This window comes from Plantactinospora sp. CA-290183 (assembly GCF_050936375.1).
Taxonomy (GTDB): domain Bacteria; phylum Actinomycetota; class Actinomycetes; order Mycobacteriales; family Micromonosporaceae; genus Plantactinospora.
The window spans coordinates 570,765-686,107 of the sequence record NZ_JBNJMX010000002.1; the positions used below are offsets into that span (position 1 = coordinate 570,765).

Genomic DNA, 115,343 nt, shown 5'->3' on the forward strand with positions numbered 1-115,343 from the left:
ACCCAGCGCGTCACCACGGCACCAGCCTAGGCGCGCGGGTCGACGGCGGGGACCCCGGCGGACCGCTCGGTTTTCCGGGCGGTCGCCGGCGCGGCGGCCGGGCGGGCGGACCGGACGAGCAGGTAGCCGAGCAGGCCCAGCGGGGCCAGCAGGATGGTCAGCACCAGCAGCGGCGCCATCACCAGCGGGTGGACCCGGCGCTCCCGGCTGTCCCGGTACATCCACCGGCCGACGAAGAGGTCGAAGGCGACGAAGTGCGCCCAGGCGGCCGCGGTGAGGGCGGGCACGGCCAGGGCGTCGCGCAGACCGTCCAATGTGGGTGCCGTCACCGCCGGCCAGAGCACGTCCAGGTGCGGCACGGTGAGCATCGCGTAGACCACCAGCGGCGGCGCGACGATCCACGGCGACGCGATGATCCGGCGGGTCCGGGACCATCCCGGGGCCAGGATCATCAGGGTCCAGAACGGAACGACCAGCGGGAACACCAGCCCGAAGAGGAGTGTGCTCATCGGTACACCTCGATCCGCTCCGCCTCGGGCGCCGGCGCCGGCGGGCGCCGGCGCAGCGCGGCCACCGCGCCGACGGCGGTGGCCGCCGCGAGCAGGCCGGCGGCCGCGAGCGTGGCACCGTCCGGGTCGATCAGCGGCTGGCCGCGCAGGGCCTGCCAGGTCACCAGGGCGACCAGACCGGAGTACCCGGCCGCGGCCACCAGGACCAGCCGGAGCCGTACCCGGCCGTCGCGCAGTCGGGGGAAACGGCCGGCCAGCGCCGCGAGCGCGATCGCGAGCAGCGGCAGCGCCTGCAGGGCGTGCATTCCCACGAAGTGCGAGATCCGCAGGTCCCCGCCGGTGGTGCTCCACCCCGTGACGGCCATCCCGGCTCCGCCGTCGGGCACGCCGACGCTGTGTGCGCCCACGATGTCGCCGGTGCCGGCGGCCAGTTGCGCGTCGGTCGGCAGCACCATCAGGAACCCGACCCCCATGCCGGCCAGTGCGATGAGCACGCCCAGCCGCAGCGTCCACGTAATGGCCGGCTCACCCACCCGCTGGATCATCAGCAGTACGGCGACCACCAGCGTGCCGAGGTAGAGCACCCCCGCCATGCCGGCCATCCCCATCAGGATCATCTCGTCCAGCGGGGTGGTGTTGTTGAAGTGGCTCTGCCGGCCCCGGGCCGCCTGCCCGACGATGAGCCCCACCTCCAGGATGCCGGCCACGGCCACGACGGTGCCGGTCCACCGGGCGGTCCGGCGGCCACGGCGGAGCAGCGGGATCATCCAGGCCAGCGTGACGGCGTAGGCCACGAACGAGACGGCGAACTTGAACGGCTTGAGCCAGACCGGCGCGCCGAGCAGTTCCCGGTCGTCGACGACCAGCCCGGCCAGGGCGACGACGGCGAGCGCCGCCATGGTGCCGGCGAAGAGCATGAGGGGCGGATGCCAGGCGATGGCCCGCCGCAGAGAAACCGGTGAATAGGTCATGCCCTCACGGTCGTCGCCGGGGCGCCCCGGCACACCAGCCGCCGGGCCCGGCGGCCGGCCCCCGGTACGAGCCAACCTCCTCCCACGGTAGGAGGCCGGGCACTTGCGAGGCTGCGGCGCCCGGAGCATCACCAGCGGATCAGGCGGGCCCGCCGGTGCCCTGGGATCCGGTGTCCGGGGTGACGCGAGGTGGCGCTGGCCCATGGGAACGCCGGTCAGGCGCCTCGGGCGGCGCGTCAGAGGCGCTGGTCTCCGACGACCGAGAGCAGTTGAAGCTTCTCGTAGCTCTCGCTGCCCGGTGCGGCGGTGTAGACCAGCAGGGCCTGGGACTGGTCGGGGTCGACCAGGGTCTGGCAGTGCAGTTCCAGCAGCCCGACCCGCGGGTGTCGGATGCGTTTCGGCGCGCAGTACGGGCCCGGGACGGGGTGCTCGCGCCAGATCTCCGCGAACTCCGGGCTGGCCGCCAGCAGCGCGTCGACGATGCCGGCCGCGCGGGAGCCCCGGCCGTCCCGGGTGTACGCGCCGTGCAGGTGCGCCGCGATGAGCCGGCTGTGCGTCGGATGGTCCTCCTCCGGGTAGCTCAGCCGGGCGGCCGGGTCGGTGAACCACCGGTAGTGCAGGCTGCGGGCCAGTCCGGTGTACCCGCTCTCGTCGCCGAGCAGTGCGACCGCCGGCCGGGTCTGGGTGAGCGTTTCGCCGAGGAGGTTCACCACCTGGGCCGGGGTGTCCGCGAGCCGGTCGAGGATCCGCATCATCCCCGGATTGATGTGGTCGGTGCGCCGTACCCGCCGCGGCGTGGCATGGCCGGCGAGGCGGAACAGGTGGTCCCGCTCGTCGAGGGAGAGGCGCAGCCCACGGGCGAGCGCGGCCAGCATCTGCTCCGACGGGTGCGGCCCGCGCTGCTGTTCGAGCCGGCTGTAGTAGTCGGTCGACATGTCGCTCAGCGCGGCGACCTCCTCACGGCGCAGCCCTCCGGTACGCCGCCGCCGTCCCCGGGGCAGCCCGACATCCTCCGGTTGCAGCGCCTCCCGCCGGGTACGCAGGAAGTCGGCCAGTCGAGCGCGGTCCACGGGTCAGCCTCCTTGCCGACGGTGGGAGATGGGGACGACGAGCGGTGCGGAGACCTCAGACGGCGGCGAACCGGACCCGGGCCAGCCGTTCCGAGACGTCCCAGAGCCGGGCGGCGTCGGCCTCGTTGCGCGCCGAACGGTAGATGGACAGTTCGGTCGGACCACCCGTGAACTGGCCCAGGCCGTCCGGGCCGTAGAGGTGGCCGCCCCGCGCCTGCGGGCTGGTGGCCGCGTACAGGGCCGGGAGCAGGCCCGTGTCGACGGTCTGCACGAACAGTCCTCGGCGGGCGAGCCACTTCATGATCGACTCTTGCCGGGAGGGACGCGCGCGGCCCAGGTTCGGGCCGGCGGCGTACAGGTTGGTCAGGGTCGTCCCCGGGTGTGCGACGGTGCTGACGATGCCCCAGCCGCCCGCCCTGCTCCGCCGCTCCAACTCCAGGCCGAACAGCAGGTTGGCCAGCTTCGACAGGTTGTACGCGCGGACCGGTGAGTAGCGCCGCTCGCTCTGCGGGTCGTCCCAGTCGATCCTGCCGAACCGGGCGGCACTGCTGGACATGGTGGTGACCCGGGCCCGGCCGGCGCGCAGCAGCGGCAGGATCCCCCCGGTGAGCGCCACGTGGCCGACGTGGTTGGTGCCGAACTGCAGCTCCAGGCCGTCGCTCGTGGTGTGCCGGGTGGCGGGGGCCATCACCCCGGCGTTGTTGACCAGGATATGGACCGGCCGGCCCTCGCGGTTGAGCGAGTCGGCCAGCGCGGACACCGAGTCCAGCGAGGCCAGGTCCAGCTCCCGGGTGGTGACCGCCGCCCCGGGGACGAGCGCGCGGATCCTTTCGACCGCGGCGGCGCCCTTGACGGGATTGCGGACCGGCAGCACCAGTTCGGCGCCGGCCCGGGCCAGCCGCCCGGCCAGACCGAGGCCGACGCCGTCGCTCGCCCCGGTCACCAGGGCGAGCTTTCCGGACAAATCAGGTACGGACACGTCGTGCACAACAACTCCCCGGTCGGCGGTATTTCTGTCGCTCGTACCGAGCGTGACACCGCGGCCACGGGTGAACCATGCACCGCCGATCCAGGGATCGGCGGTACCCGGATACCGCCCTGCGCCCGACCTGTGCCGGCTATCCGCCGGTGGGTGCCGGTGAGACCGGAACCGCCGGCCGCCGGCGCCGCCGAGCTGCCAGCCCGACGGCCAGGTCCACGGCGAGGAAGCCGAGCAGGGTGACCCCGAACACCGGCAGCGCCACCCCGACCGCGACGGTGAGCAGCGCGCCGACGGTCAGCAGCGGCCACCGCAGCAGCCGCCAGGCACCCCGGGCGGGCGGGGCACCGACCGGCGCCCGCCGGTCCGACCGGGTGGGCCGGCGCTGCCACCACATCCGGTAACCCCAGACGAGTACGCAGAGCAGCCCGACGGCGAGCGCGGCGAGCAGGAGCTGGTTGACGAGGCCGAAGAGGTAGCCCATGTGGGCCTGGATGCCGAGCTTGGAGACCTGGGCGAGCAGTGGCCAGTCGGCGAAGTCGCTCCGCGCGACGACCCCGGTCGCCGGATCGACCACGACCCGGTCCAGCCGTACCGGCCAGGTGTTGTCCACCTGGGTCACCAGCCACCCCTGCCCGGCCCCGGTCGGGACACCCAGCTCGACCGGCCCGGTGACCCCGGCCGCGCCGGCGTGCCGGACGACCGCGTCGACGGCGGTCAGGTCGGCGGCGGCGCTCTCCGGCCCGGCCGTACCGCCGTGGTGGTGGCCGCCGTCGGCGGCGCCGGCCGGGCCCGCCGGGTCCGGCAGTGCCGTCTCGACGGCCGGGCTCTGCGCGCCGAGGGTCTCCAGGGCGGTCGCGAAGTTGGCGCCGGCCCACCTCGACCAGGTCAGTCCGGTCGCGGAGAGGACCAGCAGCCCCACCGCCATCCAGACCCCGACCGAGGCGTGCCAGCCCCGGGTACGGCGGACGCCCCGCGCGCCCAGGTCGGCCAGGAGGATCCGCCGGGCCCGCGCCCGGGATCGCCACTGCCGGTTGAGCCAGAGCGTCAGGCCGCCGAGGACGAGCACCCACAGCCAGCTCGCGGCGACCTCGGAGTAGACCCGGCCGACGGCGCCGAGGTGCAGATTCCGGTGCAGGTCGTCGAGCCAGGTCGTCAGCGGGGTCGAGCCGAACCAGGTGACGAGGGTTCCCCGGACCCGCAGCGTGTAGGGGTCGACGTAGACGGTGTGCTGCTTCTCCCCGAGCTCGGGCAGCGAGAAGACCACCCGGGTGGTGGCCTCCGGTTCCGTGGCCGGCAGGACCGCCGTGACGGTACCGTCCGGATGCGCGGCGACCGCCGCCGCGACCTGCGCGGAGAGCGGTTCCGGCCGGTCGCCGACCTGCGCGACCCGCAACTGGTCGGCGTAGACCAGGGAGTCCAGCTGCGGGGTCGACACGAAGGCGAGCCCGGTCAGCGCGGCCACGGCCAGGAACGGTGCGACCAGGATCCCGGCGTAGAAGTGCAGCCGGGTCAGCAGCGGGACCGGTGACCACGACCGGCGGGACGCGCCGGCCGGTGGCGACGGGCCGTCCGGCCGTACCTCCGCCGCCTCCGGCGGATCGTCGGGCGCGGTCGTGGTCACCTCGGACGGGCTGATGGACACGGTGAACCCCCTGTGCGGGCGACGGTGCGCACGTGACCGCTGCCGTGTCGGTACGGCTCGGCCACTGCATCCGCAACGTCGGGACCCTGCGGAGCCGCGCGAACGGCCGACGTCGACCGTTCGCGACATCAGTCGTCGCGGCGGTCCGACAAGTTCCACGGGATCCATGTTCCCGAATGCGAGGGGTGCTCGGCGGTGGCCACGGGCCCGCGCGGGCACAGCGGGCGGGGGGGGGTCGGCCCGGTGCGGCGGGGCGACCACCCGCCCCCGGCGCCCGGGGAGCGGTGCCCGCCGGCTTTCCCCGCATCCACGCACCCGACAATTCATCTTGATCATCGAATGATCCCGACCGTTCGGTCCGTAAACCGCCCCGTCGGCGCCGATTTCCGGTGGGTTCTCTCCGTGGCGATTGCTCCGCCTGATCGCCTGACCAGCCGGAACGCGAATCTGGAAGTCGCTTCAGAAAACAAACCGTTTTTCCGGCCATTTCTTGCTGCACGTTCGGCAATTCCGGCCGGTTGACTTCTTTCGGAGGCGGCACTACATTGAAACACGTCATCCGAAATCGTTGATGGCGGAAATGCTACCGTGATTGATGAGCCGGGGTCTTCTGCGGGCACGAACAGGCAGGCCGCACCGCTTTTGTGTGCGCCGCCTGCGTCATTTCCTCCCGGCACATCCGCGTTGTGCGCGGTCCTTCCTATCGTGTTAGAGGAAAGAAGGCGTCATCAGACGCATCCGTACCCTCAGCCAGGCCCTCGTCGGCATCGCAGTCGTAGCCGGCAGCGTGGTCAGCTTCGCCCCCGCCGCGTCGGCCGCCACCATTCCCGTGTCGTGCAGCCAGAGCGCGCTCGTCACGGCGGTCAACCTGGCCAACTCCACCCCCGTCCGCGACACCCTCATGCTGGCCTCCGGCTGCACGTACCGGATGACCGCCAGCCACGGCGGACTCACCAACGCGCTGCCGGTCATCACCACCCCGATGGAACTGATCGGGCCGGCGACAATCACCCGGGTCTCGCTGCTGCCATTCCGGATCGCCGAGGTGGCCAGGACCGGAAACCTCACCCTCACCACCTCGGTCGCATTTACCAATGGTAGTGCCGTCGGTGACGGTGGCGGCATTCTGAACCGTGGCGCCGTGACCCTTACCCGCAGCAGCCTGAGCGGCAACAGCGCGACGTTCAATGGCGGTGGCCTGGCCAACGTCGACACCCCCTCCGGCACCGCGCCCGCCGCGACCTTCACCAGGTCCGAGGTGTTCAACAACAGCGCACTGCTCAACGGCGGCGGCATCTACAACGGCCGCCGGGGCACCCTGACCACCAGCGGCGTGTCCGGTAGCCCGATGTACGTCAGGAACAACTCCGCAGCGGTCAGCGGCGGCGGTATCGCCGCGATGAACTCCACCGCGACCACCCTCACGCAGACCGCGGTGACGACCAACCACGCGGTGCTGGCCGCCGGCGGCGTCAACCGCCAGAACGGCACCATGACCACCACCAGCTCGCCGATCAGCGCCAACACCCTGAACAACTGTGTCGGCAGCGCCCCGGCGGTTCCCAACTGCACCGGCTGACCCCGTCCCACCCGGAATCGCCTGGGCCCGCTGACCGATCGCCGTCAGCGGGCCCAGGCGACGTCCACGGGCGGCGGGCCGGCGCACCCGTCGCGCGGCATGATGGGGCCTTGTTCGCTGTCGCGCCGGCCCGGAGCCGGTGGCATCCCCCGTACATCGACGCCGAAGAGGTGACAGGAGAACCATGGCTACCCTGGCCGACCAGACAATCGCCGCCCTGCGCTCGGGCCACGAGGAACTCGCCACGCTCGTCCGGGACCTCGGCCCGGACGACCTGGTCCGACCCTCCGGTGCCAGCGAGTGGCAGGTGTCCCAGGTGCTCAGCCACCTCGGCAGCGGCGCCGAGATCAACCTCGCCGCGCTCTCCGCCGCCCGGGGCGACGGGGCCGCCCCGGACGAGGGCTTCAACCGCCGGGTCTGGGACCGGTGGGACGCCATGCCGCCGGCCGAGCACGCCAGCGCGTTCCTCGCCGCCGACCAGCGGCTCGTCGAGGCGTACGAGTCGCTGGGCGCGAGCGACCGGGCGGAGCTGCGCATCGACCTCGGATTCCTGCCCGAGCCGGTCGACGTCGCCACGACGGCCCGGTTCCGGCTCAACGAGTTCGCCCTGCACCAGTGGGACGTCGAGGTCGCCTTCAACCCGTACGCGACGGTGACGCCGGAGGCGGTGGGACTCCTCCTCGACCAGGTCGGCGGCATGATCGGCTGGACGAGCCGCCCCGAGGCGTTGGACGGCCGGCGGGCGACGCTGGCGGTGCGGCTGAGCGAGCCCGACCGGACGTACGGGCTGCGGCTGGGCGAGCGGGTCGAGCTGGCCGACGCGCCGGAGCACCCGGACGGCGAGCTGGCCGCCCCGGCCGAGGCGTGGCTGCGACTGGTCTCCGGCCGGCTCGGACCACGCCACACTCCGGAGGCCGTACGGGTCACCGGTCCGCTTGGCCTGGACGACCTGCGGCGGGTCTTCCCCGGCTTCTGAGCCGAGCAGCTCCGGTACGAGTGACCGGCCCTCCGGCGGGGCATTGCCGGAGGGTGGACCGCAGGCGCGAGGATGCCGGGATGTACGTCCTGGAGAACCTGGATCAGCTGGCCACCCTGCTGCGCGAGGTCGGCCGGGATCGCGAGCTGTACGTGCGGTGGTCCCTCGGCCCCGACGCCGACCTGCCCGCCGGGCGCCAGGGCCGGCAGGCGAGCCGGGACGCGCTGACCGGGGTCATGCTGCCCGGCCTCTCGGCGAACCCGCTCCGGGTGGAGCCGTGGTGGGGCGACCGCTCGCTGCGTCTCTGGGTGGCCCGCCGGCTCTACGACTACTGCCACATCCGCGACCTGCGCGGTCCGGGCGCGTCCCCGTGGATCATGGTGGGCGAGCAGTGCGGGCGCGGGCCGGACAACGAGCCGCTGGTGATCTGTCACCAGCCCGTCGCCTGGGTCTCGGAGGAGGCGCTGCGCGAGGCGGACACCGTGGTGAAGGAGCAGGGATCCGCGGAGTGGGGACCGCTGCACCGCGCGGACTAGGTGCGTCCGCCGACCCTGGTGCGGCGGGGTCCCGGTGGGCCGCCGGCCGGTCTGCGACGCGGCCCGGCAAGGACCCGCGGGACCCCGCCGGCGCCCAGGTCGGAACGGGCGGAGCCGGAGCCCGCGACCCGGCGGCCGATCGGCGGGCGTCTACTGTTGCGGCGTGGAGGTGGATGGCCGCCGGTGGCGGGACGCCGTGGTGGAGCTGCTGGAGCGTAGCCGGCTGGCGCAGGCCGACGAGCTGGCGCCGACGGTCAACGCCGTCCTCGCCGACCTCCGGGTACGCGTCACGATCTATCTGATCGATCACGAGCAGCGGGCGCTCCGACCGGTGCCCGAACCGGGCCACGCGCCGGAGGAGCCGCTGCCGGTCGACGCCACCCTCGCCGGCCGGGTCTTCATGGCCGGGGAGCCGCGCAGCGCGGGACCGACCGGACGCGAGCGTGCGCCGTTGTGGATGCCGCTGCTGGACGGCTCCGACCGGCTCGGCGTGCTGCGGATCGAGGTCCCCGACGAGATCGTCGGCAGCGACCGGTTCCGGCGCCGGGCGGACGTGCTCGCCGCGCTGCTCGGACACCTCGTGGCGGTCAAGGCCCACTACGGCGACACGATCGCCCGCAGCCGGCGTACCGGTCCGATGTCGGTGGCCTCCGAACTGCTCTGGCGGCTGCTGCCACCGCTGACATTCGCCACCGGCCGGTTCGCCGTCTCCGCCGTCTTCGAGCCCTGCTACTCGGCCGGCGGCGACGGCTTCGACTACGCCGTCGACGGCGACCACGCGTTCGCGGCGATCTGCGACAGCACCGGGCACGGCCTGCGGGCGGGGCTCGGCACGGCGGTGGTGCTCTCGGCCCTGCGCTCCGCCCGCATCGACGGCGCCGACCTGCCCGCCATGGGCCGGGCCGTCGACACCGCCCTGACCGACGAGTTCACCGATGCCCGCTTCGCCACCGCGGTACTGCTGGACCTGAACCTGGCCGACGGCCGGCTGCGCTATCTCAACGCCGGGCACCCGGCGCCGGCGGTCCTGCGCGGCGGCCGGGCGGTGGGTCGACTCGACGGCGGCCGGCGACTGCCGCTCGGCCTGCCCGATCCACGGACCCGGCTCGCGGAGACCCGGCTGGAGCGCGGTGACCGGCTGCTCTGTTTCACCGACGGGATCACCGAGGCCCGGGGCCGGGACGGTACGCCGTTCGGCGAAGACCGGCTGATCGACCTCGCCGAGCGGTTCGGAACCGCCGGACTCTCCGCGCCGGAGGCGTTGCGCCGGCTGGCACACGCCATCGCCGACCACCTCGCCGGTCCGCCGACCGACGACGCGACCGTCCTGTTGATCGAGTGGTCCTCGGTGCAGGCTGGCAGGATCCTCCCATGACCGTCACCCCTCGGTTCGAGGTCACCGAAACCGGCCTCGCCAGCGTCGTCCGGGTCACCGGAGAGATCTTCGTGGACAACCGGGAACCGCTGCTCGCCGTCCTGCTGGACCTGGCCAACGCCGCCCCGGGGCGGATCGTGCTCGACCTCGCCGGGGTGCCGGTCTGCGACTCCGGCGCGCTGAACATGCTCGTGCAGGCCCAGCGGGCCGCCGCGCACACCGGGGGATGGGTCCGGCTGGTCGCACCGACCGCGATGGTGCGGCGGGTGCTCGGGGTCACCAACCTCGACCAGCTGATGCCGATCTACCCCGACGTGGAGGCGGCCCAGCGCGACGGTCGGGCCTGAGCCGTCCCCGCGCCCGGCGCCGGGACCACCGGGCGCGCCACACTGAACACCCTCCACCCGCCGCCGCGGATCCGCTCGTCCAACCCCGGACCGGGTTTACCCCGGCCCGCGTCGGGTAGCCGGCCGAACCGCCGATCGGACGGGCCCGGGCGGGGGACGGATGTGCGTGCGGTGGTGGCGGAGCGGCACGGTACGGTTTGGCAAGGCCGGCACCTGCGCGTACCCCTGCTCCTTGCGCTGACCGCCGGACCGGCCGCCGTCGAGGCGGCGGTGCTGGTCTCGGTCGGAAACCGGTCGGCGCTGGCCCTCGCCCCGCAGGCCGGCGCGCCCAACCCGTTCGGGGTCTTCCACGACCTGCGCTGGGTTCTCGTCTACCACGACTCCTGGCTGACCTTCGCCGCCGCGCTGCTCGGCGCCGTCGGGCTGCGCACGCTGCTCACCGTCGCCATCGTCGTCCTCGCCTGGCCGTCCGGCCGGGAGCGGCCGTCGGTGTCCCGACTGGCGGGCACCGCGCTGGCCCTCACCGCGGTGACGGCGGTGGCGCTCGGCCCCTGGGCGGCGATCACCGTGGCGGCCGGGGTCACCGCGCTCTCCTGGTTCACGGTCGGCTCGGTGCTCGCCGTCCTCGTGCTCGCCCTGGTGCTGCAACGGGGACCGATGACCGGCACGTGGTGGCGGGGCCTGCCGCCACCGACGACCGTGCTCTGGGCGGTGGCCACCTTCGTGGCGCTCACCCTGGGCGCGGTGGTCGTGGACCAGGTCACCGGCTGGGCGGTCGTGCCCCTGGCCGCCGCCGTCGGTGCGGTCAACGCGCCGCTGTGGCGGGGACTGGTCCGCTCCGCCGTACTGGCCCGCCCGCGCCTGCCCCGGCTGCCGACCGTACCGGCGGTGGTGCTGGTGCTGCTGGCCGCGCTCGCCGCCAGCGGGGTACTGGCCCGCTCGGGTTCCCAGGCCGCGGCCCGGCCGCCACCGCCGCTGCTGCTGCGCGACGGCGCGCCCGCGCCCCGACAGGCCCTGCTCTACGTCGGCGGCTACGACTCCCGGTACGACGGTGTCACCCCGTACGCCGCCGACCCGGCGGGCCGGCCGGCGCTGCCGGTGCTGCGCTTCTCCTACGCCGGGCTGGACGGTCAGGGCCGCCCGCTGCCGTACGGCCCCGCCGACACGCACCAGCCGCTGACCCGCAGCGCCGAACTGCTCGCCGCGCAGGTGGCCGAGGTACGGCGGCGGGCCGGCCGGCCGGTGGCGCTGCTCGGGCACAGCGAGGGGAGCCTGGTGGTCCGGACCTACCTGGACAGCCTCGCCGGTCCCGTCGACGGTCGGCCGCCCGACGTCGAGGCGGTCGCGCTGCTGAGCCCGCTGCCGCAGCCGGCCCGGGTCTACTACCCGCCGCCGGACGCCCGTACCGGCTGGGGCGTGGCCACCGGCTGGGTGTTGCGGGGGATCTTCGCGGCGGTCCGGCGGACCGGCGGGAACGGCCTCGGCACCGACGACCCCTTCGCCCGTTCCCTGCTGGACGGCGCGCCCCGGTACCGCGAACGGATGCTCTGCCCGGTGCCGGGCGTACGGATGATCGCCGTGCTGCCGCTGCTCGACGCCATCGCCGACCCACCCGGGCCCGACCCGCGGATCCCGGTCTTCGTCGTGCCGGAGCGGCACGCCATGGACTACGGGCGGGCCGCCACCCAGCGGCACCTGGTCGCCTTCCTCAACGGCCAACCACCCGGGCCCTACCGCGGCCTGGCCTATCCGGTGCTGCGGGCCGCGGGTGCGGCCTGGCAGGCGCCGCCCCTCTCGGTGGGGCTCAACCGGGTCTGGCGGGCCCCGCAGGGCGGGCCCCGGCTGCCGGATTGTGAATAAAAATGCTGGTCGGCATGACAATCTGGGCGTGGGTGGTGGACATCGCACCGCTCTCGACCTGGCCACGCTGCGGCCACGGCGAACCCGAGAGGTGGCTGGTTTCCGGGCCCGGGCCAGCCCATCGGCCGACGGACCGGCCGGTGGGGCCGGGCCGCGAGCGGGCGAGAAGTCCCGGCGAGGAGTTGGCATGACCAAGGAGTCGGCATGACGACGCCGCCGGCCGTCAGCCGCCAGTCGCCGGACCAGCCCGACCCGCCGGCTCGGCCGGGCGCGCCGGAGCCGCCGTCCACACCGCCCGCCGCGGAGCCGGACCCGGCACCGGGCCCGCCGGCACCGGCCGCGCGCCGGGTGCTGGTCGTCTCCGCCGATATCGGCGGCGGGCACCACGCGACCGGCCGGGCGTTGCAGGAGCGGGTGTTCGAACTCTGGCCGGGCAGTCAGGTGCGCTGGCTCGACACGCTGGAGGCGATGGGTCCGGGTGTCGGCCGGGCGTTCCGCCGGATCTACATCACCAACGTCGAGGTGACCCCCTGGCTGTACGAGTTCTTCTACACCTCGCTGTGGCGCTACCCCTGGTTCGCGCGGGCGGCGAAGGCGTTCACCGGTGCCTGGGCCGGGCGCCGGCTGGCCGCCAAGGTGGAGGCCTTCGACCCGGACCTCATCATCTCCACCTACCCGTTGGGCAGTGCCGGCCTGGCCTGGTTGCGCCGGCACCGGGGGTTGGGCGTACCGGTCGGCGCCTGGGTGTCGGACTTCGCCCCGCACCCGTTCTGGGTGTATCCACAGCTCGACCTCAACCTGGTGGTGCATCCGCAGGCGGTGCCGGTGGCCGCCGCCGCCGCGCCCGGCGCGTCGATCGCCGTCTGTCCGCCGCCCGTACTGCGCGGCTTCCATCCGGGTGACCGGGACGAGGCGCGGCGACAGTTCGGCCTCGACCCCGCCCGGTACGTGGTGGTGGTCGCCTGCGGCTCCTTCGGGTTCGGGGCGGTGGAGGAGGCGGTCCGTGGCCTGCACCGGCTCACCGAGCCCGTACAGGTGGTGGTGGTCTGCGGGCACAACCAGCGGCTCGTCGACCGGCTCGACCGACTGGGCGCGCCGACGGACCGGCTGGTAGTGCTGGGCTGGGTCGAGGACATGCCGGCGCTGTTGCGCGCCGCCGACCTGCTGGTCACGAACGCCGGTGGCGCGACCGCGCTGGAGGCGTGGGCGACCGGCACCCCGATGCTGATGTACCGGCCGATCGCCGCGCACGGCGCGGCCAACGCCGCCCTGATGACCGCCTGCGGCCTGACCGAGATCTCCCAGAGCCTTCCCGACCTGGTGCAGCGGGTCCGGTCCACCCACGCCGCCGGGTCGGCCCGACTCGACGCGGACCCGGATGCCGGTTGCCTGGCCGAGCTGGGCCTGCTCGCGCTCGCCGCCGCCGGTCCCACGCTGCCGTCCGCCGGTCCGCCAGCACCGCCCCCGGACGGCCCCGCCCCGCCGTCCACCGGTGGGGCAGCCGCGCCGCCGGACGGCTCCGCGCCGCCGGACGGCTCCGCGCCGCCGGCCGGTCCGCGCCGGCGACCGCCCCGGGCCGGCCGGCTCCGCCTGGCACGGCGCGCCCGTCGTGCGCCGAGCTGGCCGCTGCGCCCGCAGGACGCGTTCTTCCTGCACGTCCAGTCCCCGACCGTGGCCCAGCAGATCGGTACGGTGCTGGAACTCGGTCCCCGGCCGGACGGCCGCCCGGTCGGGCGCCGGGACCTGGTCGAGCTGCTGACCCGGCGGTTGCCCGCGATCACCACGCTGCGGCGACGGCTGGCGGACCGGGGCCGGCTGCGACGGCCCGGCTGGATCATCGAGCCGTACGTCGACGCGGCGGCGCACGTGGAGGAGTACCACGTCGCGACCCGGGCCGGGGAGGGCGGTGCCGTCTCCGCCGTCAACCGGTTCTGGTCCGAGCCGCTGCCGATGCACCGCCCACTCTGGCGGATGCTGCTGGTCACCGGCCTGCCCGGCGGCCGTACCCGGCTCGCCATCAAGCTGCACCACAGCCTGGGCGACGGGCTCTCCGTCATCGGCACGCTGCAACGCCTGCTCGACCCGGCACCGGGAGGGCCCAGACCGCCGGACTCCGGTGCCCGGCGGGCGTCCGGACCGGGTTCGGATTCCGGCCCCCGGCGGCCACCGGCCCCGGCGTCCCCGCCCGGTGGACGCGCCCTCGCCACCGCGCGGGCCGGTGCCCGGCGGGGCGTCCTCGCCGCACGGGGACTCGTCCGGCTGGCCACCGCCGGCCAGGCTCCGCGGGCGTCGGTGAACCGGCCACTGGCCACGCCCGGCCGTACGCTGGTCACCGCCACCCTGCCCACCGCGGACGTCCGCCGGGTGGCCCGGGCCCGGGGGGTGCACATCAGCGAGCTGATGTGCGCGCTGGCCGCCGAGGCGCTCCAGCGCGGGTACCCGGACCTGGCGCCGCCGTCGCGGCTGCGGGCGATGTTCGCGGTCTCGCTGGACCCGCGCAACCGCTCCCGGACCTACGGGAACTGGACCGGCGCCATCGCGCTCGACCTGCCGCTCGGGCCGCTGCCGGTCCGGGAGCGGCTGGCCGCGGTCCGGGACCGGCTGCGGGACAACCTGGCGAGCGGGCAGCCGGCCGCCGCCGCGCTGGTGATGCGGATGATGGGGGTACTGCCCGCGCCGGCGCACGCCGCGGTGGCCCGGCTGGTCTACAGCAGCCGCTTCGTGAACGTGATCGTCTCCTACATGAGCGGCGCGGGGCAGCCGCAGCTGTTGGCCGGGGCGCCGGTGCGTACGGTCACCCCGGTGGTCGCGCTCGCCGAGGGCGTACCGGTCGGGGTCGGCGTGCTGCGCTGGGGCGACACCACGAACGTCGGGGTGCTGCTCGACAACTCGCTGGCCGAGATCGGCGACGACTTCGTGACCGCCATGCGCGCCGCCCTGGCCGAACTCCTGCGCGAGGTGGACCAGGTGCCCACCCGCTGACCCGGCGCGCCGGTCCGGTCCGGTCGGCGGCGGTCAGCGGCGGCGGTGGGTCTGGCCGTCCCCGGTCGGCCAGACGGCCCGGGCCAGTGCGGGCAGTTGCCGGCGCCGGCGCACCAGCAGCACCCCGGCGAGCGCCGCGTACGCGACGGCGACGATGTAGCGGACCTCCTGGGTGGGTATCGCGAACTGCACGGCGAAGAGGACGAAGAGCAGCGCCGCCTCGCCCCGGCTGATCCGCAGGTCCGTCAGGATCGCGACGCCGAGCAGGGTCTGCGCGATGGTCAGGTACAGCTCCTCGGTCTGCCGGGCGTCCAGCGGCAGGCCGGCGAACTCGCCGCCGCCGAGGTAGAAGGCGAGCGGCAGGCAGGCGACCAGCAGGGTCCACTGGTTGAGCTTCGCGGCCAGCAGCGCGCCGAGGCCGTCGTCGGCCCGGCCGCGCAGGGCGAAGGCCACCGCCACGATCACCTCGGGTGCCTCGGAGGCGACCGGGGCCAGCCACTGCACGAGCAGGAACTCGTCGATCCCGAGGGCGCCGCCGGCCTCGATCAGGGACTTGCCGAACGGCTCGGCCGCGCTGAGGATGACGATCGCGGCCGAGCCGAACAGCGCCGCGACCGTGAGCCGCCGGCGCAGCGCCGGTTGGCCGGCCAGGGTGGCGGCGACCCCGACGAGCCCCTCCTCGGCGTGTTGGGTCCGACGGATCCGGGACAGGTAGAGCGCGAAGAGGGTGCCGAGCACGACCGAGTCGTACCAGGCCAGGCGGCCGGTCAACGGGATCACCAGCGCGTACACCGTCGCGATCAGCAGGTAGACGGTCTCGGTCCGGCGGTGCGGCCCCAGCCGTACGCCGTCGCGGTCGCCGGGCTGCCCTCGCCGCCGTACCGCCCAGATGGCGAAGAAGACCAGCAGCGGCCAGGCCACCCCGATCAGCAGCCGGTTGGCGCCGGTCATGTTCGCCAGGGCGAAGGCGGCGAACTCCGGATCGGAGCCGGCGGCGTAGGCGAAGTAGATGTCGATCGCGTACTCCGGCAGCACGGCGACCAGCGCGAGCAGGGCGAGGGCGAGGCTGCCGGGCAGGTCCACCCGGGCGACCTCCGAGGCCCACATCAGCAGCGCCACCGCCGCCAGCACCGCCACCCCGAAGACCGCCATCCCGGCGAGCGCGGGCAGGTGGCCGCCGGCCAGCCGTACGGCGACGGCCGGCGCCGCCGCCACCACCGCGATGCCGACCCGGATGGCCACCCCCCGGGCGGACACCGTGACCTCGCGTCCCAGCCGCACTGCCCCCACCCCCGTCGCTACCGAGCCTGCCGGAACGGGTCCGGCGACGGAGGCCGAATCGAGCATCTGCGGGCGGCCGGCGGCGGTCGGCAGGCGCAGCTCAGCCGGCGACGGTCGGCCGGTGGGTGGAGGTCAGCCGGCGGGGGTCGGCCGCGTGGACGGTGGTGCGGCGCGGACGGTGCCGGGAGACTGGAGGTGACCGGGAGGAGACCGCCATGGCGAAGACCGGGGTCGACCACCGTAGCGAGGGGCCGTTCCCGCGTCGGCGCCTGCTCACGATCGTCGGGACGTACGGCCTGGCGGCGCTGGTGTCCGGGCTCGTGATCCGCGCCGGCGCGGCGGTGAGCAGGACCGATGCCGATTTCGGGCTGCCGTGGACGATCGTGGGCTCGGGCGGGGCGCTCGGTGCCCTGGCGATCGTCGGCGCCGCGCTGTACGCCCGGCGCGGGGTCGAGGGCCGGCACGTCGATCCGGTCCGGTTGGCCCGGGCCGTGCTGGTGGCCCGGGTCGCCCGCGCACTGATGCTGGCCGCCGCGATCGCCGGTGCGGTCGCCGGGGTGCTGCTGGCTCCCGCGGGCCTGGACCGCGCCTTTGCCATCACGGTGAGCCTCGTGCTGGCCGCCCTGCTCGCCGTGTTCGCGTTGCTGGCCAACGACATCTCCCGGGCGGTCGCCCGGCTCGCCCCGACCGAGGCGCCACCGTCCGGGAGCTGACCGGCACGCCGGGTCGCCGGAAGCCCCGGGCTGAGCCCGAGGGCCGGCGTCAGGCCAGCGTGCCGGAGACGCAGACGAGGGCGTGTCCGCGCCGGCTGGTTGCGGTGGTCGTCCTCGGGTGGAGGCCGTGCGCCGCGAGCAGGTCGCCGGCCTTGGCGCCGATCGCGGCGGCGGAGGCCCGGGTGGCTCGTTCGGCGAAGACGTAGAGCGTCGCGCGCGGCGCCAGCAGGCGCTTCACCCGTTCGATGGCGCGGTCCGGGTCACCGAGCCAGAAGAGGCTGACGTTCACCGAAAAAATCTTGTCGAACTGTCCTGCCGGCAGGTCGGCCGCCTCGAACGCCGCACAGCGGATCTCCGCCCGGCCCGCACCGACGTACCCCGCGTTCCGCTCGATGGCCAGCCGGGTCATCCGGGCCGACCGGTCGAGGGCGACGATCCGGCCGGCGTCGAGCCGCTGGCAGACGAGCGAGACGGCGTACCCGCTGCCGCAGCCCACCTCCAGCAGGTGGTCGTCCGGCTCGACCCCCATCGTCTCGACCACCCAGTGCGGTCGCTCCACCACCGTCACCGCCCCGGCGCCGGGCCGGCGCCGCGGGCGACCGGGCTGGTGAGGCTGGCCGTGACGGGCCGGGCCGCACCGTCCGGCCGGGGCGAACCGGAATACATCGCCGACACTCCGAAGGATCGAGGAGAAGCCACTCTAGTCGGGCGGACGCCGGATTCAGGGAGCGATCTCCAGACGGTCGATCAGATCGCCCCGGAGGCGGAAGGCGAATCGCAGGTCGGCGGGGCTGCCCGGGAAGTCCCCTTCCAGGTGGGCCTCGACCAGGTAGTTGTCCGGGCCGGCCGCCTCGGTGCCGCGTACCTCGACGGTGTACTCGTAGGCCGCGGTGGCGCTGGCCCGCCAGTCCCGCACACCGGCCCGGCCGTGCCACGTCCGCCCCTTGTCGACCACGACCGCGTCCTCGGTGAAACAGCCGACCATCGCCTCGACATCGCGCTCGATGTCGGCCTGGAGGTACCTGCTGATCACGTCGGAGATCGGTACGGACATGGGCCCCTCCCTGCTCGGCCGACCGTGATCCCCCGGCCGTGTCCCGGGCCTGCGACGGTGGCGCCGGGCGGCCGGGACCGGGTGGGGGCGGCCTCCGACACATGATTCCACGTGAGCCCCCCGCTCAGCCGGGGTTCCAGGATCGGCGGAACCCCGCCCCGGCGCGATCCCGCTACGGATGATGAGGAAGGACCCGTCCGCCCGCCGCTTCGGGGGGCCCGAGCCGACCGTTGGGAAACCGATCATGCAACCCATCACCACGCCCTTCGGGCGGCACTCCACCGCCGCCGAGGTCATCGCCGGGATCGACCTGGCCGGCAAACGGGTCATCGTCACCGGCGGCGCCTCCGGCATCGGCCTGGAGGTCGCCCGCGCCCTGGCCAGCGTCGGCGCACACCTCACGCTCACCGCCCGCGACGACCTCGGCGCGGCCGCGGCCGCCGACATCACCGCCACCACCGGCAACCCGCACGTCCGGACCACCCAACTCGAACTGACCGACCTCTCCTCGATCCGCGCCTTCGTCGACGCCTGGGGAGAAGAACCCCTGCACATCCTGGTCAACAACGCCGGAATCATGGCGCTGCCCCAACTCGAACACACCCCCCAGGGTTGGGAAGAGCAGTTCACCACCAACCATCTCGGGCACTTCTTCCTCACCTACGGTCTGCACTCCGCCCTCACCCGCGCCCAGGGCGCCCGCGTCGTCTCCGTCAGCTCCAGCGCGCACCTGTTCTCCCCGGTGGTCTTCGACGACATCCACTACCGCTTCCGCCCCTACGACCCGCAGGGGGCCTACGCCCAGGCCAAGACCGCCGTCATCCTCTTCACCGTCGGCCTCAGCCACCGCTGGGCCGCCCACGGCATCACCGCCAACGCCGCCAACCCCGGGGCCATCCCCACCAACCTGCAACGCTTCGTCGGCGGCGACCTCGACACTCCGACCGAGCTACAGAAGACCCCGCAACAGGGCGCCGCCACCTCCGTGCTGCTGGCCACCTCACCCCTGTTGGACGGCATCAGCGGCCGCTACTTCAACGACTGCGCGGAAGCCCGAACCGTCGACCAGCGCCCCACCGACGCCATCGAACTCGTCGACACGGTCGCCAACTACGCCACCGACCCGGACAACGCCGACCGCCTCTGGCACATGTGCCAGCGCCTGCTCGACTGACCCCGCTCCGGTGACCCCGCTCGCAGGGATCAGGGGGCCGTCGCCGCGAACCCGGTGACGATCTCCGCGATCGTGGTCGCGTCCCCCGCCGCCTGGGCGGCCAGCAGGGCGGCGAAGCGTTCCGCCGGCAGCACCGGTACGCCCAGGCCCGCCGCCTTCTCCGCCTTCGAGCCGGCGCCCTCGCCCACCACCACCAGGTCGGTGCGCTTCGACACCGACCCGGAGGAGCGGCCGCCGAGCCGTTCCACCGCCTCGTTGCCCTCGGTGCGGGTCAGCCCCGGCACCGAGCCGGTCACCACCACCGTCATCGGGGTGCCGTCCGGCCTGCGCAGCGGCAGTGCGCTGGCGGTGGGCGGGGCATTGTCGTCGCCGGGGTCCGCGACCACCGTCGGCTCCGGGGCGCCCGGTTCGGTCAGGTTGATCCCGCGGGCGGCGAGCCGGCCGACGACCGGCGCGAGCTCGACCAGCTCGGCGGCGATGGTGACCGCCCGTTCCGGGCCGACCCCCTCCACCTGTTGCAGGTCGGCCACGCTCGCCCCGAGCAGCGCGTCCATCGTGCCGAAGTGCCGGGCCAGCCGCCGAGACATCGACCGGCCGGTCATCCGTACGCCGAGCCCGGTGAGCACCCGGGAGAGCGGCTGGCTCTTGGACGCCTCGATGCTGGCGACGAGCTTGCGGGCGGAGGTCTCGCCCAGCCGGTCGAGGGTGGCCAGCCGCTCGGCGTCGAGGTCGTAGAGGTCGGCGGGATCGGTGACGAGTCCGGCGCCGACGACCAGGTCGATGATCTTGCCGCCGAGACCCTCGATGTCCATCGAGTCCCGGGCGGCGTAGTAGGCCAGCGACTCACGGGCGCCGCAGGCCCGCCCCTGGGTGCAGCGCCAGCGCTTCTGCGACCGGTCGATCTCGCCTCCGCAGCGCGGACAGGCCGACGGCGGCTCGTACGGCGTGGCGTCGGCCGGTCGCTCGTCCAGCTTGGCCCCGGTGATCTCGGGAATGACGTCGCCGGCCCGCCGGACGAAGACGGTGTCCCCGGCCCGTACGTTGCGGCGGAGCAGATCGTCGAAGTTGTGCAGCGTGGCGGAGGTGACCGTCACGCCGCCCACCTGCACCGGCTCCAGTACGGCGACCGGCGTGATCAGGCCGGTCCGCCCGACCTGCACCTCGATCCGGAGCAGCGTGGTGGTGCGGGTGTCGGCGGGGAACTTGTAGGCGACGCCCCAGCGCGGGGCCCGGCTGGATGAACCGGCGAGGTCCCGGTCCGCCTGCTGGTCGGCCTTGATCACCGCACCGTCGACGCCGAAGCCGAGCTCGCCGCGCCGGGCGTCCAGTGCCGCCACGGCGGCCAGCACCTCGTCGATGGTGGTGCAGAGCGGCATGCCGGCGGCGGAACCGGCGGTGGTGGCGATGCCGAGGCGCTCGGCGAGGGCCATGGTGGCTGAGTGCGGCGGCGCTGCCCCGTCGGCGCGCGTCAGCAGGCCGGTGGCGGCCAGCCCGGGTACGGCGTAGCCGAGGAAGTGCAGCGGCGCGTCGTACGCCCGGTCCTGGGCTCGCAGCGTGCCCGCGGCGGCGCTGCGCGGATGGGCGAACGGCGGCTCGCCGTGCCCGGTGCGCAGCTCGTTGGCCCGCGCGAAGTCGGCGTCGGTCATGAACACCTCGCCGCGCACCTCCAGCGTCACCGGTTCGCCGAGCCGCTCCGGCAGGCCGACCGCGCGCCGGGCCTGGGTGGTGACGTCCTCGCCGGCCCGCCCGTCGCCCCGGGTGGCGACCTGGGTCAGCCGGCCCGCCACGTAGCGGGCGGCGATGGCGAGGCCGTCGATCTTCGGCTCCACCGTGTAGCCCGCGGCGGGCCGGCCGAGCAGCCGCTCCAGCCGGGTGGCCCACCGGCGCAGCGAATCCTCGCCGAAGACGTTGTCGAGGCTGAGCATCGGGCTGCTGTGCTCGACATCCCCGACCGCGCCGACCCCGGCGGCGACCAGCTCGGTCGGCGAGTCGTCGGCCTTCCAGCCCGGATGGGCGGTTTCGGTAGCGGCGACCCGGGCGATCAGGGCGTCGTAGGTCGCGTCGTCCATCGCCAGCTCGGCGCCGTTGTAGTAGGCGGTCGCGGCCGACCTGACCTGCTCGACCGCCGCCGTGTAGGCCTGCGGATCGTCGAACGGCGCGGCCAGCGCCGAGTCCACCACCGGGCTCCGCGTCACTGCGACCTCCCCCGTCTCCAGGACACCTGCGGGCATCCCGTCGCGCTCCGCGACCGGGTGCTCGCCAACAGCCTAGAGACCGGGTACGACGCCGCCGTCCGTCGTGCGGTGCGGCCGTCGTCCGGCGCCGCGGTTCGTTGCTGTCGCGTCCGCGCGGGCCGGTCGGTCGTCATCGCCCGCTCCGGGGTCCGGGCGCCCTGGACCATCCCGCTCGGTTCCTGACCAGGGCATCTGGCGGGGTCCAGGGACCTAGGCTGACCTCATGGTCGGGGCCGGTGAGGGCTCGCAGAGTTCGCAGAGCGTCGGCACGGTGATCGTGGCGGGCCTGGCCAACCTGACCGTCGCGGTGGCCAAGGCGCTGGCCGGCGTCCTCTCCGGCTCCGCCGCGGTGCTGGCGGAGGCCGCCCACTCCGTCGCCGACACCACCACCGAGGTGCTGCTCTTCGTCGCGCTGCGCCGGGGCACCCGGCCCGCCGACGCCGAGCACCCGTTCGGCCACGGCCGGGAGAGCTACCTCTGGGCCTTCGTGGCGGCGGTGGTCACCTTCGTGGTCGGCGCCGGCTTCTCCATCCTCCAGGGCGTCGACGCGATCCGGTCCCGGCACCAGGACCTGGACGCCACCGTCGCGTACCTCGTGCTGGCGGTCTCCTTCGTGGCCGAGTCGATCTCCCTGACCCGGTCCGTGCGGCAGCTGGGGCGCCGGGCGCGGCGCTGGCGGCTCTCCTGGCTGCGGGTCGCGCGGAACACCCCGAACACCGCCGTGAAGGCGGTGCTGCTGGAGGACTGCGCGGCGCTGGTCGGGCTGGTGCTCGCCGGGGCCGGGGTCACGCTCTCGGAGCTGACCGGCAACCCGCTCTGGGACGGGATCGCCTCGATCGCGATCGGCGTGCTCCTGTTGGTGGTGGCCACCACCCTGGCGCACAACAACATCGTCATGCTGGTCGGCCGGGCCGCCCGGGACGCCGTACGGGAGGAGATCGACCGCGAGCTCTCCACCGTGCCGAAGGTACGGGGTGTGCACCGCCTGTTGACCATGCAGCTCGGTCCGGAGGACATCCTCGTCGCCGTACAGGTCAACTTCGCCGACGAGGCGACCCGGGAGGAGATCGAGGCCGCCGCGGACGAGGCCGAGCGGCGGCTCACCACCCGCAACCCGGCGATCCGGTACGTCTTCCTGGAGCCGACCCGCCGGCGGACCTGAACCGGGGAGCCGCACCGCCGCCGCCGGGCGTCGGCGTCAACGGCCGTAAGTATTGACAGTTCTCGACGGCAGGCTCAAGCTGGTTCCTGAGAGCGCTCTCTCACCGTCCTGACGAGGACAGACCACCACCAGTCCGGCCAGTGCTCCCCGATGCCTTCGGCGGCGGCTGCGGAACCGTCCTGGCCAGTCCCCCAGCTAGGAGTCTTCAGGTGGAGAGGGTTTCCCCCTTCCCCGGCGCGGGCCGCCGGCTCCGGATCGCGACACTGCTCAGCGCCGTGCTAGCGCTCCTCGGCACGTACGCGGTGCTCAACGCGACACCGGCCGCCTCGGCCCGGGCCGAGGCGGCGCCGCGCGCACCGATCGTGCGGGTGGCCGAGTTCCTCGCCGACTGCCCGTACAGCCACCGGCTGCCGGACGACCCGATCATCTTCCCGGGGCTGCCGGGCGCTTCCCACATGCACAGCTTCTTCGGCAGCACGGTGACCAACGCCCACACCAACCTGTCCGACCTGCTGAACTCCAGCAGCACCTGCAACCCCCGGGTCGACCTCTCGTCGTACTGGGTGCCGACGCTCTACCACAACGACGTGGCGGTGGAGCCCACCATCGTGACGTTCTACTACCTCGGCGAGGGCGTACGCAGCGACATCACCGCACGGATCGAGCCGCTTCCGCTGGGGCTGCGGATCGTGGCCGGAAACGCCAGGGCGACCGCGCCGGACGCCAGCAGCAACGCCCGCTGGTCCTGTCTGCACGCGGGGCACGTCGGTGCGTCGAAAGACTTCGTCAACTGCCCGTCCGGCACCATGCTGGAGTCCTACCTGGACTTCCCGCAGTGCTGGAACGGCCGGGACCTGGACTCGCCCGACCACAAGAGCCACATGGCGTACCCGGTGAACCAGGCCTGCCCGTCGACCCACCCGGTACCGGTGCCGAAGCTCCGCCAGGTGCTGCGGTACCCGGTCAGCGGTGACCCGTCGCGGATCCGGCTCGCCTCGGGCGCGGGCTTCACGATGCACGGCGACTTCTTCAACGCCTGGCCGGAGGCGGAGATGGCCCGCCGGGTGCGCGACTGCATCCGGCCGGTCATCAAGTGCGGCGCGGACGGCACGCCCAGCTGAGCAGGTGCAAAGCAGCCCGTCATTCCCCGAGCGGGTCCGGCACACCGGGCCCGCTCGGCCGTCCGGGGGAGAAGAAACCAGATGAGAGCGGGTCTCGCCGTACGGTGCGGGGTCTTGTCGGTGGTGGTCGCGGTCGCCGGCTGCGCCGGCGGGCCACCGTCGGACCGGCCGGCACCGTCGCCCGCCGCGACCGCCGCGCCGTCGGCGGCCAGCTCGGGCCCGCCGGCGGCCCCCGGTGGTACGCCGGCGCAGCCGTTCAACACCACCGACGTGGCCTGGCTGCAACTGGCGGTGGCGATGGGCGAGCGGGTCCTCCCGATGCTGGAGCTGGTACCGGCCCGGAGCACCGAGCCGGCGCTCCGGCGACTGGCGGTACGGCTCCGGGACGGGCACCGGGCGCAGCTGCGGACGTCACGCGACCTGTTGGCGCGCTCCGGCGGGCCGGAGACCAACCCGCACGAGGGCCACGACATGCCGGGCATGGTGACCGACGCCGAACTGCGGACGCTGGACGGCGCCCGTGGCGCCGCGTTCCACCGGCTCTTCCTCGGGCACCTGCGACAGCACCTCGAACAGTCCGTACGGATCGCCCGCGCAGAGGAGACCGCGGGTGCGGACCCGCGCACGAAGGCGCTCGCCGCCGAGGTGGTGGGCAGCGGCAGCGCCGCACTCGACGCGCTGACCCAGCTCGACCGCCGGTACAACTGAGCGGCCCCGCCACCGGCGGAGCACCCCGGCCCGAGGCTGGTACGCGGGTGGCCCTCGCTGCCCGTCCTGCGTAGCATCAGCCGGTGACCATAACGCTGCGTAACAACGTCACCGTCACCGGCGCGCCCGGCAACCAGCCGATGCTCTTCGCGCACGGTTTCGGGTGTGACCAGCAGATGTGGCGCTTCGTCGCGCCCCGGTTCGAGGCGACGCACCGGGTGGTGCTCTTCGACCACCTCGGCTTCGGCGGGTCCGACGTCTCCGCGTACGACTTCCACCGGTACACCGACCTCCAGGCGTACGCCGACGACGTGCTGCGGATCTGCGCCGAACTCGACCTCACCGACGTGGTCTTCGTCGGGCACTCGGTCAGCGCCATGATCGGTGTGCTCGCGGCGGTGGCCGAACCCGAGCGGTTCGCCCGGCTCGTGCTCGTCGGCCCCTCCCCGCGCTACCTGGACGACACGGACTATGTGGGCGGCTTCAGCGAGGCGGACATCACCGGGCTGCTCGACTCGCTCGCCAGCAACTATCTGGGCTGGTCGGCGGCGACGGCTCCGGCGATCATGGGCAATCCGGACCGTCCCGAGCTGGGTGCCGAGCTGACGAACAGCTTCTGCCGTACGGACCCGAAGATCGCCGAGCAGTTCGCCCGGGTGACGTTCCTGTCGGACAACCGCGCCGACCTGCCGAAGGTGACCGTACCGACGCTGATCCTGCAGTGCAGCGACGACATGATCGCACCACCCGAGGTCGGCGAGTACACCCACCGGATGATCCCGGCCAGCGAACTGGTCCAGCTGGAGGCGACCGGCCACTGCCCGAATCTGAGCGCCCCCGACGAGACGGCCACGGCGATCGAGAGGTTCCTGGCTGCCCGATGAGTCGCCCGCCGCTGCCGCCCGCGCCGCCCGGGGATCCCGGCCGGCCGGTCGATGCCGGCGCGGCCGTGCTGCTCGACCAGCTCTACGAGGACGCCCCGTGCGGGCTCCTCCTGATGCGTGCCGACGGCACCATCCTGCGGATCAACCGGAGACTCCTGAGCTGGCTGGGGTACGCCCCGGACGGGCCCGGGGTCCCGCCGCGCTTCCAGTCGCTGCTCGCCCCCGGCGACCGCATCTTCTACGAGACGCACTACGCACCGCTGCTCCTGATGCAGGGCGAGGTACGCGAGATCGCCGTGGACCTGCTCCGGGCCGACGGCCAGCGGCTGCCGGTGCTGGTGAACGCCACCCGGTACCCCGGCACCGGCGCGGCCTCGGACCTCGTGCACACCGCGGTCTTCACCGCGATCGACCGCCGCCGGTACGAGCGGGAACTGCTCCGCGCCCGGGAGGTCGCCGAGCGGTCGGAGACCCGGGCCCGGGTGCTGGCCCAGACACTTCAGGCCAGCTTCCTGCCGCACAGCCTGCCGGACATCCCGGGTGTGCAGGTCAGCGCCTACTACCGGCCGGCGGGGCGGGGTGACGAGGTCGGCGGGGACTTCTACGACGTGTTCCAGACCGCCCCGCACGGCTGGGGGGTGGTGCTGGGCGACGTCTGCGGCAAGGGCGCCGGGGCGGCCGTCGTCACGAGCCTGGCCCGGCACACCGTACGGGCGGCGGCCATGCGGGGTGGACGGCCCCGGAGCATTCTGGCCACGCTGAACGCGGCCCTGCTCAGCCAGCGCACGGACCGGTTCTGCACGGTGGCGTACGCCCGGCTCGAGACCGACGCCGCGAACCGGGTCCGGGCCACCATCTCGATCGGGGGCCATCCGCCGCCCGTGTGGACCCACCGGCGCCAGACCCGCGAGATCGGGCGGCTCGGCACGCTGCTGGGCGGCGTCGCGCATCCCCGGCTGCACGAGCGGACCGTGACCCTGGAGCGCGGCGCCGCGCTGCTGTTCTACACGGACGGCCTGACCGAGGCGCGGCGCGGTGCGGAGCTGTTCGGTATGGACCGGCTGCGGCAGGCCCTCGCCGAGCACGGCGGCGAGAGCGCCGAGCACATCGTCGAGGGGATCGCCGGGCGGGTGCTCGACTTCCAGGACGGCCTGCCGCACGACGACATGGCGATGGTCGTGGTCAAGGCGTACGGCTGAGCCGGCCGTGACGCGCGGTGGGCCGCCCGAGCGGGGTTCAGGCGGAGTAGCCGCGGCTCGCGGCCCAGTTCGCCAGGTTGATGGTGGTCATCGTGTACGAACTCTGGCCGTTGACGTTCGCCGGGTCCGCGATTGTGACGGTACGCCCGTCGTCGGAGTAGCCGACGACCGTCAGGTAGTGGCCGCCGTCGTAGGAGTGCGGGGTGCCGTCGGTGTCGACGGCGGTGCCGATGATGTTCACCACGACCGGACGCTGGTCCGCGACGGCCGCCGTGATGTCCGACTGCATCCGGTCCATCTGCGCGGGGGTGGCCACGCTCTCCGGAATCGCGGTCGTCCGGTAGTCCCCGGTGTGGCCGAGCTCGTTCAGGACCCGGGTGGTGTCCTCGGCCGAGTTCGTACCGGCGGTGGTGGTGCCCAGTTCGGTGGCGACGTCGTCCTGGCTCGGGGCCGCACCGTCCGCGCTCAGCGCGATCCGGGTGGCGGCGGGGCCGCAGTAGTAGAAGTTGGGCTGCGCCTGGTAGTCCACCGTGAGTTCCATCGCCGACGGTGGCCTGGGAGCCTGCGCCTCCGGTCCGGCGCCCAGGGCGCCGACGGGGCCGGCGATCGTCGCGCCGATGAGGGCGACGCCGGCGGTGGCCAGGGCGACCCGGCGGGTGGTCGGTGGGGTGATGGCGGTGAGCCAGCGGACCCACCGGACGGGGGTGGTCAGCACTTCGCGGTTGCCCTTCCGTGTCGGTTGGTCTCCGGTCGATCGGCCGGCCCGGCGGTGACCGTGGTGCGGCCGGCGCGGTGCGCGGGGTGAGACGGGGCGTACCGAAGACTCAACGCGGGCCAGGAGTCCGACATTCCTGATTTGCCGGGGCGCTCCGCGCCCTCCGGAACCCCGATTTGGCGTTCTGGCTGCCGGCGTGTAACTTTCTCTCCCGGCAGGGAAACGGGCACTCCGGCGGGTAACACCGCAGGTGGCCGGCCTGCCGAACCCCGATCGAACAGAGCGGTTGACCCGCTGTGCCCGGACGGGGGCGTTGGCTGCCTGGAGCAAGCTGACAAACCGGGAGATACCGGTTTGACGGGGAGGAACCAGTCAGGTAACGTAGTAGGAGTGCCTGACGGAAACGTGAGGCGCGAAACAAAGCCCCAGAGGTCAGATCCGCTAGGGTCTGTTGTTTGGTGTGTGGTTGTTCTTTGAGAACTCAACAGGGTGCTTGATAAGCCAGTGCCAATTCATTTTGTTTTGGCAGCAAGTGTTTTTTTGTTGCCGGGTTTGATTTTCCACAAGTTTTTGTTGGAGAGTTTGATCCTGGCTCAGGACGAACGCTGGCGGCGTGCTTAACACATGCAAGTCGAGCGGAAAGGCCCTTCGGGGTACTCGAGCGGCGAACGGGTGAGTAACACGTGAGTAACCTGCCTCAGGCTTTGGGATAACCCTCGGAAACGGGGGCTAATACCGGATATGACATGTCACCGCATGGTGGTGTGTGGAAAGTTTTTCGGCCTGGGATGGGCTCGCGGCCTATCAGCTTGTTGGTGGGGTGATGGCCTACCAAGGCGACGACGGGTAGCCGGCCTGAGAGGGCGACCGGCCACACTGGGACTGAGACACGGCCCAGACTCCTACGGGAGGCAGCAGTGGGGAATATTGCACAATGGGCGGAAGCCTGATGCAGCGACGCCGCGTGAGGGATGACGGCCTTCGGGTTGTAAACCTCTTTCAGCAGGGACGAAGCGTAAGTGACGGTACCTGCAGAAGAAGCGCCGGCCAACTACGTGCCAGCAGCCGCGGTAAGACGTAGGGCGCGAGCGTTGTCCGGATTTATTGGGCGTAAAGAGCTCGTAGGCGGCTTGTCGCGTCGACTGTGAAAACCCGCGGCTCAACCGCGGGCTTGCAGCCGATACGGGCAGGCTAGAGTTCGGTAGGGGAGACTGGAATTCCTGGTGTAGCGGTGAAATGCGCAGATATCAGGAGGAACACCGGTGGCGAAGGCGGGTCTCTGGGCCGATACTGACGCTGAGGAGCGAAAGCGTGGGGAGCGAACAGGATTAGATACCCTGGTAGTCCACGCTGTAAACGTTGGGCGCTAGGTGTGGGGGACCTCTCCGGTTCTCTGTGCCGCAGCTAACGCATTAAGCGCCCCGCCTGGGGAGTACGGCCGCAAGGCTAAAACTCAAAGGAATTGACGGGGGCCCGCACAAGCGGCGGAGCATGCGGATTAATTCGATGCAACGCGAAGAACCTTACCTGGGTTTGACATGGCCGCAAAACCTGCAGAGATGTAGGGTCCTTCGGGGGCGGTCACAGGTGGTGCATGGCTGTCGTCAGCTCGTGTCGTGAGATGTTGGGTTAAGTCCCGCAACGAGCGCAACCCTTGTTCGATGTTGCCAGCGCGTTATGGCGGGGACTCATCGAAGACTGCCGGGGTCAACTCGGAGGAAGGTGGGGATGACGTCAAGTCATCATGCCCCTTATGTCCAGGGCTTCACGCATGCTACAATGGCCGGTACAATGGGCTGCGATACCGTGAGGTGGAGCGAATCCCAAAAAGCCGGTCTCAGTTCGGATCGGGGTCTGCAACTCGACCCCGTGAAGTCGGAGTCGCTAGTAATCGCAGATCAGCAACGCTGCGGTGAATACGTTCCCGGGCCTTGTACACACCGCCCGTCACGTCACGAAAGTCGGCAACACCCGAAGCCCATGGCCTAACCGGTTTTCCGGAGGGAGTGGTCGAAGGTGGGGCTGGCGATTGGGACGAAGTCGTAACAAGGTAGCCGTACCGGAAGGTGCGGCTGGATCACCTCCTTTCTAAGGAGCACCTTCCACCGAAGGGTGGGTAGGAGCCTCGTGGCCCGCGGATGTCGGGTCAGGGGTGCTCAATGGCGGAGACACTGGCGAGCTGTCGGTCGGCAACGGCTGGAATATTCTGAGTACGACCACTTCGGTGGTATGGAAAAGATGACTGGTGCGGCTGGTTGATGGTGTAGAGCATCCTGTTGGGTCCTGAGAGAACAACCATTGGTTGGTTGTTTCTTTCAGTGGACTTTTCCTGGAACGTTGTTTCGGGTGGTCTGCCAGGCATGGCCTGGCCCCGCATACCGGGCCCCGTTTTTGTGGGTTGTTGGTGTGGGGTGGTGGGTTGTGGGTTGGTTGTTTGTTGAGAATTACACAGTGGACGCGAGCATCTTTGTGGTCAAGTTGTCAAGGGCGAACGGTGGATGCCTTGGCACCAGGAGCCGATGAAGGACGTGGGAGGCCGCGATAGGCCTGGGGGAGCTGTCAACCTAGCTGTGATCCCAGGGTGTCCGAATGGGGTAACCCGGCACCAGTCATGTGGTGTCACCCGCACCTGAATTCATAGGGTGTGTGGAGGGAACGCGGGGAAGTGAAACATCTCAGTACCCGCAGGAAGAGAAAACAATAGTGATTCCGTGAGTAGTGGCGAGCGAAAGCGGATTTAGGCTAAACCGGTTGCGTGTGATACCTGTCAGGGGTTGCGTGGTCGGGGTTGTGGGACTTCACTGGACAAGCTGACACTTGTTCGAGGAGTTATAAAACCAGTTGCTAGCCGAATGGTGTGGAAAAGCCAACCGTAGGCGGTGAGAGTCCGGTAGGTGAAAGTGGCTGGTCTTCTGTGGATGTTCCCGAGTAGCGGCGGACTCCTGTAATCTGCCGTGAATCTGCCAGGACCACCTGGTAAGCCTGAATACTTCCTGGTGACCGATAGCGGACAAGTACCGTGAGGGAATGGTGAAAAGTACCCCGGGAGGGGAGTGAAATAGTACCTGAAACCGTTCGCCTACAATCCGTCGGAGCCTTTAGGGGTGACGGCGTGCCTTTTGAAGAATGAGCCTGCGAGTTAGTGGCACGTGGCGAGGTTAACCCGTGTGGGGTAGCCGTAGCGAAAGCGAGTCTGAATAGGGCGTTGTAGTCGCGTGTTCTAGACCCGAAGCGGAGTGATCTAGCCATGGGCAGGCTGAAGCGTGGGTAAGACCGCGTGGAGGGCCGAACCCACCAACGTTGAAAAGTTGGGGGATGACCTGTGGTTAGGGGTGAAAGGCCAATCAAACTCCGTGATAGCTGGTTCTCCCCGAAATGCATTTAGGTGCAGCGTCGCGTGTTTCTTGCCGGAGGTAGAGCACTGGATGGTCTAGGGGCCCTACAAGGTTACTGAAATCAGCCAAACTCCGAATGCCGGTAAGTGAGAGCGCGGCAGTGAGACTGCGGGGGATAAGCTTCGTAGTCGAGAGGGAAACAGCCCAGATCACCAGCTAAGGCCCCTAAGCGTGTGCTAAGTGGAAAAGGATGTGGGGTCGCATAGACAACCAGGAGGTTGGCTTAGAAGCAGCCACCCTTTAAAGAGTGCGTAATAGCTCACTGGTCAAGTGGTTCCGCGCCGACAATGTAGCGGGGCTCAAGCACACCGCCGAAGCTGTGGCATTCACATATTAACCTCGTGCGACCTTTTGGGGTTGTGTGCAGGTGTGTGGGTGGGTAGGGGAGCGTCGTGCCGGGGGTGAAGCAGCGGGGTGACCCAGTTGTGGACACGGCACGAGTGAGAATGCAGGCATGAGTAGCGAATGAAGGGTGAGAAACCCTTCCGCCGGATGACCAAGGGTTCCAGGGCCAGGTTAATCCGCCCTGGGTGAGTCGGGACCTAAGGCGAGGCCGAGAGGCGTAGTCGATGGACAACGGGTTGATATTCCCGTACCCGCGTAGGAGCGCCCGTGATGAACCTCGTTGTGCTAACCACCCGATCTTGGTGAGGTCTTCGGACTTTGCTGGGGGAGCGTGGGATCCTGATGGGTAGTAGTCAAGCGATGGGGTGACGCAGGAAGGTAGCTGAGCCCGGCCGGTGGTTGTGCCGGGGTAAGCGTGTAGGCCGGTGTGTAGGCAAATCCGCACACCTTGTGGCTGAGACGTGATGCCGAGCCGATTCAGGTGAAGTCAGTGATCCTATGCTGCCGAGAAAAGCCTCTAGCGAGTTCCGAGCGGCCCGTACCCCAAACCGACACAGGTGGTCAGGTAGAGAATACCGAGGCGATCGGGTGAACTGTGGTTAAGGAACTCGGCAAATTGCCCCCGTAACTTAGGGAGAAGGGGGGCCGGAGACGTGAAGGGACTTGCTCCTGGAGCGTTGTATGGCCGCAGAGAGCAGGGGGAAGCGACTGTTTACTAAAAACACAGGTCCATGCGAAGAAGTAATTCGATGTATATGGACTGACGCCTGCCCGGTGCTGGAACGTTAAGGGGACCGGTTAGCTCTTTCGGGAGCGAAGCTGAGAACTTAAGCGCCAGTAAACGGCGGTGGTAACTATAACCATCCTAAGGTAGCGAAATTCCTTGTCGGGTAAGTTCCGACCTGCACGAATGGCGTAACGACTTCCCCACTGTCTCAACCACAGGCCCGGCGAAATTGCAGTACGAGTAAAGATGCTCGTTACGCGCGGCAGGACGGAAAGACCCCGGGACCTTTACTATAGCTTGACATTGGTGCCTGAATTAGCTTGTGTAGGATAGGTGGGAGCCGGTGAAGTCCATACGCCAGTATGGGTGGAGGCAATCTTGAAATACCACTCTGGTTGGTTTGGGTATCTAACTTGGGACCGTTATCCGGTTCAGGGACAGTGTCTGGTGGGTAGTTTAACTGGGGCGGTTGCCTCCTAAAATGTAACGGAGGCGCCCAAAGGTTCCCTCAGCCTGGTTGGCAATCAGGTGTTGAGTGTAAGTGTATAAGGGAGCTTGACTGTGAGACTGACGGGTCGAGCAGGGACGAAAGTCGGGACTAGTGATCCGGCACTTGCGAGTGGAAGCGGTGTCGCTCAACGGATAAAAGGTACCCCGGGGATAACAGGCTGATCTTCCCCAAGAGTCCATATCGACGGGATGGTTTGGCACCTCGATGTCGGCTCGTCGCATCCTGGGGCTGTAGCAGGTCCCAAGGGTTGGGCTGTTCGCCCATTAAAGCGGTACGCGAGCTGGGTTTAGAACGTCGTGAGACAGTTCGGTCCCTATCCGCCGTGCGCGTAGGATACTTGAGAAGGGCTGTCCCTAGTACGAGAGGACCGGGACGGACGAACCTCTGGTGTGCCAGTTGTCCCGCCAGGGGCACGGCTGGTTGGCTACGTTCGGAAGGGATAACCGCTGAAAGCATCTAAGCGGGAAGCCTGCTTCAAGATGAGGTATCCCACCCACTTTGTGGGGTAAGGCCCCCAGTAAGACGACTGGGTTGATAGGCCGGAGATGTAAGCTCGGTAACGGGTTGAGTTGACCGGTACTAATAGGCCGAGGACTTGACTACAAAGCTGCTACGCGTCCACTGTGTGATTCTGAACAAACAACACAACCCTGTGGGTGTGTGTGGTTGGTTCACAGAGTTACGGCGGTTATGGCGGAGGGGAAACGCCCGGTAACATTCCGAACCCGGAAGCTAAGCCCTCCAGCGCTGATGGTACTGCACCCGAGAGAGTGTGGGAGAGTAGGACACCGCCGGACATCTTCATAGCTCAGGGCCACCCCGATTCGGGGTGGCCCTGAACTGTTTCCACCACCAGATCACACGACCACGACCAGACGAACCGATCGGATCAGCCGCCCAGGCTCGCCGCCGCGGAGGCGATCGCCGAGGCGAAGTAGCTCACCTGGGCGTACACACCCGGGTAGTTGGGCCGGGCACAGCCGTTGCCCCAGCTGACGATGCCGACCTGGATCCACGCGTTGCTCGCGTCCCGCCGGAACATCGGGCCACCGGAGTCGCCCTGGCAGGTGTCGGTGCCACCGGAGGCGAAGCCGGCACAGATCTCCATCGGGTCGTTCAGCTCCGGGTACGAGTTGTCGCAGGTGCCGTCCGCCACGTACGGGACGGTCGCCTTGAGCAGGTACCGCTGCTGCCCGCCGCCCTCACGGGTCGAACCCCAGCCCGCGATGGTGAACGTGCCGCTGTCGTAGGCGGTGGTGGTGGCGATCGGCAGGGTGCTGATCCCGGTCACCGGGCTGGCGAGCCGGATCAACGCCCAGTCGGCGCCCTGGCTGTTGTAGTTGGGGGCCCGGTAGACGTAGTTGGACCGCACCTGGACCCGGCTCGACGACTGGAGGTCGACGGTGCCGAGGGTCGCGGTGATGCTGCTGTTGTTGCCCGTACCGCTGACACAGTGCGCGGCGGTGAGCACCAGGCGCGGGCTGTACAGCGCCCCGCCACAGCCCATCGAGAGGCGCACCATGAACGGGAACTCGCCCTGGGCCGCCTGGGTGCCGCCGACCACGAACGGCGTGGCGTCGGTTCTGTCCGGGGCGGCGCTGGCCGGTGCGGCCAGGGAGACGCCGCCGACGGTCACCGCGGCCAACGCGGTGACGGCCAGGCGGGTGAGGATGCGCCAACGAGCCATGGGGGTCCCTTCCAACGCAGATGGCGCGCCTTGTGGGCGCGCCCAGATCAGGATGTCGGCAGCGTAGGGACTTAGATCGACACATCGCAATGAGGCGATGGCATCCCGGATGCGTCATACCACCGCACGACCACCCCGCCGACGGGCGCGACCGGACGCCCGCCGACGGGTCCCTCCAACGGCTGTTACCCGCCGCAGACGTACCGCGGCTCGGCGCTGTACTTCCAGGTGAACTTCTCGCGCTTGAGCACCTTGCCGTCCTTGTGGAAGATCCGCCAGGCGTCCTGGGTGAACCCGTTGATGCCGTTGGTCGGGATGCAGGACGGCCCCGGGTCCAGATGGATGACCCTCGGGCTGGTGATGTTGCGTCGCGGGCTCCACTCGGTGGTCACCCGGTCGTAGACCTTGGTGCTCCAGATCGACACCGTGATCGAGTTCGAGGTGTAGGAGGTGTCGATCAGGACGCCGTGCGGGGTGTCGTTGCGGAACTTGAAGTCCAGGTCGGGCCAGAAGATGGTCGACTCGATGACGGGCGGATAGCGGTCGAACCAGTACGAGTGCGGCTTGTGTTCGACGTCCTCCAGGCCGGCGTAGTACGTGGCGTTGAAGAGCGTGGTGGTGAACTGCGAGGTCCCGCCGCCCACCCCCGGCACCAGCTTGCCGTCGAGGATGACCGGCGCGTCCCGATAGCCCTGGGCGTAGCCGCGCTCGCCGGTGTGACCGTTCAGCGAGAAGGTCTTCCCCGCCCTGACCAGGGTGCCGTCCACCTCCCGGGCGATCGTCACGATGTTCTGGCTGCGCGCGGAGCCGAGCCCGCCGGTGAACCGGGTGGTAAAGGTGGAGACCCGCTCCTTGATGCCCATCTTGGCCAGGTCCTCCGTGCTGACCTCCGGCTGGACCGCCTTGAGCTGTCCCTTCACCTCCCGGCCGTCGGTCCTGCGGAGCACCGGCAGCAGGTCGCGGCCGAGCGCGGCTGTGTCCACCTGCTGGCCGCCGGCGCCGGCGGCCATCTTCGGCCTGCCGTCCTGGATGGACATGCTGGCGTCCTTCGGCTTGATCTCGACCTCGTCCAGCTGGTCGCCGAGCGCCGCCCGGAGCTTCTTCCCGTCCACCCGCGGGTCGATCCTGCCGGTCTTGTCCGCGGTCAGGACCAGGCTCTTCGCGATCGCGGCCGGCGGGATCGCGAAGTTGCCGCGTTCGGTGGTCACCGACACGGGGGCCGACACCGCCGGCCGGGCCAGCTCGGCGACGAGCCGGTCCACCTCCTCGGCGGTGGTCACCGGCTGCGTCTCGACCAGGGGCAACACCACCGGCTGGGAGCCGCGCAGCCACCCCTCGCGCAGCGCCTCCGCCGAGGTGTCGGCCCGGATGTCCTTGCTGGCCTTCGGGTAGACCGGCTTCGGGGTGGTGCCGCTGAACGTCACCGCGGGCAGGGTCATCGGCTGTCCCGTGCGGCCGAGGACCCGGCGCAGCTCCGCGTCGAGCCGTTCGGCGTCCACGGTCACCACCGGGGTGAGGCTCCGCGATCCGAAGAGCAGGCTCACCGGCCCGGGGTTGTGGTCCAGCGCGGCCGCCACCGTCGCCTCCACGTCGACCGCGAGGCCGACCGCGGCCGGCGAGATCTCCCCGGTCCGGTCGCCGACGCGTACCGGGACCGGCGCGGCGAGGGTCGCGGCCCGGCGCTCGAGGTCCGTACGGAGCAGCCGGGCGGCCTCGGCCCGGCTCTTGCCGCCGAGGTCGACGCCGAGCACGGTGGTGCCGCGCGGCACCTCACCGGCGTACGCGTAACCCGCGGTGCCGCCCGCGGCGGCGAGCACGACCGCCGCGACACCGCCGGCGAGCAGGGCCCGCCGCCGGCGGTGTCGGGACGGCGGTGCGGTCGGCGGACCCGCCGCGCCGGAGCCGGACCCGGTCGGTGCGCCGGGGCCGGCGACGACCGTGACGGGAGCGCCACCGGCCTGGTCCAGCGGCCACGTCACGGCGGCGATCGGGATCGTCGGACGCTCCTCGGCGGGTACGGTGACGGCCGCCATCTGCACGGTGGGTTGCTCGTCGGCGCGCACTGTGTTCTCGCCGTACTGACTCACGGACACCTCGTTCAAAGGCGATTCGGCGGGCGGCATCGCGTCCCGCTCAGCAGGACCCGGACGACTACGGTAGCCAAAACCCGGCGGCACCGGGCAACGGACCTCGGTAGTGGGCGCCGGGCGGGTCGGGGCGATAAGGCCGGATGGTCCGACCGTCGACCCCCGCCGCCGAACATCCAGGCTGTTCCGTACACCTGGTAGCTCTCGGTTGGCCACCGAAGCCGCATATGCTCCGAACGTCCACCCCCTAACGGAGGCTCACCTTCATGCGCCGGAACAGACGCGGACGCGCCCTCAGGACCTTGGGCGTACTTCTCACCAGTGGTGCGCTCGGCCTGACCAACGGTGTCGCGGCGTACGCGGCGGAACCCGCGGCTACGCCATTTCTCAGCGAGATCCACTACGACAACGTCGGCACCGACACCGGCGAGGCGGTGGAGGTCGAGGCCCCGGCCGGCTTCGACCTGACCGGTTGGCAACTGGTCCTCTACAACGGAAACGGCGGCGCGGCGTACCACACGAGGACGCTGAGCGGCGTGGTTCCGGCGGCCGGCGTGGTCGTCGCGACGTACCCGGCCGACGGGATCCAGAACGGTTCCCCCGACGCGGTGGCGCTGGTCGCGCCCGACGGCGAGGTCGCCGAGTTCCTCAGCTACGAGGGTGGGCTCACCGCGGTCGGCGGCCCCGCCGCCGGGCAGGCCGCCACCGACATCGGCGTGGCCGAGGCCGGCGACACCCCGGCGGGCCACTCCGTGCAGCGCGTCGACGGGCAGTGGCGGGCGGCGGCGCCGAACACCTTCGGCGTCCGCAACGCCGGCGCCCCGGACCCCGACCCGGAACCGGTCGGCTGCGACGTGCCGGTGGACCACACCATCGCGCAGGTGCAGGGCACCGGTGACGCCACCCCGCTGGCCGGCACCCGGGTCACCGTCGAGGGCGTCGTCACCGCCGACCACCGCAGCGGCGGCTACAACGGGATCTACCTGCAGACCGCCGGCAGCGGCGGGCGCGAGCCGGCCGCCGGCGCCGCCTCCGACGGGATCTTCGTCTACCTGACCACCAACACCGCCAACCACCCGAGCGTGGCGGTCGGCGACCGGGTGCGGGTCAGCGGCACCGCGAGCGAGTACAACGGGCTCACCCAGCTCAGCATCGCGGCCCGCGCCGACGTACAGGTCTGCGCGCAGGGCGTGGCGGTGCCGTCGCCGGTCGCGCTCGACCTGCCGCTGGACCCGGCCGGCCGCGAGTCGGTCGAGTCCATGCTGGTCGCCCCGGTCGGGGCGTACACGGTCTCCGAGGTCTACAACACCAACCGGTACGGCGAGGTCGTGCTCGCCGCCGGTGACCGCGCCGCGGTCATCCCCACCGACATCGCCCGGCCCGGCTCCGACGCCGCCCGCGCGGCGGCCGCCGCGAACAAGCTGGCCCGGGTGCTGCTCGACGACGGCCGGACCACCAACCTGGCCGACGCCGGCCTGCTGCCGCCGTACCTGTCGAAGGCGAACCCGCTGCGGGTCGGCGACCAGGTCGAGGCGTTCGGTCCCACGGTGCTGTCGTACGGCTTCAACGAGTGGCGGTTCCAGCCGAGCACGCCGGTCAGCGCGGAGACCCCGCCGGCCGGCCGGACCACCTTCAAGCCGACCAACCCGCGTACCCCCGCCCCGGAGAACGTCGGCGGCGACCTGCGGCTGGCCAGCTTCAACGTGCTGAACTACTTCGTCCACTTCGGCGGCGACGCCCGGGGTGCCGAGGACGAGGCCGGCCTCGCGAAGCAGGAGGCGAAGATCGTCTCGGCGATCAGCGCGCTCGGCGCCGACGTGGTCGCGCTGGAGGAGATCGAGAACTCGGTCCGGTTCAACCCCGCCGACCCGCAGCAGGCGCTGAAGCGGCTGGTCGCGGCGCTGAACACCGCCGACGGGGCGGGCACCTGGGACTACGTGCGTACCCCGGCCGACCTGCCGCCGGCCGCGCAGCAGGACTTCATCACCACGGCGATCATCTTCAAGCCCGGCGCGGTCACCCCGAAGGGTGACCCGCGGTCGCTCAACGACGAGACGGTCTGGTCCAACGCCCGGGAGCCGATCGCGCAGAGCTTCACCGCCGGCTCGGTCACCTTCACCGTCGTGGCCAACCACCTGAAGTCGAAGAGCAGCTCGGACGCGGCGACCGGCGACAACGCCGACAGCGGCGACGGGCAGGGCGCGTTCAACGGCGACCGGGTCCGGCAGGCGCGCTCGCTGGCCGCCTTCGTCGAGACGCTGAAGACCGCGAGCGGCAGCGACGACGTGCTGCTGCTCGGCGACTTCAACGCCTACACCCACGAGGACCCGATGCAGGTCCTCTACGACGCCGACTACGTCAACCTCAACGACAGCGGCGAGGCCAGCTACGTCTTCGGCGGCGAGTCGGGATCGCTGGACCACGCGGTCGCCTCGCCGTCGCTGGCCGACCGGGTCACCGGCGTCGATGTGTGGCAGATCAACTCGCACGAGTCGTACGCCTTCCAGTACGACGGCCACCCGGCGCTCTACGCCGCCGACCCGTACCGGGCCAGTGACCACAACCCGATCGTGGTGGGCCTGGCCACCGGCGCGGCCGGCCCGGTCGAGCTGCAACTGCTGAGCGTCAACGACTTCCACGGCCGGTTGGAGTCGCCCGGCAACGCGCCGGACGGCCGCCCGGTCGGCGGGGCGGCCCAGGTCGCCGGCCTGGTCAACCAGTTGCGGGCGGAGCAGCCGAACACCGCCTTCGTCTCCGGCGGCGACAACATCGGCGCCTCCACGTTCATCTCGGCCATCGACGCGGACAACCCGACGATCGACGCCCTCAACCAGATGGGGCTGGCCGCCTCGGCGGTCGGCAACCACGAGTTCGACAAGGGCATCGCGGACCTGACCGGCCGGGTCACCGACCGGGCCGACTTCCCGCTGCTGGGCGCGAACGTCTACCGGGGTGCCGAGCGGGCACTGCCGGCGTACGCGGTCAGCACCCTCGGCGGCGTCCGGGTCGGCTTCGTCGGCGTGGTGACCGAGCAGACCGGGTCGCTGGTCAGCCCGGACGGCATCGCCGGGATCACCTTCAAGGAGCCGGTGGCCGAGGCGAACACCGTCGCCGGCCAGTTGAAGGACGGCGACCCGGCCAACGGCGAGGCCGACGTGGTGGTGCTGCTCGCCCACGAGGGGGCGGCGACCGAGAACATCGACTCGGCCGAGGAGCTGGCGAACGACCCGGTCTTCGGGAAGTTCACCCGGGCCGCCGCGACGATTGACGTGATCCTCAGCGGTCACACCCACCAGCCGTACGCGTTCGAGGTGCCGGTGCCCGGCACCGACCGGCTGCGGCCGGTGGTGCAGGCCGAGGACTACGGCAAGCGGCTGGGCAGGGTGAACCTGACCTTCGACCCGGCCTCCGGCGAGGTGACCGCCGCCGAGGCGAGCCTGGTCGACGTGGTCGGCGCGCCGCAGGACCCGGCGGTGGCGCAGATCGTCGCCGACGCCAAGGTCCGGGCCGAGGAACTGGGCAAGCAGCCGCTGGGCTCGATCACCGCGGACATCCGGCGGGCGTACAACGAGGCGGGCAACGAGGACCGGGGCGCGGAGTCGGTACTCGGCAACTTCGTCGCCGACGTACAGCTCGCCGGCACCGCCGACCCGGGCCGGGGCGGGGCGCAGATCGCGTTCATGAACCCGGGCGGGCTCCGGGCCGACCTGCTGTACGCCCCGGACGGGGTGGTGACCTACGGGGAGGCGTTCGCGGTGCAGCCGTTCGCCAACGACGTGGTGACCAAGACGTACACCGGCGCGCAGATCAAGCAGGTGCTGGAGGAGCAGTGGCAGCCCGAGGGGGCGTCCCGGCCGGTGCTCTGGCTCGGCGTCTCGAAGGGCTTCAGCTATACGTACGACCCGGCGGCGCCGCGAGGCTCCCGGATCACCTCGATGAAGCTGAACGGCACCCCGGTCGACCCGGCCGGGTCGTACCGGGTCACGGTCAACTCGTTCCTGGCCTCCGGCGGCGACAACTTCGCCACCCTCGGCGAGGGCACCGACCGGGCCACCACCGGCGACAACGACCTGACCATGCTGGTCGACTACCTCGCCGAGAACTCCCCGGTGACCGCCGACCCGCAGCCGCGCTCCACGATCGGCCAGGGCGAGCCGGAGGGCCCGGACTGCGACACGACGATCACCGGTCGGCACGCCCGGCCGCTGACCGTCTTCTCCGGACTGACCTGCCTGGAGAACGCGACCGTTTCCGGGCCGGTGACCGTAATGCCCGGCGCGTCGCTGCTCACCACCGGCGGTAGCATCGCCGGTCCGGTCACCGCCACCCGGTCCGGGGCGCTCACCCTGAGCGGCACCACCGTCTCCGGCCCGGTGACGGTGGTCGGTGCGACCGGTCCGGTGCTGGTGGAGAAGGGCCGGATCGCCGGCCCGGTCTCGATCGGCCTGGGCACCGGCGGCGTCCGGGTGGACAGCGTCACCGCCTCCGGGCCGGTGACGCTGCTCGGCAACACCGGTGGCCGGCCGGTGCTGGTCGCGGCGAACACCGTCCGGGGCCCGCTCTCCTGCCTGGCGAACAGCCCGGCACCGGGGAACGACGGCCGGGCCAACACGGTCCGGGGTCCGGCGACCGGGCAGTGTGCCAGGCTGTGACCGACGGCTGAGTTCCGGGTCCGCGACCGCCCCGGTCGCGGACCCGGTTCGCGTCCGGGCCCGGTCGCGGTGCCGGGCCGGGCCGTCGGTCGGTCCGGCGCCGCCCGCGTCCCAGCGGCGGGGAGAGAGAGGACGAGCGTGGCCCGTTACGAACCGGTGCCGCTACCGAGCGGCGCGGCAGCCACCTCCCGACCGGACCTCGCCGCCGGGGTGACCCGGTGGGCCCGCTCCCGGCCGGTACGGGACCTGGTGGCGGCCTTCGGCGGCGGGTTCCCCGACCGGCTCGACACCGCCGGGCTGCTGGCCTGGCTCGACGACTTCTCCGCAGACCACTGGGACTTCCGGCGCCGGCACGGGGCCGTCGAGCGGGACGAGGTGGCCGAGACCGGCTTTCCGCCCGACGTCGTCGACCTGGTCCGGGCGGCGGCCGGCGCGCTCGGCCTCGTCGAACCCCGACCCGCCCCCGCCCGGCGGTACGACCATCTGCTGGTGCTGGGCGGCCTCGCCCTCTCCTGCCTGCGCCGGACCGCCTACGCCGCCCAGCTGATCCGTACCGGCGCCGTGGAGGTCGGCGAGGTCGCCGCGCTCGGCAGCTTCCGTCCACTGCGGCCGGCCGAGACGGCGCGGCTGGACTCCACCGCGGACTCGACCATGGACGCCGGCCCGGAGCTGGGGTACGAGGTGGACGCGATGGACCTCGGAGTCCGGACCGCCTTCGGATCCGCCGCACCGGAGCTGCGCCGCCGCTCGCCCGGCGCCGTCGACCACCACTCCTGGTCGGTCTCCGTCTACCGACCCCCCGCCGGCCCGGTGGTCCGGGTGCTCGCCGCGCCGTCGACCGAGCCGGCCAGCCGGCGGGCGCACACCTCCGACACGTACCACTTCTGGGCCGGTCAGGTGGCGCCGGCGGCCGGGGACCGGGTGCTGGTGCTGACCTCGCAGCTCTACGTGCCGTTCCAGCACTGTGACGCGATTCGCACGCTCGGCCTCGGTTACGGCTGTGAACTGGCCACAATAGGGCTGGATCCGGCCCAGTCGCCCCAGCCGGCGGCCGCGCCCCGGCCCAACACCGACCAATACCTGCAGGAAATACGCTCCGCTGTCCGTTCGATGCGGAATCTGTACCACGAGCTCGACTGAGCCGAAGATCACCATCGAACCTGCCGGACCGGACAGTCATGGGCTGACCTAACGGATGGTGTTACCACCGCATGGCGAAATGGGGCAGCGGAATCAATAAAAGAACCCTTAAAGTTCCTACCGCGCCGCCCCACGGGGGGCCAAGCCGGCCCACATCTGGGCAGTGCGGCGCAATCTTGTAGCGAGGAGTTCCCTTGCCTCCACGTATTACCCCTCGGCCGTTGCTGCACCGCTCACTGGCACTGGCCACGGTCTTCGCGCTCGGCGCCACCGCGCTGGCCGGCACGGGCGGTGTGGCGTCCGCCAGCCCGGGCGGCACCAGTGGCGTGCTGAGCGCCAGCGACGGCAGCGACACCATCGGGTTCACCGGCGGTGGCACCCTCACCTCCTTCGAGAACATCGAGGAGGCGAGCTGGGCCCCGGACGGCAGCCGTGCCCTCTTCGTCGGCGGGCTCGACGAGCTCTACACGGTGCGACACAACGACGGCAACAACGTCTGGTACATGGCCGACGACCAGGTCGGGCTCCAGCGCCGGTCGCCGAGCTACTACGGCACGGGCGCCGGCGTGATCTCGGCGGCCAAGTGGGGCAGCGACCGGTGGCACCTGGAGTTCAAGGCCGCCTCCGGCGTGGGCGAGCCGGAGCCCCTCTCTCCGGACGACGACGGCCTGCACTACCAGCACCCGGACACCGCGCAGGACGGCACGCTCGTCTACCAGGTCCAGCCGGACAACGGCGCCGGCCAGCCGTCCGGCCGGGCCGACATCGGGCTCTGGGACGCGGCCGGGTGGCGGACCATCATCGAGGACGGGGCCAACCCGACCATCTCGCCCGACGGCTCCAGGGTGGCCTTCGTCCGGGGCACCGGCAGCCAGCGGCACATCCTGATCGCCAACCGGGACGGCAGCGGCCTCACCCGGCTCACCACCGCCGCGGCCGAGCGGGACCACCCCACCTTCTCCACCGACGGCGGAACCATCGCGTTCAGCCAGGGCACCGCAGTGGCGACCATCCCGGCCGCCGGCGGCACCGTGACCACCGTGTCGGGGCTGACGGGCGTGCCGGCGTACCAGCCGCGCGAGCGGAACAAGGTGGTCCGGCTCTCCGGTCCGAACCGGTTCGCCACGCCGGCCGTGGTCTCCCAGTCCTACTGGGCGACCGACGGCACCACCGACGGCCGGCAGCCCGCCGAGTCGGTCGTGCTGTCCCGGTCGGACACCTTCGCCGACGCGCTCGGCGGTGCGGGGCTGGCCGCCGCCAAGCAGGGTCCGCTGCTACTGACCCAGCCGACCACGCTCGACCCGACGGCCCAGGCCGAGATCCAGCGGATCCTCGCGCCCGGCAAGACCGTCTACCTGCTCGGCAGCCCGGGTGCCATCTCCGCGACGGTCGAGGACCAGGTCAAGGCGTTGGGCTACAACGTGAAGCGGCTCGCCGGCTCCGACCGGTTCAGCACCTCGGTCGCGATCGCCGACGAGATCAACCCGAACCCCGACCTGGTGCTCGTCGCGACCGGGATGGACTTCCCGGACGCGCTCGCGGCCGGTGCCGCCGCCGGGTCGTACAACCCGCCGGGGAGCGGCCTGTCGGCGGTGGTCGTACTGACCAACAACGAGAAGCTGCCGGCGTCGACGAGGACCTACATCGACCGGGTGCAGAACGAGTACAACCTCTTCGGCATCGGCCGCACGGCCTACACCGCACTGAACGGGTACAACCGGGCAGAGGTGGTGGGGGCCAACCGCTACGAGACGGCGCTTCTCACCGCATACACCTTCTTCGGCGGCTCCTTCGACGCCGGTGTCGCGACCGGTACCAACTGGCCGGACGCGCTCGCCGGTGGTGCGCTGATGGCGACGCTGAACGGCCCGCTGCTGCTGACCAACGGCGCCAGCGGTACGCCGGTGCTGGAGCTCGCGGACTACCTCGACGCGCAGAGCGGTCCGCTGCGCAACGCGATCATCTTCGGCAGCGCCGGAGTCGTCGCGACCGGTCAGCAGGCTCCGATCGGTCGCTTGATCAGCGGTCCGGGCGGCTACGACTACGTGCCCAACCCGACCAGCCTGTTCAGCGGCAACGGTGTCAACACCGCCGCCATGCGCGGCCAGTCGAAGCAGGACGGGCTCGTCTCCAGCAAGCCGAACACCCCGGCCGAGGCGAAGGCGGCCGCCGAGGCGCTGCAGGAGCGCGCCGAGAACGGCCGCGCGACACGGTAATGCGATGACCGGCCGGACAACCGACTGTCCGTGCCGGGTCAATCGGGTCGCACGGGACGACAGGTCGCCGAGCGACAGGTGAACGGAACGACGCGGAGGGTCCGGTCTGACGATCGGGCCCTCCGTACGCCGTGCCGGCGGGAAATGTTCGCCAGCCGGTCCAATTGCCGCTTCCCGCCGTACCGGAAATAACCGGCGCTCGGGGCGCGGCGCCCATTGTTCAAAAGGAGCCCCTTTTGCCTCGACCCGCATTCCGTCGGCCGCTGGCGCTCGCCGCGGTGTTCGCGGTCGGCGTTGCCGCGACCCTGACCAGCGTCGGTACGGCGAGCGCCAGCCACCCCGGCACGACCGGGACGCTGACCGCGAGCAACGGCGGAAAGACCCTCCAGTTCGCCGACGGCCGGCGGGTGACCTCGTCGGAGAACATCAGCGACGCCGCCTGGTCGCCGGACGGCAGCCGGGCGGTCTTCGTCACCGCCCAGGGCGTCATCGCCACCCTGCGGTTCGACAACGGCGAGGACATCTTCACCATCGCGAGCCCTCAGCCGGACAAACGGGCCGACCCGCACTGGGTCGGCGACGGGGGGAACGTGGTCTGGGCGGCCAAGCCGCCGGGCCGGCCGTGGCACCTGGAGTTCACGGTCAACGCCGAGAACGACCCGATGCGGCAGATCAGCCCGGACGACGGCCGGCACTACCTCAACCCGGACACCGGCAGCGGCCAGCGGATCGTCGTCCAACGCCAGGAGGACGCCGGAGGGGAACCGACCGGAACACCGGAGATCGGCTTCCTGGCGCCGGACTCCGGGTACACGACCATCGCCGCCAACGCGAGCAAGCCCTCCCTCTCCCCCGACGGCACCAGGGTGGCGTTCATCCGGTCCGACGGCGAGTACGACCAGGTCTGGGTCTGCGACCTCGCCGGTGGCGACCTGGTCCAGGTCACCTCGAACCCGGTGCACCACGACGAGCCGGCCTGGTCGCCGCACGGCCTCGTCATCGCGTTCAGCCAGGGCGGTCGGGTCTACCAGGCCCGTCCCGACGGCTCCGACGCGGCCAACCCGCTGTCGGCCGGCCTCTCCGGGAAGCCGGCGTACCGGCCGTTCAAGCAGGACCGGGTGGTCCGGCTCTTCGGCGCGAACCGGTTCACCACCGCGGCCGCGGTCTCCCGGTCGTACTGGTCGTCGCTGAGCGAGGGCGACGGGGCGCCGTTCCCGGCCGAGGCGGTTGTGCTGTCCCGCTCGGACACCTTCGCCGACGCGCTGGGCGGTTCCGCGCTCGCCGCCGCGAAGCGGGGCCCGCTGCTGATGACCCCGCCGGACACGCTCGACGAGACCACCCGGATCGAGATCCAGCGGATCCTCTCCCCGGGGCGGACGGTCTACCTGCTGGGCAGCGCCGGGGCGATCTCCGAGACGGTGCGGAACCAGCTCAACTCGCTGGGCTACGAGGTGAAGCGGTTGGCCGGACCGGACCGGTTCAGCACCTCGATCGCGATCGCGAACGAGGTCGACCCGTCGCCGGACACCGTCCTCGCCGCCACCGGGATGGACTTCCCGGACGCCCTCGCCGCCGGTGCCGCCGCCGGCGCGCAGAACCGGCCCGGCAGCGGCGAGTCCGCGGTCGTCGTCCTCACCCAGGACAGCACGCTGGCCCCGGCGACGAAGACCTACCTGGACGGGCTGCCGGACGAGACCACCCTGTTCGCGATCGGTCGCGGCGCGGCCGCCGCGACCGAGGCGCACCGCGCACTGTGGCTGGTCGGCGACGACCGGTACGACACGGCGTACCTCACCGCCTGGTGGTTCTTCGGCGGAGAGCGGCAGATCGGGTTCGCCACCGGCACCAACTGGCCGGACGCGCTGGCCGGGGGTGCGCTGATGGCCACGCTCGACGGGCCGCTGATGCTCACCCCGGGCGAGAGCGCCACCCTCGGGCACCGGGCGACGATCCTGCTCGACGAGTTCAGCGCCTCGGTGGAGATGGGGCTGATCTTCGGCAGCCCGGGAGTCATGGACCCGAGGCTCCAGGCCGACATCGGCAAGTGGATCGACGGTTGGAACGGGTACCACTACGTCGAGAACCCGTCGGCCGGCGGGTCCGGCAAGACCGCGGCGCGCTCCGGTGCGGCGGAGCCGGCGGTCGGGGCCGGGAGCACCGGGCTCCGTCGTTCGCCGGCGGACTTCGAGACCGTGATGAAGGCGGCGCGGGAGCGACTCGCACGCTGAGGCGGGTACCGACGACGAGGGGCCGGCCGGGGAGCCGGCCCCTCGCCGTTCCACCAGCCTCGCCGTTCCACCAGCCCGCCGTTCCGCCAGTCCGACAGGTCCGGCCGGAGCGGCGGGCCGGAGCCGAGGTGCCGACGACGGGTCGGACCGCTCGGTCAGGCCGGGCCGGCGGTCTCCTCGATCGCCTGCCGGAAGACCCGGGAACGGTGCGCGAAGTTGTCGAACCGGCCGTAGCTGGGCGCGGCCGGGGAGAGCAGCACCACTCCGCCGGCCGGCGTACGTTCCCGGCCGAGTCGTACCGCCTCGGCCAGGTCCTCGGCGGCCACCGTGGTGATCGTGGCCAGGTCCTTGACCACGTCCAGGATCCGCGGGCCGCTGTCCGGGATGCCGATCAGCGTGGCCGTGATCCGCTGTTCGGCGAGGAAGTCGCGCAGCGGGGCGTAGTCGACGCCCCGGTCCTCGCCACCCACGATCACCGTCAACGGGCGCGTCGCGTACGCCTCGATCGCGTGGATCGCCGACTGCGGGATCGTGGAGAGCGAGTCGTCGACGAAGGTGATGCCGGAGGGGTCCGGGATCGGGGTGAGCCGGTGCTCCAGCGCGGGCGCCGTGCCCAGCGCGGCGGCCAGCCGGTCCCGCTCGGCGACACAGTCCACCCCGACCGCCCGGAGCGCACCGAGGGCGACGCAGAGGTTCCACTCGTTGTGCCGGCCCACCAGGGGCAGCGCGGTACGCGGGAAGAGCGGCTGGTCGCCGAGGAGTATCCAGCGGGCGCCGTCCGGGCCGGCCGCCACGTGGAAGGTTCCGGCCGCGCTGTCGTCCGTGCCGTCCGCTGGCGGGTACGGCGTGCCGGCCGAGCCGGCGGGGGCCAGCGGCAGGCCCGGTCGCGCCGCGAGCTCGACGCGCAGGCGCTCGTCGTTGGCGTTGAACACCACCGAGTGCGGCCCGTGCTCGACGAGGTTCAGCTTGTGGCGGTAGTACTCGGCCTCACCGCCGGCCCAGTCCAGATGCTCCGGGGCGAGGGAGGTCAGCACCGCCACCCGGGGCGAGTCGGTGAGGTCGGCGCACTGGTACATGGACAGTTCGAGCACGTACCGGTCGGCGGGCGGCAGGTCGAGCACCGGGATGCCGATGTTGCCGCCCATCACGTTGGGCCGGTCCACGGCGGCGAGCAGATGGCTGATCAGGTTGGTCGTGGTGCTCTTGCCCTTGCTGCCGGTCACCCCGATGGTGGCGGCGGCGTGCTCGGCCATCCAGAGGGCGGTGCCGCTGGTGATGGGCACCCCCCGCTCGCGCAGGCGTACCACCCAGGGGTGGGTCTCGCCGATCACCGGCGAGCGGACCACGACGTCGGCCCGGAGCAGCATCTCCAGCGCGGCGGTCCCGGTGTGCAGGGGGGCCAGCTCGGCCAGCCGACCGGTCCACGGGTTCGCCGCGTACGTCTCCCGGTCCATCACCGCGACCAGGTCGGCCGGGCCGATCGGGGCGATCGCGGTGACCGCGGCGACGCCCTCCCGGCCGGTGCCCCAGACCGCGACGCGGCGACCGCGCAAATCCGTCAGCTGCACCCGAAGACCCTCCACCCGCGAACGTCGTACGCGCCACACTCTAGTGCGGCGCCGACCGGGGGTTCGCCGGGTTGCCCGGCCTCCCCGCCCGCGTGATCGCGATGATCAGGCAGTGGTGCCTACGACACGCCGACGACACGCGCGGACAACTCCCTGATCACCGCGATCAAGGGGGCGGGGTGGGTTAGAGGCGGGATAGGGCGGACTGGAGGGGGTCCAGGCCGATGGAGCCGAGGTTGAGGGCGTCGCGGTGGAAGGCCTTCAGGTCGAAGGCGGCGCCCTTGCGGGCCTGCGCGTCGGCGCGGGCCTGGAGCCAGATCCGTTCGCCGACCTTGTAGGACGGTGCCTGGCCCGGCCAGCCCAGGTAGCGGTTCAGCTCGAAGCGCAGGTTCTCGTCCGGCACCCGGCAGTGCGCCCGCATGAACTCCCAGCCCAGCTCGGGGGTCCACCGCTCGCCGGGGTGGAAGCCGAACGGGTTGTCCCGGGGCACCTCCAGCTCCAGGTGCATGCCGATGTCGACCACCACCCGGGCGGCCCGGAACGCCTGCCCGTCGAGCATGCCGAGCTTGTCGCCCGGGTCGGACAGATAGCCCAGCTCGTCCATCAGACGCTCGGCGTACAACGCCCAACCCTCACCGTGACCGGAGCACCAGGCGAGCAGCCGCTGCCAGCGGTTGAGCACCTCGGCCCGGACCTGGGTCTGCGCCACCTGCAGGTGGTGCCCCGGCACGCCCTCGTGGTAGACGGTGGTCACCTCGCGCCAGGTGGAGAAGTCGGTGACGCCCTGCGGCACCGCCCACCACATCCGGCCGGGGCGGGCGAAGTCCTCGCTCGGGCCGGTGTAGTAGATCCCTCCGTCGCTGGTCGGCGCCAGGCAGCACTCGATCCGGCGGACCTGCTCCGGAATGTCGAAGTGGGTGCCGTGCAGCTCGGCGATGGCCTTGTCGGCCAGCGCCTGCATCCAGTCGCGGAACGCCTCCTTGCCCTGGATCCGACGGGTCGGATCGGCGTCCAGCGCCGCCACGGCCGCGTCGACGCCGGCGCCCGGACCGGCGATCCGGGCGGCCACCGTGGCCATCTCGGCCTCCAGCCGGGCCAGCTCCTCGAACCCCCAGGCGTACGTCTCCTCGAGGTCGACCCGGGCGCCGAGGAAGTACTGCGAGGCGAGTTGGTAGCGCTCGCGCCCGGCGGCCTGCTTGGCCCGGCCGCGCGGGGCCAGCTCGTCCCGGAGGAAGCGGCCGAAGCCGGCGGTCGCGGCGGTCGCGGCGGCGGCTCCCCGGCGCAGGTCGGCGGCGAGGGCGTCGCCGGCCGACAGCCGTTCGACCAGGCTGTGGAAGAAGTCGTCGCCGCCCGGGTCGGCCCAGGTGTCGCACTGCTTGGCGACCTCGACGATCTGGGTACGGGAGCTGACGTGCCCGGCGCCGGCGGCGGTACGCAGCGTCGTCTTGTACGCCTCCAGCGCCCCGGCGAACTGGTTGAGCCGGGCGGCGATGTTGCTCACCGCCTGTTCGCCCTCGACCGGCATCAGGTCGAAGACCTGCCGCAACTCGTGCAGTCCGCTGGCGATGACGTTCAGCTCGCTCATCGACTCGCCGGCGTCGTAGCGCGCCAGCTCCAGGCCGAGCCGTTCCCGCATCGCCTCCCTGGCGGTGCGCTCCGCCTCGGTGTCCGGCTCGGTGCGCTCCAGGTCGGCGAGCGTGCGCCGGGTCAGCTCGGCCTGCGCGGCGAACCCGTCGGGTGAGAGATCCCCGAGCTGGTCGTCGTGGCCGCCGATGCCCACGTACGTGGCACCGGTCGGGTTGAGTCGGGCCCACTCCTCGACATAACGGTCGGCGAGCTCGTTGATTCGTCCCACGGAACCGACCCTACGTGATGGGACCGGAACACCTCACCCGTGGGACCGGCCCCCGGAGCGGCGCCGGGGTGGGCAAAGTCGCACGACATCGTCGTACCCCTCGGGCAGGATGTCAGGAGTGACTGCCCCTCCCACTCCTGACAGCACCGGGCTCCGCGCCTGGTTGCCCGGCTACCTCGCCCTGGCCGCCATCTGGGGATCGAGCTTCCTCTTCATCAAGGTCGGCATCCGCGAACTGCATCCGCTCTACCTGACCCTGGGCCGGGTGGTGGCCGGCGCCCTCGTCCTGCTCGTGGTGCTGGCCGTGCTGCGCGACCGGCTACCCCGGGACCCGGTGCTCTGGCTGCACCTCGCGGTGATCTCGGCGGTCGGCGTGGTCGTGCCGTTCACCCTCTTCGGCTACGGCGAGCAGCGGGTCTCCTCGATGCTCGCCGGCATCTGGAACGCCACCACCCCACTGATGGTGCTGCCGCTGGCGGTGCTGGTGTTCCGCACCGAGCGGATGACGCTGCGGCGGGGGCTCGGGATGGGGCTGGGCTTCGTCGGGGTGCTGGTCGTGCTCGGCGTGTGGCGGGGCGTCGGCGGGGCCCAGTTGACGGGCCAACTCATGTGCCTCGCGGCGGCGGCCTGCTACGGCATCTCGATCCCGTACCAGAAGCGGTTCGTCGCCGGCCGGCCCGAGTCCGGGGTGGCGCTCTCCGCCGGGCAGCTGCTGATGGCGACGGCACAGCTCGCGGTCGTCGCGCCGCTGGTCGCCGGTGCCCCGCCCGTGCCGACCCGGCTCTCGGCCGAGGTGCTCGGCAGTGTGCTGGCGCTCGGCGCGCTCGGCACCGGGCTGGCCTTCGTGATCAACATGCGGAACGTACGGCTGGCCGGCGCCAGCACCGCGTCGACGGTGACCTACGTGATCCCGATCTTCGCGGTGGTGATCGGGGTGCTCGCGCTCGACGAGCACCTGGCCTGGTACCAGCCGGTGGGTGCGGTGATCGTGCTGGCCGGGGTGGCGGTCTCGCAGGGCCTGTTCGGTGGCCGCCGCCGGCCGGCGAACGCGCCGACCGGGCCGGCCGGCCCACCACCGGTCCCGGAGTACGCCCGCCCGGCGCGGTAGCCGGACGCGGCCCGGCGGGCGCAGGGTCGTGGCGGGCCGCTGCGCGGTCGGCTGACCGGGGTGATTCGGCCCGGTCAGCCCGCGTGCGACGCCGCCCAGTCCAGCAGCTGCCCGGCCGGCCAGGTGTTGACCACCCGGTCGGCCGGTACGGCGCACCGGGCCGCCCGCTCGCAACCGAACCGCTGCCAGTCGAGCTGCCCCGGCGCGTGCGCGTCGGTGTCGATCGCGAAGAGGCAGCCGGTCTCCACCGCCAGCCGGATCAGCCGCTTCGGCGGGTCCTGCCGCTCCGGACGCGAGTTGATCTCGACGGCCTTGCCGTGCTCCGCGCAGGCCGCGAAGACCGCCTCGGCGTCGAACTCGCTCGGCGGCCGGGTACGCGCCCGGTGCGCCCGGTCACCCGGGCCGGTCACCCCGGGCGGCCGGCCGGCGACCATCCGGCCGGTGCAGTGCCCGAGGATGTCCAGGTGCGGGTTGGCCACGGCGGTGAGCATCCGCCGCGTCATCCGGGCCTTCGGGTCCCGCAGGTTGCTGTGCACCGAGCCGACCACCACGTCCAGCCGGGCCAGCAGTTCCTCGTCCTGGTCGAGCGAGCCGTCCTCGTTGATGTCCACCTCGATGCCGGTGAGGATGCGGAAACCGGCCGGCAGCGCCTCGTTGATCGCGGCGACGTGGTCGAGCTGCCGGCGCAGCCGGGCCGCCGTCAGCCCCCGGGCGACCTTCAGCCGGGGCGAGTGGTCGGTCAGCACCACGTACTCGTGCCCCAGCTCGACCGCGGCGAGCGCCATCTCCTCGATCGGCGAGCCCCCGTCGGACCAGTCGGAATGGGTGTGGCAGTCGCCCCGCAGCGCGTCCCGCAGGGCCGCCGTGGACTCGTCCAGGTCGACCCCCTCGGTGGCGGCCAACCGGCGCAGGTAGACCGGTTCCTCGCCGCGCAGCGACTCCGTCACCGAGCGCGCCGTCACCTCGCCGACCCCGGGCAGCTCGGTCAGGGTGCCCGCCTCGGCCCGCGCGGTCAGCTCCGGCGCGGGCAGCCCGGCGAGGGTCGTCGCCGCCGACCGGAACGCCCGGACCCGGAAACTGGCCTCGTTCGCGCGCTCCAGCAGGAAGGCGATCCGGCGCAGATCGGCCAGGGGGTCGCGGGGGGTCATACCAGCACCGTAGTTGCGCGGCCGGCCCTCGCGCGCGCCGGATCGCCGACGAACGCCGGCCGCCGGCCGCCGCCGCTGACCGGCAGGGCTCGCCGCCGGCCCGTCGGCACCGTAACCTCCGACCATGCGCACGATCGACTGGGTGGACGACGCCATCGAGATCATCGACCAGACGGCACTGCCGGGCCGGCTCACGGTGCTGCGGCTCAACACGGTCGAGGAGCTGGTCGCGGCGATCCAGCGACTCGCCGTACGGGGTGCGCCGGCGCTGGGCGTCGCCGGGGCGCTCGGGGTGGCGCTCGCCGCGCGCGACCCGGAGCGCGCTCCGGCGGCCGTACGCCTGCTGGAGACGGCACGCCCGACGGCGGTGAACCTGGCGCGCGGCGCCCGGCGGGCGGCCGCCCGGCTGCCCGAGGGGCCGGCGGCGGTGCTGGCCGAGGCGCTCGCGGTACGCGACGAGGAGATCGCCGCCTCCGCCGCGATGGCCACCCTCGGGGCGGACCTGCTGGCCGAACTCTGCGGGGCGCGCCCCCGGCTGCTCACCCACTGCAACACCGGAGCGCTGGCCGCTGTCGTCGGCGGCACCGCGCTCGGGGCGGTGCTGGAGCTGCACCGGCGGGACGGGCTCGGCGGGGTGGTGGCCAGCGAGACCCGTCCGCTGCTCCAGGGAGCCCGGCTGACCGCCTGGGAGCTGGGCCGGGCCGGTGTGCCGTACCGGGTCGCCGTCGACGGGGCCGGGCCGTTCCTGATGGCCCGGGGCGAGGTCGACGCGGTCGTGCTGGGCGCCGACCGGATCTGCGCCAACGGCGACGTGGTCAACAAGATCGGCAGTTACGCGCACGCCCTCGGGGCCCGGCGGGCCGGCATCCCGTTCGTGGTGGTCGCGCCCGAGTCCACAGTGGATCTGGAAACCCCGGGCGGTGCGCAGGTCGAGATCGAGGACCGGGGCGCCGACGAGGTACTCGGCTACCGCCTCCCGGCGGTCGGGGCCGACCAGCCCCCGGCCGCCGACGGGGCCGACCCGGCGGTCGGGGCGGTGAACCCGGCCTTCGACGTGACGCCACACGAGCTGGTCACCGCCATCGTCACCGAGCGACGGGTCATCCGGCTGGATCGGGGGGAACGGGTGTGACCGAGGTGACCGTACGCCGGTCCGCGGCCACGCCGGTCACCCAGCCGCCGGTCCGGCCCAGCCGCAGCAGCGCGTCCGGGCGGACCGGCAGCTCCACCGGGGCGCCCGGCCGGGGCGGCCAGGCCCGGCGCGCCGCCGAGGGCGGGCCGAGCCACCCCCGCAGCGCGTCGATCGGGTCGTCCTCGGTGAGCGCGACCCGGGCCTGACCCAGCGCGTCCAGCACCGCGTCCAGCGCCGGACCGAGCGCCGCGGCGTTGCCGCCGCACATCGCGGCGATCAGCTCCGCCCGGGTCGCCGCGACCCGGGTACCGTCCCGGAACGACCCCGCGGCCAGCGTGCCGGCCAGCGGGTCGTCGGCGGTGACCGCGACCGTCGCGGCGGCCAGCAGATGCGGTACATGGCTCACCGCGGCCACCGCCCGGTCGTGTTCGGCGGCGACGGCCGGCACCACCCGGGCGCCCAGGCCGGTGAACAGGGCGGCCAGCTCCAGCCAGTCGCCGATCGAGGTGACCTCGGGTTCGAGGCAGAGCACCCACGCGCAACCGGTGAACAGGGTGGGATCCGCGGCGCCGAAACCGGAGGTCTCCCGACCGGCCATCGGATGCCCGCCGACGAAGCCGGCGAGCCGGGTGTGCTGCCCACCGGAGCCGTCGTACCGGCCGTGCAGGTGCCGGTCGACCAGCTCCCGTACCGGCCCCTTGACCGAGGTGACGTCGGTGACCAGTCCGGTGTAACCGGTGTCGGCCAGCGCGTCGAGTACCCCGGCCACCGCCGGCAGCGGTACGGCGATCACCACCAGTTCGGCGCGGGCCACGACGTCGCGTACCGTCCCGGCGATCTGCCACCGCTCGCCGACCGGCGCCCGGGCGGCGGCCGTGCGGGCGGTGGCCCGGGTCGCCGGGTCGGCGTCGTAGCCGAGCACCTGGTGGCCGGCGGAGGCGAGCGCGCGCAGCAGCGACCCGCCGATGAGACCGAGCCCGATCACCGCGACGTCCACGTCCGGAACTCTCGCACACCGACGCGGCTACGGCGCCTTCGGACAGCCCCTGTCGGCGTGCCACTGCCTGACCTTGGCGGCCGGCGAGGTGTTGCGCTTCTTGCGCCACGCGTCCAGGAACGTCGCCGGCCAGACCACGCCGCGCCGGATCCACCAGTCACCGGTGCGCTGGCACGGCGGTGAGATGCCGAAGTGCAGGTGGCAGACGTTGTTGGCGTTGCCGGTCCTGCCCAGCGTGCCGACCTGCTGACCGGCCCGGACCCGCACGCCCGCGTCGATGCCGGCGTTCACGGTGCTCAGGTGGGAGCCGTAGTAGCGCACCCCGTCGTCGCCGAGCAGCGACACCGACTTGCCGCCGTTGTTGGGCCCCTGTGGCCCGGACCTGCTGTAGCGGTCGACCCGGCTCACCTCGAGGATCCGGCCCGCCGTGACGGCGACGACCGGGGAGCCGCAGTTGGCGAAGAGGTCCGTACCGGGATAGGCCGAGTGCGTCGGGTGGTAGTCGACGTTGCCGGTCTGCACCGGGAAGACGTACCGGAGTGCGGCCCTGGGGGCCCCGGGCGAGCTGGTGTTCGGCCTCCGCGAGGGGGTCAGGGTGGGCCTGGCGCTCGGGCTCGGCGTCCCGGTGGCGGACGGCGACGCGGTCCCCGGCGAGCTGGGTGCCGCCAGCTCCGGCTGCTCGAAGGTCGGGCCGGGGGTGCGGGTGTCGGCGCATCCGGCGGCGAGCGCCGTCACGAGCAGGAGGGCGACCGGGTACGCCCGGTCCCGGGCTGCCCGGCCGGGCGCTGCTGTTCCTCCCCATGGCATCCGGCCATACTCCCAGACCGCCCTGTCGCCCGCTGGCCCGGAACCTCGCCCGGCGCCACCGGGTGCTCGCCCCGCCGTCGACCCTGGCCCGCGGGCGGTCCGGGTAGGCTGCGGGGCGGGGATCGTGGTGGAAGGAGCGGGGTCATGACGCAGCCAGCGTTCCGGCCTCAGCCCGGAGCGTCCCAGCCCGGAGCGGCCCAGCCCGGCTGGCAGTGGCAGCCCGGCCCGCAGAGCCCGTCGGGGCTCTTCCCGGCCGCCCCGCCGTCGCCGCACCCGACCTACCGCGAACCGCATCCCGCCCGGCCGGCCGGCGCGCTCGCCGGCGGCACGTCGGCGGCGATCTGGCTGCTGGCCTTCGGTTTCCTCGGCAGCGACCTGCGGGGCTACCTCCTGTGGACGATCGTCGCCGGGGCGGTGGCCTGGCTGGTGGCGCTGGCGTTGACCTGGTTTGGCGACCGTGGGGTGGCCGTCGGCATCGCGGTGGTCAGTGCCTTCGGCTGGGCCGTGGCGGCCGCTGCGCTCGCCGTTCGCTGGTTCTCCACCGGTGACTGGCCGCTCTGGTAGCCGGGCCACCACCGCGCGCCGCTGAGACGTTGCGCCGGCGGTGTCCGCTCTGCGGTAGCGTTCGGTCAAGCGGTGGCTGCGCACCGCGACCGGCCTTGACGAACCGCGCGGGACTCGGCACCCTCGGCGGTATGGCCTGGACTGAGCATCGGCTCGACCCCGACCGCAGCCGCCGCCGGTTGCAGCTCCTCGCCGAGCTTGCCGGGGCGAAGTCAGTACGGGAGCGCGAGAACCCCCGCCGTGCCCGCGTCGACCGGCTCCGCGAGCTGATCGCGACTCGACGCCGGCTGGCCGGCTGAACGGCCGGCAGGCTGACCGTCGGCAACTCGCGTCCGATTCCACACCCTCCTTCGGGGCGTTGCCTGGGCTCCCGCACAGGTGACCGGATACCGTCACGCGTAACGGAGGATCGGCTGTGATGTGCGGCTGCGCTGCCGCAGGCAATTGGGGGGACCGTGTCGTACTTTGCTGCGGCGGTGGTGCGCCGTGAGTCCGACTGGACCGCGGCGGAGCTCGACCTGAATGGTGCCGGCGACCTCGACGAGGTGGCGGACCTGCTCCGCGACGTCGAGCCGGACGCCGAGATCTCGTTGCTCTTCGTGGAGTCCGACGACGCCTACCTGGCCATCATGCGGCTGGACGAGGGTGAGGACCTGCGCATCTTCGGCTCGGACTCGGCCTTCGCCGAGGAGTCCCGGCTCGGCGCACTGCTGGTGGGGGACATCAAGGTGCCGGGACTGGAGATCGACGACGTCGTCGAGCCGGTGGAGGGTGAGGCCGTGGCGGGCGCGGACGACGACCCCGACCAGCCGGCGGCGGACCCCGACGCGGATCCGGTCGGCGACGCCGATCTCCTGGCCGATCTCGGCGTTCCGGCCCAGCGGCTGCTCGCGCTCTGCACGCACGAGGGGATGATGCCGGCGGACGTCACGGCCGAGGTCTGCCAGGCGATCGGCTGTGGCAACGAGGTCGAGGAACTCCGCGAGGCGTGACCGGACCGTACGGTGCGCCGCCGCCCCGGACCGACCTGCTCCAGCGTTGCGCCGAGCCGCTGTCCGGCGACGGTGGACCGGACCGGCGACGCCGATGACGCCCACGTCCCGGCAGCGGCACGAGGCCTGGATGCGGCGGGCGCTGGAGATCGCCGCGCCGGGTGCGGTGGGCAGCTCGGCGGGCGCACCCGGGGCCGTCCCGGCGGTCGACCGGGCCGGACTGCTGATGGCCGAGGACGTTCCGGTGGGTGCGGTGGTCTACGGGCCGGACGGGACCGAACTCGGCAGCGGCCGCAACGAGCGCGAACGTACGGGGGATCCGACCGCGCACGCCGAGATCCTGGCCCTGCGCCGGGCGGCCGCGACCGTCGGTGCCTGGCGGCTGACCGGCTGCACCCTGGTCGTGACCCTCGAACCGTGCACGATGTGTGCCGGGGCGCTGGTGCTGGCCCGGGTCGCCACGCTCGTCTTCGGTGCCTGGGAGCCGAAGACCGGTGCGGTCGGCTCGCTCTGGGACGTCGTACGGGACCGGCGCCTCAACCACCGCCCCGAGGTCTACGGCGGCGTCCTGGAACCCGAGTGCGCCGTCCTCCTCCGCACCTTCTTCCGCTGACCCGCCCCACCGCCGCCCCGCCCGCCGCCCCCAAGATCGCGGTGATCAGGGAGTGGTTCCGCGTGTCTGTCGGCGTGTCGCCTGTCCGGCCCCTTGATCACGCGGATCTTGCCGGGGGCTGCGGTCGGTCGGCGGCCCTGCACAGCGCCTGCCGTACGGTCTGCACGACGTATGCCGAACGTCGGACGTCCGACCAGGTGAACCGCAGTACCACGAAGCCGCGGGTGAGCAACGCGTTCTGCCGGCGCCGATCGTGCAGCACCGCCTCCGGGGTGCTGTGCGGGGCGCGCCCGTCCGCCTCGGCCAGTACGCCCCGACTCGGCCAGGCCAGGTCGGCCAGGGCGATCAGGGTGCCGAAGTCGTCGTACACGGGGAATTGCAGGTCCTCCGGGCCGACCCCGCCGTCCACACAGATCAGCCGGATCCTGCTCTCCAACGGTGACTGGGCACGGGCGTCGGTGGCCAGGAGCGACTCGCGGGCCCGCGTCGCCCCGCGATTGCCGTAGATCAGCGTCTGGACGGTGCCAAGGTCCTGCTCGGTGAGCAGATCGGCCCGCAGCGCCGCGTCGAGCATCGGCACCGCCAGCGGGCGGCTCAGCCGCAGCACCAGGTCGGCGGCGGTACGGGCCGGCGTGGTTACCGCCATTCCGTCGACGCGGGTCACGTCCGCCGGGGCGAGAACGAGCTGCCGGGTGGTCAGATCGGGCTGGTCGAGTCGGCGTAGCCCCGCCGGCAGGGAGATCTGCACGGTGGAGTCGTCCGGCAGCACCGGCCAACCGTGCAGCCGCGCCGCGCTGCTCAGTACCGCGACGGCGGCCCGGCCCCCGCCGAGCAGGCCGGCCCGGATCCGTTGCCGCTCGTCCGGCGGACCCGCCTCGGTGCGGTAGACGCCACGGAAGACGGTTCGCCAGGTGCGCGCGGCCAACAGGCGGCCGACCCGTGCCGGTGACAGCCCGAGTTCACGGCACTGTGCCGCCGTGATCAGGTTGTCCTGTCCGGCGCTGAGCAGCTTCGCGAGATGCAGGCCCGTCGTCATGGCGGCGAAGCATGCCGCCACCCCCACCCCCCGCGCCGCCCCAAACCCACAACCTGTGGATAACCCACCCCCCTGTGGATAACCCCCCGCCCCGCCCCGCGCCGGGCGCGCCCCGCGCGCCGTCGCGCCCGCCTAGATCGGCGTGATCAGGGAGTCAGCACCCCGACACGCCGACGACACGCGGGAACAGCTCCCTGATCACCGGGATCAGGTGGGGCGGAGGAGGGTGGAGGCGACGGTACGGGCCGAGTCGCTCCACGGCGTGGGACGGAAGGTCGCGGGATCGAGGCGTACCACGGAGCGCCGCCCCTCGGCGTGCATCGTGGCGCCGTCGAGGGACCGGAACTGGAAACCGTAGTCCGCACCGGTGGTGCCGAGCCGGTCCACCCAGAAGTGCACCCCGATCGCGCCCGTGCCGCGGATCGGCGTCCGGTAGGTGATGGCGAACTCGCGTACGGCGTGGAAGACGTCCGGCGAGGTCGGTCGGCCGTCCCGGAACGAGTGTCCGCGCACCGCCCAGTACTCCCCGAGCGCCCGTTCCAGCAGTACGGCATAGCGGGCGTTGTGCACGATGCCCATCGGGTCGAGATCGTCGAAGTGCACGGGCATCGGCTCGACGTGACCGAACTCGACATCGCGAACCGGGGAGGCGGCCGAGGTGACGGCGGTCGAGGAGGTGGCCCCGGCCGGGGTGTCGACCGTCGGGCTGGGCGTGCGGGTCATGGTCAGGCCTCCGGGAGCAGGGTCGGATCGGGGCAGAGGGAGCGCAGCCGGTCGAGCGCCGCCCGGTGTGCGTACCGGTAGGGCTCGTCGGAGGAGAGCAGTTGGGAGCGGACGACGGCGGCCATGCCGAACGCCTCGATCTCGTACGCGAGTTGCCGTACGTCGACGTCGGGGTCGAGTTCGCCGGCCGCGACCGCCTCGGTGGCCAGCCGTTCGAGCAGGGCCATCCACTGCGCGAAGGCGAGCACGATCCGGTCCCGGACCGGGCCCGGCCGGGTGCCGAACTCGAACTGGGTGTTGGCGAAGAAGCAGCGTCCCGGCAGCACGGCCGCCCGGTAGAAGTCCAGCTTGGCGACGTGCATCGCCCACAGCCGGCGTACACCGGCCGGTGCCTGTACGGCCGGCCGGACGACCCGGTCCGTCCACTGCTCGGCGGCCCGGTCGATGGTGGCGAGCTGCAGCTCCTCCTTGGAGCGCCAGTGCGCGAACAGCCCGGACTTGCTCACCCCGAGCCGGTCGGCGAGCTGTCCCAGGGAGAGCCCGTCCAGGCCCGCCTCGGTGGCCAGCGCCACCGCCGCGTCGAGGACCGCACCCCGGGTGCGCTCGCCCCGGGCGGCGCGACCGTCGATCGTCATGCCGGGAGCGTAGAACAAAAAGACCGATCGGTCGTACTTATTTATCCCACGTCACACCCGGGCATCACCGTCGGCGCGGGCATCAGCGCCGGGCGGCGACGGTCAGCGCCGGACCGGCCGGCTGACCGGGGACGACCACCTCGGCCGGGGGCAGCGTCACCGTCACCACGAGGCCACCGCCGTCGCGGGGTCGGGCCCGCACCGCACCGCCGTGCGCCCGGGCCACCGCCCGGACGATGGACAGCCCCAGCCCGAAGCCACGCCCGGCGCCGGTCCGGTCGACGGCGACCCCCGGTACGCCGGCCGGGCCGGCCGAACCCGGTGCGGCGACCCGGTCCTGGCGCAGCCGCCGGAACGGCTGGAACATCGTCTCGATCTCGTACCCCGGCACCACCGGGCCGGTGTTCGCCACCACCAGGAACGCCTGGCCGTCGACCGTACCCGTGCTGACCCAGATCTGGCCGCCCGCCGGCACGTTGTGCCGGATCGCGTTCTCCACCAGGTTCTGCGTCAGCCGCTCCAGCAGCACCGGGTCACCGGCGGTGGCGGCGGGCGCCAGCTCCCGGCGTACCGGCAGGTCCGTCGCGGCCGCGGCCTGGTCCAGAACGTGGCCGGCGACGTCGGCGAGGTCCAGCGGGCTGCGGTCGACGACCTGCTGCTCCGAGTCGGCGAGGGTGAGCAGCCCGTCGATGAGCCGCTCGTGACGTTCGTTGACCGCCAGCAGCGTCTCGCCGAGCTGCCGCAGCTCGGCCGGGGCGCCGGGCCGGGTCACCGCCAGCTCCAGCAGCGACCGGTTCAGCGCCAGCGGGGTACGCAGCTCGTGCGACGCGTTCGCCACGAACCGGCGCTGGCTGTCGAAGGCCTGGTCCAGCCGCTCCAGCATCAGGTCGAAGGTGTCGGCCAGCTCCTTCACCTCGTCGCGGGGCCCGCGTAGCGCGATCCGCTCGTGCAGCCCGCGCCCGCCCACCCCGGCCCCGGCGATCCGCCGCGCGGTGCCGGTGATCTGGTGCAGCGGTTGCAGCGCCCGCGCGGCGATCAGCCAGCCGAAGCCGAGGGCGATCGCCGAGACCACCAGCAGCGCGAGACCGCCCTGGGTGAGCAGCGACTCCAGCGCGTTCCGCTTCGCCTCGTCCTGGACCTCGCGGATGAGGATCCGGACCTGCTCGGCGTCGCCCGGGGGTATCAGTTTGCCCGGCGGGACCGACATCCCCGCGATCTGGAGCTTGCTGACCGCCGTGGAGAGCGGCTGCCGCATGCGCTGCTCGACCAGCACGTACGTGACGCCGAGCAGCACCACGCCGGCGAGCAGCAGCAGGCCGCCGTAGATCAGGGTCAGACGGGCCCGGATGGTGAGTCGCTTCATCGGATCTGGTACCCCACTCCCGGCACGGTCTCCACCACGTGCGGATCACCCAGTTTGCGGCGCAGCTTCATCACGGTCACCCGTACGACGTTGGTGAACGGGTCGATGTGCTCGTCCCAGGCCCGCTCCAGCAGCTCCTCGGCGGAGACCACCGCCCCGCCGGCCCGCATCAGCTCCGCCAGCACCGCGAACTCCTTGCGGGACAGCGCCACGTACCGGCCGTCGCGGTAGACCTCGTGCCGGGCCGGGTCGACCACGATGCCGGCCCGGGTCAGCCGCGGCGGGGCGGCCGGTCGGGCCCGGCGGACCAGCGCGTGCACCCGGGCCGAGAGCTCCACCAGCGCGAACGGCTTGACCAGGTAGTCGTCGGCGCCGAGCGCGAGCCCGGCCACCCGGTCGCGTACGGCCGCGGCGGCGGTCAGCATCAGCACCCGGGTCTCGCCGCCGCTCTCCACCACCGCCCGGCAGACGTCGTCGCCGTGCACCACCGGCAGGTCCCGGTCGAGCACCACCACGTCGTAGTCGTTGACACCGAGCCGTTCCAGCGCGGCGTCCCCGTCGTACACGACGTCGACCGCGAACGCCTCCCGGCGCAGCCACTCGGCGATGGAGTCCGCCAACAGCGTCTCGTCCTCGACCACTAGTACTCGCACCGTCCCATGGTGACGCGGCCGGCGATAACGGCGGCGTTAACGCCGACGGTTACGCCCTGGATACCGCCGCTGGTTTCGACTTGTCCGTATCGGCCGGCGATCCGCGCCGGCCCGGGAGAAGGAGTTGTGCCATGCGCCGACGAATGTCGGGCACCCTGCTCGTCCTGCCACTCTTCCTCGGACTGGCCGTCGCCGGCTGCGCCGGATCCGGCTCCGACGGGGAGGGCGTGGCCACGGCCGGCGGCGGTGCGGCCGGCCCGTCGCCCAGCGCCAGCGCCGTCGCGCTCAGCGACGAGGACCGGGGGCGGGAGTTCGCCAAGTGCATGCGGGAGAACGGCATCGACATGCCGGACCCGGAGCCGGGCGGTGGTCTGCGGATGCGCAAGGCTCCCGGCGGCGACGAGGAGAAGATGCAGGCGGCGATGGAGAAGTGCCGCAGCCTGCTGCCCAACGGCGGCACGGGGATGAAACTCGACCCGGAGCAGGTGGAGAAGGTACGCCAGCTTGCCCGGTGCATGCGGGAGAACGGGGTGCCGAACTTCCCGGACCCGGCGGCGGACGGCAGCATCGACCTCAAGACCGTCGACAACCTCGACCTCGACGACCCGAACGTGCGCGCGGCGATGGAGAAGTGCCGCCAGGGCGGTCCGTTGATCATGCGGAAGTCGAAGTGAGCGCCGACACCACCGCGCCGCCCGACGCGGCGCCGTCCGACCCGGCGCCCACCGGGCCGGTTCCGGTGGGCGCCGTCCGGAGCCGCCGCCGGCGCCGGGCCCGTACCCCGGTGGTGGTCGCGACCGCCGTCGTGGTCGCCGCCGCGGCGGGCGTCGCGGCCACCGTCGGGTTCGGTGGCGGAGACCGGGGTACGGCCGCCAGCGGCGGGCTGCCCCCGGCGACCGCCCAGATCACCCGGCAGACCCTGGTGGACTCGGAGCGCGTCGACGGCGAACTCGGCTACGGTGCCACCCGCACCGCCGCGTCACGCCTGGGCGGTACGGTCACCGCGCTCACCGCCACCGGGGCCCGGGTCGGCCGGGGCAAGACACTGTTCGCGATCGACAACGCCAGGGTGGTGCTCCTGTACGGCCGGCTGCCGGCGTACCGGACGCTGGAGCCGGGGATGAGCGGCGGCGACGTCACGCAGTTCGAGCGGAACCTCGACGCGCTCGGCTACTCCGGCTTCACAGTCGACGACGAGTACACCTCGGCCACCGCCGACGCGGTGCGCGACTGGCAGGACGACCTCGGCCTGGACGAGACCGGCCGGGTGGAGCTGGGCCGGGTCGTCTACGCCGACGGCGAGGTCCGGGTGGGCAGCCACGAGGCCGAACTCGGCGACGCGGCCCAGCCCGGCCAGGCGGTGCTGACCTACACCGCGACGGCCCGGGTGGTGACCGTCCCGTTGGACGTCGACGACGAGCGGCTGGCGAAGGTGGGTGCCAAAGTGACGGTCTCGCTGCCGGACGGCAAGGAGGTGTCCGGCACGATCGCCGACACCGAGACGGTGGTCGAGACCGACAGCGGCGGTGCCGGCGGCGAGAGCGAGCCGGAGACCACCATCGAGGTGACCGTGGCGGTGGCCGACCCGAAGGCGCTGGACGGCTTCGACCAGGCCTCGGCCGAGGTGGCGTTCACCGCGGCCGAGCGCGAGGACGTCCTGACGGTGCCGGTCGCGGCGCTGCTCGCACTCGCGGAGGGCGGGTACGGCGTCGAGCTGGTGCAGGGACAGACGACCCGGATCGTGGCGGTGCGGACGGGTCTCTTCGCCTCCGGCCGGGTGGAGATCTCCGGCGAGGGCCTGGCCGAGGGTGCGACCGTCGGGATGCCGACGTGAGCGCGGCGGTGGTCGTCGGGCTGGACGAGGTGACCAAGCACTACCCGGGCGGCGTACACGCCCTCGACGGCGTCTCGCTGACCGTCCGGTACGGCGAACTGGTGGCGATCGTCGGCCCGTCCGGCTCGGGCAAGTCCACGATGCTGCACCTGATCGGCACCCTGGACCGCCCGTCGAGCGGGCGCGTCGAGATCGACGGGTACGACGTGGCGACGCTCACCGACCGGCAGCTCTCCGCGCTCCGGTCGTCCCGGATCGGCTTCGTGTTCCAGCAGTTCCACCTCGCGCCGGGCGTACCGGTGCTGGACAACGTCGCCGACGGGCTGCTCTACGCGGGCGTACCGCTGCGGGACCGGCGGCGGCGGGCGGAGGCCGCGCTGGTCCGGGTCGGGCTGGGGCACCGGCTCGACCACCGGCCGCACGAACTCTCCGGCGGCGAGCGGCAGCGGGTGGCGATCGCCCGTGCCGTGGTCGGGGACCCGGCGCTGCTGCTCGCGGACGAGCCGACCGGCAACCTGGACTCCGCGTCCGGTGCCGGGGTGCTGGCGCTGCTGCGCGAGCTGCACGCGGCCGGGACCACCATCGTGGTGATCACCCACGACCTGGAGATCGCCGCCGGCCTGCCCCGCCAGGTGCAGATGCGCGACGGCCGGATCGTCGCGGACCACCTCACGCCGGTGGCGGTGGCGGGATGAGCCGGGACCAGCGGGTACGGCTGGTGCCGGCCCGGCTCCGCCCCCGGGACATCCTCCGGGTCGGCGGTGTCGGGCTGCGTACCCGGCCGCTGCGGGCCTTTCTCTCCGCGCTGGGCATCGCGATCGGCATCGCCGCGATGGTCTCGGTGGTCGGCATCTCGGCGTCGTCCCGGGCGGAGCTGGACCGGACGCTCGCCGCGCTCGGCACCAACCTGCTGACCGTCGGACCGGGCAAGTCGCTCTTCGGCGACGACGCCCAGCTGCCGGAGGAGTCGGTCGAGATGATCGACCGGATCGGGCCGGTACAACAGGTCGCCGCGACCGGGCTGCTCGCCGAGGCCAAGGTGTACCGCTCGGACCTGATTCCCGAGGGGGAGAGCGGCAGCATCGCCACCCGGGCCGCCAGCCTGGAGCTGCGGGACACGGTCGGGCTGGAGCTGACCAGCGGCACCTGGCTGAACGCGGCCACCGCGCGGTACCCGGCGGTGGTGCTCGGCGCGGCCACCGCCGGACGGCTCGGGCTGGGCAGCGCCGGACCCGACGTGCAGGTCCAGCTCGGTGACCGGTGGTTCACCGTGGTGGGGATCCTGTCGCCCGCACCGCTCGCCCCGGAGCTGGACCTCTCCGCGCTGGTGGGCTGGGAGGCCGCCCGCTCGTACCTCGACTTCGACGGGCATCCGACCACGGTCTACACCCGCTCCACCGACTCCGGGGTCGAGGCGGTACGCGCGGTGCTCGGCGCCACCGCCAACCCGGAGGCACCGAACGAGGTGCAGGTTTCCCGGCCGTCGGACGCGCTCGCCGCGCAGCAGGCCACCGACGAGGCGTTCACCGGGCTGCTGCTCGGGCTCGGCGCGGTGGCCCTGCTGGTCGGCGGGGTCGGGGTGGCGAACACCATGGTCATCTCGGTGCTGGAACGGCGCGCGGAGATCGGCTTGCGCCGCTCGCTGGGCGCCACCCGGGGCCAGGTACGCACCCAGTTCCTGGCCGAGTCGCTGCTGCTCTCCGCGCTCGGCGGGGTCGGCGGGGTACTGCTGGGCATCGGCGTGACGGCCAGCTACGCCCTCTCCCAGTCGTGGCCGGCCGTGGTGCCGGTCTGGGCGATGGCCGGCGGGATCGGTGCCACCCTGCTGATCGGCGCCTTCGCCGGGCTCTACCCGGCGATCCGCGCCGCCCGCCTGGCCCCCACCGAGGCCCTGGCCACCCCCTGACCGCCCCGGGCGGTCGCCCCCATGATCGCGGTGATCAGGGAGTACGTCCGGCGTGTCGTCGGCGTGTCGGGTGTTCCGCCCCCTGATCACCGCGATCAGGGGGCGGAGCGGGGCGTCGGGGCGCACAGCGGGCGCCCCGCGCCGGGCGGCCGGAGCGGGCTCAGGCGACGATGGTGTCCAGGGCGACCTCGACCATCTGGCCGAAGGTCTGCTCGCGCTCCTGGGCGGTGGTCTTCTCGCCGGTCTTGATGTGGTCGCTGACCGTCAACACGGTCAGCGCCCGCGCCTTGAACCGGGCCGCGATCGTGTAGAGCGCCGCCGACTCCATCTCCACCGCCAGCACGCCGTACTCGGCGAGGCGGTCGTAGAGGTCGGGGCGGTCGGTGTAGAAGGCGTCGGCCGCCAGCACCGGGCCGACCCGCATCTGGATGCCGCGCTGCCCGGCCACGTCGACCGCGGTACGCAGCAGCCCGAAGTCGGCGACCGGGGCGTAGTCGATCAGCCCGTCGAACCGGACCCGGTTCATGTTGGAGTCAGTCGACGAGCCGTTGGCCGCGATCACGTCGCGTAGTTGCAGGTCCTCGCTGAGTGCCCCGCACGAGCCGACCCGGATCAGCGACTTCACGCCGTACTCGTTGATCAGCTCGTGCGCGTAGATCGACGCGGACGGCATCCCCATCCCGGAGCCCTGTACGGAGACCTCGGTGCCCGCCCAGCGACCGGTGAAGCCCAGCATGCCGCGCACCGTCGAGTAGCACCTGGCGCCCTCGAGATAGGTTTCCGCGATCCACTTGGCCCGCAGCGGGTCGCCCGGCATCAGGACCCGCTCGGCAATCTCGCCAGGGTTGGCGCCAATGTGCGTGCTCATGGGCAACGATCCTGCCAGGTCGGCCTGGGTGATACCCCGACGACGTCGGGCTGTCGCGTCAGGTACCCTTCTCGGCGGTGGTGTGTCCGAGCGGCCTAAGGAGCACGCCTCGAAAGCGTGTGAGGGTTTACGCCCTCCAAGGGTTCAAATCCCTTCACCACCGCCACTGAACAGGCGAAACGCCCGGCAGGTCGGAGACGACCTACCGGGCGTTCTGCCTGTGGTCTCAGATGCCGCTCAGGCGGCCGATCCGGAGCGCCGCCGACCCGCTGCGCGACGTTCCGGCGGACCTGCGCCGTCACGTGCTGGTAGCGGACCGCGCGACGTCACCGCCGGGACCTCACGGCTGCCGCGACGGAAGCTTCTGTACCACCCCGAGCAGCGCGGCAAGCTGCTCGATGACCACGTCGGCGTCGGCGAGCGCGTCGGGGTGGTGGGTACTCGCGAGGCCGACCACGACAGCGCCAGCGGCCTTACCGGCCGCCACGCCAGCGGGAGAGTCCTCGACGACCACGCACGAGGTCACGTCCACCTGAAGCCGCCGAGCGGCAAGCAGATACCCCTCCGGATCCGGCTTGCCGGCCCGCACGTCCTCCGCTGCCACCAGGACCGCGGGCACCGGCAACCCGGCCCCGCGCAGTCGGGCCGTCATCAACGACCGCGATCCCGACGTCACCGCGGCCCAACGGTGACCGCTCAACCGATCCAGCACATCCACCGCGCCGGAAATCGGCCGCACCCGATCCGCGGAGCCGAGTTCCAGCTCGGCGATCTGCCCCACCACCGTCGCCACCGACTCCTCGGGAAAGAACTCGGGCACGACATCCTCGTCACGCCGGCCATGACACACCCGCAGGATCGCGTCCGCGTCGACGCCATGACGCAGCGCCACCTCCCGCCACACCGTCGTCACCGCCTCGGTGGAGTCGACCAACGTGCCGTCGATATCGAAGAGAACCGGCCGATCCATACGAGTCACCAGACCCCGTTCGTCGTGTCAGCACTAGCTTGATCTTTAACCTATGGCGGCCGGTCGGTGACCCCGACTGATCATGGTGACAGCCCTTGGTTGATCATTCTTCTTGTCGAGGGAAGATGATCAATGGCCAAGGGCTGTCTTGTGATCAGTGTGCATGATCGTCATCCGGCTGGTGTGGTCGGGGAGTTGGCGAGGTTCCGGCGGGAGTTCTACGCCTGTCTGACCTCGCGGGCGGATGCGTTGTTCGAGCTGGCCGACGCGGTGTTGTGCGCCGACGGGCCGGTCCGGTCGTTGGTGGAGTTGTCGCTGGTAGGCGAGCACCGTCGTGGTCATGGGGCGTTGTATGACGCCCTCGCCTGCGGCCGGCTGGACATCGATCGGCTGCGCACGGCCCTCGCGGCGGTGCCGTTGCCGCGGGCGGCTGACGGGCGTCTCGTCCTGGCGGTCGACATCACCTGCTGGTTGCGGCCGGACGCGCACACCTCGCCGCAGCGGATTCTGTGTCACACCTACGGCCGCGGCAAGGACCAGCACATCCCGGTCCCGGGCTGGCCGTATTCGATGGTGGTGGCGTTGGAGTCGGGCCGTAGTTCGTGGACCGCGCCGTTGGACGCGGTACGGCTGGCGCCTGGTGACGACGCGGCCACGGTCACCGCCGGGCAGCTGCGGGACATCGTGGGACGGCTGATCGCGGCCGGCCAATGGCAGGCTGGCGATTCGAACATCCTGGTGGTGGCTGACGCCGGTTACGACGCGCCCCGGCTGGCGTTCCTCCTGCGTGATCTGCCCGTGCAGGTCCTCGCGCGGATGCGCTCGGACCGGGTCCTGCGCCGGGCTGCGCCGCCTCGGCAGCCGGGGGTACTCGGCCGTCCGCCCCGCCACGGCGGTGAGTTCGTCTTCGGTGATGCCGCCACCTGGAATGAACCAGATGCGGCCACCATGACTAACACCCGCCTCTACGGCACGGCGTGGGCCCGGTCGTGGGACCGACTGCACCCCCGACTGACTCACCGATCAGCCTGGATCGACGCGGCCCGGGTCCTGCCGGTCATCGAGGGAACCGTCATCCGCCTGGAAGTCGAACACCTGCCCAGCGGTGCCACCCCGAAGCCGGTCTGGCTGTGGTGGTCCGGCGTCGACGCCACCAGCGAAGACGTCGACCGGCTCTGGCAGACGTTCCTGCGTCGCTTCGACATCGAGCACACGTTCCGCCTGTTCAAACAGACTCTCGGCTGGACCTGCCCGAAGACCCGAACTCCGCAGGCCGCCGACCGATGGACCTGGCTGATCCTGGCCGCCTACACCCAACTCCGCCTCGCCCGCGCCCTCGCCGCCGACCTGCGCCGCCCCTGGGAGCAACCCGCACCACCACAGCGTCTGTCACCCGCCCGCGTCCGCCGAGGATTTCGGCACCTCCGCACGAAGGCCACCTGCCCGGCCGGTGCACCCAAACCCTCCCGGCCAGGACCAGGACGGCCACCCGGCCGCCGCAACAACCACCCCACCCCACGCTACGACGTCCACACCACGACCACCACGAACACCAAGACAGCAGCTGCAAAGAAGACGAAGTCCATCAATCCCCGTCCACGCCGCACAGGTTAAAGATCAAGCTAGGGCATGTATCGAAGTCCTCTGCCGGGCTGCGCCGGGCCCAGACGACGCCCGGCGGCGTTGCGGATCTGCCCGGATACAACACCGGTATCCGGGCAGATCCGCGCCTTGCCGGATCGCCGCCTGGACCTCGGCTCGCCTCGGCCAGGACTTCGACACACGCCCTCAGGCGTTGACCGGAGGCGTCGTGCCCCCGGAGATGCGGCATACCTGAGCCGCCGGTCCGGATCCGACCGGTGGCCCGGATCAGATCCTGGTACGTCAGGCGCGGGTACGCGAACGCCCGGTCAGTCCCACGGGCTGACCGGGCGTCCGCTCTGTGATCACCAGTTGCCGGTCCGGGATCACTGGTCCTCATCGGGTGCCGCGGTTCCAGGTTGACCTAGAACGACGGATGTCACTGTCTCCGTACCGACAAGGATGGCGGATCGTGACAACCCCTGGCCGCGCTACCGGGTCCAGAGGCCGAGGTCGATGGTCTTCGTCAGCGTCGCCCGGTCGTCGTCGCCGTCCAGCGACCAGATCATCGCGCCGCCGAGTCGCTCGGTGCGGATGAACAGGGTCTTCTGCAGGACCACCGCCGGGTCGTCGTACGTCCAGAAGGTGGTGCCGTCGTAGAGCCAGGCGGTGCCGGCCCGCAGGTCGCGGTAGACCGTGAAACCGTCCTGGCCGGCCTTGGTCTTGAGGACCTTGTAGTCCTCGTAGCCGGCCTCGTGGGTGGCCGGTGCGGGGCCGCCGGTGGCGGTGCCGAAGAGGCCGTTGCGCCCGCCGGTCACGCCGGTCCAGCCGCGCCCGTAGTACGGGATTCCCAGCACCAGCTTGCGGCGTTCGGCGCCCCGGTCCAGCCAGGCGTCGATGGTGCGGTCGACCGCGAAGTCGGGCTCGGTGGCGCCGGCCGGCACCCGCAGCGCGGACTGCTGGTTGGCGACCGCCTCCCAGCCGCCGTGGAAGTCGTAACCCTGCACGGTGACGAAGTCGAGGTTCTTCAGGACCTTCGGGACCTCGAAGCCGGCGTCGATCGCGGCCGGGTTGGCCGGTACGAAGGCGGTCAGCTCGTAGTGCTTGCCGGCCGGGCGGCCGACGGCGTCGAGCTGGCGGCGGAACTCGGCGACCAGCGCGGTGAAGTTCTGCTTGTCCTCCGGCCGGAAGATCGTGTCGACGTCGCCGGCCGAACCGGGCCACTCCCAGTCGAGGTCGATGCCGTCGAAGACCCCGGCGAGCGAGCCCGGCCCGCCGGCGCTGCCGTCGGGGTTGGGCAGGTTGCCCCGGATGTAGAGGTCGATGCAGGAGGCGACGAACCTCTGCCGCGACTCCGGGGTGAGCGCCGCGTTGGAGAAGTGCGTCGACCAGCTCCAGCCGCCGAGCGAGATCAGCACCTTCAGGTCGGGGTGCGCGGCCTTGAGCTTCTGCAACTGGCCGAAGTTGCCGTTCAGCGGCTCGCCCGCGACGTCGGCGACGCCGTCCACACTCTCCTGCGCCGGGACCGGCCGCTGGTAGTCGGCCCAGGCGTCGCCCTCGGGCGCCGCGCCGTCGACGTAGCAGCGGCCGTCCGGGCTGACGTTGCCGAAGGCGTAGTTGAGGTGGGTCAGCCGGCCGGCGGCGCCGGAGTCGTTCAGCTTCTTGACCGTGAAGGCCCGGCCGTAGATGCCCCACTGGGTGAAGTAGCCGACCTTGACGAAGCCGTCCCGCTGGCCGCCGCCGGTCTCGGACGGTGATCGGGGGGCGGCCGACGCCGAGGGTACGGCGACACCGGCCAGCACGGCGGCGAGGGCGGCGGCGGTGCAGAGTCTACGGAGGACGGATCCGCGCATATGTGCACTCCTGACGGGGGTGGAGCGACGACATAACAGTAAGGAACGTTTTCAGTGAACTGAAACGTAGGGCCGTCGATGTCGACCGGTCAAGAGCCGTCCGAACGGATGTCCCGGTACCCGGGGGTGCTCGGGGCCGGTGGGTCGGGACCGCCTACGCCGCGGGCGGCGGGGTGACGGCCGCCGCCCGGGGCGGGGTGGCGGTGCCGTGCACCCGCTTCGCGTGCGCGGCGTACCGCCTCGGCCCGACGATGGGCATCAGCAGCCGCGGTACGAGCGGCATCTCGGCGACGATCCCCCGGATGACCTCGGGGTCCCCCTCGTACATCACGACGCCGAACACCAGCGGCAGTCTCTTCTTCGGCAGGTTGGCCATGGCGTTGCGGCCGAGCTGCCGCCACTCGGCGGCGGTGACGTGCTTCGCGGCGAGCGGGAGGATCTGCGCCTCCTCCATCGCCGTGTGCTCCACGAGCGCCCCGTTCAGCTCGTCGAGCGCGCTGGCCAACTCCGCGCGCTGCTCCGGGGCGGCGGTCGCGCGCCAGAGCGGGAGTACGACCAGAAGCTCCTGATTGATCTTGTCCAGCCGACCGTGCTGCTCCTCCATCGTGTGCACGACCGGGGCGATCTCCTCGGCCACCCGGTCCAGCAGCTTCGGCCAGAGCAGGTCGTCCTCGCCCTGGTGGTGCTCGTGCAGCAGGTCGCAGAGGAGCTGGATGTGCCCGCCGACCAACTCGGAGCGCGCCACGTCGCCGTCCGCGACCGCGCGTACCAGGGCCGGCAGCAGCCCGAACTCCCGCCGCAACGCGATGTGCACCACGTACATGTCGCGGACGTCGGCCATGGTGGCGGTCATGTCTGGCGCTCACTCTCCGTGATGCGTCGAGGGGCATGGGTCGACGGCGCTGGGATCCCGTCAACTCATTGAGCTGCCCTGATCCGGGCGGGTGTCACCCATCGTCGGCATGCCGAGGGCGAGTGAATTATGCCCGGGTCCGGTCACCAAGGGGCCCGACCGAACACCGTGATGTAACCCACAGTAGCCAGAAGCGAGTGTCCGGTGGTCAGTCCCGTCCGCGCCGACGTCGGGGTCGCGGAGCAGGTCGCACAGCTCCGCCGCCTCCCGGACGGGGACATGCAGGCCACTGAAGACGCCGCCCGGTCGGCGCGGTCAGCAGGTGCCGAAGCCCTCGTCGAAGAGGCGTCGCGCGTAGTCGGCGTAGCCGGCGACGGTCTTGCGGACCGTGCGGCCGTCGTGCAGGAAGAGATAGGCCCGGTCACCGTCGCGGGCCAGCAGGCCGTCGAACCGGTACGTCCCGGGCGGCGCGGTCAGCCGGGTGGCCGCCGGGTAGCTGGCCCGGACCTGGTTGACCGGGGTGCCGGCGGTGACTCCCTCCGGGGTACGCACCGCCGGGCTGGCCCAGAGCAGCACCAGGCGGTCCTTGTCGAAGACGGGGCTGACCGTCGACGGGTCGGTGAGGCTGTGACCGCAGCGCGCCTCCTCCGGATGGAGTACGCCCCGGCGCCGCAGCTCCTGCTCGGTGTCGCCGAACTCGATGTTCCGCAACCCGTTGAGGTCGATCACGTCGGCCCCTGGCGCTCCGGCCGCAGGCGGGGCGCCGGCCGGGGCGGTGGCCCGGTCCGGTGTGGTGCCCGGAGGCGGGGACGGGGTGGGCCCGGTGGGGAGGGCATGACAGCCGGCGACGACGACCGCCACCAGCAGTGCTACGACCCGGACAATCCGCAATACCCGCATGTCACCCTCCCGTCGCAAAGGGTAGTAGATGCCGGATTAGCGAGTTTCGCCGGGGTGCACCCGATACATCACAGTCCACAGAGGTGGGATGCGGGCATCGACGGGGCCGGGCCGCCACGCCGGACGGACCCGCCCGCGGGCCGGGCGCGTCGCACGGGTCAGGCGGGTATCGCGTCCTTGGCCACCAGGCGTCCGCCCGCGAAGCAGAGCCGGTAGACCGTGCCGGCCGCGCGCAGGACGTCGCCGTGCGAGCGGTAGTAGTGGCAGTCGGAGCCCGCCGGCGCCGCCAGCGGGTCCGGGTCCGGCGGTTCGAGCATCTCCCGGCGCGGCAACAGCGGCTCGACCGCCGCCTCCTCCTGGGCCAGCCGCAGCGCGGCGTACCGGTGCGGCGGGAGCACCGAGTTGCTGGTCGCCCAGAGGTAGTAGCCGAGCCCCGATCCGCCCAGCGCCACCGCCAGGGTGGTCAGCACCCCGGCGGCGGCCACCAGTCCACGCCGGGCCTCGCGGTGTACCAGCCGGCGGCGGTGCGTGGAGGAGATCGGCCCGGAGTCCGGAACCGGCTCCGGTGCGGGTACGGCCCGGTGGGGCAACCGCGCCACGACCTCGAACCCGCCGTCGCGTTCCCCGGCCGACAGGGTGCCGCCAGCCAGGCGTACCCGCTCGCGGAGCCCGATCAGGCCGCGCCCGCCCCCGTCGGTCGGGGCGGCCCGGACCGGGGCCTCGCGACCACCGCCGGGCGCGGGGTCGTTGACGACGCTGACCACCGTCTCCGTGCCGGCCTGCCGCAGCCGTACGGCGACCCCGGCCCCCGGGGCGTGCTTGCTGGCGTTGGTCAGCGCCTCCTGCACCACCCGGTACGCCGCCCGCTCCACCAGCACCGGCCGGTACGCCTCCTCCGCCTCGCCGTCCGGCGGCTCCTCCCGGCGCAGCGTCACCCGCATCCCGGCCCCCGCCGCCCGGCGGACGAGTTCGTCGAGGCTCTCCCCGGCCGGCGGGGCCGTCGGTTCCTCGTCCTCCGCCCGGAGCAGGTGGACGATCTCCCGGAGCCGTTCGGTCGCCGTCGCCGCCCCGAGCCGGAGTTGCCCGGCCATCGCGCGCTCCCGCTCACCCAGCGTGGGCGTCAGCTCCAGCGCACCGGCCCGCAGCGCGAGCAGGCTCAACTCGTGACCGAGCGAGTCGTGCATGTCCTCGGCGATCCGGGCCCGTTCGCGCAGGCGTACCTCGCTGGCCAGGATCCGCTGTGCGCGTTCCAACTGCTCGGCGTGCTCCCAACCCGCGGCGACCAGCTCGCGCTGCTGACGTCGGTAGCGTCCGACCAGCCAGGGGAAGACCCCGGCGTAGATCAGCGCACCCGCCATCGTGGCCCAGTCGACGAAGCCCGCCCGGGGCAGCACCATCGCGGTCCCGACGAAGGCGATCACCGGGTAGCCCACCGCGGCCGGCCGGATCGAGGCCGTGCGGCGGCCGAGCAGGTAACTGACCACCGGCAGGGCGAGCGAGTAGTTGCCGTCCAGCACGCAGAGCGCGACCACCGTGAAGAGGGCGACAACCGGCCACCGGCGGCTCAGCGCGACCGCGACGCCCCAGAGCAGCAGACCGCCGACCAGCGCCCGGACCGGGTACCCCCGGTGGCCCACCCAACTGGACCAGATCAGGACCGCGAACGCCGCCCAGAGCAGCAGGTCCCGGACGACGGGCGCGCTCGGCAGCCTCCTGCGCGGCAGGAACGCGCCGCCCGTCCGGAGGGCGTCGAGCAGGGGCGGCATGACGTCGAGGCTAGGCGGGCGCGGGCCCGGCGTGATCCGGGGAAGTCGTGGTCCGCCCCCGAATCCCGGCACCGTCGACCCTGAGAAACGTCAGGGTGCGAGGCTGACCATCGGGTGCAGCCGCTGACCGGGCCGGTTCGTAGCGTCGGACACATGCTGACAACCCACGCCGGGCTGAGTACGGTCGAGGTCGCCGAGCGGGTCGCCGCCGGCAGGGTCAACGACGTACCGGTCCGGTCCGGCCGGAGCGTGGCGGAGATCGTCCGGGCCAACCTCCTCACCCGGATCAACGCCATCATGGGCGTGCTCTTCGCGGTGATCCTCGTGGTCGGCCCGATCCAGGACGCGCTCTTCGGCGGCGTGATCATCGCCAACACGCTGATCGGCGTCGTCCAGGAACTGCGCGCCAAGCGCACCCTCGACCGGCTGGCCATCGTCGGCGCGGCCCGCCCGGTGGTACGCCGGGACGGGTACGCCGCCGAGGTGAGCGCCGCCGACATCGTGCTGGACGACCTGATCGAGCTGGGATCGGGCGACCAGATCGTGGTTGACGGCGTGGTCACCGAGGCGGAACAGCTGGAGGTGGACGAGTCCCTGCTGACCGGCGAGGCGGACCCGGTGGCCAAGCAGGTCGGCGACCCGCTGCTCTCCGGCAGCTTCGTCACGGCCGGCGCCGGGGCGTTCACCGCGACGAAGGTCGGCCGGGAGGCGTACGCGGCCCGGCTCGCCGAGGAGGCCAGCCGGTTCACGCTGGTGAACTCCCAACTGCGCAGCGGGCTGAACACCATACTGCGCTTCGTCACCTGGCTGATCATCCCGACCGGGCTGGCCCTGATCGTCAGCCAGTACCTGGTCAACTCCGACAACCTGCCCGAGGCCGTACGCCGGATGGTCGCCGGGCTGGTCCCGATGGTGCCGGAGGGGCTGGTCCTGCTCACCTCCGTCGCCTTCGCAGTCGGGGTGATCCGGCTGGGCCGGCGCCGCTGCCTCGTCCAGGAACTGCCGGCGATCGAGGGACTGGCCCGGGTCAGCGTGGTCTGCCTGGACAAGACCGGAACGCTCACCGAGGCGGCGATGGAGGTGGCCGAGGTGCGCCGCCTCGACCGGGCGGCGCCGGTCGCGGAGCTGCTCGGCGCGCTCGGTGCCGCCGACGAGCGGCCGAACGCCAGCCTGCGCGCAATACGGGCGGCGTACCCGGCGCCGCCCGGTTGGACGGTCGGGGAGCGGGTGCCGTTCTCCTCGGCCCGCAAGTTCAGCGGCGCCGTCCTCGCCGACCCCTCCGGGGCCACCGCCGCCTGGCGGCTCGGCGCCCCGGACGTCCTGCTGCCCGCCGGGCACCCGGTGCTGGCCGAGGCCGACGGGTACGGCGCCCGCGGCCTGCGCGTCCTGCTGCTCGCCCGGGAGGGGTGTAAGGAGGGGGCCCTTCCTATACAAAAAGCGATAACAGGGGGCCCTTCCTTACATCCGGTCGCGTTGGTGGTGCTCGCTCAGCGACTGCGCCCGGAGGCCGCCCGGACGTTGCGGTACTTCGCCGAGCAGGGGGTGGCGGTCAAGGTCCTCTCCGGGGACAACGCGCTCTCGGTCGGCGCGGTCGCCCGTACGCTCGGGCTGCCGGGCGCGCAGGAGCCGGTCGACGCCCGGACGCTGCCGACCGAGCCGGTGGCGCTCGCGGACGCGGTGGAGCGGAACACGGTCTTCGGCCGGGTCGGGCCGCAGCAGAAGCGGGACATGGTCGCCGCCCTGCAGTCCCGCGGGCACACCGTGGCGATGACCGGCGACGGGGTCAACGACGTACTCGCCTTGAAGGACGCGGACATCGGGGTGGCGATGGGCTCGGGCAGTCCGGCCAGCCGGGCGGTGGCCCAGATCGTGCTGCTGGACAACAACTTCGCCGCGCTGCCGGAGGTGGTCGCCGAGGGGCGTCGGGTGATCGGCAACCTCGAACGGGTCGCGAACCTCTTCCTCACCAAGACCGTCTACTCGGTGCTGCTCGCGGTGATCGTGGTGCTGACCCAGGTGCCGTACCCGTTCCTGCCCCGGCACCTGACGATCATCTCGTCGCTGACCATCGGCATTCCCGCCTTCTTCCTGGCCCTGGCCCCGAACCAGGAACGCGCCCGGTCCGGCTTCGTCGGCCGGGTGCTGCGGTTCGCCGTACCGTCCGGGGTGGTGGCGGTCGCGGCGACGATCGGGTCGTACCTGCTGGCCCGGAGCCTCTACGACGGCGACCTGGCGGCCGAGACGTCCGCCGCGACGCTGACCCTGTTCCTGGTCGGGCTCTGGGCGGTGGCGATCATCGCGCGGCCGTACACCTGGTGGCGCCTGTTGCTGGTGGCGGCCCTGGCGGCGGCGTTCGTCGTGGTCCTGGCGGTGCCGTTCCTCCAGGAGTTCTTCCAGCTGCACCTGGTGGGTACGGCGGCGCCGGCCGCCGCCGTGGCCCTGGCGGTGGTGGCCGGTGGCCTGCTGGAGCTGATCCGGGTGCTGCTGCGCCGCCGGGTGCCGGCGGCGACGTGAGCAAGGCCTCCTTTGATCGATCTCCGTCGACAAATAGCCTCATGGTGATCGATGCTCCGCGACGCCGGGTCCACGGGGGACCGGGACGGGGCCGATCGAAAGGGGGAACGGGGGATGTCTTCACCTCAGTCGTGTGCGCGCCGGTTCGGGGCGCTCGCGATCGCCGTGGCGGTCACCGTCGCGGTCGGAAGCACCGTCGCCGCAGGTCCGGCCGGGGCCGGTCGGGCGACGCCCGCCGCCGGCCCGGCAGCGCAGATCCGCAACGCCGGCGGGTCGACCGCGATCGCCGACAGCTATCTGGTGGTGCTCAGGGCGGGCACCGCGGCCCGGGCCGCCGTCGACCGGGCGGCGGCGGACCTGACCGGCCGGTACGGCGGCACGATCGGCTACCGCTACACGTCGGCGGTGCGCGGCTTCTCGGTCGCCGCGACCGCCACGCAGGCCCGGCGGATCGCCGCGGATCCCGCCGTCGCGTTCGTCGAGCAGGACCACCGGGTGGCACTGGACGACACGCAGCTCAACCCGCCGAACTGGGGGCTGGACCGGATCGACCAGCGGGAGTTGCCGCTGGACACCTCCTACACCTACCCGAGCGGCGGTGGCACGGGCGTGCGTGGGTACGTGGTGGACACCGGCATCCGGCTGTCCCATCAGGACTTCGACGGCCGGGCGGTGACCGGGGTGGACCTGGTGGACGGCGGTGCCGCCGACGACTGCAACGGGCACGGCACGCACGTGGCCGGCACCCTCGGCGGCACCACGTTGGGGGTGGCCAAGCGGGCGACGCTGGTTGCGGTGCGCGTCTTCGACTGCATCGGCGCCGGCAACGTGTCCCGGGTGGTGGCGGCGGTCGACTGGATCACCGCCAACGCGGTGAAGCCGGCGGTGGTGGTGATGAGCCTCGGCTACGTCGCGGGCACCGGTGATCCGTCCGGCGCGCTGGAGTCGGCGGTCTCGTCCTCGATCGGCACCGGCATCACCTACGCCGTCTCGGCCGGCAACGACAACGGTGACGCCTGCACGAAGGTCCCGGCCCGGGTGGCGGCGGCGATCACCGTCGCCGCCTCGGAAAAGGACGACGGGACCTGGCCGAGCAGCAACGAGGGCCCGTGCGTCGACCTCTTCGCGCCCGGCGAGAACATCGCATCCGCCGGACACGAGAGCGACACGCAGGTCTGGGGCCGCAGCGGTACGTCGATGGCGGCGCCGCACGTGGCCGGGGCGGCGGCGCTGGTCCTCGCCGCGCATCCGACCTGGAGCCCGGCCCAGGTGCGGGACCGGATCGTCGGGCAGGCCACCCCGGACACGCTGGACTGGGTCGGCCCCGACACTGCCAACCTGCTCCTGTACGTGGGGCCGGGCCTGACCGGATAGCCGGATGAGGCGGGACGGGGGAGCCGTTGACGCCAATGGCTTCCGCGTCCCGTTCTCGCATTGTCGGTTCGCTGACAACGCATTCTGCTCGGCTGGCACGAACTGGTGAGTTGGGCGCCGCCGTCTTTGCCTACCGTGATGTGTGGAACGACCGAGAACTGTCATCGAATTGACAGTGCGGTCGGCCCGGTCACCGATTGGCAAAAGAGAGAGAAGGCAGCCCGATGAACGTACGACCGAATGGCGCCCGGCGGATCCACACCGTTTCCGCGATGGTGGGCCTGGCGTCCGCCGCGCTTCTGGTGAGCCAGGTGGCGCTCGTCGCACCGGCCGGCGCGGTACCCGGGCTGGTCCGGGTGGTGGCGACGGGTCCCAGCAACAGCGCCTGGAAGACGACGAACGCGAACTGCCCGACCGGGACCACGGTCCTCGGCGGCGGTGGCTTCGTCACTGGGGCGGCCGGCCAGGTCGTGATGGACACGATGCTGCCGCTGGTCGACGGCAGCGCGTACTCGGTGACGGGCCGGGAGGACGACACCGGGGTCGCCGGCAACTGGTCAATCACCACGACCGCGCTCTGCGCGACGGCGCCGGCCGGCCTCCAGACCGTCACCGCCTTCTCCGCGTCCGACTCGGCCAACAAGTCGGTCACCCTGCCCTGCCCGGTCGGCAAGAAGGTGCTCGGTGTCGGCGGCGAACTCTCCGGTGGGCTGGGGCAGGTGGTGGTGGACGACCTGCGTCCGAACGCCGACCTGGGCAGCGTCACGGTGACCGGCGTCGAGGACGGCAACGGCCAGGCCGCGAACTGGTCCATCACCGCCAAGGCGATCTGCGCGACGCCGCCGGCCGGCCTGGAGCGGGTGAACGGCCTCGGCATCCTCGACTCGACCAGCGTGAAATCCACCGTGGCGACCTGCCCGGCGGGCAAGCGGGTGCACGGTCTCGGCGCGGAGATCGACGGCGGCGCCGGCCGGGTCCGGATGACCGGGGTGTGGGCCTCCTCGTCCACCACGGTGACCGCGAGCGGCGCGGAGGACGAGAACGGTTTCGCCGGCAACTGGGGCGTCCGGCCGTACGCCATCTGCGCCTGAGTGGTCCCGTTCAGCACGGATTCCCGGCGCCCAATGGGCGCCGGGAATCCGTACGTCCGGCCCGGTTGTCGTCTATCTGAACTAGGAATGTGAGGGTGGCGGCAGCCTTGTGGCGTCCCCCTCGCGTACTACTGATAAGTGGTGCGTGTGACGGGGAGGAACGATGGGTCAATCCGGGTTCGAGGTGTATCCCGATCGGATGCGGGTGATCGCCGACGCGATCGCACAGGCCGGGGAGGGGCTCCGGAAGGGGCGTACGGCTCAGGAGCCGGACCTCGGTCCGGGGGCCGCGCAGACGGCGGGCTGGGTGGCGGCGGAGGCGGCCCGGACGGCGACCACCGCCTGGACGGGTTTCCTGGACCGGCTGGTTGCCTCGACGGACGGGCTCGCGGCCCAGCTCCGCGCCGCCGCCGGGTCGTACGAGGGAAGTGACGCGCGCGCCGACGCGGCGCTGGCGACACGTCGGGCCGGGACGAGCAGCAGCGCGACCCAGAGCAGCGCCGAGACGATCACCGCGACGGTCAGGTGCAGGTTGAACGCCGGGTAATCCCCGTCGAAACAGGCCTGGTCGAAGTCCTCGCCGCAGTTGGCGTCCATCCGGGCGAGGATGCCGAGCAGCGGCACGCCGAGGAAGAGTGCGCCCGCCAGCAGGGATGTCAGGATTACTAGAACGATCTTGTAGACCCTCCCGCGGTTGCCCGCCGGCGGCCGCGCTGTCGCCGCTTCGACCATGGCCGGCACGCTAGTACCGCCCGGCAAGCCCGGCGTCCATCGGCGGATCCGGGCGCGGGCACCCCGGACCGGGCCATCGGGCTGCGTGGGCTGGCGGGGCCGGACCGCGCCGTTCCGGCCACCGGTTGCCGCCGGTGGCCTTGGGCGCGTCCTGCGATCGGCTCGCCCGCGGACCGCTCATCCGGGTACCGCTCCGATCAGCACGTCAAGCCGGACCATGAGCTGAAGGCAGGGCGGATGCGGCTCGACGTGCGCCCAGGTACACGACGGATGCTCGTGACCGACAACCCACACCCAGCGACCGGCCTCGTCCTGCCGGATGACGTTGCGGTGGATCCGGCACACGGTCATCTCGAGGTACGTCCCGACGGGCACCCGGGCGCAGTGCGACCACTCACCGGGTCGCATCCGCAGCAGTGTGCCCGGCGGCACGTCGGGAATGCCCACGGTGGGGGTGACGATCGGGGGCCGCTCGGTCATCGCCAGGTCCCGACCCGGCGCCAGTGCCGGCCGTCCCACCGGTAGTCCCGCACCCGTGCAGACCGGTGCCACCGTCGTACCCGGGTCAGCATCGTCCGGTCCGGTACTGCCGCCGCTGCCCGTAGGTGAGCAGGGGCAGTCCGACGACGAGGGTCGGCCCGTTCCAGGTCAGGAGGGTTGGCCCGGGATCCTGGGCGCCGTCGTACCGCTGCCGGCGGGCGAGGTCCAGGAGCCGCTGCCGGGCGGCCTCCGCCTCGGCGGCGTCCCGCTCGCGCCATGCCCGCTCGATCGCGGCCGCGCGTCGTACCCCACGCTCCCGCCACCATGTCCAGACGCCCACCATCGCTCCTTCCGCTTGCAGGGCCGGCCCGGGGTTCGGTGGGGGGACCAGGCCCCGGGCCGGCGGGCGCTCGGGTTGAGAACGGCGGATGTACGCCGCCTCGCGCGCCCTGTCCGTAGCCTTCCCATCGCATGGCGTGAGGGACAGGGTTAGCCCGTCCTCCGACTGTCCGCTGCCTCGTGCGCGGCTGTCCGCGGACGGGGGCACGGTTAGGCTCTCTCGACGTGACCGACTATCTCCAGGTGGCGACCGCGACCGAGACGCGCGACACGGCAGTGGAGCTTGCCGAGTACGTCATCGGGGCTCGGCTGGCCGGCAACGCGCAGATCATCGGGCCGGTGACCAGCGTCTTCTGGCACCTTGGCCAGCAGGGGACCGGCGAAGAGTGGCGTCTGCTGCTTTACACGACGGGAGACCGGTACGCCGCATTGGAGGCGGCACTGTTGGAGCGGCATCCCTGGGACAATCCGCAGGTAACGGCTACTCCGATCGTGGCGGGATCTGAGGCGTGTCTGCGCTGGCTGCGTGAGTCCGTTGCCGAGCAAGCTGGTCACTGACCAGTCCCCGTAGCTCGGCGACGCAGGGCAGCGCCGCGTACGGGTTGAGGCGATCGAGCAACGCTGCGATCCGTTGGCGAGGTCGGACCGAGGCCACGTCGGCGGACAACCGGGCAGCTCTGGTCGCGGTCGCGCAGCCCTGCTCGATTTCGTTCGCGTCCAGGTACGCGTCGGCAAGCCAGGTCAGGTACAGAGCCTTGTCCCGGGCGTGGGTGTCGTCGTACCGGCCGAGTACCGATTCGAGGACGGGGATCGCCCGTAGCGGCCGGCGCAGCACCGTCCAGCACCGCCCGGTCATGATCTCCGCTTCCTCCTGGTCGACCCAGTACACCCAGTCCGGGTCAGGCCGCTCGTCCTGCTCGGTCAGGCACGTCACGCCGATGCCGAGGTGCCGTTCGGCGTCGTCCGGCTGCCCGTTCACCGCATGGATCCAGGCGCGACGCATGTGCACCAGTGCGCGTACACCGGGTGTCGCTGTCGGGTCGGCCGTGTCGCACGCTGCGGCGATCGTCTGTGTCGCGGGCCGGCCCAGGGTCAATTCCTGATAGGCGAGGAACGCCATGGCGTTGCCGGCCAGCGGCAGATCCTCGGCGTCGTGAGCTGCGGCGAGGCTGGTGCGGTACAGCCGTTCGGCGCTGTCGTAGCGCCCCGCGTCGAACGCGGCCCAACCAGCCATCTGCGCCTGCTCAGCGTAGACCGACAACAGCCCCCGACCCGTGGTGTCCGCGTAGCTGCCGTCCTGGAGGAGCCGCAGGGTCGAATCCAGCTCGGCCATGTACATCTCGTAGGTATCGGCCCCGCCGAGGTAGTCGTCGATCCGCCGCAGTCGAGCGGTCCGGTAGGCAATCTGTTGTGGTACTTCGGGGCCCACGCGGCGTCCGTAGCTGAGGATCGTCTGCGGGAGAGCCACGGCCATCCCGGCCCGTGCGATTACTTCCCGGCGACGTATGCCCGTCGCCGCCAGGGCCGCCAGCTCACCGCCCGCCGCAAGGGCGTCATCGATCCGCTGAGCCGCCCGCTGCGTCGGCTCCTTGGCCCCGGTCTCCAGCTCATGCAGGTAGCTCTTGGCGTAGAACGCAACCCGGGCGAGTTCCCGCAGTGACAGGCCACGCTCGGCCCGCAGCCGGCGCATCTGGGCCCCGAATCCTGCTGAGGAGGTCTCGGACATTGACGGCTCCCAGGTAGTGGACTGGGCGGCAGCTTTCAATCTCGTCAGGCCACCAACCTGGACCGTAGCGCCTGAGGCCATGCACGAATAGAGGCAATGGTAGGCAACAAAGCGCGCACCACGGCCGGAACGCGTAGGACGTTGACGGTTGGGTCGGTCAGGCGATGCCGAGTTGTTCGGCGAGGGGACGCACCACCGGCCGGGTCGTCGGCGTCTCCCGGATAACTTCCTTCAGGTCGCCACCGCAACCTTGAGGCGGCGCTGCTGGCACGGCACCCCTGGGACAACCCGCAGGTGATCGCCGCTGTGATCGTGGCGGGGTCCGAGGCGTGCCTGCGTTGGCTGCGCGAGGCCGTCACCGCTCAGCCGTGATCGGCTGAGAGCCGGGGGACCCGGGCTCTCGGAGCGCCGGGCGTGGTTCGCTGAGAGGGCCAGCCGTGCCGAGCCCGAGAAAGATCCGAGACATGACAACGTCCGCTCGCGTACGGGTGTCTTCCCCCATGTGACGACCGTAATGAAGCACCGACCGGCCGGGACGGCGAGCGGCGCGGAGCACGAGTTTCGGGTTTTCGTCCAGGGGATCGCCGCATCGTTGCACCGCACGGCGTACCTGCTGTGCGGGGACTGGCACCTGGCCGACGACCTTGCCCAGGAGGCCCTGGCGAAGGCGTACAGCCACTGGCGCAAGGTCCAGCGGGCCGACAGCCCGTCCGCGTACGTGCGACGCATTCTGATCAACGAGTCGCGACGCAGTTGGCGCCGGAACCGGAACATCACCGTGCGTCCCGACGCCGACATGACCGACATCACCGTCGCGGACATGTCCGACGAGGTGGTGAACCGCGCCGAGCTGCTCCAGGCGTTGCAGTCGCTGCCCGTGCGGCAGCGGGCGACCGTCGTCCTGCGGTTCCTCGAGGGGCTCAGCGAGCGGGAGACCGCAGCGGCCCTCGGATGCAGCGAGGGAACCGTCAAGAGCCAGACGAGCCGAGCGTTGATCAAGCTCAAGTCCGTACTGAACCGAGGAGACATCTGATCATGTCGTACGACACCGAGGCACGTCTGAGCGCGACACTGCGGGGCATCGTCGGGGACCGGCCGTACGCGCCCGACCTCGAACAGATCGAGAGCCGCGGGCGGAAGCTGCGGCACCGCCGCCTGGTGTGGCGCACGACCGCCGGCACCGGCTTCGCCGCCGCGATCGCGGCGGTCGCCGTGCTCACCGCCGGCACCGGCACCCAGGCACCGGAGCCCGGCCTCGCCGCCCCGAACTCGGTGGCGACCGCCAAGGAGGCCCCGCTGATGAAGCTGGTCAACTACCTGACCACCGCCCCGCAGCCCGAGGGCGACGCGACGCTCGTGCTGCGCAACCAGGTTTACACGGACGGCCTCAAGGTCGATGTCTGGGACCTGTTCGCCGACAACGGCGATCTCTACTTCGCCAAGACCCGCAGTGCCCTCCCCGCGCGGGTGAAGGGCAAGCACACCGAGGGGGGCGGCGACGACGAGGCCGGGAGGAAGAAGGCGGTCGCGGCGGCGGAGTACGGGGCCAAGGGCGACCTGAACGAGGCCCGCAAGAGGATGGCGCTCGCGTACCTTCCGAAGGGCGTGAAGCCGTTCCCCCTCGACGCGCCCGGCGCCAAGCCCTCGATCGACGCCAACCTTGCCGCGAAGCTCAAGGCCACCGGTCAGGACGCGTCCGCCGTGGGCAACCGGACCGACAGCCAGGTCTGGGAGAACTCGATGGACGCGCTGAAGGCGGGCGCCGGCAGCCCGACGGTCCGCGCCGGGGTGGTGCGGCTGCTGGGGCAGATGCCCGAAGTCAAGGTCACGCAGGGCACGATCGACGGCCAGCCGGTGCTCACCCTCGCCGCCGGCGCGCTGATCAGCAGCGGCGGCACCGACAGCCTGACCATCAACGCCGAAACCGGCCTGCCGATCAAGTACGTCTCCGACAGCATCGGAGTGACCGTCAACTACACGGTGACCCGGGTGACCCTGGCCGATGTGGCCAACGGCAAGTTCTGACCCCACCGACTGACGCCAGGGCCGGTCCGTCCACCGGTCCTGGCGTCCTCGCGAAGCGCGTCGGTGGGCTCACCTGGAAGCAGAGACGGAACGTCGGCTGAGGCTCACAGGTGTCGTCGAACCGGTTGGCGGGCGAGGACCTGGTTCAGCACCGCCGGGCGCCGGCCGATGTCAAAGCGGCTGTCCCACGCGCTGGGGCGGAATGAACCAACCTTGCCGGGCGGCGCGCACCAGCGCGGTGTGCCGGTCCGGAGCACCGAGCCGGGCGGTGACCCGCTCGGCGATTTCGGCAACGGCGCACGCCGGAAGATCCATCGCGACCCCGATCCGGCCTTCGCACCAGCCCTCCAGGAGCAGGCCCGTCACCACCAACTCACGCCGGGTCAGCACGGACCGGCCACCGGGCAGCGGGGACAGCACCACCACTCCGACCGCCTGTGGCGGCGCGGTGACACAGCCCAACACGGTGACCCGAATGAACCCCTCGAAGTCGTCACCCCCACTCGACCCGGCCTGGATCGGCCACAAGAACGACACCGAGCCCGCTGCGTGGACGACCTGCCGCAGGGCCACGCCGAGCAACGCCGAACCTGGGACCAGCAGGGCATGTCCAGGCAGGCCCGGAAGCCGGAGCACGTCACCGCAGCGGGTCAGGACCGCCCCGGCCTGGGCGTCGTGGACGACCCGGGCCAGGGCCGCCACCGACCGCATCGGGTCAACAGCGGCGGCGATCCGGGGCGCCAGGACGCCGAGCAGGTCCCGCTCGGCATCGCTCGGGTGGTCCGTCGTGTCGGTGCTCACCAGCAGCACCCCGAGATGCCGGCCGTCCTGGGTGAACAACCCGACTGCCATCCCCTCGCGGAACCCCGCAGGTAGGTAGTACTCAAGCCAGACCGGCAGTTCGCGGAGCGGGGCCGGCACGTCGCGGCGACGCTGCGGGACGGGCGAACTGGTCATTCCGACCAGCTCGACCTGGTCGAGCAACGGTGTGCTGCAGAAGTAGTCCCGGAGCCGGTCGTCGTACCCGACGCTGGCCAGTTCGGCATACCGGCGGTACCGGTCGTCGAGCAGGGCCAGCCAGGCGGCCTGGTGCGGGACCACCCGGCCGAGCAGGGCCAGCAACTCGTCCGCCTGGCCGCACTGCTGCGGCGCCGCGGCGATTCCGGCCACCTCACGAGCTGTACCCGCTGCGGACGGGGAAAGACGGGTCATCACGCAACTCCGTAGGCAATGCGCACCGGTACCGAGGGTGCGTCGATAGAAGTCATCGGCGGCCGCGTATCAGGGACTGCGGTACGTACAGGCCCAACCGGAGCGCCCGGACGGCGGCCAGGGTGCGGCTGGGGGCGTTCAGTTTGATCAGAATGTGTTCCATGTGGGCGGCCACGGTCCGCTGGGCGATCACCAACCGGTTGGCCATCCGTTGGTTGGACCAGCCGTCGACCAGCAGGCCGAGGATCTCCAACTCCCGCCGGGTCAACCCGCGCAGGCCCCCGGGGGGTGAGATCAACACCACCGCCGTCAGGTACGCCGGCGCCGACGACGGGCAGGGCAGCACCGTGATCCGGACATGCCCGTCAGCCCCGTCCATCGACTGGTACGGGCACAGGAACGAGGTCTGCAGCTGGCCCTCGGCCAGGCTCTCCGCCGCCACGGCGAGCACCGGCGAACCGACGCGCAGCAGCGGATGCCCAACCAGCCCGGGCAGCGACAGTACGTTGCCGGCCCGGGTCAGTACCACGCCGGCCTGCGCGCCTGCGACGATCTTCGCCAGGGCCACGATGGAGCGCATCGGGTCCACGGCGTCGGAGATCAACGGGGCGAGCGACCCCAGAAAGTCCCTGGCCTCGTCACTCGGGTACGCCGGATCGTCGGTGTGCAGGGTGATGAGTCCAAGATGCCGACCGTCCGGGCTGAACAGCGTGACGCCGACCCCCTCGCGGAAGCCCGCCGGCTCCAGGTGTACCGCCCAGGATGGCAGTTCCGCCGAAGGAACCGGGGCGTCACGGACGCACATCGGCGGGCGGTCCCGGTCCATTCCGAGCAACTCCATCTCGTGGTAGTGCTCGGAACTACGCATGTACGCGAGGGTGGGTTCGGCGTAGCCAGAGTCGCCCAGGAGTTCGAACTCCCGAAGTTCCGGATTGAGCACGCACATCATGGATGCCGCATACGGCACGAGCCGGTGCAGCACGGTCATCAGTTCCGGCACCCGGTCGGCCGCGTCACCCGGTAGTGCCGTGATCCGCTCCACCTCGACGGCGATCTCTGCCGCGTCGGGTGGGAGGTCAGCCATCCCCTGTTCCGGTACGTCGAAGATCCAGCATTGAGATCCACTCCTCCGCCGTATCGGTAGTCCTGTCAATCGACAGGAGCCCGCTGGTGCTATTACCTGGTGAAACGGCGAGTGATGCCCCAGGACGCGGCGACTGTACGAAAGGAAGTTAGTTCCGACCGGTCGGGTGGCGGTGGGGCAACATCGTGGAGGGTTTGCAGGCTCCGGCGCGCCCTCCGCCCCCGTGTCCGGGCCCAACTGAGACGAGAACTGAGACGATAGTGCCCAGAGAGACACGTAGAGGCCGGTCCCGTGGGGACCGGCCTCTACGTTCTGCCTGCTCAGACGAGCGGAGGATACGAGATTCGAACTCGTGAGGGTGCAAACCCAACACGCTTTCCAAGCGTGCGCCCTAGGCCTCTAGGCGAATCCTCCGTCAGACAGGGTACAGGCTCCCGCCGTGTGGCCCACACCACCCGCCCCCCGAAGATCCGCCCCGAGGGCCGGGTAGACTTGGCGGCACCCCCCGTGCGGCGCCCATCTCGTGAACCTCCCCAGGGCCGGAAGGCAGCAAGGATAAGCGAGCTCTGGCGGGTGCACGGGGGGCCTTGCGTTCCCCGGCCACCCCAGCTCCGGTCACCCCAGGTGCGGGCGCCTGGCCGGGCCCCCGGGACGCCGGCGGTCGACCCCGCGCCGAGGCGTACCCCCGAGGGGTTGATGATCGAAGCCGGCACCGCGGTGATCGACGTGGAAATCGTCGGGCGCGCGTGACAGCCTGGCACCCGGCAGCATGGCGGCGGGTGGAGAATGGCCCGGTCGAGAGGAGGCGGGACGAGTGGCGCTGGCGCTCTACCGCAAGTACCGACCCCGCACGTTCGCCGAGGTCATCGGCCAGGAGCACGTCACCGAGCCGCTGTCGCAGGCGCTGCGCAGCGGGCGGCTGCACCACGCCTACCTCTTTTCCGGCCCGCGCGGCTGCGGCAAGACCTCCAGCGCCCGGATCCTGGCCCGCTCGCTCAACTGTGAGCAGGGCCCCACCCCGGAGCCGTGCGGCGTCTGTGACTCCTGTCGCGGGCTGGCCACCGACGGCGCCGGCTCGATCGACGTCATCGAGATCGACGCGGCCAGCCACGGCGGCGTGGACGACGCCCGCGAACTGCGCGAACGGGCCTTCTTCGCCCCGGCCAGCAGCCGCTTCAAGATCTACGTGATCGACGAGGCGCACATGGTCTCGACGCAGGGCTTCAACGCCCTGCTCAAGCTGGTCGAGGAGCCGCCGGAGTACGTCAAGTTCATCTTCGCCACGACCGAGCCGGAGAAGGTCCTCGGCACGATCAAGTCCCGGACCCACCACTATCCGTTCCGGTTGATCCCGCCGGGCGTGCTGCGGCCGTACCTGGAGCAGCTCGCCGAGGCGGAGGGCGTCAAGATCGAGCCGGCGGTCTTCCCGCTGGTGGTCAGGGCCGGCGGCGGCAGCGCCCGGGACACCCTGTCGGTGCTCGACCAGCTCATCTCCGGCGCCGGGCCGGAGGGGGTCAGCTACACCCGGGCCGTCGCGCTGCTCGGCGTCACCGACTCCGCGCTGATCGACGAGATGTGCGACGCGCTGGCCGCCGGGGACGGCGCCGCCGCGTACGCCACCGTCGACCGGGTCGCCGAGGCCGGCCACGACGCCCGCCGCTTCGCGGCCGACCTGCTGGAACGGCTCCGTGACCTGATCGTCCTGCGCCAGGTGCCGGACGCCGCGGCCAAGGGGCTGATCGACGGCCCGGCCGACCAGATCGAACGGATGGCGGCCCAGGCGGAGCGGCTCGGCCCGGCGACGCTCTCCCGCTGCGCGGACATCGTGCACAACGGGCTGGTCGAGATGCGCGGCACCACCGCCCCGCGACTGCTGCTGGAACTCATCTGCGCCCGCATGCTGCTGCCCGGCGCGGAGGACTCCACCGGCGGCCTGTTGCAGCGGCTCGAACGCATGGAACGCCGGCTCACCCTCTCCGGCGACCCGGCTCCGCCGGCCGTCCCGAGCCCCCCGCCGAGCGCACCGCCGGCCGTCGCGAGCCCGCCGCCGAGCGTCGTCCCGGCGCCCGCCGTCAGCGCGCCACCGGCCGCCGCCGGCCCCGCGCCGGTCGAGCCGACCACTTCCGACGTACGGCCGGTTTCCGCCGCTCCGGCCCCGCCGGCCGCCGTGCCGCAGTCCCCGCCGCGTCGACCGGTGCCGCCGGAGGCGGTGATGCCCGATCCGGCCACCCCTGATCCCGCGCCGCCGGGCACGGAGCAGCCGGGTGAGCTGGACGCCGCCGGCGTACGCCGGGTGTGGGGCGACGTGGTCGGCATGGTCAACCGCACCAACAAGCGGATCGCCGCCCTGATGCGCGACGCGGTCGTCCGCGACCTCGACGGCGACACCCTGGTGCTCACGGTGAAGTCCCCGGTGCTGGCGCAGATGCTCGCCAACTCCGCCAGCGTCCTCACCGACGCCCTCTACGAGGAGTTGGGCGGGCGCTGGCAGATCCGCTGCGAGGTGGCCGGAGAACAGCGGGGACCGGCCTCGGCGGCCCTGCCCCGGCCGGCCCCACCAGCGCCGTCGGGCGGTACGACCGGACCGGCGAACTCCGGCCCTGCCCCGGCCGGCGGTCCGGGCCCGGCGAACACCCGGCCGGCGGACGGCCGGGAACCAGCGGGCGGTGGAGCCACCGGGCACGGCCGGGAACCGGCGGGCGGTGGAGCCAGCGGAGGCGGCCGGGAGGCGGCGGGCGGTGGAGCCACTGGAGGCGGCCGGGAAGCGGCGGACGGCCGGGACGGCGCGGGCGGCACAGCGGCCGTGGCCGACGACGACTGGCCCGAACCGGCCCGCCCGGGTGGTGTCGACGCGGCCACGGCCCCGACCTCCGGGGACGACGAGGACTGGCCGGAACCAGCCCTTCCGGGAGGCGTGGCCGGGGGAGCCGATGCCGTCCCGACCTCGGCGAGCACGGCCGGCAACGGCGGCCCGACCGGAGGCATCGGCGCGGCAGCCGCGGGCAACGGCAGTGCGGCTCGGGGCGTCGGTGGACCGGCGGCCGGCAACGGCGGGCCGGCGGGTGCAACGCGCGGCAACCGGTCGGCGGCCGGCAACGGCACGGTCACCGGCAACAGCGGTACGGCCGGCAACGGCGGTACGGCCGCGGCGGTGGCGGTCGGCAGCGGCCTCGCGGCGGCCCGGGCGGCGGCGGCCGGGCGGGGCCCCCGTCCCACCCCCGCCGTGCCGGTAGCGGACCGCGACTGGGCCGGCGAGCCGCCCTACGACCCCGACTACGACGGGCCGGCCCGACCCGGTGGCGGCCCGGCAGCCGGCGCGACGGTCAACTACGAGGGCTTCGACCCGGGCGACGAACCGCTCGACGAGGTGATCGACGAGCGGACCGCGCGGCAGAGCAGCGAGCAGCAGGCGGTGCAACTCCTCCAGCAGGCGCTGGGCGCGGAGCGTATCGGCGAGGTGGACGCCCGCTGACGCGGGGGTGACCCGCCACGGCACCCGTCGACGGCGAACACGGACGCGCGAACACGGGCGCGCAACGTGGGCGCTCGAACCTGGGCGCGCAACGTGGGCGCACGGATGGGGCAGCTCTACAGCGCGGCACCCGCCACCAATACCCGCCGTCCTACCCGAGCAACGGTCCATCGTCCTAGCCGGACCGTAGGTCCCCGTCATACCCGGACGGGTGACCGTCCTATCCGGACGGTGGCGCGTGCCGTCCGGACGTACGCCGCTGCGCCGGCCGTGCGGTCCGGGTCCACCTCAGCGGCGTGAGCAGGGGCGAAACGGGGCGGCGGACATATCGATCATCCTCTAACATCGGTCGCCCACCCCCTACCTGCGGAAGTGGCGTGCGCGAATTCTCGGTGCCCGAGCGGCTCGGCGTACTCGGTCTGGGTGTAGCCCTGGCGGCGGCGGTCTGGCCGTCGGTGACCGACGCGACCGGCCTGGGCGTGCCGTGCCCGCTGCGCGCGCTGACCGGCGTGCCGTGTCCGGGCTGCGGCCTGACCACGGCGGCGGTCGCGCTGGTCCGCGGCGATCTCGGCAGCGCCGCCGCGGCGAATCCGGTGATCGTCGGCCTGGCGGTCGTCACGGTCGTCGCGATCCCGCTGCTCGCGCTGCGGACGGTCGGCGCGCTGCCGCCGCCGGTCGCCTGGTCGGCACCGGCCCGCCGGCGTACGGAGTGGGGTTCCGGTCTGCTCGCCCTGGCGAGCTGGTTGTTCCAGTTGCACCGGCTCGGCGTGGGCTGAGCCGTCCCCTTCACTCACCGCAACATCCTTCAGAGGAGTAACCCCTTGAACTACGCAAGTTGGGGCATCCGGGTCGGCGCCAACCTGATCGACGGGCTGGTACTGCTGCCGTTCGCCATCCTCGCCGGCGTCTTCGCCGGCTTCAGCATGGACGCGGAGACCGGCCAGGTCTCCAACCCCAACCCGCTCTACTACGTCTTCATCCTGCTCATGTTCCTGCTCAACGCCTACAACCGGTGGTACCTGGCCGGCAAGACCGGGCAGAGCTGGGGCAAGAAGGCGACCGGCATCTCCCTGGTCGCCGAGGCGACCGGCCAGCCGATCGGCGTCGGCAAGGCGTTCCTGCGCGAGCTCGCGCACTTCGTCGACGGGATCATCTGCTACATCGGGTACCTCTTCCCGATCTGGGACGCGAAGAAGCAGACCATCGGGGACAAGATCATGAGCACCGTGGTGGTCCGCTGACCGACCCGCCGGCCGGCCGTGGGCAGTCGAGCTGCCCACGGCCGGCCGGACTAGGCTGATAGGGACCGTTTTCGCCGACCGAGGAGTCGCCGTGCGCCCGGGTGGACAGCCCAACCTGCAACAGATGATGAAGCAGGCGCAGAAGATGCAGCAGCAGATCGCCGTCGCGCAGGCCGAGCTGGCCGAGGCGGAGCTGACCGGTACGGCCGGTGGCGGCCTGGTGACGGTGACGATCACCGGTGCCGGTGAGGTCAAGGCGGTGAAGATCGACCCTCGGGCGGTCGACCCGGACGACGTGGAGACCCTGGAGGATCTCGTGCTGGCGGCCGTACACAACGCCAACGACGAGGTGCGCAAGCTGACCGAGGAGAAGATGGGCCCGGTCACCGGCGGCATGGGCGGCCTCGGCCTGCCCGGTTTCTGAGCCACCCCGCATGTATGAGGGTGCGATCCAGGATCTGATCGACGAGCTGGGGCGGCTGCCGGGTGTCGGCCCGAAGAGCGCCCAGCGGATCGCCTTCCATGTTCTCTCCGCCGATCCGGCCGACGTCACCCGGCTGGCGACCGCGCTGCGCCGGGTGAAGGAGCTGGTGCGCTTCTGCACCAGTTGCTACAACGTCGCCGAGTCGGAGCAGTGCCGCGTCTGCCGTGATCCACGGCGTACCGACGAGGTGCTCTGCGTGGTGGAGGAGCCCAAGGACGTGGTCGCGATCGAGCGGACCGGGGAGTTCCGCGGCCGCTACCACGTGCTCGGCGGCGCGATCAACCCGCTGGAGGGGATCGGCCCGGACAACCTGCGGATCCGTGAGCTGATGACCCGGCTCGGCACCGGTACGGTGCGCGAGCTGATCCTCGCCACCGATCCCAACACCGAGGGCGAGGCCACCGCCACCTACCTGGCCCTGATGGTCAAGCCGATGGGGATCGCGGTGACCCGGCTGGCCAGCGGACTGCCGGTCGGCGGCGACCTGGAGTACGCCGACGAGATCACCCTGGGCCGGGCCTTCGAGGGCCGCCGCGCCGTCTGAGGCCCCCTCGACCACCGGACCGGGCCTCCGCCGGCTCCCCGGGGCGGGGTCCGCGGCGGCATCCCAGGTAACAAGTCGGCGTCGAACCAAGCCGGACAAAGAGTCCCATGCCGGCGCGACCCCGGGCCGGGACCACCTGTTCCGGGGCGGTTAAGACACGATCCGGTACCAACCCGTTCCCGCCCTGTTTCGGGTCGGTCCTTGTGACAGTTATCGTCACCGCCATCGGTGACCCTGTCACCAAAATGTCCGTACCCCCTAGGACGAGGTGAAGCACCATGCGTGCACCAAGGCCGAAGGTCGCGATCGCGGCCGTCGCGGTCGCGGCCCTCGCGGTAGCCGGCTGTGCCGAGAGCGACCGCGGCGATTCGGGCACAAGCCAGAACGACACCCTGGTCTTCGGCGTCGCCGGTGACCCGAAGGTGCTCGACCCGAGCCTGGCCAGTGACGGGGAGTCGCTGCGGGTGGCCCGGCAGGTCTTCGAGACGCTGGTCCGGCCGGAGGAGGGCGGCACCAAGATCACTCCCGGCCTGGCCGAGAGCTGGACCCCGGACGCCACCGGCACCGTCTGGACCTTCAAGCTCCGCTCGGGCGTGAAGTTCCACGACGGCACCGACTTCAACGCCGAAGCGGTCTGCGTCAACTTCAACCGGTGGTACAACTCCACCGGGCTGATGCAGAGCCCCGACGTCACGCCGTACTGGCAGGACGTGATGGGCGGCTTCGCCAAGAACGAGCGCGACGACCTGCCGGAGAGCCTCTTCAAGTCCTGCACCGCCAAGGACGCGACCACGGTCGACCTCGCCTTCACCCGGGTCTCCAGCAAGGTCCCGGCCGCCCTGATGCTGCCCTCGTTCTCGATCCACAGCCCCAAGGCGCTGACGGACTACCAGGCCAGCAACATCACCGGCAGCGCGGACGACGTCAAGTACCCGTCGTACGCGATGGAGCACCCGACCGGCACCGGGCCGTTCAAGTTCAAGGCGTGGGACATCGCGAACAAGACGCTGACCCTGGAGCGGAACGAGGAGTACACCGGTCCGCAGAAGGCCAAGCTGAAGACCCTGATCTTCAAGACGATCTCGGACGAGAACGCCCGCAAGCAGGCGCTGCGCTCCGGTGACATCCAGGGGTACGACCTCGTCGGCCCGGCCGACGTCGAGCCGTTGAAGAACGAGGGCTTCAACATGCTCACCCGCCCGGCGTTCAACATCCTCTACCTGGCGATCAACCAGAAGGGGAACCCGAAGCTCGCCGACATCAAGGTCCGGCAGGCGATCGCGCACGCGCTGAACCGGCAGGCGCTGGTCGACTCGAAGCTGCCCCCGGGCGCCAAGGTCGCCAGCCAGTTCATGCCGGACACCGTGGACGGCTGGAACCCGACGGTCCCCACGTACGACTACAACGTGGAGAAGGCCAAGCAGCTGCTGGCCGAGGCCGGCGCGACGAACCTGACCCTGCGGTTCCACTACCCGACCGAGGTCACCCGGCCGTACATGCCGAACCCGAAGGACATCTTCGAGCTGCTCTCGAACGACCTGAAGGCGGTCGGCATCACCGTCCAGGGGATCCCGCTGAAGTGGAGCCCGGACTACCTCAACGCCACCACCTCGGGTAGCGCGCACGACCTGCACTTCCTCGGTTGGACCGGCGACTACGGCGACGGTTACAACTTCATCGGCACGATGTTCGACCGGCAGAAGGACGAGTGGGGCTTCAACAACCCCGCGCTGTTCGAGCAGTTCAAGCAGGCCGACACCACGGCGGACCCGGCGGCCCGGTTCGAGCTGTACAAGCAGCTCAACGCCAAGGTCATGGAGTTCCTGCCCGGCGTGCCGGTCTCGCACTCGCCGCCGGCGATCGTGTTCGGCAAGGACGTGACCGGCGTCAAGGCGAGCCCGCTCACCGACGAGCGGTTCGCCACCGCCGAGTTCAAGTCCTGATCTAGAGCAGAGGGACCGCGGGCGGGCGTGCCCTGGTCACCGGCCGGACGACCTCCGGCCGGTGACCAGCCGGGCGCCCGCCCGCGTGCCCCTCCGTACCCCCGCCAGAGGCCGCCGTGTTCCGGTTCATCGTCAGACGCCTGCTACAGCTGATACCCGCGCTGTTCGGGCTCTCCATCCTGCTGTTCATCTGGCTGCACCGGCTCCCCGGCGGCCCCGAGACCGCGATCCTCGGCGAGCGCGGCACCCCGGAGATGCGCGCCGCGATCCGGCAGAACCTCGGCCTGGACGAGCCGATCCTGATCCAGTACGGCCGCTTCATGAAGCGGATGTTCCAGCTCGACCTCGGCACCTCGATCGCCACCAAGCGCGAGGTCACCACCGAGTTCCTCCAGCGCTTCCCGGGTACCGTCGAACTGGCCGCCACGGCGATGGTCATCGCGATCGCGGTGGGCATCCCGCTCGGCTACCTCGCCGCCCGCCGCCGCGGCCGGTTCCTCGACCACGCCTCCGTCGCCGGATCGCTGATCGGTGTCTGCATCCCGGTCTTCTTCCTGGCGTACGTGCTCAAGGCGATCTTCGCGGAGAACCTGCACTGGTTCCCGTCCAGCGGTCGGCAGGACGCCACCATCGAGGCCACCCGGATCACCAACTTCTTCGTACTGGACGGCCTGCTGACCCGGGAGTGGGACGCGGCCGCCGACGCGATCTGGCACCTGGTGCTGCCCGGCCTCGCGCTGGCCAGCATCCCGCTCGCGATCATCGTGCGGATCACCCGGGCCAGCGTGCTGGAGGTGCTCGGCGAGGACTTCGTCCGGACCGCCGAGGCGAAGGGCCTGACCGAGCGGGTCGTCCGCAACCGGCACGTGCTGCGCAACGCGATGCTGCCGGTCGCCACCACGATCGGTCTGCTCACCGGTGGTCTGCTCTCCGGCGCGGTGCTCACCGAGACGGTCTTCGCGTTCAGCGGGATCGGGGCGTTCATCGCCGACTCGATCAGCCAGCGCGACTATCCGGTCCTGATGGGCTTCATCATGATCATCGCGGTGGTCTTCGTCCTGGTGAACCTGATAGTCGACCTCTCCTACAGCCTGATCGACCCGAGGGTGAGGGTCCGATGAGCCGGCCTGTCACGAACGGAGGGCCACGGGCGTGAGCGTCACCGAGAGGGCCAGGAAGAAGGCCGCGAAGCTCGACCGGCTCGGCGAGCTGTCCGCGGCCCGGGACGAGGAGCGCGGGGTCAGCCTCTGGCAGGAGGCGTTCCGCCGGTTGCGCCGCAACCCGGCCGCGATCGTCGGCGCCGCCGTGTTCGGGCTGTTCCTGATCATCGCGATCGTCGGCCCGTTCTTCGTGCCGTACGCCCCGACCGACACCGTCGGGATCCGCGAGGGCCTGGTCAGGTCGGGGCAGGGGATCATCCCGGGGCCCTCGGGCGACCACTGGCTCGGCTTCGACCACCAGGGTCGGGACGAGTTCAGCCGGTTGATCGTCGGGGCCCGGCAGACCCTGCTGGTCGGGGTGGTCTCCACGCTGATCGGTCTCGCGGTCGGCGCGCTGGTCGGCGGCATCGCGGGTGCCGCCGCCGGGCTCGGCGGCCGGTGGGGGCGCTGGGTCGACACCGCCCTGATGCGGGTCGTCGACATGATGCTGGCGCTGCCCAGCCTGCTGCTCGCGGTCAGCATCGCCGCGCTGCTCGGGGCGAGCCTGACGACCGTCATGATCGCGGTCGGTGTCGTCTCGGTACCGGTCTTCGCCCGGCTGCTGCGCGGCTCGATGATCGCCCAGTCGAACACCGACTACGTGCTCGCCTCGACCTCGCTCGGGGTACGCCGGACGAAGATCGCGCTCAGCCACGTGCTGCCGAACTCGCTCGCCCCGGTCATCGTGCAGGCGACGCTGACCCTGGCCACCGCGATCATCGAGGCGGCGGCGCTCTCCTTCCTCGGCCTGGGCAACCCCGACACGGCGGTGCCGGAGTGGGGGGTGATGCTCGCCGACGCGCAGCCGTACCTGGGCATCCGGCCCGCGCTGGCGATCTATCCGGCGGTGGCGATCATCATCACCGCGCTGGGCTTCACCCTGCTCGGTGAGGCGATGCGCGAGGCCCTCGACCCGAAGCTGCGGAAGTGATCTGTCATGGCACTGCTTGATGTGGACGGTCTCTCCGTCACGTTCCGCCAGCGCGGGAAGCGTACGGTGCGGGCGGTCGACGGGGTGTCGTTCTCCGTCGACGCCGGCGAGGTGGTCGGGCTGGTCGGCGAGTCCGGCTGCGGCAAGAGCGTGACCTCGCTGGCCCTGATGGGCCTGCTGCCCCGGCAGCACGGCGTCATGGTGGAGGGCAGCGCGGTCTTCGACGGTACGGACCTGCTCCGGGTGGACCGGCGGACGATGCGGGACATCCGGGGCCGGGACGTCGCGATGATCTTCCAGGATCCGCTCTCCTCGCTGAACCCGGTGATCCCGATCGGCCGGCAGGTGACCGAGGTGCTCACCCGGCACCGGGGCCTGAGCGGCGACGCGGCCCGCAAGGAGGCGGCCGACCTGCTGGACCGGGTCGGCATCCCCGACCCGACCCGCCGGCTGAAGGAATATCCGCACCAGCTCTCCGGCGGGATGCGGCAGCGGGCGCTGATCGCCATCGCGGTGGCCTGCCAGCCCCGGCTGCTGATCGCCGACGAGCCCACCACGGCGCTCGACGTGACCATCCAGGCGCAGATCCTGGAACTGCTCAAGAGCCTGGTCCGCGAGTCCGGTACGGCCCTGGTCATGATCACCCACGACCTCGGGGTGGTCGCCGGGATGTGCGACACGGTCAACGTGCTCTACGCCGGCCGGGTGGTGGAGACCGCCCGCCGCCGGCCGCTCTTCGCCGAGCCGCGGCACCCGTACACCGTGGGTCTGCTCGGGTCGATCCCGCGCCTGGACGCCGGTCGGGGCGACCGGCTCACCCCGATCCCCGGCTCGGTCCGGGACGTGCTGCCCTGGGCCGACGGCTGCGGGTTCGCGCCCCGCTGTGAGCGGCAGGTGGACGGCTGCGTCGGCGGCCCGCCGGCGCTGGTGCTGACCCACACCGACCGCACGTACCGCTGCGTCAACCCGGTGCCGGCCGGCTCGGCGGCCGGCGGCGCGCCGGTGGCGATCGTGACGACGGACGGCGAGGTACGGCCCGCGACCGACGCCGTGGAGGCGGCCGGAGCCGACGTGGCCGGGTCCGGTGTGCCGGGGACCGCGACCGGGGCGGCGACCGGCGTCGAACCGGCGCCCCCGGGGCTTGTGCCCGCACCGCGCGAGGAGGAGTCGGCATGACCGACGGCAACGAGACCGGCGCGGCTCCCCGCGACGGCAACCTGGTCGAGGTCCGGGACCTCAAGGTGCACTTCCCGATCACCCGTGGGGTGATCTTCGACCGGGTGGTCGGGCACGTGAAGGCGGTCGACGGGGTGGACCTGTCGATCCCGCGCGGCAGGACGTACGGGTTGGTGGGCGAGTCCGGCTGCGGCAAGTCGACGCTCGGCCGGGCGCTCCTGCAACTCACCCCGCCGACCAGCGGGGAGGTGAGCTTCGACGGGGTCGAGCTGACCCGGCTGGCGCCCAACCGGATGCGCGAGATGCGCCGCCGGATGCAGATGATCTTCCAGGACCCGATGTCCAGTCTCGACCCCCGGCAGAACGTCGAGTCGATCCTGGTCGAGGGCCTCCAGGCGCACGGCATCGGCGCCGACCGGGAGGAGCGGCGGCGGATCATCAGCAAGACCCTGGACGCCGTGGGTCTGCCGAAGTGGGCGCTGTCCCGCTATCCGCACGAGTTCTCCGGCGGGCAGCGGCAGCGGATCGGCATCGCCCGGGCGCTGGTGCTCGGGCCGGACCTGGTCGTCGCCGACGAGCCGGTCTCCGCGCTGGACGTGTCGATCCAGGCCCAGGTGGTCAACCTCCTCGACGAGCTCCAGACCGAGCTGGGCCTCACCTACCTGGTGATCGCGCACGACCTGGCGGTGGTACGGCACATCTCCGACACGGTCGGCGTGATGTACCTCGGTGCGCTGGTGGAGGAGGCGCCCAGCGACCGCCTCTACTCGGAGCCGCTGCACCCCTACACCCGGGCGTTGATGTCGGCCGTGCCGGTGCCGGACCCGGAGGTGGAGGACCGCCGGGAGCGGATCCTGCTCGCCGGTGACCTGCCCTCGCCGGCCAATCCGCCGGCCGGCTGCCGCTTCCACACCCGCTGCCCGTGGGCCCAGCCGACCCGTTGCGCCGAGGAACGGCCGGTGCTGCGCCCGATCGGGGCGAGCCGGGTCGCCTGCCACTGGGCGGAGGAGATCGCCAGCGGCCAGCTGCGCCCGCACGGGGTGACGCCGAGCATCGTCCGGCCGGAGGGCGAGGGCGCGACGCCGCACGTCGTCTCCGCACCGAGCGAGCCGGGCTCGTTCGTCTGACCTGCCGCGCCGACGGCCGGTCTCCACCACCGGAGGAGACCGGCCGTCGCCGAGGGGATGCCCCGGCGGTCAGAGGTCGGCGTGCGCGTCCACCGGTACGTTGTCGGTCGGGTCGTTGATCCAGATCGGCCGCCAGTCAACCAGCTCGTGGTAGCGGCGCAGCTCGGCGAAGCCCGAGACCGACCCGGTCCAGGCGCCGTAGGGCGGGTTCCCCGTGTCGAAGCCGCTCTGGGTGAAGGTCAGGCGGGTGGCCCCGCCCGACTCCGCCAGCTCCCAGGTGGTGATCCCGACCGGTCCCCAGTCGACGGACATCTTGCGGCCCGGGTCGAGGTCGACGACCTTCGCGGCGAAGCCCGACTCAAAGCCGCCCATGGCGTAGCGTCCGCCGACGTACGGCTCGATGCCGACCGGGTAGCCGAACCACTCGCTGACCTTCTCCGAGTCGACCAGCGAGTCGTAGACCTCCCCGACCGGCGCGTTGATGACCAGTTCCTCGCGGAAGGTCGTCGAGGTGAAGTCGGTCCTCGGGGTGACCGGTCGGCCCTCGACGTGGTCGACCAGGTTGGCGATCGCCAGCGACCAGTACGTCTGGAGGACGCCCCGGATGCTGGCGCCGGTGATCGCGTCCTGGAAGTCCCAGTGCGTCTGGTCGAGGGAGATGACCGTCGAGGTGGCGCTCTCCTCCTCCAACCGGATCTCGGTGGTGGTCTCCTCGCCGCCGAGCAGCCAGGTGAAGCGCAGGGTGTGGTCGTCGACGTGCAGCAGCCGCTGGTGCGGGGCGTCGCCCTCGGGGGTGAAGCGGCCCCAGAACTCGTACCGGTGCGGCAGGTCGACCTCGGCGTGCTCGGCGAGCCAGCCGCGCAGTGCGTCGGCGTCGGTGAGGGCGTGCCGGACCGCCGTGATCGGGGCGTTGGCGCGGGCGCGGAGCTTCAGTGGTGCGGTCATTCCGTTCTCTCCTTGGGATAGCAGGCGACGGCGAGCTTGAAGGCGTCGCCCTCGGCGCCGCCGTAGCGGGTGAAGAGGTCCTGTAGCGCGGTGCGGAGGTCGTCCAGGAACTGCTGGCGGTGCTCGGCGGGCACCCGGATCTCGCCGGAGACCCCGAGCGACGGCAGCTCGGGGGCGGTGCGGTCGAGCGCGCCGATGTCGGCCTGCACCTCCTCCATCAGGTCGAGCAGGTAGCCCAGGCTCAGCTCGTCCTGCGTCCTGCGGAGGCCGATCCGGCCGACGAGCCGGGGTGAGAGCCAGTAGGAGCTGGCGCTCGCCTGGTAGATGCCCTCGTGGATGCCGCGCACCTTCCGCTCGGACACCTGCTCCACCAGGCCGGCCTCGACCAGCCGTTTCACGTGGTAGTAGACCCGCTGCGGGGTCTGGTCGAGCCGGGTCGCGACCTCGGTGCAGGTGCGCGGCTCGGCCAGTTGCCGCAGCACCTCGATGCGCTGCGGTTTGAGCAGTGCCTCGGCCTGCTCGATCTGCTCCAGGTACATCACTTCTCTCATGGCAAAAACAATCCTGTACGTAAAAAGAAGTTTTGTCAATGGGCCAGCCGAAAGTCCCGGCGGGCGAACGGTGCGGCTCAGCCCTCGGGACGGTTCAGCAGGCCCACCGCGATGGTGTGCACCGCGGCCAGGTCGGCCGGGTCGGCCAGCGGCGCCGTGCCGCCGGTGACCGCGTACCACTCGTCGGCGTCCTTGTACTGCACCCGGAGGACGGCCTGGCTCCCCTGCAACTCGCTGCGCAGGGTCAACTCACCGGTGACCACCCCGACCTCGTCGGTCATCACCCCGCCGGGCCCGGCGGTGATGTCGGTGGTGGAGGCGTTCGGGTCGGGCTCGGCTTGCGCCATTCAGCAGCTCCCCAGCATGTCGCCGAGCGCGGCCTTCTCGGCGGCGGTCACGGACAGTCGCCAGTAGTGCTTGACCGCGATCCAGTCACGAGCATATTGACACCAGTCGTCGCGGTTCGGGGGCTTCCACTGCGACGGATCCTGGTCGCCCTTCGCCCGGTTCGACGTGGCCGAGACGGCGACGAGCTGCGGTCGGTCGAGGTCGTTGGCGAACTCGCCGCGCTTGTCGTCGTCCCAGTCGTCCGCCCCGGAACGCCAGGCGTTGGCGAGCGGCACCATGTGGTCGATGTCGACGTCGGCGGGATCGGCCAGCGTCCGCTTGTCGTACCGGCTCGACCATCGGCCCCCGACCACGTTGCAGCCGGAGAGCTTGATGTCCGTGCCGTCGCGCTGGAGCACGGTGTCCCGTACGTCGCAGTTCTTGCCGGCGTTGCGCCAGTGCGGGAAATGCTCCCGGCTGTAGCCGCGCATCGAGCCGGCCGTCGCGACGGTGAGCTGGTCGAGCTGGGCGGAGGTGTCGGTGGTGCTCGCGGGGCGGGGTGGCGGCTGGTCGTCGGGGACGGCGCAACCGGTGGCCCCGGCGACGACGAGCACGGCGGCGATCATGGCCGTGGCTCCCGGCCATGATCGTGGTCTGCTACTGATGAACGGCACGGCTCAAGCTTGCGGGGTGTCGACCGATCGAGACAGCATCCGGAGGAGGTTCCGGCGTTTCGTCGCATCCTACGCGTCCGGCAGGGCAGATTGGAGCCCGTGGCCGACTCGTCAGCGCCGCTGCGCTTGGGTACCGCGGCCGGGCGGGGGACCCTGCTCGCCGCCGTCCTCGCGTCCGGGATGGTCTTCCTGGACTCGACGGTCGTCAACGTGGCCCTGCCGCACCTCGGCGCCGAGCTGCACGCCAGCACCTCGGGTCTACAGTGGACCCTGGACGGCTACCTGCTGACCCTGGCCGCCTTCGTCCTGCTCGGCGGCGCGCTCGGCGACCGGCTCGGGCGGCGCCGCGTCTTCCTCTTCGGGGTGCTCGCCTTCACCGCCGCGTCAGTGCTCTGCGGCGCCGCCCAGAGCGTCGAGTGGCTGGTCGCCGCCCGCTTCCTCCAGGGCCTCGGCGGCGCCCTGCTCACCCCCGGCTCGCTGGCGCTGCTGCAGTCCAGCTTCCACCCGGACGACCGGGGCCGGACGATCGGCGCCTGGTCCGGGCTTGCCGGCGTCTCGACCGCGCTCGGCCCGTTCCTCGGCGGCTGGCTCATCGACGCGCTCTCCTGGCGGTGGATCTTCTTCATCAACCTGCCGTTCGCGGTCGTGGTGATCCTCGTCGCGCTGCGCTGGACCCCGGAGAGCCGCGCCGACACCGCGCAACGGTCCCGGTTCGACGTGTCCGGCTCGCTGCTCGGCGCACTGGGCCTGGCCGGCATCACATACGCGCTGGTCGAGGCCCCGCAGCTCGGTGCCGGCGCCTGGCAGGTGGTCGGCGCGGCACTGCTCGGCGTCGCCGCCGCGGTCGCCTTCGTCCTGCTGGAACGGCACCGGAACGCGGCCGCGATGCTGCCACCGGCGCTCTTCGCCAGCCGGCTGTTCCGGGTGCTGAACGTCTACACCCTGCTGGTCTACGCCGCGCTGACCGGCTTCACCTTCTTCTTCTCGGTCTACCTCCAGAACGTCGTCGGCTACTCGGCCCTGAAGACCGGACTGGCCACCCTGCCGCTGACCATCCTGCTGCTGGTCGGCTCGGCCCGGGCCGGCGCGCTCGCCTCCCGGATCGGCCCCCGGCTGCCGCTCACCATCGGGCCGGTGCTCGCCGCCGGCGGACTGCTGCTGCTGCACGGAATCGACCGGGGTGCCTCCTACTGGGTGGCGATCCTGCCCGGGATGACCCTGTTCGGCCTCGGCCTGACCATGGTGGTGGCCCCGCTGACCGCCTCCGTGCTGGCCGCCGCCGCGGACCGGTTCGCGGGCGCGGCGAGCGGGCTCAACAACGCCGCCTCCCGGGTCGGTGGCCTGCTCGCGGTCTCCGGGCTCCCGCTGCTGGTCGGCCTCTCCGGGGCGGGCTACCGGATGCCCGGCGAACTCACCTCGGCGTACCGGGCGGCAGTGCTCTGGTGCGCCGGACTGCTCGTCGCCGGGGCCGCCCTGGCCGGCGTACTGGTGCAGCGGCCGGGGCGCGAACCCCGGCCGTCCCGCCCCTGCCCGTCGCTGCCGCCGCCCCCCACCCACCAGTACGAGGACGGGTCCGACCCGCACCGGGCGGCGGCCGGACGCGGGCCGGAGCCGGGCCGAGGCGCGGGCCGGCCGGGGTGACCGGTCCGACCCGCGCCGTGCGGGGTCAGGGCAGCGCCCGGATCAGCGCAGGGCCCGGTTGACCGCGCTGGTCACCGCCCGCACCGAGGCGGTCACGATGTTGGCGTCGAGGCCGGCACCCCAGACGGTACGGCCGTCGACCTCGCACTCCACGTACGCGGCGGCCTGGGCGTCCCCACCGGAGGACATCGCGTGCTCGTGGTAGTCCAGCACCCGTACCCGCACGTCGAGCGCCTGCAACGCGTTGACGTACGCGTCGATCGGGCCGTTGCCGGCCGCGCCGAGTGACCGGCGCTGCCCGCCGGTGACGACCTCGGCCTCGATCTCCACCTTGCCGTCCACGGTGCCGATCGCGTACGTCTCGACCCGCACCGCCGGGTCGGGCTGCCGCTCCATCAGGTACTCCTCGGCGAAGACCTGCCACATCCGGGCCGGCTCCACCTCGCCGCCGCCGTCGTCGGTGATCCGCTGCACGACGCCGGAGAACTCGATCTGGAGCCGGCGGGGCAGGTCGAGGTGGTGCTCGGTCTTCATGATGTACGCGACGCCGCCCTTGCCGGACTGCGAGTTGACCCGGATCACCGCCTCGTAGGTGCGGCCCAGGTCCTTCGGGTCGACCGGCAGGTAGGGGACCGCCCAGGGGAACTCGTCGATCGGCACCCCGGCGGCCTCGGCGTCGGCGGCCAGCGCGTCGAAGCCCTTGTTGATGGCGTCCTGGTGCGAGCCGGAGAACGCGGTGTAGACCAGGTCGCCCGCGTACGGGTGCCGCTCGTGCACCGGCAGCTGGTTGCAGTACTCGACGGCACGCTTGATCTCGTCGATCCGCGAGAAGTCGATCTGCGGGTCGACGCCCTGGGAGAAGAGGTTCAGCCCCAGGGTGACCAGGTCGACGTTGCCGGTGCGCTCGCCGTTGCCGAAGAGGCAGCCCTCGATCCGGTCCGCGCCGGCCAGCAGCCCCAGCTCGGCGGCGGCGACCCCGGTGCCCCGGTCGTTGTGCGGGTGCAGCGACAGGATCACGCTGTCCCGCCGGGGCAGGTTCCGGTGCATCCACTCGATCGAGTCGGCGTAGACGTTCGGGGTGGCCATCTCGACGGTCGCCGGCAGGTTGAGGATCAGCGGGCGGTCCGGGGTCGGGTCGATCACCTCGATCACCGCCGCGCAGACATCGCGGGCGTAGTCCAGCTCGGTGCCGGTGTACGACTCGGGGGAGTACTCGTAGAAGACGTCGGTGTCCGGGGCGTGGATCTCGTGGTACTTCTGGCAGAGCCGGGCGCCGGAGGTGGCGATGTCGGTGATGCCGTCCCGGTCCAGCCCGAAGACGACCCGCCGCTGCAACGTCGAGGTCGAGTTGTAGAAGTGCACGATCGCCCGCTTGGCGCCGCGGATCGACTGGAACGTCCGGTCGATCAGGTGCTCCCGACACTGCGTCAGCACCTGGATCGTCACGTCGTCCGGGATCAGGTCCTGCTCGATGAGCTGCCGTACGAAATCGAAGTCGGTCTGGCTCGCCGACGGGAAGCCGACCTCGATCTCCTTGTAGCCCATCTGCACCAGCAGGTGGAACATCCGGCGCTTGCGCTCCGGCGACATCGGGTCGATCAGCGCCTGGTTGCCGTCCCGGAGGTCGACGGCACACCACCGGGGCGCCACCTCGACGCGCCGGGTCGGCCAGCTCCGGTCGGGCAGGTCGACGGCGAACTGCCGGTGGTACGGCTGGTAGCGCTGGTACGGCATGCGGCTGGCGCGCTGGCGGGCTATCGGATCAGCGTCGGTGGTGCCGGCTGGCTGTGACATTGCGGAGAGCTCCCGTGGTCATGTGGCGTGAGCGCCTGGGTCTGGAAGAGGCGCCTGGCTGACGGACCGGCGCACGATGCGTCGGCGCGAGGCGGTGGATCTTCGAAATTGGCTGGCCGCGACGGGGATCGGCCGAGATGCAGGACGGCGCGCGTCAACTCCGCGACGAGGTGCCGGCCTGATGGGCCTCGCCGCGGCAGCGAAGGAGCAGGGCCTGCCACATGACAAGGGCCACGATATGTGCTCACCGCGCGTTCCGAAAGCCGAGTCCGGAATCTGGGAGTTCCGATTCCGGGCGGGCGACGGCGGGTCAGCCGAGCAGCAGGTCGGCCACCGGGCGGCGCCGGCGCAGGCCGAGCTCCCGCAGCCGCAGGTCCTCGGGGAGGGAGAGCGGGTCGCCCAGCCGGCCGAGCGCGACCACCACGTGCGGGCGTACCTCCGGGGGAAGTTCCAGGTCGGCGCGGAGGCCGGCGGCGTCGAAGCCGGCAATCTGCCGTACGTGCAGCCGCAGCGCGGTGGCCTGGACCGTGAGATGCGCCACGGCCTGGCCGAGGTCGTAGGCCGCGTGCGGCAGCGGGCCCCCGGCCGGACCGGTGGTGGCGTGCGCGCCGAGCAGCAGCGCCGAGGCCCGCCCGGCCCAGCGCTGGTTGGCCGGGGTCAGGTTGGTCAGGATCCGCTTGTACGCCTCGCCGTGCCGACGACCCAGCAGGAAGCGCCAGGGCTGGGTGTTGTCCGCGGACGGCGCCCAGCGGGCCGCTTCGAGCAGCGACGCGACCTCGGCGTCGGTGAGGTCCGCGATCGGGTCGAACGCGTGAGGGCTCCACCGGGTCGCCAGCAACGGGGAGAGTTGGGCCATGGCGCCGAGTGTGCCGTACCGGGCGTTGCGTCACCGAACCGGGGTCACCTGGCGTGTTCGGTCGCACCCACAAAGTAAAGATCGTCGGTGGTGCTGGCGGGACGATTCACCCGGTCGGGCTACCGGAGCCGTCGGGGACCGGACTGTGCAGGTCGTCCGGCGGTGCCGCCACCCCGAGCGGTTCCCGGTCGACGAGCGGGCCGGGCAGGGTGACCGTCTCGGGTGCCGCCGCCGGCGTACCGGCCAGGACCAGGGTGCCGGCGGGCAACCGGGCGGCGGTGAGGGTGCCGTCGGGGTCGTAGCAGTAGATGCCGGGGTCGAGCGGCGGATCGACCGACGCCGAGGTGGACTCCACCGCGAAGCAGCTCCCCCGGGCGCCGGCGAGCTGTGTGGTGGTGACCGAGAGCGGCGCCTGGCGGTCGGTGAGCACCTCCGGCCAGTCGGTGAAGGGGTGCTGCAACGCCGGGTCGTACGCCGGGTCGAGCGGCTTGCCGGGGTCGGAGACCCGTACGCAGCCGGGCGCCTCGGGGCGTTGCACGGAGGGCAGCGAGCACTGGTAGAGGCCGGCGGAACTCTGCACGACCGAGACGTCCCCGGTGCCGCCGAGTACGCCGCCGGGGATGTCCACCCGCCACGAGCCGTTGCGGGCCCGGGTGACCGCCACCGTCCGGTCCGGCTGGCCGTCCGCGCGCAGCGTGTAGACGGCGGCGAGCTGCCGGTCCTGCGCGGCGGCGGCGAGGGCCGCCAGTTGCTGCCGCGCCTGGGTCGGCTGGCTGGCGGCGGGGGGACCGGTCGTCGGGGGCGGGGTCGGCACCGCCTCGGCGCCGCAGCCGGCCAGCAGTGCCGGTGCGGCCAGCAGGAGGATGCCGGCCAGCTGCCGGGCGGGACGGGGGGTTACACCGGAGGGCACCCGTGCATTCTCGGGCCAGATCGCCGGATCGGTCGGTCAGCCCAGTTGCGCTCGCGTGTCGCCGGTAAGGAAGGGCCCCTTCTTATCGTTTTCTGTATAGGAAGGGACCCTTCCTAACCCGGTTGGCGGGCGCGGCGGCACGTCGACCGGTCGGATGGTGGGAACGCCTGGTCGGTGCGCCGATCCCGGCCGGTACCCTGAGGGGGACTCACACGGCGCCGCCGGCTTCCACCCGGCGGCGTCGGCACGCTCAGGGCCGGCGCGACTCGCGCGGCCCAGGGAAGGAGTGGACCCACGTGGCACTGGTGGTGCAGAAGTACGGCGGGTCCTCGGTCGCCGACGCCGAGCGGATCAAGCGGGTGGCGGAGCGGATCGTCGCGGCCCGCAAGGCCGGTGACGACGTGGTGGTCGTGGTCTCGGCGATGGGTGACACCACCGACGAGCTGCTCGACCTGGCCAACCAGGTGAGTCCGCTGCCGCCGGGCCGTGAGCTGGACATGCTGCTGACCGCCGGCGAGCGCATCTCGATGGCGCTGGTCGCCATGGCGATCCACAACCTCGGTTACGAGGCCCGCTCCTACACCGGTTCCCAGGCGGGGGTGCTGACCACCTCGGTGCACGGCCGGGCCCGGATCATCGACGTCACGCCGGGCCGGCTGCGCGCCGCCCTCAACGAGGGCGCGGTGGCGATCGTCGCCGGTTTCCAGGGCGTCTCGCAGGACACCAAGGACATCACCACGCTCGGTCGGGGTGGCTCGGACACCACGGCGGTGGCGCTGGCGGCGGCGCTCGGTGCCGACGTCTGCGAGATCTACACGGACGTCGACGGCGTCTTCACCGCCGACCCGCGGATCGTGCCGAACGCCCGGCACATCAGGACCATCACCTACGAGGAGATGCTGGAGCTGGCCGCCTGCGGCGCCAAGGTGCTGCACCTGCGCAGCGTGGAGTACGCCCGGCGGGCGGGGTTGCCGATCCGGGTACGTTCGTCATACTCGACCAACACCGGAACCATGGTGACCGGATCGACGGAGGACCTACCCGTGGAGCAAGCACTCATCACCGGGGTCGCCCACGACCGCAGCGAGGCGAAGATCACCATCGTCGGCGTTCCGGACGAGCCGGGCGCGGCCGCCCGGATCTTCGAGACCGTGGCGGGCGCCGAGATCAACATCGACATGATCGTGCAGAACGTCTCCACCGAGGGCACCGGGCGGACGGACATCTCGTTCACCCTGCCCAAGGCCGACGGGCCGACCGCGATGGCCGCGCTCAGCAAGATCCAGGAGCCGGTCAAGTTCAAGGGCCTGCTCTACGACGACCACGTCGGCAAGGTCTCCCTGATCGGTGCGGGCATGCGCTCCCACCCGGGCGTCGCGGCGAGCTTCTTCGCCGCCCTGGGCGAGGCCGGCGTGAACATCGAGATGATCTCCACCTCGGAGATCCGGGTCTCCGTGGTGTGCCGGGACACCGACCTCGATGCCGCGGTCCGGGCCGTGCACGATGCTTTCGACCTTGGCGGTAGCGAGGAAGCGGTGGTCTACGCCGGGACCGGGAGGTAGCCGGCCATGGCTGGGCTACCCACGCTCGCGGTGGTCGGCGCGACCGGTGCCGTCGGTACGGTGATGTGCGACCTGCTCTCCTCCCGCAAGAACGTCTGGGGTGAGATCCGGCTGATCGCCTCGGCGCGTTCCGCCGGGCAGACGCGGATGTGCCGGGGCGAGGAGCTGACCGTCCAGGAGCTGACCGCCGAGGCGTTCGACGGCGTGGACGTGGCCATGTTCGACGTGCCGGACGAGGTCTCCGCGCAGTGGGCGCCGGTGGCCGTCTCCCGGGGCGCGGTGGCGGTGGACAACTCCGCCGCGTTCCGTACCGACCGGGACGTGCCGCTGGTGGTGCCGGAGATCAACCCGGAGCAGGTCCGCAACCGCTCCAAGGGGATCATCGCCAACGCCAACTGCACGACCCTGACGATGATCATCGCCCTCGCGCCGCTGCACCGCGAGTTCGGGCTGCGCGAGCTGGTGCTCGCCTCGTACCAGGCGGTGTCGGGGGCGGGGCAGGTCGGGGTCGACACCCTGCACGACCAGCTCTCCAAGATCGCTGGGGATCGGGTGCTCGGCTCCCGGCCGGGCAACGTGCGGCAGGCGGTCGGCGACGACCTCGGCCCGTTCCCCGCCCCGCTGGCGCTCAACGTCGTCCCGTGGGCCGGTTCGCTGCGGGACAACGGCTGGTCGTCGGAGGAGTTGAAGCTGCGCAACGAGTCGCGCAAGATCCTCGGCCTGCCCGACCTGAAGGTCTCCGCCACCTGCGTACGGGTGCCGGTGGTGACCGGGCACTCGGTGGCCGTACACGCCGTCTTCGGCACCGAGGTCGACGCCGAGGGCGCCCGCGAGGCGCTGCGCAACGCGCCCGGGGTGATCCTGGTCGACGACCCGGAGCGGGGCGAGTTCCCGATGCCGATCGACGCGGTCGGCACCGACCCGTCCTGGGTGGGCCGGATCCGCCGCTCGGTGGACGACCCCCGGGCGCTGGACCTCTTCGTCACCGGCGACAACCTGCGCAAGGGGGCGGCGTTGAACACCGCCCAGATCGCCGAGCTGCTCGCCGCCGAGTTCAGCGCCGCGCGCTGACCGGGCCTCCCCGCCCGGCGGTGGAGCAGGGTCTCCCCGGCCGGCGGTGGAGCAGGGCGGGAACGCCCGGTCAGCCGGCGGCCACGCCGACGCCGTCCCGGCCCTGCCGCTTGACGAGGTAGAGCGCCTCGTCGGCGCGGTGCAGCGTCAGGTCGGGCGACTCGCCGTCCCGGCGCAGCGCCACCCCGACGCTGACCGTACGGCCGGTGCGGCGGGCCGCCTCCACCAGCCGCTCGGCGATGCCGGCCGCCTCCTCCGGGCGGAGCACCTCGACCACCGCGACGAATTCGTCGCCGCCGATCCGGTACAGCTCGTCGCCGTGTCGCAGGGCGGTCTGGAGGGCCCGGGCCAGATCCACCAGCACCCGGTCGCCGGCCTGGTGGCCGTACGTGTCGTTGACGGTCTTGAAGTCGTCCACGTCGACGGCGAGCAGGGCGGTCCGCCCCGGCTTGAGGTCGGCGATCCGCTCGCCGAACGACCCCTGGTGGCGCAGCCCGGTCAGCGGGTCGGAACTGGCCCGTTCGCGGAGCCGGGCGAGCCCGCGCAGCCGGTCCAGACAGATCCAGGACTGCGCGGCGAGCAGCTCGACCAGGTTGACCGTGGTCGGGTCGGGGCGGAGCCGGCGGCTGTCGCCGACCAGCAGCACCCCGCAGAGTTCGGTCGGCCCGACCGGTACGGAGATCAGCGTCTGCACCCCCGCGCCGACCAGCAGGTCCTGGTCGGCGGTGGGCGGGTGGTCGCCCTCGCCGAGGGTGTAGGACGCGCCGTAGCGGTGGGCGTGGGCCCGGAGCCGCTCCAGCACCTCACGGCCGGCGCCGGCGAGCGCGGCGTGCACCCGGGCTTCGAGATCGTCGGGTACGACGTCCGGGGTGACCACCGAGGGGCCGGCCGGCCCGTCCAGCAGGAAGACGGCGGAGCTGAGCCCGGAGACGTCCCGGGCCGCCTGGACGGCGGCGGTGAGCAGGTCCGGCTCGGTCGGCGCGGCGGTGAGCGCGGCGGCGTGCCGCAGCAGCTTCTCGCTGCGGCTCTCCGCCGGGGCTCCGCCGAGCTGCGCGATCCGGGCGCCGAGCTGGCCGGCGACCCGCTCGGCGGTGTCCCGCCAGGCGTCGAGGTCGACCTCGCCGGTCCACTCCAGGTCCAGCACGCCGATCGGTCGCCCCGCCGGGTCGAGCAGTGGCACGCAGGTCTCCGCCAGCACGTCCGGGCGCAGCGGCACGTAGTCCGGGTCGCGGGTGACGTCGGGCACGCTCTCGGTCTTGCCGGCGGCGTAGACCCGGCCGACCACCCCGACCCCCGGCGGTACGGAGGAGAAGACCTGCCACGATCCGGTGGCCGCGACGCAGCGGAGCCGGTCGTGCACCCGGATCAGCACGGCGATCCGGCCAGGGACGTGGCGGCCCAGCGCGGCCACGGTCGCCTGGCACGCCTCGGTGGCGGTGGCGGCGGCGGGCAGCCGGGTGGCCACGTCGCGGACGACGCGGGAGTGGTCGAGGGGCAACGGTTTCCGATCCTTGGCATCGGACGCCGGCTCGCGACGACGACCTCCGGGGAGCGGTTTCCGATCCGCCGGAGGAGGGGTCCGAGCGTGCGGCCCGAGGGGTAGGGGGCAGGTCGGCCGCCCGGCGGCGGCCGGACGACGCTCGGACCAAGATTACTCAGGGTGCTGAGAGAACGCTGAGTTCTCCGCCCCGACCAGGGGTTGGGGCGGCGGATCCGCGCGCGACGACCGGAACACCGTGCGGAGCGTGACGGGCGTCACTCCGTACCCCGGCTAGGACCGCGCCTCCGGCAGGCCGGCCAGGACCGTGGCGACCTCGCCGGGCCGGACCAGGAATCCGACGTGGCTGCTCTCGACGGTGCGTACGTCGAACGGGTTTTCCGGGGTGAGTGCGTCGGCCTCCCGGATGAACCGGTCCTGGAGCGCGAGCGGCAGCGACAGGTCCCCGGTCAGGCGCAGGTAGGTGCGGGCGATCCGCCCCCAGGTGTCGGCCCGGGCCCGGTCGCCGGCACCGCCCGCGTCGAGGCTCTCGTCCGGTTCCAGGGTGTTGAGGTAGGCCAGGAACTCCTGGTCGGTGCCGTCGGCCAGCATCGCGGTCTTCAGCGCGGCGAGCAGGTCGGGGTCGGCGGTGCGCCAGTTCAGCCGGAGCGCACCGAGTTGGGCGGGGTCGCCGACCAGCGCGGGGGTGGTCGCGTTGAGCGCGCTCGTCGCGTACTCCGGTCCGGCCATGTATTCCGCCGGGGTCAGGTCGACGCAGCACCAGGCGGAGACGTAGACGATCCGGTCGATCAGCTCCGGGACGGCGTTGCCGACTCCGGTGAGGGTCAACCCGCCCCGGCTGTGCCCGACCAGGATCACCGGCCCGTGCGCGGCGGCCCGGCGTACCACCTCGACGACGTGCCCGACGGCGTCGGCCAGGGTGATGCCGGCCAGGGTGGCCGGCGCGGCAGCCAGCGCGGCCGGGTCCTGGGGTGCCTGGTAGCCGGCCGGGAACGCCGCGCCGAAGCCGTGTCCGGGCAGGTCGACGGCGAGCGACCGGTGCCCGAGCAGGGCCAGTTCGCGCTGCATCGGGGCCCAGCTGAACGAGTTGCCGAACGAGCCGTGCACGAGTACGAAGGTGGGAGGCATCCGATGATCTTCGCACCGGGCGCCCCGGCGGCGTTGGACCGGACAACCCCGGCTGACTAGGATCGGCACAAGTCTTTGTGATCATGGGGGAACGGAAGCCGAGGGATGACGCGCCTGCCCGACGAGGTGGTGTCCGCGGTCGGCCGGGTCACGATCGCGGCCGGCGACCTGGAACTCATCCTGGCCTGGATCGGCGCCGACCAGGCGGGCGGCAACGCGTTCGAGGTGCTGGCCCGCCCCGGTGAGCCGGTACGGGCGGCCCGCGGCTCCGTCGAGTTCACCGCCTCGCGCTACCGGGAGGCGTACCTGCCGGTGGTCGAGATCGCGGCCAACCTCCTCGCCAAGCGGCACGCGGTGGTCTCCGCGATGTGGGTCAGCGAGATCCCGGACGGGTCGGGGCAGACCTGGGAGCTGCTGGACGACCGGACCCACGTACGCCAGTTGGTCGACCCGCGCGCCCTGGACGAGCTGACCCGGCAGCTCCTGGAGGCGCGCAACCGGCTGGTCGAGATCGTGACCGCGCAGCTCAACAACGCCCCGGTACCGGCGCCCTGACCTGCGCCGGGACGCGCTGACGCTGCCCCCGCCGCCACGAAATCGGATGCCGCGTCCGGTCCTGCGGGCTAGCGTCGATCCCCGGGCCGGGCCGCCGGGTTCTCCGGCCCGTCATCCCAGGGTCTCCGGAGGGAAGTGCGATGAGCGACGTCCGCGTCGAGCAGGCCGGGCCGGAGAGCTGGCCGGCGTGGCGGGACATCCGCCTGCGGTCGCTCCTCGCCGACCCGGAGGCGTACGGCTCGACCCACGAGCGCGAGGCGGCCTTCGACGAGGCGACCTGGCGGTCCCGACTCGACGGCACGGGCGGACCGGCCGTGCTGGCCTTCGCGGGCGAGGAACCGGTCGGGCTGGGCGCGGGCTGGCGCGACGAACCGGGCCGGCTGATGGTGGTGGCCATGTGGACCGCGCCGAGCTGGCGCGGGCGCGGCGTGGGCTGGCAGATCCTCGACCACCTGGTCGGCTGGGCGCGGGAGCGCTCGCTGCTGCCCCACCTGTGGGTCGCCGACGCCAACCCGGGGGCCCGCCGGCTCTACGAGCGCTACGGCTTCCGCCCGGACGGCGAGACCATGCCGCTGCGCGAGGGGAGCCCGCTCACCGCGACGCATCTCGGGCTGCCCGCCGCCCCCTGATCCGGCGCGGGGCACGGTCCACGGGCGCGACCCGTCGCCGTCGGGGCGCCGCCCGGCACCGCGCCGCCGCTCGTCAGCCGGGCGCGGGATGCTCAGCGCAGCCAGCCGAGGAACCGGCGGTGCAGCGCACCGGCCGGGGACCGGGGCAGGTCCCGCGCGGCGCGGACGAACTGGGCGCCCAGATAGAGGCCGAGCGAGACCGGCGCCCCGTCGAACTCCGCGCGTAGCTCCCGCTTGCGCGTCGGGCACGGCCAGGCCGCGCCGCAGCCACCGCAGCGCCAGAGCGGCCGTACCGGCCCGTGCGTGGTCACCGCGGGCCGCCGTCGACGGCCGGGTTCGTCCACGCCCGCCGGCCGGTCGCCGCAGCCAGCTCTTGCCGGGGGTACGCCGTGCGTCCGCCCGGCTCACGATGATCCGTCGCCGTTCCACCCTCGCCGGATGCCCGCTCGCCCGATGCCCGCTCGCCCGATGCCCGCTGGTCCGGTGTCTCCCCGTCCGGCCAGTGGCCTCGGTTGATCGGGATGCGGTGCCGGGTCCGGCAGGGCAGGTCGGCTCCGCAGGCGCAGATGTGACGCCACCGTCGCCAGGACCAGACGGGACGGTGCCGTCGAGCGAGCGTCACCGCGACACCGAGGACGTACCCGTCGTACGAGATCCGCCGCATCAGCTCTCCCCTTCGAGCTGGGCCGTCATCCGGCTCGCTCACCTAGCGTTGTCGTGGCCCTCACTGTGCGGCGGTACGCTCAGTCCAGTCGATGGGTTGGCGATTGCCACGGCTGACGGGCAACGTGCAACCGGCGGGGAGGGCAGAGCCATGCCGTCGTTCGGGCCCCTGATGCGGGGGATGCGGGAGGCGCGTGGCCTGTCCCTCGCCGCTCTCGCCGAGCGGCTGCCTGTCGACAAGGGGCACCTGTCCCGGATCGAGAACGGTCGCCGCAAGCCCACCGAGGACCTGGCCCGGCGCATCGACGCGGTCCTCGGCGCCCGAGGCGAACTGATCGCCTGCGCCCACCTGGATGTCGCCGCCGCCGTCGACGCCCAGCCATGGGAGACCGTCGAGCTGCTCCGCCGGATGCGGGCGAGCGACACCGCTCCGGCCACCATCGAGACGTTGCAGGCCACCATTACGGAGCTGTGCTGCGAGTACGGATGGCGTGACGCCCGTCAGTTGCGGGCCGAGGGGCAGGGCTGGCTACGGGAGGTGTCTCGAATGCTGCGGCAGCCGGTCGGCCTCCACCAACACCGCGAACTACTCGTCTGCGCCGGCTGGCTGGCCCTGCTGGTCGGATGCGTCGAGTACGACCTCGGCATGCGCGCCGGCGCCGAAGCGACCCGGACCGCCGCGCGGCAGCTCGGCGAGGAGGCCGGGCATGCCGGGATCACCGGATGGGCATGGGAGATGGCAGCGTGGTTCGCCCTCACCCAGTCCCGCCACCCGGCGGTGCTGGCGGCAGCCAGGGCAGGCCAGGAGGTGGCTGGATCGGCTCCGGTCGCTGTGCAGCTCATCGCGCAGGAGGCCAAGGCGCTCGGCCGGCTCGGTGACGTACGCGGCGTCCGTACGGCTCTGGATCGTGGGTGGCAGCTCCTCGACGCGATGCCTGCCCCCGAGCGGCCCGACAACCATTTCGAGGTGGACCCGGCAAAGTGGCTGTTCTACGCGATGGACGCCTACCGGTTCGCCGAGGACGACGGCCTGGCCGAGCACTACGCCGTGGAGGTGATTCGGGAGGGGACCGCGCCGGACGGAACCGAGCGGTCACCGATGCGGGCGGCCGAGGCCCGGTTGACGCTCGCCGCCACGGCGGCCCGCGCAGGCGACCTGGAACGGGCGGCCGGTACCGGCATGGCCGCCTTCAACGCCGGCCGCCGTTCGCTGCCGTCGCTGCTGCTGGTGGCGGGTGAGGTGGACGCGGAGCTGCACCGCCGCTACCCGCGCGAGCAGGCCACCGCTGACTTCCGCGAAGCCCTCCGCGCGATCCGCTGATCTGGAGCGTCCTCGGCCGCTGACCAGACTCTGGGAGGGCCGCCCTGGCGGATGCGCAACTGCGCCAGCGGCTGCGGTTTCCAACTGTGCTCCTCGCCAAGCGTCACGGGAGCGGCTTGAATAGCGGGGTGGAGGTCAGCAGGGACGGGCGGAGTTGGCGGATCGGCGCCGCCGCCGACGTGGAGTGGATCGCCGGTCACACCACTGCCGGCATCTCGATCACCACCGCCATCCCGCCGATCTTCGACGCCTACGCCACCACGTACCAGGCCGACGACGTCACCGCGGCCGCCTACGAGCACGCCCTGGTCGATGACCTCATCGCGCATACTCCCGACCAGCCCTGGTGGCTGGCCTACCTCGAAACCGGCGCCCACGACATCGTCTTTCCCCGCGCCCCCAGGGTGTCGCTCTACTGGGACTGGCCGTACGTGCTGGTGGAGGCCGGACCCGAGCAGGCCCTCACCTGGCGGACCGGTCATATGCGCCACGGCTACGGATCGCTACCCGACCTGTTCTTCCCCGCCGATCGGTCATGGCTGGTCTCCGCGCTCTGGGACGACACCTGGACCTGCGTGGGCGGCCCGGAAGCGCTGATCAACACCCTCCAGCGCGACCCCCTGGCCAACGCCCGCCGGGTCCGACCCGACGAAGACGCGCTGCCACCGGGACTGACCCGTGAGTGATACCGACGCCTGACCCCGTCGCGGGGTCGGTGTGTTCGGGTCTGAACGTTC

Annotated in this window: 97 protein-coding genes, 2 tRNA genes, 3 rRNA genes, 1 other RNA gene and 1 pseudogene (1 of these 104 only partly in view); 58 read left to right on the forward strand and 46 right to left on the reverse strand. The window is 72.1% G+C overall.

The genetic code is table 11. From position 1 onward, the window contains the following. The 6 genes from ACQEUR_RS07505 to ACQEUR_RS07530 all read right to left on the reverse strand — a co-directional run. Positions 1–17, reverse strand: partial view of a sensor histidine kinase gene (locus ACQEUR_RS07505; protein WP_433027382.1) — the 5' portion only. The gene continues 1,129 nt to the left of window position 1, outside the view; the window shows 17 of its 1,146 coding nt (coding positions 1–17); its start codon is at positions 15–17; the stop codon falls past the left edge of the window. A gap of 9 nt (positions 18–26) precedes the next feature. Then, a complete protein-coding gene (locus tag ACQEUR_RS07510; protein WP_433027385.1) occupies positions 27–509 on the reverse strand; it encodes an ABA4-like family protein in 483 nt (160 codons plus the stop codon). Beyond that, positions 506–1,480, reverse strand: coding sequence for a hypothetical protein (locus ACQEUR_RS07515; RefSeq protein ID WP_433027388.1), 975 nt, complete (start codon positions 1,478–1,480; stop codon positions 506–508). The genes ACQEUR_RS07510 and ACQEUR_RS07515 overlap by 4 nt, the downstream gene beginning before the upstream one ends. A gap of 236 nt (positions 1,481–1,716) precedes the next feature. Then, positions 1,717–2,550 (reverse strand): helix-turn-helix transcriptional regulator, encoded by an 834-nt coding sequence (locus ACQEUR_RS07520; protein WP_433027391.1) that lies wholly within the window; start codon positions 2,548–2,550, stop codon positions 1,717–1,719. Between the two features lie 55 nt (positions 2,551–2,605). Then, a complete protein-coding gene (locus ACQEUR_RS07525; RefSeq protein WP_433027394.1) occupies positions 2,606–3,529 on the reverse strand; it encodes an SDR family oxidoreductase in 924 nt (307 codons plus the stop codon). A 139-nt stretch (positions 3,530–3,668) separates the two neighbouring features. Next, on the reverse strand, positions 3,669–5,174 hold the full coding sequence (locus ACQEUR_RS07530; protein ID WP_433027397.1) for a PepSY-associated TM helix domain-containing protein: 1,506 nt from the start codon (positions 5,172–5,174) through the stop codon (positions 3,669–3,671). Between the two features lie 829 nt (positions 5,175–6,003). On the opposite strand from ACQEUR_RS07530, the gene ACQEUR_RS07535 reads away from it, so the two are divergent. The 7 genes from ACQEUR_RS07535 to ACQEUR_RS07565 all read left to right on the forward strand — a co-directional run bounded on the left by ACQEUR_RS07535 (position 6,004) and on the right by ACQEUR_RS07565 (position 14,829). Then, positions 6,004–6,753, forward strand: coding sequence for a hypothetical protein (locus tag ACQEUR_RS07535; protein ID WP_433027400.1), 750 nt, complete (start codon positions 6,004–6,006; stop codon positions 6,751–6,753). A gap of 184 nt (positions 6,754–6,937) precedes the next feature. After that, entirely contained in the window at positions 6,938–7,729 is a 792-nt protein-coding gene (locus ACQEUR_RS07540) for a maleylpyruvate isomerase family mycothiol-dependent enzyme (protein WP_433027403.1), read from the forward strand. An 80-nt stretch (positions 7,730–7,809) separates the two neighbouring features. Then, entirely contained in the window at positions 7,810–8,265 is a 456-nt protein-coding gene (locus ACQEUR_RS07545; protein WP_433027406.1) for a DUF6098 family protein, read from the forward strand. A 163-nt stretch (positions 8,266–8,428) separates the two neighbouring features. Beyond that, positions 8,429–9,640, forward strand: coding sequence for a PP2C family protein-serine/threonine phosphatase (locus tag ACQEUR_RS07550; RefSeq protein ID WP_433027409.1), 1,212 nt, complete (start codon positions 8,429–8,431; stop codon positions 9,638–9,640). After that, the gene (locus tag ACQEUR_RS07555) at positions 9,637–9,987 is read left to right on the forward strand and encodes an STAS domain-containing protein (protein ID WP_433027412.1); all 351 of its coding nucleotides are present in this window, start codon (positions 9,637–9,639) and stop codon (positions 9,985–9,987) included. Before ACQEUR_RS07550 ends, ACQEUR_RS07555 begins: the two co-directional genes overlap by 4 nt. A gap of 162 nt (positions 9,988–10,149) precedes the next feature. Further along, on the forward strand, positions 10,150–11,847 hold the full coding sequence (locus ACQEUR_RS07560; RefSeq protein WP_433027415.1) for an esterase/lipase family protein: 1,698 nt from the start codon (positions 10,150–10,152) through the stop codon (positions 11,845–11,847). 204 nt (positions 11,848–12,051) lie between these two features. Then, positions 12,052–14,829: a wax ester/triacylglycerol synthase domain-containing protein gene (locus ACQEUR_RS07565; protein ID WP_433027418.1), complete on the forward strand. Its 2,778-nt coding sequence runs from the start codon at positions 12,052–12,054 to the stop codon at positions 14,827–14,829. 33 nt (positions 14,830–14,862) lie between these two features. Here ACQEUR_RS07565 and ACQEUR_RS07570 read toward each other — a convergent pair whose 3' ends face one another. Continuing rightward, entirely contained in the window at positions 14,863–16,110 is a 1,248-nt protein-coding gene (locus ACQEUR_RS07570; RefSeq protein ID WP_433027421.1) for a sodium:proton exchanger, read from the reverse strand. Between the two features lie 215 nt (positions 16,111–16,325). On the opposite strand from ACQEUR_RS07570, the gene ACQEUR_RS07575 reads away from it, so the two are divergent. Continuing rightward, on the forward strand, positions 16,326–16,823 hold the full coding sequence (locus ACQEUR_RS07575; protein WP_433027424.1) for a hypothetical protein: 498 nt from the start codon (positions 16,326–16,328) through the stop codon (positions 16,821–16,823). 49 nt (positions 16,824–16,872) lie between these two features. On the opposite strand, the gene ACQEUR_RS07580 is transcribed toward ACQEUR_RS07575, so the two are convergent. Both ACQEUR_RS07580 and ACQEUR_RS07585 read right to left on the reverse strand, forming a co-directional pair. Then, positions 16,873–17,382 (reverse strand): class I SAM-dependent methyltransferase, encoded by a 510-nt coding sequence (locus ACQEUR_RS07580; RefSeq protein WP_433027427.1) that lies wholly within the window; start codon positions 17,380–17,382, stop codon positions 16,873–16,875. A 162-nt stretch (positions 17,383–17,544) separates the two neighbouring features. Continuing rightward, positions 17,545–17,877 carry a nuclear transport factor 2 family protein gene (locus ACQEUR_RS07585; protein ID WP_433027430.1) on the reverse strand — a complete coding sequence of 111 codons (333 nt, stop codon included), beginning with the start codon at positions 17,875–17,877 and terminating at the stop codon, positions 17,545–17,547. A 244-nt stretch (positions 17,878–18,121) separates the two neighbouring features. Between ACQEUR_RS07585 and ACQEUR_RS07590 the strand changes: the two genes are divergently transcribed. After that, the gene (locus ACQEUR_RS07590; RefSeq protein ID WP_433027433.1) at positions 18,122–19,051 is read left to right on the forward strand and encodes an SDR family NAD(P)-dependent oxidoreductase; all 930 of its coding nucleotides are present in this window, start codon (positions 18,122–18,124) and stop codon (positions 19,049–19,051) included. 29 nt (positions 19,052–19,080) lie between these two features. Here the strand turns inward: ACQEUR_RS07590 and ligA are convergent, their stop codons facing one another. Continuing rightward, positions 19,081–21,246, reverse strand: coding sequence for an NAD-dependent DNA ligase LigA (ligA, locus tag ACQEUR_RS07595; protein WP_433027436.1), 2,166 nt, complete (start codon positions 21,244–21,246; stop codon positions 19,081–19,083). Between the two features lie 262 nt (positions 21,247–21,508). On the opposite strand from ligA, the gene ACQEUR_RS07600 reads away from it, so the two are divergent. From ACQEUR_RS07600 to ACQEUR_RS07620, 5 genes are all read left to right on the forward strand, one after another. After that, the gene (locus ACQEUR_RS07600) at positions 21,509–22,447 is read left to right on the forward strand and encodes a cation diffusion facilitator family transporter (protein WP_433027439.1); all 939 of its coding nucleotides are present in this window, start codon (positions 21,509–21,511) and stop codon (positions 22,445–22,447) included. A gap of 209 nt (positions 22,448–22,656) precedes the next feature. Then, positions 22,657–23,568, forward strand: coding sequence for a DUF1996 domain-containing protein (locus ACQEUR_RS07605; protein ID WP_433027442.1), 912 nt, complete (start codon positions 22,657–22,659; stop codon positions 23,566–23,568). An 81-nt stretch (positions 23,569–23,649) separates the two neighbouring features. After that, complete coding sequence (locus tag ACQEUR_RS07610; protein WP_433027445.1) at positions 23,650–24,276, forward strand: DUF305 domain-containing protein; 627 nt, start codon at positions 23,650–23,652, stop codon at positions 24,274–24,276. 83 nt (positions 24,277–24,359) lie between these two features. Then, positions 24,360–25,160, forward strand: a complete 801-nt coding sequence (locus ACQEUR_RS07615; RefSeq protein ID WP_433027448.1) for an alpha/beta fold hydrolase — start codon at positions 24,360–24,362, stop codon at positions 25,158–25,160. Next, positions 25,157–26,359, forward strand: coding sequence for a PP2C family protein-serine/threonine phosphatase (locus tag ACQEUR_RS07620; protein WP_433027451.1), 1,203 nt, complete (start codon positions 25,157–25,159; stop codon positions 26,357–26,359). Before ACQEUR_RS07615 ends, ACQEUR_RS07620 begins: the two co-directional genes overlap by 4 nt. 37 nt (positions 26,360–26,396) lie before the next feature. Here the strand turns inward: ACQEUR_RS07620 and ACQEUR_RS07625 are convergent, their stop codons facing one another. After that, positions 26,397–27,074, reverse strand: coding sequence for a C39 family peptidase (locus tag ACQEUR_RS07625; RefSeq protein ID WP_433027454.1), 678 nt, complete (start codon positions 27,072–27,074; stop codon positions 26,397–26,399). 570 nt (positions 27,075–27,644) lie between these two features. On the opposite strand from ACQEUR_RS07625, the gene ACQEUR_RS07630 reads away from it, so the two are divergent. The 3 genes from ACQEUR_RS07630 (at position 27,645) to rrf (ending at position 32,849) form a co-directional block, all read left to right on the forward strand. Then, positions 27,645–29,162, forward strand: a 16S ribosomal RNA gene (locus tag ACQEUR_RS07630). Between the two features lie 383 nt (positions 29,163–29,545). After that, positions 29,546–32,655 (forward strand): 23S ribosomal RNA (locus ACQEUR_RS07635). Positions 32,656–32,732: 77 nt separating this feature from the next. Next, positions 32,733–32,849 (forward strand): 5S ribosomal RNA (gene rrf, locus ACQEUR_RS07640). Together the 16S, 23S and 5S rRNA genes form the textbook arrangement of a ribosomal RNA operon. Positions 32,850–32,941: 92 nt before the next feature. On the opposite strand, the gene ACQEUR_RS07645 is transcribed toward rrf, so the two are convergent. Both ACQEUR_RS07645 and ACQEUR_RS07650 read right to left on the reverse strand, forming a co-directional pair. Further along, positions 32,942–33,739, reverse strand: a complete 798-nt coding sequence (locus ACQEUR_RS07645; protein ID WP_433027457.1) for a S1 family peptidase — start codon at positions 33,737–33,739, stop codon at positions 32,942–32,944. A gap of 185 nt (positions 33,740–33,924) precedes the next feature. Continuing rightward, a complete protein-coding gene (locus ACQEUR_RS07650) occupies positions 33,925–35,832 on the reverse strand; it encodes a VanW family protein (protein ID WP_433027460.1) in 1,908 nt (635 codons plus the stop codon). Between the two features lie 296 nt (positions 35,833–36,128). Here ACQEUR_RS07650 and ACQEUR_RS07655 point away from each other — a divergent pair, with 296 nt between their 5' ends. From ACQEUR_RS07655 to ACQEUR_RS07670, 4 genes are all read left to right on the forward strand, one after another. Then, positions 36,129–40,478, forward strand: coding sequence for an ExeM/NucH family extracellular endonuclease (locus ACQEUR_RS07655; RefSeq protein WP_433027462.1), 4,350 nt, complete (start codon positions 36,129–36,131; stop codon positions 40,476–40,478). Between the two features lie 138 nt (positions 40,479–40,616). Continuing rightward, positions 40,617–41,618 (forward strand): hypothetical protein, encoded by a 1,002-nt coding sequence (locus ACQEUR_RS07660; protein WP_433027464.1) that lies wholly within the window; start codon positions 40,617–40,619, stop codon positions 41,616–41,618. A 194-nt stretch (positions 41,619–41,812) separates the two neighbouring features. Further along, positions 41,813–43,834, forward strand: coding sequence for a cell wall-binding repeat-containing protein (locus ACQEUR_RS07665; RefSeq protein ID WP_433027466.1), 2,022 nt, complete (start codon positions 41,813–41,815; stop codon positions 43,832–43,834). 236 nt (positions 43,835–44,070) lie between these two features. Further along, complete coding sequence (locus tag ACQEUR_RS07670) at positions 44,071–46,062, forward strand: cell wall-binding repeat-containing protein (protein WP_433027468.1); 1,992 nt, start codon at positions 44,071–44,073, stop codon at positions 46,060–46,062. A 155-nt stretch (positions 46,063–46,217) separates the two neighbouring features. Here ACQEUR_RS07670 and murD read toward each other — a convergent pair whose 3' ends face one another. Both murD and ACQEUR_RS07680 read right to left on the reverse strand, forming a co-directional pair. Then, positions 46,218–47,630, reverse strand: coding sequence for a UDP-N-acetylmuramoyl-L-alanine--D-glutamate ligase (murD, locus tag ACQEUR_RS07675; protein ID WP_433027471.1), 1,413 nt, complete (start codon positions 47,628–47,630; stop codon positions 46,218–46,220). Between the two features lie 184 nt (positions 47,631–47,814). Further along, positions 47,815–49,485, reverse strand: coding sequence for a DUF885 domain-containing protein (locus ACQEUR_RS07680; protein WP_433027474.1), 1,671 nt, complete (start codon positions 49,483–49,485; stop codon positions 47,815–47,817). Positions 49,486–49,594: 109 nt separating this feature from the next. Between ACQEUR_RS07680 and ACQEUR_RS07685 the strand changes: the two genes are divergently transcribed. Next, positions 49,595–50,593, forward strand: coding sequence for a DMT family transporter (locus ACQEUR_RS07685; RefSeq protein ID WP_433027476.1), 999 nt, complete (start codon positions 49,595–49,597; stop codon positions 50,591–50,593). Between the two features lie 74 nt (positions 50,594–50,667). On the opposite strand, the gene ACQEUR_RS07690 is transcribed toward ACQEUR_RS07685, so the two are convergent. Further along, entirely contained in the window at positions 50,668–51,741 is a 1,074-nt protein-coding gene (locus tag ACQEUR_RS07690; protein WP_433027479.1) for a PHP domain-containing protein, read from the reverse strand. A 124-nt stretch (positions 51,742–51,865) separates the two neighbouring features. Here ACQEUR_RS07690 and mtnA point away from each other — a divergent pair, with 124 nt between their 5' ends. Next, positions 51,866–52,873 carry an S-methyl-5-thioribose-1-phosphate isomerase gene (mtnA, locus tag ACQEUR_RS07695; protein ID WP_433027482.1) on the forward strand — a complete coding sequence of 336 codons (1,008 nt, stop codon included), beginning with the start codon at positions 51,866–51,868 and terminating at the stop codon, positions 52,871–52,873. Here mtnA and ACQEUR_RS07700 read toward each other — a convergent pair. Further along, positions 52,842–53,870 carry a prephenate dehydrogenase/arogenate dehydrogenase family protein gene (locus ACQEUR_RS07700; RefSeq protein ID WP_433027485.1) on the reverse strand — a complete coding sequence of 343 codons (1,029 nt, stop codon included), beginning with the start codon at positions 53,868–53,870 and terminating at the stop codon, positions 52,842–52,844. The two genes, mtnA and ACQEUR_RS07700, sit on opposite strands and share 32 nt — an antisense overlap. 27 nt (positions 53,871–53,897) lie before the next feature. Further along, positions 53,898–54,677 carry a M23 family metallopeptidase gene (locus ACQEUR_RS07705; protein WP_433027488.1) on the reverse strand — a complete coding sequence of 260 codons (780 nt, stop codon included), beginning with the start codon at positions 54,675–54,677 and terminating at the stop codon, positions 53,898–53,900. A gap of 144 nt (positions 54,678–54,821) precedes the next feature. Between ACQEUR_RS07705 and ACQEUR_RS07710 the strand changes: the two genes are divergently transcribed. From ACQEUR_RS07710 to ACQEUR_RS07725, 4 genes are all read left to right on the forward strand, one after another. Beyond that, the gene (locus tag ACQEUR_RS07710; protein ID WP_433027491.1) at positions 54,822–55,241 is read left to right on the forward strand and encodes a hypothetical protein; all 420 of its coding nucleotides are present in this window, start codon (positions 54,822–54,824) and stop codon (positions 55,239–55,241) included. 131 nt (positions 55,242–55,372) lie between these two features. Then, complete coding sequence (locus ACQEUR_RS07715; RefSeq protein ID WP_433027494.1) at positions 55,373–55,540, forward strand: hypothetical protein; 168 nt, start codon at positions 55,373–55,375, stop codon at positions 55,538–55,540. Positions 55,541–55,696: 156 nt separating this feature from the next. Next, the gene (locus ACQEUR_RS07720) at positions 55,697–56,233 is read left to right on the forward strand and encodes a tRNA adenosine deaminase-associated protein (RefSeq protein WP_433027497.1); all 537 of its coding nucleotides are present in this window, start codon (positions 55,697–55,699) and stop codon (positions 56,231–56,233) included. A gap of 94 nt (positions 56,234–56,327) precedes the next feature. Next, positions 56,328–56,846, forward strand: coding sequence for a nucleoside deaminase (locus ACQEUR_RS07725; RefSeq protein ID WP_433027500.1), 519 nt, complete (start codon positions 56,328–56,330; stop codon positions 56,844–56,846). Between the two features lie 97 nt (positions 56,847–56,943). Here the strand turns inward: ACQEUR_RS07725 and ACQEUR_RS07730 are convergent, their stop codons facing one another. The 5 genes from ACQEUR_RS07730 to ACQEUR_RS07750 all read right to left on the reverse strand — a co-directional run bounded on the left by ACQEUR_RS07730 (position 56,944) and on the right by ACQEUR_RS07750 (position 61,256). Then, a complete protein-coding gene (locus tag ACQEUR_RS07730) occupies positions 56,944–57,882 on the reverse strand; it encodes an endonuclease domain-containing protein (RefSeq protein WP_433027503.1) in 939 nt (312 codons plus the stop codon). A gap of 207 nt (positions 57,883–58,089) precedes the next feature. Then, positions 58,090–58,491 carry an acyl-CoA thioesterase gene (locus ACQEUR_RS07735; protein ID WP_433027792.1) on the reverse strand — a complete coding sequence of 134 codons (402 nt, stop codon included), beginning with the start codon at positions 58,489–58,491 and terminating at the stop codon, positions 58,090–58,092. 116 nt (positions 58,492–58,607) lie between these two features. Continuing rightward, entirely contained in the window at positions 58,608–59,240 is a 633-nt protein-coding gene (locus tag ACQEUR_RS07740) for a TetR/AcrR family transcriptional regulator (protein WP_433027506.1), read from the reverse strand. 82 nt (positions 59,241–59,322) lie between these two features. After that, positions 59,323–60,603 (reverse strand): sensor histidine kinase, encoded by a 1,281-nt coding sequence (locus tag ACQEUR_RS07745; protein WP_433027509.1) that lies wholly within the window; start codon positions 60,601–60,603, stop codon positions 59,323–59,325. Beyond that, the gene (locus ACQEUR_RS07750; RefSeq protein WP_433027512.1) at positions 60,600–61,256 is read right to left on the reverse strand and encodes a response regulator transcription factor; all 657 of its coding nucleotides are present in this window, start codon (positions 61,254–61,256) and stop codon (positions 60,600–60,602) included. Before ACQEUR_RS07750 ends, ACQEUR_RS07745 begins: the two co-directional genes overlap by 4 nt. Positions 61,257–61,387: 131 nt before the next feature. Here ACQEUR_RS07750 and ACQEUR_RS07755 point away from each other — a divergent pair, with 131 nt between their 5' ends. The 4 genes from ACQEUR_RS07755 to ACQEUR_RS07770 all read left to right on the forward strand — a co-directional run bounded on the left by ACQEUR_RS07755 (position 61,388) and on the right by ACQEUR_RS07770 (position 64,996). Next, entirely contained in the window at positions 61,388–61,930 is a 543-nt protein-coding gene (locus tag ACQEUR_RS07755; RefSeq protein WP_433027515.1) for a hypothetical protein, read from the forward strand. A 110-nt stretch (positions 61,931–62,040) separates the two neighbouring features. Next, the gene (locus tag ACQEUR_RS07760; RefSeq protein ID WP_433027795.1) at positions 62,041–63,090 is read left to right on the forward strand and encodes an efflux RND transporter periplasmic adaptor subunit; all 1,050 of its coding nucleotides are present in this window, start codon (positions 62,041–62,043) and stop codon (positions 63,088–63,090) included. Continuing rightward, positions 63,087–63,785: an ABC transporter ATP-binding protein gene (locus tag ACQEUR_RS07765; RefSeq protein WP_433027518.1), complete on the forward strand. Its 699-nt coding sequence runs from the start codon at positions 63,087–63,089 to the stop codon at positions 63,783–63,785. The genes ACQEUR_RS07760 and ACQEUR_RS07765 overlap by 4 nt, the downstream gene beginning before the upstream one ends. Further along, entirely contained in the window at positions 63,782–64,996 is a 1,215-nt protein-coding gene (locus tag ACQEUR_RS07770) for an ABC transporter permease (RefSeq protein WP_433027521.1), read from the forward strand. Before ACQEUR_RS07765 ends, ACQEUR_RS07770 begins: the two co-directional genes overlap by 4 nt. Positions 64,997–65,156: 160 nt before the next feature. Here ACQEUR_RS07770 and deoD read toward each other — a convergent pair whose 3' ends face one another. Continuing rightward, positions 65,157–65,864: a purine-nucleoside phosphorylase gene (gene deoD / locus ACQEUR_RS07775; RefSeq protein WP_433027524.1), complete on the reverse strand. Its 708-nt coding sequence runs from the start codon at positions 65,862–65,864 to the stop codon at positions 65,157–65,159. Between the two features lie 76 nt (positions 65,865–65,940). Between deoD and ACQEUR_RS07780 the strand changes: the two genes are divergently transcribed. Beyond that, positions 65,941–66,030: transfer RNA gene (locus tag ACQEUR_RS07780), tRNA-Ser, on the forward strand. Positions 66,031–66,204: 174 nt separating this feature from the next. Here ACQEUR_RS07780 and ACQEUR_RS07785 read toward each other — a convergent pair. Beyond that, positions 66,205–66,834: an HAD-IA family hydrolase gene (locus ACQEUR_RS07785; protein ID WP_433027527.1), complete on the reverse strand. Its 630-nt coding sequence runs from the start codon at positions 66,832–66,834 to the stop codon at positions 66,205–66,207. 150 nt (positions 66,835–66,984) lie between these two features. Between ACQEUR_RS07785 and ACQEUR_RS07790 the strand changes: the two genes are divergently transcribed. After that, a complete protein-coding gene (locus tag ACQEUR_RS07790; protein ID WP_433027530.1) occupies positions 66,985–68,448 on the forward strand; it encodes an NF041680 family putative transposase in 1,464 nt (487 codons plus the stop codon). A 458-nt stretch (positions 68,449–68,906) separates the two neighbouring features. Here the strand turns inward: ACQEUR_RS07790 and ACQEUR_RS07795 are convergent, their stop codons facing one another. The 4 genes from ACQEUR_RS07795 to ACQEUR_RS07810 all read right to left on the reverse strand — a co-directional run bounded on the left by ACQEUR_RS07795 (position 68,907) and on the right by ACQEUR_RS07810 (position 73,787). Then, positions 68,907–70,268 (reverse strand): glycoside hydrolase family 18 protein, encoded by a 1,362-nt coding sequence (locus ACQEUR_RS07795; protein ID WP_433027533.1) that lies wholly within the window; start codon positions 70,266–70,268, stop codon positions 68,907–68,909. Positions 70,269–70,422: 154 nt separating this feature from the next. Next, positions 70,423–71,121 carry a hemerythrin domain-containing protein gene (locus ACQEUR_RS07800; protein ID WP_433027536.1) on the reverse strand — a complete coding sequence of 233 codons (699 nt, stop codon included), beginning with the start codon at positions 71,119–71,121 and terminating at the stop codon, positions 70,423–70,425. A gap of 315 nt (positions 71,122–71,436) precedes the next feature. Then, positions 71,437–72,021, reverse strand: coding sequence for a hypothetical protein (locus tag ACQEUR_RS07805; protein WP_433027539.1), 585 nt, complete (start codon positions 72,019–72,021; stop codon positions 71,437–71,439). Between the two features lie 158 nt (positions 72,022–72,179). Further along, complete coding sequence (locus tag ACQEUR_RS07810) at positions 72,180–73,787, reverse strand: sensor histidine kinase (protein WP_433027542.1); 1,608 nt, start codon at positions 73,785–73,787, stop codon at positions 72,180–72,182. A 153-nt stretch (positions 73,788–73,940) separates the two neighbouring features. Here ACQEUR_RS07810 and ACQEUR_RS07815 point away from each other — a divergent pair, with 153 nt between their 5' ends. From ACQEUR_RS07815 to ACQEUR_RS07830, 4 genes are all read left to right on the forward strand, one after another. Continuing rightward, positions 73,941–76,301 (forward strand): HAD-IC family P-type ATPase, encoded by a 2,361-nt coding sequence (locus tag ACQEUR_RS07815; protein ID WP_433027545.1) that lies wholly within the window; start codon positions 73,941–73,943, stop codon positions 76,299–76,301. Between the two features lie 114 nt (positions 76,302–76,415). After that, complete coding sequence (locus ACQEUR_RS07820) at positions 76,416–77,675, forward strand: S8 family peptidase (protein WP_433027548.1); 1,260 nt, start codon at positions 76,416–76,418, stop codon at positions 77,673–77,675. A gap of 224 nt (positions 77,676–77,899) precedes the next feature. Further along, a complete protein-coding gene (locus tag ACQEUR_RS07825; RefSeq protein WP_433027551.1) occupies positions 77,900–78,766 on the forward strand; it encodes a hypothetical protein in 867 nt (288 codons plus the stop codon). Positions 78,767–78,965: 199 nt separating this feature from the next. Then, positions 78,966–79,313 (forward strand): hypothetical protein, encoded by a 348-nt coding sequence (locus ACQEUR_RS07830; protein ID WP_433027798.1) that lies wholly within the window; start codon positions 78,966–78,968, stop codon positions 79,311–79,313. Positions 79,314–79,675: 362 nt separating this feature from the next. On the opposite strand, the gene ACQEUR_RS07835 is transcribed toward ACQEUR_RS07830, so the two are convergent. Further along, positions 79,676–79,978 (reverse strand): hypothetical protein, encoded by a 303-nt coding sequence (locus ACQEUR_RS07835; protein ID WP_433027554.1) that lies wholly within the window; start codon positions 79,976–79,978, stop codon positions 79,676–79,678. Between the two features lie 85 nt (positions 79,979–80,063). Continuing rightward, positions 80,064–80,318 (reverse strand): hypothetical protein, encoded by a 255-nt coding sequence (locus ACQEUR_RS07840; protein ID WP_433027556.1) that lies wholly within the window; start codon positions 80,316–80,318, stop codon positions 80,064–80,066. Between the two features lie 224 nt (positions 80,319–80,542). Between ACQEUR_RS07840 and cutA the strand changes: the two genes are divergently transcribed. Then, entirely contained in the window at positions 80,543–80,875 is a 333-nt protein-coding gene (gene cutA / locus ACQEUR_RS07845; RefSeq protein WP_433027559.1) for a divalent-cation tolerance protein CutA, read from the forward strand. Here the strand turns inward: cutA and ACQEUR_RS07850 are convergent. After that, a complete protein-coding gene (locus ACQEUR_RS07850; protein ID WP_433027562.1) occupies positions 80,799–82,043 on the reverse strand; it encodes a helix-turn-helix domain-containing protein in 1,245 nt (414 codons plus the stop codon). The two genes, cutA and ACQEUR_RS07850, sit on opposite strands and share 77 nt — an antisense overlap. A 502-nt stretch (positions 82,044–82,545) precedes the next feature. On the opposite strand from ACQEUR_RS07850, the gene ACQEUR_RS07855 reads away from it, so the two are divergent. Both ACQEUR_RS07855 and ACQEUR_RS07860 read left to right on the forward strand, forming a co-directional pair. Next, on the forward strand, positions 82,546–83,076 hold the full coding sequence (locus ACQEUR_RS07855; RefSeq protein WP_433027565.1) for a SigE family RNA polymerase sigma factor: 531 nt from the start codon (positions 82,546–82,548) through the stop codon (positions 83,074–83,076). A gap of 2 nt (positions 83,077–83,078) precedes the next feature. Continuing rightward, a complete protein-coding gene (locus tag ACQEUR_RS07860) occupies positions 83,079–84,068 on the forward strand; it encodes a hypothetical protein (protein WP_433027568.1) in 990 nt (329 codons plus the stop codon). Positions 84,069–84,239: 171 nt separating this feature from the next. Here ACQEUR_RS07860 and ACQEUR_RS07865 read toward each other — a convergent pair whose 3' ends face one another. The 3 genes from ACQEUR_RS07865 to ACQEUR_RS07875 form a co-directional block, all read right to left on the reverse strand. Further along, positions 84,240–85,238, reverse strand: a complete 999-nt coding sequence (locus ACQEUR_RS07865) for a GAF domain-containing protein (RefSeq protein WP_433027571.1) — start codon at positions 85,236–85,238, stop codon at positions 84,240–84,242. A gap of 94 nt (positions 85,239–85,332) precedes the next feature. Beyond that, positions 85,333–86,364, reverse strand: a complete 1,032-nt coding sequence (locus ACQEUR_RS07870) for a response regulator transcription factor (RefSeq protein WP_433027574.1) — start codon at positions 86,362–86,364, stop codon at positions 85,333–85,335. A 329-nt stretch (positions 86,365–86,693) separates the two neighbouring features. After that, positions 86,694–86,778: transfer RNA gene (locus ACQEUR_RS07875), tRNA-Ser, on the reverse strand. Positions 86,779–86,863: 85 nt separating this feature from the next. Here ACQEUR_RS07875 and ffs point away from each other — a divergent pair. The 11 genes from ffs to ACQEUR_RS07930 all read left to right on the forward strand — a co-directional run bounded on the left by ffs (position 86,864) and on the right by ACQEUR_RS07930 (position 98,481). Next, positions 86,864–86,954, forward strand: an RNA gene (gene ffs / locus ACQEUR_RS07880) — signal recognition particle sRNA small type. 224 nt (positions 86,955–87,178) lie between these two features. Then, positions 87,179–89,836 carry a DNA polymerase III subunit gamma and tau gene (locus ACQEUR_RS07885; protein ID WP_433027577.1) on the forward strand — a complete coding sequence of 886 codons (2,658 nt, stop codon included), beginning with the start codon at positions 87,179–87,181 and terminating at the stop codon, positions 89,834–89,836. Positions 89,837–90,213: 377 nt separating this feature from the next. Beyond that, complete coding sequence (locus ACQEUR_RS07890) at positions 90,214–90,612, forward strand: DUF2752 domain-containing protein (RefSeq protein ID WP_433027580.1); 399 nt, start codon at positions 90,214–90,216, stop codon at positions 90,610–90,612. Positions 90,613–90,657: 45 nt separating this feature from the next. Further along, positions 90,658–91,077, forward strand: coding sequence for an RDD family protein (locus ACQEUR_RS07895; RefSeq protein ID WP_433027583.1), 420 nt, complete (start codon positions 90,658–90,660; stop codon positions 91,075–91,077). Between the two features lie 115 nt (positions 91,078–91,192). Beyond that, positions 91,193–91,501, forward strand: a complete 309-nt coding sequence (locus ACQEUR_RS07900; protein WP_433027801.1) for a YbaB/EbfC family nucleoid-associated protein — start codon at positions 91,193–91,195, stop codon at positions 91,499–91,501. A gap of 10 nt (positions 91,502–91,511) precedes the next feature. Continuing rightward, positions 91,512–92,105 carry a recombination mediator RecR gene (recR, locus tag ACQEUR_RS07905; RefSeq protein ID WP_433027586.1) on the forward strand — a complete coding sequence of 198 codons (594 nt, stop codon included), beginning with the start codon at positions 91,512–91,514 and terminating at the stop codon, positions 92,103–92,105. Positions 92,106–92,383: 278 nt separating this feature from the next. Beyond that, entirely contained in the window at positions 92,384–94,048 is a 1,665-nt protein-coding gene (locus ACQEUR_RS07910; protein WP_433027589.1) for an ABC transporter substrate-binding protein, read from the forward strand. 116 nt (positions 94,049–94,164) lie between these two features. Continuing rightward, on the forward strand, positions 94,165–95,169 hold the full coding sequence (locus ACQEUR_RS07915; RefSeq protein WP_433027592.1) for an ABC transporter permease: 1,005 nt from the start codon (positions 94,165–94,167) through the stop codon (positions 95,167–95,169). A 31-nt stretch (positions 95,170–95,200) separates the two neighbouring features. Next, positions 95,201–96,178 (forward strand): ABC transporter permease, encoded by a 978-nt coding sequence (locus ACQEUR_RS07920; protein WP_433027595.1) that lies wholly within the window; start codon positions 95,201–95,203, stop codon positions 96,176–96,178. 6 nt (positions 96,179–96,184) lie between these two features. Next, a complete protein-coding gene (locus ACQEUR_RS07925; RefSeq protein WP_433027598.1) occupies positions 96,185–97,354 on the forward strand; it encodes an ABC transporter ATP-binding protein in 1,170 nt (389 codons plus the stop codon). Further along, complete coding sequence (locus ACQEUR_RS07930; RefSeq protein ID WP_433027601.1) at positions 97,351–98,481, forward strand: ABC transporter ATP-binding protein; 1,131 nt, start codon at positions 97,351–97,353, stop codon at positions 98,479–98,481. Before ACQEUR_RS07925 ends, ACQEUR_RS07930 begins: the two co-directional genes overlap by 4 nt. 69 nt (positions 98,482–98,550) lie before the next feature. On the opposite strand, the gene ACQEUR_RS07935 is transcribed toward ACQEUR_RS07930, so the two are convergent. From ACQEUR_RS07935 to ACQEUR_RS07950, 4 genes and pseudogenes are all read right to left on the reverse strand, one after another. Continuing rightward, the gene (locus ACQEUR_RS07935; protein ID WP_433027604.1) at positions 98,551–99,426 is read right to left on the reverse strand and encodes an SRPBCC family protein; all 876 of its coding nucleotides are present in this window, start codon (positions 99,424–99,426) and stop codon (positions 98,551–98,553) included. Beyond that, the gene (locus ACQEUR_RS07940) at positions 99,423–99,977 is read right to left on the reverse strand and encodes a helix-turn-helix domain-containing protein (protein ID WP_433027607.1); all 555 of its coding nucleotides are present in this window, start codon (positions 99,975–99,977) and stop codon (positions 99,423–99,425) included. The genes ACQEUR_RS07935 and ACQEUR_RS07940 overlap by 4 nt, the downstream gene beginning before the upstream one ends. A 77-nt stretch (positions 99,978–100,054) precedes the next feature. Beyond that, positions 100,055–100,297: pseudogene (locus ACQEUR_RS07945) on the reverse strand (hypothetical protein); the annotation flags it as partial. Between the two features lie 27 nt (positions 100,298–100,324). After that, positions 100,325–100,930: an HNH endonuclease family protein gene (locus ACQEUR_RS07950; RefSeq protein WP_433027610.1), complete on the reverse strand. Its 606-nt coding sequence runs from the start codon at positions 100,928–100,930 to the stop codon at positions 100,325–100,327. A gap of 147 nt (positions 100,931–101,077) precedes the next feature. On the opposite strand from ACQEUR_RS07950, the gene ACQEUR_RS07955 reads away from it, so the two are divergent. Next, positions 101,078–102,619 carry a DHA2 family efflux MFS transporter permease subunit gene (locus ACQEUR_RS07955; protein ID WP_433027613.1) on the forward strand — a complete coding sequence of 514 codons (1,542 nt, stop codon included), beginning with the start codon at positions 101,078–101,080 and terminating at the stop codon, positions 102,617–102,619. A gap of 42 nt (positions 102,620–102,661) precedes the next feature. On the opposite strand, the gene leuA is transcribed toward ACQEUR_RS07955, so the two are convergent. The 3 genes from leuA to ACQEUR_RS07970 all read right to left on the reverse strand — a co-directional run bounded on the left by leuA (position 102,662) and on the right by ACQEUR_RS07970 (position 106,179). Next, entirely contained in the window at positions 102,662–104,413 is a 1,752-nt protein-coding gene (gene leuA / locus ACQEUR_RS07960; RefSeq protein ID WP_433027616.1) for a 2-isopropylmalate synthase, read from the reverse strand. A gap of 310 nt (positions 104,414–104,723) precedes the next feature. Then, positions 104,724–105,269, reverse strand: coding sequence for a nitroreductase family protein (locus ACQEUR_RS07965; protein WP_433027619.1), 546 nt, complete (start codon positions 105,267–105,269; stop codon positions 104,724–104,726). Positions 105,270–105,375: 106 nt separating this feature from the next. Then, positions 105,376–106,179 (reverse strand): hypothetical protein, encoded by an 804-nt coding sequence (locus ACQEUR_RS07970; protein WP_433027622.1) that lies wholly within the window; start codon positions 106,177–106,179, stop codon positions 105,376–105,378. Between the two features lie 296 nt (positions 106,180–106,475). Here ACQEUR_RS07970 and ACQEUR_RS07975 point away from each other — a divergent pair, with 296 nt between their 5' ends. Next, positions 106,476–107,741 (forward strand): aspartate kinase, encoded by a 1,266-nt coding sequence (locus ACQEUR_RS07975; RefSeq protein WP_433027625.1) that lies wholly within the window; start codon positions 106,476–106,478, stop codon positions 107,739–107,741. A 6-nt stretch (positions 107,742–107,747) separates the two neighbouring features. Beyond that, a complete protein-coding gene (locus tag ACQEUR_RS07980) occupies positions 107,748–108,812 on the forward strand; it encodes an aspartate-semialdehyde dehydrogenase (RefSeq protein ID WP_433027628.1) in 1,065 nt (354 codons plus the stop codon). A 70-nt stretch (positions 108,813–108,882) separates the two neighbouring features. On the opposite strand, the gene ACQEUR_RS07985 is transcribed toward ACQEUR_RS07980, so the two are convergent. Together ACQEUR_RS07985 and ACQEUR_RS07990 are read right to left on the reverse strand one after the other, a co-directional pair. Then, positions 108,883–110,310: a diguanylate cyclase domain-containing protein gene (locus ACQEUR_RS07985; protein ID WP_433027631.1), complete on the reverse strand. Its 1,428-nt coding sequence runs from the start codon at positions 110,308–110,310 to the stop codon at positions 108,883–108,885. A gap of 273 nt (positions 110,311–110,583) precedes the next feature. After that, positions 110,584–111,438 carry an alpha/beta hydrolase gene (locus ACQEUR_RS07990; protein WP_433027634.1) on the reverse strand — a complete coding sequence of 285 codons (855 nt, stop codon included), beginning with the start codon at positions 111,436–111,438 and terminating at the stop codon, positions 110,584–110,586. Between the two features lie 105 nt (positions 111,439–111,543). Here ACQEUR_RS07990 and ACQEUR_RS07995 point away from each other — a divergent pair, with 105 nt between their 5' ends. Further along, complete coding sequence (locus ACQEUR_RS07995) at positions 111,544–111,993, forward strand: hypothetical protein (protein WP_433027637.1); 450 nt, start codon at positions 111,544–111,546, stop codon at positions 111,991–111,993. Between the two features lie 140 nt (positions 111,994–112,133). Continuing rightward, positions 112,134–112,622: a GNAT family N-acetyltransferase gene (locus tag ACQEUR_RS08000; protein WP_433027640.1), complete on the forward strand. Its 489-nt coding sequence runs from the start codon at positions 112,134–112,136 to the stop codon at positions 112,620–112,622. 92 nt (positions 112,623–112,714) lie between these two features. Here ACQEUR_RS08000 and ACQEUR_RS08005 read toward each other — a convergent pair whose 3' ends face one another. Together ACQEUR_RS08005 and ACQEUR_RS08010 are read right to left on the reverse strand one after the other, a co-directional pair. Next, positions 112,715–112,933 (reverse strand): hypothetical protein, encoded by a 219-nt coding sequence (locus ACQEUR_RS08005; protein WP_433027643.1) that lies wholly within the window; start codon positions 112,931–112,933, stop codon positions 112,715–112,717. Next, on the reverse strand, positions 112,930–113,286 hold the full coding sequence (locus tag ACQEUR_RS08010) for a hypothetical protein (protein ID WP_433027646.1): 357 nt from the start codon (positions 113,284–113,286) through the stop codon (positions 112,930–112,932). Before ACQEUR_RS08010 ends, ACQEUR_RS08005 begins: the two co-directional genes overlap by 4 nt. 150 nt (positions 113,287–113,436) lie before the next feature. Here ACQEUR_RS08010 and ACQEUR_RS08015 point away from each other — a divergent pair, with 150 nt between their 5' ends. Further along, positions 113,437–114,606, forward strand: a complete 1,170-nt coding sequence (locus ACQEUR_RS08015) for a helix-turn-helix domain-containing protein (protein WP_433027649.1) — start codon at positions 113,437–113,439, stop codon at positions 114,604–114,606. Positions 114,607–114,734: 128 nt separating this feature from the next. Beyond that, a complete protein-coding gene (locus ACQEUR_RS08020) occupies positions 114,735–115,292 on the forward strand; it encodes a hypothetical protein (protein ID WP_433027652.1) in 558 nt (185 codons plus the stop codon). The last annotated feature ends 51 nt before the right edge of the window (positions 115,293–115,343 follow it).

What these genes read in the sequence shown, in the direction of transcription:
- ACQEUR_RS07850 (WP_433027562.1), bottom strand. Translation starts at nt 82,043, where the DNA reads ATGTCCGAGACCTCCTCAGCAGGATTCGGGGCCCAGATGCGCCGGCTG.
- ACQEUR_RS07590 (WP_433027433.1), top strand. Translation starts at nt 18,122, where the DNA reads ATGCAACCCATCACCACGCCCTTCGGGCGGCACTCCACCGCCGCCGAG.
- ACQEUR_RS07740 (WP_433027506.1), bottom strand. Translation starts at nt 59,240, where the DNA reads ATGACGATCGACGGTCGCGCCGCCCGGGGCGAGCGCACCCGGGGTGCG.
- ACQEUR_RS07555 (WP_433027412.1), top strand. Translation starts at nt 9,637, where the DNA reads ATGACCGTCACCCCTCGGTTCGAGGTCACCGAAACCGGCCTCGCCAGC.
- ACQEUR_RS07785 (WP_433027527.1), bottom strand. Translation starts at nt 66,834, where the DNA reads ATGGATCGGCCGGTTCTCTTCGATATCGACGGCACGTTGGTCGACTCC.
- ACQEUR_RS07545 (WP_433027406.1), top strand. Translation starts at nt 7,810, where the DNA reads ATGTACGTCCTGGAGAACCTGGATCAGCTGGCCACCCTGCTGCGCGAG.
- ACQEUR_RS07600 (WP_433027439.1), top strand. Translation starts at nt 21,509, where the DNA reads ATGGTCGGGGCCGGTGAGGGCTCGCAGAGTTCGCAGAGCGTCGGCACG.
- ACQEUR_RS07930 (WP_433027601.1), top strand. Translation starts at nt 97,351, where the DNA reads ATGACCGACGGCAACGAGACCGGCGCGGCTCCCCGCGACGGCAACCTG.
- ACQEUR_RS07910 (WP_433027589.1), top strand. Translation starts at nt 92,384, where the DNA reads ATGCGTGCACCAAGGCCGAAGGTCGCGATCGCGGCCGTCGCGGTCGCG.
- ACQEUR_RS07830 (WP_433027798.1), top strand. Translation starts at nt 78,966, where the DNA reads ATGCGGGTGATCGCCGACGCGATCGCACAGGCCGGGGAGGGGCTCCGG.
- ACQEUR_RS07685 (WP_433027476.1), top strand. Translation starts at nt 49,595, where the DNA reads ATGTCAGGAGTGACTGCCCCTCCCACTCCTGACAGCACCGGGCTCCGC.
- ACQEUR_RS07995 (WP_433027637.1), top strand. Translation starts at nt 111,544, where the DNA reads ATGACGCGCCTGCCCGACGAGGTGGTGTCCGCGGTCGGCCGGGTCACG.
- ACQEUR_RS08000 (WP_433027640.1), top strand. Translation starts at nt 112,134, where the DNA reads ATGAGCGACGTCCGCGTCGAGCAGGCCGGGCCGGAGAGCTGGCCGGCG.
- ACQEUR_RS07690 (WP_433027479.1), bottom strand. Translation starts at nt 51,741, where the DNA reads ATGACCCCCCGCGACCCCCTGGCCGATCTGCGCCGGATCGCCTTCCTG.
- ACQEUR_RS08015 (WP_433027649.1), top strand. Translation starts at nt 113,437, where the DNA reads ATGCCGTCGTTCGGGCCCCTGATGCGGGGGATGCGGGAGGCGCGTGGC.
- ACQEUR_RS07515 (WP_433027388.1), bottom strand. Translation starts at nt 1,480, where the DNA reads ATGACCTATTCACCGGTTTCTCTGCGGCGGGCCATCGCCTGGCATCCG.
- ACQEUR_RS07825 (WP_433027551.1), top strand. Translation starts at nt 77,900, where the DNA reads ATGAACGTACGACCGAATGGCGCCCGGCGGATCCACACCGTTTCCGCG.
- ACQEUR_RS07925 (WP_433027598.1), top strand. Translation starts at nt 96,185, where the DNA reads ATGGCACTGCTTGATGTGGACGGTCTCTCCGTCACGTTCCGCCAGCGC.
- ACQEUR_RS07990 (WP_433027634.1), bottom strand. Translation starts at nt 111,438, where the DNA reads ATGCCTCCCACCTTCGTACTCGTGCACGGCTCGTTCGGCAACTCGTTC.
- mtnA (WP_433027482.1), top strand. Translation starts at nt 51,866, where the DNA reads ATGCGCACGATCGACTGGGTGGACGACGCCATCGAGATCATCGACCAG.
- ACQEUR_RS07645 (WP_433027457.1), bottom strand. Translation starts at nt 33,739, where the DNA reads ATGGCTCGTTGGCGCATCCTCACCCGCCTGGCCGTCACCGCGTTGGCC.
- ACQEUR_RS07950 (WP_433027610.1), bottom strand. Translation starts at nt 100,930, where the DNA reads ATGATCGCCGCCGTGCTCGTCGTCGCCGGGGCCACCGGTTGCGCCGTC.
- leuA (WP_433027616.1), bottom strand. Translation starts at nt 104,413, where the DNA reads ATGTCACAGCCAGCCGGCACCACCGACGCTGATCCGATAGCCCGCCAG.
- ACQEUR_RS07935 (WP_433027604.1), bottom strand. Translation starts at nt 99,426, where the DNA reads ATGACCGCACCACTGAAGCTCCGCGCCCGCGCCAACGCCCCGATCACG.
- ACQEUR_RS07745 (WP_433027509.1), bottom strand. Translation starts at nt 60,603, where the DNA reads ATGAAGCGACTCACCATCCGGGCCCGTCTGACCCTGATCTACGGCGGC.
- ACQEUR_RS07795 (WP_433027533.1), bottom strand. Translation starts at nt 70,268, where the DNA reads ATGCGCGGATCCGTCCTCCGTAGACTCTGCACCGCCGCCGCCCTCGCC.
- ACQEUR_RS07620 (WP_433027451.1), top strand. Translation starts at nt 25,157, where the DNA reads ATGAGTCGCCCGCCGCTGCCGCCCGCGCCGCCCGGGGATCCCGGCCGG.
- ACQEUR_RS07870 (WP_433027574.1), bottom strand. Translation starts at nt 86,364, where the DNA reads ATGGCTGACCTCCCACCCGACGCGGCAGAGATCGCCGTCGAGGTGGAG.
- recR (WP_433027586.1), top strand. Translation starts at nt 91,512, where the DNA reads ATGTATGAGGGTGCGATCCAGGATCTGATCGACGAGCTGGGGCGGCTG.
- ACQEUR_RS07715 (WP_433027494.1), top strand. Translation starts at nt 55,373, where the DNA reads ATGGCCTGGACTGAGCATCGGCTCGACCCCGACCGCAGCCGCCGCCGG.
- ACQEUR_RS07820 (WP_433027548.1), top strand. Translation starts at nt 76,416, where the DNA reads ATGTCTTCACCTCAGTCGTGTGCGCGCCGGTTCGGGGCGCTCGCGATC.
- ACQEUR_RS07705 (WP_433027488.1), bottom strand. Translation starts at nt 54,677, where the DNA reads ATGCCATGGGGAGGAACAGCAGCGCCCGGCCGGGCAGCCCGGGACCGG.
- ACQEUR_RS07810 (WP_433027542.1), bottom strand. Translation starts at nt 73,787, where the DNA reads ATGCCGCCCCTGCTCGACGCCCTCCGGACGGGCGGCGCGTTCCTGCCG.
- ACQEUR_RS08010 (WP_433027646.1), bottom strand. Translation starts at nt 113,286, where the DNA reads ATGCGGCGGATCTCGTACGACGGGTACGTCCTCGGTGTCGCGGTGACG.
- ACQEUR_RS07770 (WP_433027521.1), top strand. Translation starts at nt 63,782, where the DNA reads ATGAGCCGGGACCAGCGGGTACGGCTGGTGCCGGCCCGGCTCCGCCCC.
- ACQEUR_RS07575 (WP_433027424.1), top strand. Translation starts at nt 16,326, where the DNA reads ATGGCGAAGACCGGGGTCGACCACCGTAGCGAGGGGCCGTTCCCGCGT.
- ACQEUR_RS07565 (WP_433027418.1), top strand. Translation starts at nt 12,052, where the DNA reads ATGACGACGCCGCCGGCCGTCAGCCGCCAGTCGCCGGACCAGCCCGAC.
- ACQEUR_RS07860 (WP_433027568.1), top strand. Translation starts at nt 83,079, where the DNA reads ATGTCGTACGACACCGAGGCACGTCTGAGCGCGACACTGCGGGGCATC.
- ACQEUR_RS07980 (WP_433027628.1), top strand. Translation starts at nt 107,748, where the DNA reads ATGGCTGGGCTACCCACGCTCGCGGTGGTCGGCGCGACCGGTGCCGTC.
- ACQEUR_RS07510 (WP_433027385.1), bottom strand. Translation starts at nt 509, where the DNA reads ATGAGCACACTCCTCTTCGGGCTGGTGTTCCCGCTGGTCGTTCCGTTC.
- ACQEUR_RS07710 (WP_433027491.1), top strand. Translation starts at nt 54,822, where the DNA reads ATGACGCAGCCAGCGTTCCGGCCTCAGCCCGGAGCGTCCCAGCCCGGA.
- ACQEUR_RS07805 (WP_433027539.1), bottom strand. Translation starts at nt 72,021, where the DNA reads ATGCGGGTATTGCGGATTGTCCGGGTCGTAGCACTGCTGGTGGCGGTC.
- ACQEUR_RS07835 (WP_433027554.1), bottom strand. Translation starts at nt 79,978, where the DNA reads ATGACCGAGCGGCCCCCGATCGTCACCCCCACCGTGGGCATTCCCGAC.
- ACQEUR_RS07940 (WP_433027607.1), bottom strand. Translation starts at nt 99,977, where the DNA reads ATGAGAGAAGTGATGTACCTGGAGCAGATCGAGCAGGCCGAGGCACTG.
- deoD (WP_433027524.1), bottom strand. Translation starts at nt 65,864, where the DNA reads ATGAGCACGCACATTGGCGCCAACCCTGGCGAGATTGCCGAGCGGGTC.
- ACQEUR_RS07735 (WP_433027792.1), bottom strand. Translation starts at nt 58,491, where the DNA reads ATGCCCGTGCACTTCGACGATCTCGACCCGATGGGCATCGTGCACAAC.
- ACQEUR_RS07610 (WP_433027445.1), top strand. Translation starts at nt 23,650, where the DNA reads ATGAGAGCGGGTCTCGCCGTACGGTGCGGGGTCTTGTCGGTGGTGGTC.
- ACQEUR_RS07965 (WP_433027619.1), bottom strand. Translation starts at nt 105,269, where the DNA reads ATGGCCCAACTCTCCCCGTTGCTGGCGACCCGGTGGAGCCCTCACGCG.
- ACQEUR_RS07755 (WP_433027515.1), top strand. Translation starts at nt 61,388, where the DNA reads ATGCGCCGACGAATGTCGGGCACCCTGCTCGTCCTGCCACTCTTCCTC.
- ACQEUR_RS07725 (WP_433027500.1), top strand. Translation starts at nt 56,328, where the DNA reads ATGACGCCCACGTCCCGGCAGCGGCACGAGGCCTGGATGCGGCGGGCG.
- ACQEUR_RS07585 (WP_433027430.1), bottom strand. Translation starts at nt 17,877, where the DNA reads ATGTCCGTACCGATCTCCGACGTGATCAGCAGGTACCTCCAGGCCGAC.
- ACQEUR_RS07800 (WP_433027536.1), bottom strand. Translation starts at nt 71,121, where the DNA reads ATGACCGCCACCATGGCCGACGTCCGCGACATGTACGTGGTGCACATC.
- ACQEUR_RS07540 (WP_433027403.1), top strand. Translation starts at nt 6,938, where the DNA reads ATGGCTACCCTGGCCGACCAGACAATCGCCGCCCTGCGCTCGGGCCAC.
- ACQEUR_RS07815 (WP_433027545.1), top strand. Translation starts at nt 73,941, where the DNA reads ATGCTGACAACCCACGCCGGGCTGAGTACGGTCGAGGTCGCCGAGCGG.
- ACQEUR_RS07730 (WP_433027503.1), bottom strand. Translation starts at nt 57,882, where the DNA reads ATGACGACGGGCCTGCATCTCGCGAAGCTGCTCAGCGCCGGACAGGAC.